Origin of the sequence: Azospirillum sp. A1-3 (genome assembly GCF_023806445.1) — a bacterium.
Classification (GTDB): domain Bacteria; phylum Pseudomonadota; class Alphaproteobacteria; order Azospirillales; family Azospirillaceae; genus Azospirillum.
This window is the reverse complement of the sequence record NZ_JAMSLU010000006.1, coordinates 114,532-228,547: the sequence shown is the minus strand read 5'-3', so window position 1 is coordinate 228,547 and position 114,016 is coordinate 114,532. Positions and strand designations below refer to the sequence as shown.

At 67.6% G+C, this 114,016-nt stretch carries 98 protein-coding genes (2 of these 98 running past the window's edge); 50 read left to right on the top strand and 48 right to left on the bottom strand.

Annotated features, from left to right (window positions below; all coding sequences use genetic code 11):
- Positions 1–873: the 5' portion of an ABC transporter substrate-binding protein gene (locus tag M5E06_RS28820; protein WP_252141188.1), read on the bottom strand. The gene continues 312 nt to the left of window position 1, outside the view; only the first 873 of its 1,185 coding nucleotides appear in the window; it begins with the start codon at positions 871–873; its stop codon lies beyond the left edge, outside the window.
- Positions 874–1,221: 348 nt separating this feature from the next.
- Here M5E06_RS28820 and M5E06_RS28815 point away from each other — a divergent pair, with 348 nt between their 5' ends.
- From M5E06_RS28815 to pcaG, 8 genes are all read left to right on the top strand, one after another.
- Positions 1,222–2,082 carry a CoA transferase subunit A gene (locus M5E06_RS28815; RefSeq protein WP_252141187.1) on the top strand — a complete coding sequence of 287 codons (861 nt, stop codon included), beginning with the start codon at positions 1,222–1,224 and terminating at the stop codon, positions 2,080–2,082.
- Positions 2,082–2,879, top strand: a complete 798-nt coding sequence (locus M5E06_RS28810; protein ID WP_252141186.1) for a CoA-transferase subunit beta — start codon at positions 2,082–2,084, stop codon at positions 2,877–2,879. Before M5E06_RS28815 ends, M5E06_RS28810 begins: the two co-directional genes overlap by 1 nt.
- A gap of 4 nt (positions 2,880–2,883) precedes the next feature.
- Complete coding sequence (gene pcaF, locus M5E06_RS28805) at positions 2,884–4,083, top strand: 3-oxoadipyl-CoA thiolase (protein WP_252141185.1); 1,200 nt, start codon at positions 2,884–2,886, stop codon at positions 4,081–4,083.
- A gap of 160 nt (positions 4,084–4,243) precedes the next feature.
- On the top strand, positions 4,244–5,041 hold the full coding sequence (pcaD, locus tag M5E06_RS28800; protein ID WP_252141184.1) for a 3-oxoadipate enol-lactonase: 798 nt from the start codon (positions 4,244–4,246) through the stop codon (positions 5,039–5,041).
- Positions 5,041–5,454: a 4-carboxymuconolactone decarboxylase gene (gene pcaC, locus M5E06_RS28795; protein ID WP_502802018.1), complete on the top strand. Its 414-nt coding sequence runs from the start codon at positions 5,041–5,043 to the stop codon at positions 5,452–5,454. The genes pcaD and pcaC overlap by 1 nt, the downstream gene beginning before the upstream one ends.
- Before the next feature lie 6 nt (positions 5,455–5,460).
- On the top strand, positions 5,461–6,834 hold the full coding sequence (locus tag M5E06_RS28790) for a 3-carboxy-cis,cis-muconate cycloisomerase (protein WP_252141183.1): 1,374 nt from the start codon (positions 5,461–5,463) through the stop codon (positions 6,832–6,834).
- A gap of 25 nt (positions 6,835–6,859) precedes the next feature.
- The gene (pcaH, locus tag M5E06_RS28785; protein WP_252141182.1) at positions 6,860–7,582 is read left to right on the top strand and encodes a protocatechuate 3,4-dioxygenase subunit beta; all 723 of its coding nucleotides are present in this window, start codon (positions 6,860–6,862) and stop codon (positions 7,580–7,582) included.
- Positions 7,583–7,597: 15 nt separating this feature from the next.
- The gene (gene pcaG / locus M5E06_RS28780; protein ID WP_252141181.1) at positions 7,598–8,146 is read left to right on the top strand and encodes a protocatechuate 3,4-dioxygenase subunit alpha; all 549 of its coding nucleotides are present in this window, start codon (positions 7,598–7,600) and stop codon (positions 8,144–8,146) included.
- 100 nt (positions 8,147–8,246) lie between these two features.
- On the opposite strand, the gene M5E06_RS28775 is transcribed toward pcaG, so the two are convergent.
- The 5 genes from M5E06_RS28775 to M5E06_RS28755 all read right to left on the bottom strand — a co-directional run bounded on the left by M5E06_RS28775 (position 8,247) and on the right by M5E06_RS28755 (position 14,185).
- The gene (locus M5E06_RS28775; RefSeq protein WP_252141180.1) at positions 8,247–10,310 is read right to left on the bottom strand and encodes a methyl-accepting chemotaxis protein; all 2,064 of its coding nucleotides are present in this window, start codon (positions 10,308–10,310) and stop codon (positions 8,247–8,249) included.
- A 314-nt stretch (positions 10,311–10,624) separates the two neighbouring features.
- Positions 10,625–11,632 carry a TRAP transporter substrate-binding protein gene (locus tag M5E06_RS28770; protein ID WP_252141179.1) on the bottom strand — a complete coding sequence of 336 codons (1,008 nt, stop codon included), beginning with the start codon at positions 11,630–11,632 and terminating at the stop codon, positions 10,625–10,627.
- Positions 11,633–11,687: 55 nt separating this feature from the next.
- Entirely contained in the window at positions 11,688–12,965 is a 1,278-nt protein-coding gene (locus M5E06_RS28765) for a TRAP transporter large permease (RefSeq protein WP_252141178.1), read from the bottom strand.
- A 39-nt stretch (positions 12,966–13,004) separates the two neighbouring features.
- A complete protein-coding gene (locus M5E06_RS28760; RefSeq protein ID WP_109150503.1) occupies positions 13,005–13,583 on the bottom strand; it encodes a TRAP transporter small permease in 579 nt (192 codons plus the stop codon).
- The gene (locus M5E06_RS28755) at positions 13,580–14,185 is read right to left on the bottom strand and encodes a gluconokinase (protein ID WP_252141177.1); all 606 of its coding nucleotides are present in this window, start codon (positions 14,183–14,185) and stop codon (positions 13,580–13,582) included. Before M5E06_RS28755 ends, M5E06_RS28760 begins: the two co-directional genes overlap by 4 nt.
- 370 nt (positions 14,186–14,555) lie before the next feature.
- Here M5E06_RS28755 and gntR point away from each other — a divergent pair, with 370 nt between their 5' ends.
- The 6 genes from gntR to M5E06_RS28725 all read left to right on the top strand — a co-directional run bounded on the left by gntR (position 14,556) and on the right by M5E06_RS28725 (position 24,080).
- Positions 14,556–15,620 (top strand): HTH-type transcriptional regulator GntR, encoded by a 1,065-nt coding sequence (gene gntR / locus M5E06_RS28750; protein ID WP_252141176.1) that lies wholly within the window; start codon positions 14,556–14,558, stop codon positions 15,618–15,620.
- Positions 15,621–15,756: 136 nt separating this feature from the next.
- Positions 15,757–17,259, top strand: coding sequence for a thymidine phosphorylase family protein (locus M5E06_RS28745; protein ID WP_252141175.1), 1,503 nt, complete (start codon positions 15,757–15,759; stop codon positions 17,257–17,259).
- Positions 17,260–17,281: 22 nt separating this feature from the next.
- Complete coding sequence (locus tag M5E06_RS28740; RefSeq protein WP_252141174.1) at positions 17,282–18,901, top strand: MBL fold metallo-hydrolase; 1,620 nt, start codon at positions 17,282–17,284, stop codon at positions 18,899–18,901.
- The gene (locus M5E06_RS28735; RefSeq protein ID WP_252141173.1) at positions 18,898–20,136 is read left to right on the top strand and encodes an HlyD family secretion protein; all 1,239 of its coding nucleotides are present in this window, start codon (positions 18,898–18,900) and stop codon (positions 20,134–20,136) included. The genes M5E06_RS28740 and M5E06_RS28735 overlap by 4 nt, the downstream gene beginning before the upstream one ends.
- A complete protein-coding gene (gene rbbA / locus M5E06_RS28730; protein WP_252141172.1) occupies positions 20,133–22,949 on the top strand; it encodes a ribosome-associated ATPase/putative transporter RbbA in 2,817 nt (938 codons plus the stop codon). The genes M5E06_RS28735 and rbbA overlap by 4 nt, the downstream gene beginning before the upstream one ends.
- Positions 22,950–22,952: 3 nt before the next feature.
- A complete protein-coding gene (locus M5E06_RS28725; RefSeq protein ID WP_252141171.1) occupies positions 22,953–24,080 on the top strand; it encodes an ABC transporter permease in 1,128 nt (375 codons plus the stop codon).
- A gap of 153 nt (positions 24,081–24,233) precedes the next feature.
- Here the strand turns inward: M5E06_RS28725 and pgmG are convergent, their stop codons facing one another.
- The 3 genes from pgmG to galU all read right to left on the bottom strand — a co-directional run bounded on the left by pgmG (position 24,234) and on the right by galU (position 28,088).
- Complete coding sequence (gene pgmG, locus M5E06_RS28720; protein ID WP_252141170.1) at positions 24,234–25,634, bottom strand: phosphoglucomutase/phosphomannomutase PgmG; 1,401 nt, start codon at positions 25,632–25,634, stop codon at positions 24,234–24,236.
- A 38-nt stretch (positions 25,635–25,672) separates the two neighbouring features.
- Complete coding sequence (locus M5E06_RS28715) at positions 25,673–27,004, bottom strand: UDP-glucose dehydrogenase family protein (RefSeq protein ID WP_109150510.1); 1,332 nt, start codon at positions 27,002–27,004, stop codon at positions 25,673–25,675.
- Between the two features lie 214 nt (positions 27,005–27,218).
- Positions 27,219–28,088, bottom strand: coding sequence for a UTP--glucose-1-phosphate uridylyltransferase GalU (galU, locus tag M5E06_RS28710; RefSeq protein ID WP_109150511.1), 870 nt, complete (start codon positions 28,086–28,088; stop codon positions 27,219–27,221).
- A 415-nt stretch (positions 28,089–28,503) separates the two neighbouring features.
- Between galU and M5E06_RS28705 the strand changes: the two genes are divergently transcribed.
- The 4 genes from M5E06_RS28705 (at position 28,504) to M5E06_RS28690 (ending at position 30,336) form a co-directional block, all read left to right on the top strand.
- A complete protein-coding gene (locus M5E06_RS28705; RefSeq protein WP_252141169.1) occupies positions 28,504–29,286 on the top strand; it encodes an RluA family pseudouridine synthase in 783 nt (260 codons plus the stop codon).
- 90 nt (positions 29,287–29,376) lie between these two features.
- Complete coding sequence (locus tag M5E06_RS28700; RefSeq protein ID WP_109150512.1) at positions 29,377–29,649, top strand: GNAT family N-acetyltransferase; 273 nt, start codon at positions 29,377–29,379, stop codon at positions 29,647–29,649.
- Positions 29,650–29,743: 94 nt separating this feature from the next.
- Positions 29,744–30,025, top strand: coding sequence for a type II toxin-antitoxin system RelE/ParE family toxin (locus M5E06_RS28695; protein WP_252141168.1), 282 nt, complete (start codon positions 29,744–29,746; stop codon positions 30,023–30,025).
- Positions 30,025–30,336, top strand: coding sequence for a HigA family addiction module antitoxin (locus tag M5E06_RS28690; protein WP_136700930.1), 312 nt, complete (start codon positions 30,025–30,027; stop codon positions 30,334–30,336). Before M5E06_RS28695 ends, M5E06_RS28690 begins: the two co-directional genes overlap by 1 nt.
- A 71-nt stretch (positions 30,337–30,407) precedes the next feature.
- Here the strand turns inward: M5E06_RS28690 and M5E06_RS28685 are convergent, their stop codons facing one another.
- Positions 30,408–31,916, bottom strand: a complete 1,509-nt coding sequence (locus M5E06_RS28685; RefSeq protein WP_252141167.1) for a tetratricopeptide repeat protein — start codon at positions 31,914–31,916, stop codon at positions 30,408–30,410.
- A 257-nt stretch (positions 31,917–32,173) separates the two neighbouring features.
- On the opposite strand from M5E06_RS28685, the gene M5E06_RS28680 reads away from it, so the two are divergent.
- The 3 genes from M5E06_RS28680 (at position 32,174) to M5E06_RS28670 (ending at position 34,714) form a co-directional block, all read left to right on the top strand.
- Positions 32,174–32,344 (top strand): hypothetical protein, encoded by a 171-nt coding sequence (locus tag M5E06_RS28680; RefSeq protein WP_252141166.1) that lies wholly within the window; start codon positions 32,174–32,176, stop codon positions 32,342–32,344.
- A 145-nt stretch (positions 32,345–32,489) separates the two neighbouring features.
- A complete protein-coding gene (locus M5E06_RS28675; protein ID WP_252141165.1) occupies positions 32,490–33,779 on the top strand; it encodes an O-antigen ligase family protein in 1,290 nt (429 codons plus the stop codon).
- Entirely contained in the window at positions 33,776–34,714 is a 939-nt protein-coding gene (locus tag M5E06_RS28670; RefSeq protein ID WP_252141164.1) for a glycosyltransferase family 9 protein, read from the top strand. Before M5E06_RS28675 ends, M5E06_RS28670 begins: the two co-directional genes overlap by 4 nt.
- Here the strand turns inward: M5E06_RS28670 and M5E06_RS28665 are convergent.
- Positions 34,711–36,336 (bottom strand): glycosyltransferase family 39 protein, encoded by a 1,626-nt coding sequence (locus tag M5E06_RS28665; protein ID WP_252141163.1) that lies wholly within the window; start codon positions 36,334–36,336, stop codon positions 34,711–34,713. The genes M5E06_RS28670 and M5E06_RS28665 overlap by 4 nt on opposite strands.
- 235 nt (positions 36,337–36,571) lie before the next feature.
- Between M5E06_RS28665 and M5E06_RS28660 the strand changes: the two genes are divergently transcribed.
- Complete coding sequence (locus tag M5E06_RS28660) at positions 36,572–37,009, top strand: DUF2934 domain-containing protein (protein ID WP_252141162.1); 438 nt, start codon at positions 36,572–36,574, stop codon at positions 37,007–37,009.
- Positions 37,010–37,090: 81 nt separating this feature from the next.
- Positions 37,091–37,435 (top strand): four-helix bundle copper-binding protein, encoded by a 345-nt coding sequence (locus tag M5E06_RS28655; RefSeq protein WP_252141161.1) that lies wholly within the window; start codon positions 37,091–37,093, stop codon positions 37,433–37,435.
- A 12-nt stretch (positions 37,436–37,447) separates the two neighbouring features.
- Here M5E06_RS28655 and M5E06_RS28650 read toward each other — a convergent pair whose 3' ends face one another.
- The 3 genes from M5E06_RS28650 to M5E06_RS28640 are packed head-to-tail and all read right to left on the bottom strand — an operon-like array spanning position 37,448 to position 40,714.
- Positions 37,448–38,992 (bottom strand): DHA2 family efflux MFS transporter permease subunit, encoded by a 1,545-nt coding sequence (locus tag M5E06_RS28650; protein WP_252141160.1) that lies wholly within the window; start codon positions 38,990–38,992, stop codon positions 37,448–37,450.
- Between the two features lie 42 nt (positions 38,993–39,034).
- Positions 39,035–40,171 (bottom strand): HlyD family secretion protein, encoded by a 1,137-nt coding sequence (locus tag M5E06_RS28645; protein WP_252141159.1) that lies wholly within the window; start codon positions 40,169–40,171, stop codon positions 39,035–39,037.
- A gap of 33 nt (positions 40,172–40,204) precedes the next feature.
- Positions 40,205–40,714 (bottom strand): MarR family winged helix-turn-helix transcriptional regulator, encoded by a 510-nt coding sequence (locus tag M5E06_RS28640; RefSeq protein WP_247871473.1) that lies wholly within the window; start codon positions 40,712–40,714, stop codon positions 40,205–40,207.
- Between the two features lie 224 nt (positions 40,715–40,938).
- Between M5E06_RS28640 and ilvD the strand changes: the two genes are divergently transcribed.
- The gene (gene ilvD, locus M5E06_RS28635) at positions 40,939–42,804 is read left to right on the top strand and encodes a dihydroxy-acid dehydratase (protein WP_252141158.1); all 1,866 of its coding nucleotides are present in this window, start codon (positions 40,939–40,941) and stop codon (positions 42,802–42,804) included.
- Between the two features lie 238 nt (positions 42,805–43,042).
- Positions 43,043–46,198 (top strand): ATP-binding protein, encoded by a 3,156-nt coding sequence (locus M5E06_RS28630; RefSeq protein WP_252141157.1) that lies wholly within the window; start codon positions 43,043–43,045, stop codon positions 46,196–46,198.
- On the opposite strand, the gene M5E06_RS28625 is transcribed toward M5E06_RS28630, so the two are convergent.
- Positions 46,195–46,503 (bottom strand): ribbon-helix-helix domain-containing protein, encoded by a 309-nt coding sequence (locus M5E06_RS28625; protein ID WP_252141156.1) that lies wholly within the window; start codon positions 46,501–46,503, stop codon positions 46,195–46,197. The genes M5E06_RS28630 and M5E06_RS28625 overlap by 4 nt on opposite strands.
- Before the next feature lie 133 nt (positions 46,504–46,636).
- Here M5E06_RS28625 and M5E06_RS28620 point away from each other — a divergent pair, with 133 nt between their 5' ends.
- The 5 genes from M5E06_RS28620 (at position 46,637) to M5E06_RS28600 (ending at position 50,267) form a co-directional block, all read left to right on the top strand.
- Positions 46,637–46,849, top strand: coding sequence for a hypothetical protein (locus tag M5E06_RS28620; protein WP_252141155.1), 213 nt, complete (start codon positions 46,637–46,639; stop codon positions 46,847–46,849).
- Positions 46,850–46,970: 121 nt separating this feature from the next.
- Positions 46,971–48,242 (top strand): YcaO-like family protein, encoded by a 1,272-nt coding sequence (locus M5E06_RS28615; RefSeq protein WP_252141154.1) that lies wholly within the window; start codon positions 46,971–46,973, stop codon positions 48,240–48,242.
- Positions 48,239–48,991: a TfuA-like protein gene (locus M5E06_RS28610; protein ID WP_252141153.1), complete on the top strand. Its 753-nt coding sequence runs from the start codon at positions 48,239–48,241 to the stop codon at positions 48,989–48,991. The genes M5E06_RS28615 and M5E06_RS28610 overlap by 4 nt, the downstream gene beginning before the upstream one ends.
- A 77-nt stretch (positions 48,992–49,068) precedes the next feature.
- Complete coding sequence (locus M5E06_RS28605; RefSeq protein ID WP_109150528.1) at positions 49,069–49,779, top strand: Crp/Fnr family transcriptional regulator; 711 nt, start codon at positions 49,069–49,071, stop codon at positions 49,777–49,779.
- A gap of 107 nt (positions 49,780–49,886) precedes the next feature.
- Positions 49,887–50,267: a ribbon-helix-helix domain-containing protein gene (locus M5E06_RS28600; protein ID WP_252141152.1), complete on the top strand. Its 381-nt coding sequence runs from the start codon at positions 49,887–49,889 to the stop codon at positions 50,265–50,267.
- A gap of 71 nt (positions 50,268–50,338) precedes the next feature.
- On the opposite strand, the gene M5E06_RS28595 is transcribed toward M5E06_RS28600, so the two are convergent.
- From M5E06_RS28595 to M5E06_RS28580, 4 genes are read right to left on the bottom strand one after another with little or no spacing between them, the layout of a single operon-like run.
- Positions 50,339–51,127 carry a 3-hydroxybutyrate dehydrogenase gene (locus tag M5E06_RS28595; RefSeq protein WP_252141151.1) on the bottom strand — a complete coding sequence of 263 codons (789 nt, stop codon included), beginning with the start codon at positions 51,125–51,127 and terminating at the stop codon, positions 50,339–50,341.
- 6 nt (positions 51,128–51,133) lie between these two features.
- Complete coding sequence (locus tag M5E06_RS28590) at positions 51,134–51,787, bottom strand: 3-oxoacid CoA-transferase subunit B (protein WP_109150531.1); 654 nt, start codon at positions 51,785–51,787, stop codon at positions 51,134–51,136.
- Positions 51,788–51,804: 17 nt separating this feature from the next.
- Positions 51,805–52,461 (bottom strand): CoA transferase subunit A, encoded by a 657-nt coding sequence (locus M5E06_RS28585; protein WP_109150532.1) that lies wholly within the window; start codon positions 52,459–52,461, stop codon positions 51,805–51,807.
- Between the two features lie 2 nt (positions 52,462–52,463).
- A complete protein-coding gene (locus M5E06_RS28580) occupies positions 52,464–53,855 on the bottom strand; it encodes a GntP family permease (protein WP_252141150.1) in 1,392 nt (463 codons plus the stop codon).
- 432 nt (positions 53,856–54,287) lie between these two features.
- Between M5E06_RS28580 and M5E06_RS28575 the strand changes: the two genes are divergently transcribed.
- Positions 54,288–54,488, top strand: coding sequence for a heavy-metal-associated domain-containing protein (locus M5E06_RS28575; RefSeq protein ID WP_109150534.1), 201 nt, complete (start codon positions 54,288–54,290; stop codon positions 54,486–54,488).
- Between the two features lie 91 nt (positions 54,489–54,579).
- Here the strand turns inward: M5E06_RS28575 and hemP are convergent, their stop codons facing one another.
- The 4 genes from hemP to ftsE form a co-directional block, all read right to left on the bottom strand.
- A complete protein-coding gene (hemP, locus tag M5E06_RS28570) occupies positions 54,580–54,747 on the bottom strand; it encodes a hemin uptake protein HemP (RefSeq protein WP_085091948.1) in 168 nt (55 codons plus the stop codon).
- Between the two features lie 138 nt (positions 54,748–54,885).
- Positions 54,886–55,527, bottom strand: coding sequence for a YdcF family protein (locus M5E06_RS28565; protein WP_252141149.1), 642 nt, complete (start codon positions 55,525–55,527; stop codon positions 54,886–54,888).
- Between the two features lie 10 nt (positions 55,528–55,537).
- Positions 55,538–56,431 (bottom strand): cell division protein FtsX, encoded by an 894-nt coding sequence (locus tag M5E06_RS28560; RefSeq protein WP_252141148.1) that lies wholly within the window; start codon positions 56,429–56,431, stop codon positions 55,538–55,540.
- Between the two features lie 4 nt (positions 56,432–56,435).
- The gene (ftsE, locus tag M5E06_RS28555) at positions 56,436–57,191 is read right to left on the bottom strand and encodes a cell division ATP-binding protein FtsE (RefSeq protein WP_252141147.1); all 756 of its coding nucleotides are present in this window, start codon (positions 57,189–57,191) and stop codon (positions 56,436–56,438) included.
- A gap of 159 nt (positions 57,192–57,350) precedes the next feature.
- Here ftsE and M5E06_RS28550 point away from each other — a divergent pair, with 159 nt between their 5' ends.
- The 4 genes from M5E06_RS28550 to M5E06_RS28535 all read left to right on the top strand — a co-directional run bounded on the left by M5E06_RS28550 (position 57,351) and on the right by M5E06_RS28535 (position 61,448).
- Complete coding sequence (locus tag M5E06_RS28550; RefSeq protein ID WP_252141146.1) at positions 57,351–58,133, top strand: lysophospholipid acyltransferase family protein; 783 nt, start codon at positions 57,351–57,353, stop codon at positions 58,131–58,133.
- Between the two features lie 123 nt (positions 58,134–58,256).
- Positions 58,257–60,086: a DUF2491 family protein gene (locus M5E06_RS28545; RefSeq protein WP_252141145.1), complete on the top strand. Its 1,830-nt coding sequence runs from the start codon at positions 58,257–58,259 to the stop codon at positions 60,084–60,086.
- 25 nt (positions 60,087–60,111) lie between these two features.
- Positions 60,112–60,537 carry a DUF350 domain-containing protein gene (locus tag M5E06_RS28540; protein WP_109150540.1) on the top strand — a complete coding sequence of 142 codons (426 nt, stop codon included), beginning with the start codon at positions 60,112–60,114 and terminating at the stop codon, positions 60,535–60,537.
- A gap of 140 nt (positions 60,538–60,677) precedes the next feature.
- A complete protein-coding gene (locus M5E06_RS28535) occupies positions 60,678–61,448 on the top strand; it encodes a hypothetical protein (protein WP_252141144.1) in 771 nt (256 codons plus the stop codon).
- A 106-nt stretch (positions 61,449–61,554) separates the two neighbouring features.
- On the opposite strand, the gene M5E06_RS28530 is transcribed toward M5E06_RS28535, so the two are convergent.
- A complete protein-coding gene (locus tag M5E06_RS28530) occupies positions 61,555–62,265 on the bottom strand; it encodes a YwdI family protein (protein ID WP_252141143.1) in 711 nt (236 codons plus the stop codon).
- Positions 62,266–62,457: 192 nt separating this feature from the next.
- Between M5E06_RS28530 and M5E06_RS28525 the strand changes: the two genes are divergently transcribed.
- From M5E06_RS28525 to M5E06_RS28515, 3 genes are all read left to right on the top strand, one after another.
- A complete protein-coding gene (locus M5E06_RS28525) occupies positions 62,458–63,582 on the top strand; it encodes an ISAs1 family transposase (protein WP_252138221.1) in 1,125 nt (374 codons plus the stop codon).
- Between the two features lie 117 nt (positions 63,583–63,699).
- The gene (locus M5E06_RS28520; protein WP_252141142.1) at positions 63,700–63,942 is read left to right on the top strand and encodes a DUF4160 domain-containing protein; all 243 of its coding nucleotides are present in this window, start codon (positions 63,700–63,702) and stop codon (positions 63,940–63,942) included.
- A 14-nt stretch (positions 63,943–63,956) separates the two neighbouring features.
- Positions 63,957–64,475 (top strand): DUF2442 domain-containing protein, encoded by a 519-nt coding sequence (locus M5E06_RS28515; protein WP_252141141.1) that lies wholly within the window; start codon positions 63,957–63,959, stop codon positions 64,473–64,475.
- Between the two features lie 67 nt (positions 64,476–64,542).
- On the opposite strand, the gene M5E06_RS28510 is transcribed toward M5E06_RS28515, so the two are convergent.
- Positions 64,543–65,931: a replication initiation protein gene (locus M5E06_RS28510; protein WP_252141140.1), complete on the bottom strand. Its 1,389-nt coding sequence runs from the start codon at positions 65,929–65,931 to the stop codon at positions 64,543–64,545.
- A gap of 710 nt (positions 65,932–66,641) precedes the next feature.
- The gene (locus M5E06_RS28505; RefSeq protein WP_252141139.1) at positions 66,642–67,394 is read right to left on the bottom strand and encodes a sulfite exporter TauE/SafE family protein; all 753 of its coding nucleotides are present in this window, start codon (positions 67,392–67,394) and stop codon (positions 66,642–66,644) included.
- 130 nt (positions 67,395–67,524) lie between these two features.
- Here M5E06_RS28505 and M5E06_RS28500 point away from each other — a divergent pair, with 130 nt between their 5' ends.
- From M5E06_RS28500 to M5E06_RS28490, 3 genes are all read left to right on the top strand, one after another.
- Positions 67,525–68,412 carry a LysR substrate-binding domain-containing protein gene (locus M5E06_RS28500; protein ID WP_252141138.1) on the top strand — a complete coding sequence of 296 codons (888 nt, stop codon included), beginning with the start codon at positions 67,525–67,527 and terminating at the stop codon, positions 68,410–68,412.
- A gap of 113 nt (positions 68,413–68,525) precedes the next feature.
- Positions 68,526–69,746, top strand: coding sequence for an MFS transporter (locus M5E06_RS28495; protein WP_252141137.1), 1,221 nt, complete (start codon positions 68,526–68,528; stop codon positions 69,744–69,746).
- Positions 69,747–69,771: 25 nt separating this feature from the next.
- Positions 69,772–70,740, top strand: coding sequence for an aldo/keto reductase (locus tag M5E06_RS28490; RefSeq protein ID WP_252141136.1), 969 nt, complete (start codon positions 69,772–69,774; stop codon positions 70,738–70,740).
- A 21-nt stretch (positions 70,741–70,761) separates the two neighbouring features.
- On the opposite strand, the gene M5E06_RS28485 is transcribed toward M5E06_RS28490, so the two are convergent.
- The 3 genes from M5E06_RS28485 to M5E06_RS28475 all read right to left on the bottom strand — a co-directional run bounded on the left by M5E06_RS28485 (position 70,762) and on the right by M5E06_RS28475 (position 75,242).
- The gene (locus M5E06_RS28485) at positions 70,762–72,132 is read right to left on the bottom strand and encodes a chloride channel protein (RefSeq protein ID WP_252141135.1); all 1,371 of its coding nucleotides are present in this window, start codon (positions 72,130–72,132) and stop codon (positions 70,762–70,764) included.
- 136 nt (positions 72,133–72,268) lie between these two features.
- Positions 72,269–72,466: a hypothetical protein gene (locus M5E06_RS28480; protein ID WP_252141134.1), complete on the bottom strand. Its 198-nt coding sequence runs from the start codon at positions 72,464–72,466 to the stop codon at positions 72,269–72,271.
- Positions 72,467–72,947: 481 nt separating this feature from the next.
- Positions 72,948–75,242, bottom strand: coding sequence for a carbohydrate-binding domain-containing protein (locus M5E06_RS28475; RefSeq protein WP_252141133.1), 2,295 nt, complete (start codon positions 75,240–75,242; stop codon positions 72,948–72,950).
- Between the two features lie 407 nt (positions 75,243–75,649).
- Here M5E06_RS28475 and M5E06_RS28470 point away from each other — a divergent pair, with 407 nt between their 5' ends.
- A complete protein-coding gene (locus M5E06_RS28470) occupies positions 75,650–76,135 on the top strand; it encodes an acyl-CoA thioesterase (protein ID WP_247870848.1) in 486 nt (161 codons plus the stop codon).
- Positions 76,136–76,165: 30 nt separating this feature from the next.
- Positions 76,166–76,624: an Lrp/AsnC family transcriptional regulator gene (locus M5E06_RS28465; RefSeq protein WP_353654374.1), complete on the top strand. Its 459-nt coding sequence runs from the start codon at positions 76,166–76,168 to the stop codon at positions 76,622–76,624.
- Positions 76,625–76,674: 50 nt separating this feature from the next.
- Here M5E06_RS28465 and pyk read toward each other — a convergent pair whose 3' ends face one another.
- Positions 76,675–78,099 carry a pyruvate kinase gene (gene pyk / locus M5E06_RS28460; RefSeq protein WP_109153306.1) on the bottom strand — a complete coding sequence of 475 codons (1,425 nt, stop codon included), beginning with the start codon at positions 78,097–78,099 and terminating at the stop codon, positions 76,675–76,677.
- A gap of 894 nt (positions 78,100–78,993) precedes the next feature.
- On the opposite strand from pyk, the gene M5E06_RS28455 reads away from it, so the two are divergent.
- From M5E06_RS28455 to M5E06_RS28440, 4 genes are all read left to right on the top strand, one after another.
- Entirely contained in the window at positions 78,994–81,375 is a 2,382-nt protein-coding gene (locus M5E06_RS28455; protein WP_252141132.1) for a cellulase family glycosylhydrolase, read from the top strand.
- 217 nt (positions 81,376–81,592) lie between these two features.
- Positions 81,593–82,540, top strand: coding sequence for a hypothetical protein (locus tag M5E06_RS28450; RefSeq protein WP_252141131.1), 948 nt, complete (start codon positions 81,593–81,595; stop codon positions 82,538–82,540).
- A 10-nt stretch (positions 82,541–82,550) separates the two neighbouring features.
- Positions 82,551–82,988 (top strand): hypothetical protein, encoded by a 438-nt coding sequence (locus tag M5E06_RS28445; protein WP_252141130.1) that lies wholly within the window; start codon positions 82,551–82,553, stop codon positions 82,986–82,988.
- Between the two features lie 257 nt (positions 82,989–83,245).
- Positions 83,246–83,449 (top strand): hypothetical protein, encoded by a 204-nt coding sequence (locus M5E06_RS28440; protein ID WP_252141129.1) that lies wholly within the window; start codon positions 83,246–83,248, stop codon positions 83,447–83,449.
- A gap of 121 nt (positions 83,450–83,570) precedes the next feature.
- Here the strand turns inward: M5E06_RS28440 and M5E06_RS28435 are convergent, their stop codons facing one another.
- The 14 genes from M5E06_RS28435 to M5E06_RS28370 form a co-directional block, all read right to left on the bottom strand.
- On the bottom strand, positions 83,571–84,320 hold the full coding sequence (locus tag M5E06_RS28435; protein WP_252141128.1) for a polysaccharide deacetylase family protein: 750 nt from the start codon (positions 84,318–84,320) through the stop codon (positions 83,571–83,573).
- On the bottom strand, positions 84,317–85,462 hold the full coding sequence (locus M5E06_RS28430; RefSeq protein WP_252141127.1) for a glycosyltransferase family protein: 1,146 nt from the start codon (positions 85,460–85,462) through the stop codon (positions 84,317–84,319). Before M5E06_RS28430 ends, M5E06_RS28435 begins: the two co-directional genes overlap by 4 nt.
- Positions 85,459–86,226 (bottom strand): histidine phosphatase family protein, encoded by a 768-nt coding sequence (locus tag M5E06_RS28425; RefSeq protein ID WP_252141126.1) that lies wholly within the window; start codon positions 86,224–86,226, stop codon positions 85,459–85,461. The genes M5E06_RS28430 and M5E06_RS28425 overlap by 4 nt, the downstream gene beginning before the upstream one ends.
- Positions 86,223–87,317 carry a glycosyltransferase family 4 protein gene (locus tag M5E06_RS28420; RefSeq protein ID WP_252141125.1) on the bottom strand — a complete coding sequence of 365 codons (1,095 nt, stop codon included), beginning with the start codon at positions 87,315–87,317 and terminating at the stop codon, positions 86,223–86,225. The genes M5E06_RS28425 and M5E06_RS28420 overlap by 4 nt, the downstream gene beginning before the upstream one ends.
- Positions 87,314–88,618: a glycosyltransferase family 4 protein gene (locus M5E06_RS28415; RefSeq protein ID WP_252141124.1), complete on the bottom strand. Its 1,305-nt coding sequence runs from the start codon at positions 88,616–88,618 to the stop codon at positions 87,314–87,316. The genes M5E06_RS28420 and M5E06_RS28415 overlap by 4 nt, the downstream gene beginning before the upstream one ends.
- Positions 88,615–89,928 (bottom strand): glycosyltransferase family protein, encoded by a 1,314-nt coding sequence (locus M5E06_RS28410; protein WP_252141123.1) that lies wholly within the window; start codon positions 89,926–89,928, stop codon positions 88,615–88,617. Before M5E06_RS28410 ends, M5E06_RS28415 begins: the two co-directional genes overlap by 4 nt.
- A gap of 268 nt (positions 89,929–90,196) precedes the next feature.
- Entirely contained in the window at positions 90,197–91,369 is a 1,173-nt protein-coding gene (locus M5E06_RS28405; RefSeq protein ID WP_252141122.1) for an ABC transporter permease, read from the bottom strand.
- A gap of 26 nt (positions 91,370–91,395) precedes the next feature.
- Positions 91,396–92,427 (bottom strand): ABC transporter permease, encoded by a 1,032-nt coding sequence (locus M5E06_RS28400; RefSeq protein ID WP_109153316.1) that lies wholly within the window; start codon positions 92,425–92,427, stop codon positions 91,396–91,398.
- A 6-nt stretch (positions 92,428–92,433) separates the two neighbouring features.
- Positions 92,434–94,380 (bottom strand): ABC transporter substrate-binding protein, encoded by a 1,947-nt coding sequence (locus M5E06_RS28395; RefSeq protein ID WP_252141121.1) that lies wholly within the window; start codon positions 94,378–94,380, stop codon positions 92,434–92,436.
- A 104-nt stretch (positions 94,381–94,484) separates the two neighbouring features.
- Positions 94,485–96,233: an ABC transporter ATP-binding protein gene (locus M5E06_RS28390; RefSeq protein WP_252141120.1), complete on the bottom strand. Its 1,749-nt coding sequence runs from the start codon at positions 96,231–96,233 to the stop codon at positions 94,485–94,487.
- 201 nt (positions 96,234–96,434) lie between these two features.
- Positions 96,435–99,572, bottom strand: a complete 3,138-nt coding sequence (locus tag M5E06_RS28385; protein ID WP_252141119.1) for an ABC transporter transmembrane domain-containing protein — start codon at positions 99,570–99,572, stop codon at positions 96,435–96,437.
- A gap of 135 nt (positions 99,573–99,707) precedes the next feature.
- Positions 99,708–100,229 (bottom strand): class I SAM-dependent methyltransferase, encoded by a 522-nt coding sequence (locus tag M5E06_RS28380; protein WP_199230961.1) that lies wholly within the window; start codon positions 100,227–100,229, stop codon positions 99,708–99,710.
- A 127-nt stretch (positions 100,230–100,356) separates the two neighbouring features.
- Positions 100,357–101,661 (bottom strand): homogentisate 1,2-dioxygenase, encoded by a 1,305-nt coding sequence (gene hmgA, locus M5E06_RS28375; RefSeq protein ID WP_252141118.1) that lies wholly within the window; start codon positions 101,659–101,661, stop codon positions 100,357–100,359.
- A gap of 271 nt (positions 101,662–101,932) precedes the next feature.
- Positions 101,933–107,287, bottom strand: a complete 5,355-nt coding sequence (locus M5E06_RS28370; RefSeq protein ID WP_252141473.1) for a two-partner secretion domain-containing protein — start codon at positions 107,285–107,287, stop codon at positions 101,933–101,935.
- A gap of 341 nt (positions 107,288–107,628) precedes the next feature.
- On the opposite strand from M5E06_RS28370, the gene M5E06_RS28365 reads away from it, so the two are divergent.
- Together M5E06_RS28365 and M5E06_RS28360 are read left to right on the top strand one after the other, a co-directional pair.
- A complete protein-coding gene (locus M5E06_RS28365; protein ID WP_252141117.1) occupies positions 107,629–108,381 on the top strand; it encodes a ParA family protein in 753 nt (250 codons plus the stop codon).
- A 2-nt stretch (positions 108,382–108,383) separates the two neighbouring features.
- Positions 108,384–109,121 (top strand): DUF3102 domain-containing protein, encoded by a 738-nt coding sequence (locus M5E06_RS28360; protein ID WP_252141116.1) that lies wholly within the window; start codon positions 108,384–108,386, stop codon positions 109,119–109,121.
- Between the two features lie 6 nt (positions 109,122–109,127).
- On the opposite strand, the gene M5E06_RS28355 is transcribed toward M5E06_RS28360, so the two are convergent.
- The gene (locus M5E06_RS28355) at positions 109,128–109,733 is read right to left on the bottom strand and encodes a hypothetical protein (protein WP_252141115.1); all 606 of its coding nucleotides are present in this window, start codon (positions 109,731–109,733) and stop codon (positions 109,128–109,130) included.
- A 265-nt stretch (positions 109,734–109,998) separates the two neighbouring features.
- Between M5E06_RS28355 and M5E06_RS28350 the strand changes: the two genes are divergently transcribed.
- On the top strand, positions 109,999–110,904 hold the full coding sequence (locus M5E06_RS28350; RefSeq protein WP_109074436.1) for a LysR family transcriptional regulator: 906 nt from the start codon (positions 109,999–110,001) through the stop codon (positions 110,902–110,904).
- A 1-nt stretch (position 110,905) separates the two neighbouring features.
- Here M5E06_RS28350 and mmsB read toward each other — a convergent pair whose 3' ends face one another.
- The 3 genes from mmsB to M5E06_RS28335 all read right to left on the bottom strand — a co-directional run.
- On the bottom strand, positions 110,906–111,796 hold the full coding sequence (gene mmsB, locus M5E06_RS28345; protein WP_252141114.1) for a 3-hydroxyisobutyrate dehydrogenase: 891 nt from the start codon (positions 111,794–111,796) through the stop codon (positions 110,906–110,908).
- Between the two features lie 172 nt (positions 111,797–111,968).
- On the bottom strand, positions 111,969–113,114 hold the full coding sequence (locus M5E06_RS28340) for an isobutyryl-CoA dehydrogenase (protein ID WP_252141113.1): 1,146 nt from the start codon (positions 113,112–113,114) through the stop codon (positions 111,969–111,971).
- Positions 113,115–113,260: 146 nt separating this feature from the next.
- A protein-coding gene (locus M5E06_RS28335; RefSeq protein WP_252141112.1) for a CoA-acylating methylmalonate-semialdehyde dehydrogenase crosses the window boundary here: on the bottom strand, positions 113,261–114,016 show its 3' portion. Its footprint extends 744 nt past the window's final position; 756 of the gene's 1,500 nt are visible here — the last part of the coding sequence; its start codon lies off the right edge, out of view — the gene reads right to left on this strand; the stop codon is at positions 113,261–113,263.

The window sequence follows — 114,016 nt, the reverse complement described above, 5'->3', positions numbered from 1 at the left end:
GGCGACGAAGGCCTTGTTCATCGCCGAATCATGGGCGCGGCTGTAGTTGAAGCTGGTGGTGATGCCCAACGCCGCGTCGCCCAGCGCCGGCAGGTCCGGTTCCTGGGTCAGGTCGCCGGGGCCGAAGAACTTGATGCCCGCAGCCCGCAGCCCGGTGTCGTTGAAGGCCTTGGCGAAGGCCAGCGTCGCCGGCCCGGCCGGCAGGAAGGCATAGACGGCCTCGGCGCCGGAATCCTTGATCCGCTGCATGAAGGGCGCGAAGTCGTTGGACTTCAGCGGCATGCGGATGGTGTCCACCACCGTGCCGCCATTCTTCTCGAAGGTGGTCTTGAAGGCGGCCTCGCCATCGATGCCGGGGCCATAGTCACTGACCGCCGACACCGCCTTCTTGATGCCCTGCTTGGCCATGTATTCGGCCAGCGGCACCGTGTTCTGCCACAGGGTGAAGGAGGTGCGGACATAGCGCGGCGACTTCTCCGTGATGGCGGAGGTGGCGGCGTTGAAGATCACGCAGGGGATGTTCGCCTCGTCGATCAGCGGGGCGACGGCCAGCGCGTCCGGCGTGAAGAAATAGCCGGCGAGGAAGGACACCTTGTCCTTGACGATCAGTTCCTGCGACAGCGCCTTGCTTTGCGACGGGTTCGGCTGGTCGAGGTCCTTGTAGATGAACTCCACCGTGTCGTTGCCGACGGTCTTGCCATGTTCGGCCTGATAGACCTCGATCGCTTCCTTGAAGCTCTTGCCGACCACGCCGAACGGCCCGGAGAAGGGCGCCACGACGCCGACCTTGATGGTGGCGGCGCCGGCCGGACCGGCCGCCAGCGCCAGACCGAACGCCGCACCCAGCAGCGCGTTGCGCAGAGTCCTCGTCATTGTCCCTCCCACATGTGACCATATGCTGGCGCCGGAACTCCCAATCGCTGGGTCCCGGTCATTGACTGTTGTGCCAACCGTACTGAGGGATGGACGAACCGTCAAGTGCGATATTTGATATAACGTTCTATAATCGCACAAAATCAGCTTTCCGTCTAATACGCTGATAAAAAACGGTTTTCAGTGAAAATGCCATGCAAATCACCGCACAAAGCTCATGTTGCGGCGCAATATGGGCGATAAACGCCCTCTATTTGCCGTTTTCGACCTTGACACCAAGCCGTCGCCGTCGCCACTCTGTGCGTAAAGATGATTGTTCGTGCGATTTTCGCACATTCGGGAGGTCATATGGCGAAGATCACGCCCCTGCGCGAGGCGGTGGCGAGCCTCGTGCAAGACGGCGACACCGTCGCCCTGGAAGGATTCACCCACCTGATTCCCCATGCCGCCGGGCACGAGATCATCCGGCAGGGCCGGCGCGACCTGACGCTGGTGCGCATGACACCGGACCTGATCTATGACCAGATGATCGGCATGGGCTGCGCCGCGAAGCTGATCTTCTCCTGGGGCGGCAATCCCGGCGTCGGCTCCCTCCATCGCTTCCGCGACGCGGTCGAACAGGGCTGGCCGCACCGGCTGGAGATCGAGGAGCACAGCCACGCCGGCATGGCGAACGCCTATGTCGCCGGCGCTTCCAACCTGCCCTTCGCCCTGCTGCGCGGCTACACCGGCTCCGACCTGCCGAAGGTCAACCCGAACATCCGCTTCATCGAATGCCCCTTCACCGGCGAGACGCTGGCCGCCATCCCCTCCGTCCGCCCGGATGTGACGGTGATCCACGCCCAGAAGGCCGACCGCCGCGGCAACGTCCTGCTCTGGGGCATTCTCGGCGTCCAGAAGGAGGCGGTCCTGGCCGCCAAGCGCTCCATCGTCACGGTGGAGGAGGTCGTCGACGATCTGGAGGCTCCGCCGAACGCCTGCGTGCTGCCGGCCTGGGCGCTCTCCGCCGTCTGCCCCGTCCCCGGCGGCGCCTATCCGTCCTACGCGCAGGGCTATTCGGAGCGCGACAACCGCTTCTACAAGGCGTGGGACCCCATCGCCCGCTCGCGCGACGACTTCCGCGCCTGGATGCAGCGCCATGTGCTGGACACCGACGATTTCGCCGGCTTCCGCCGCGTGCTGGCCGAAAGCATGAAGGAGGCCGCGTGATGAGTGCAGCCCCTCTCGACTTCACCGCGACCGAGATCATGACGGTGGCGGCCAGCCGCCTGCTGAAGGACGGCACCGTCTGCTTCGTCGGCATCGGCCTGCCCTCCACTGCCGCAAACCTCGCCCGGCTGACCCATGCGCCCGAGGTGGTGCTGATCTATGAATCCGGCCCGATCGGCGCCAAGCCGACGGTGCTGCCGCTGTCGATCGGCGACGGCGACCTCGCTCTGACCGCCGACACCGTGGTCGGCACCCCGGAGATCTTCCGCTATTGGCTGCAGGGCGGGCGGATCGACGTCGGCTTCCTCGGGGCCGCACAGGTCGACCGCTTCGCCAACATCAACACCACCGTCATTGGCCCCTACGACACGCCCAAGGTGCGGCTGCCCGGTGCCGGCGGTGCGCCGGAGATCGCCTCCCAGGCCAAGGAGGTCTTCATCGTCCTGAAGCAGAACCCGAAGGCCTTCGTCGCCAAGCTGCCCTTCGTCACCTCCGCCGGTTACCTCGACGGCTTTGAGGCGCGGGCCAAGGCCGGCATCCCCGGCGCCGGGCCGACGGCGGTCATCACCGACCTCGGCATCCTCACCCCCGATCCGGTGAGCAAGGAGCTGACCCTGACCGGCATCCATCCCGGCGTGACAGTGGAGCAGGTGAAGGCCGCCACCGGCTGGGACCTGAAGATCTCGCCCGACCTGAAGACCACCGAAATCCCGGACGCCGGAACCCTGACGGCGCTCCGCGACCTCCAGGCCCGCACCGCCGCCGCCCATGGGCAGTCCGGCGGCGGAGAAGGATAAGACCATGCGTGACGCTTACATCTGCGACGCCATCCGCACCCCCATCGGTCGCTATGCAGGATCCCTGTCGTCGGTACGCACCGACGATCTCGGCGCCGTGCCGATCCGCGCCCTGATGCAGCGGAATCCCTCGGTCGACTGGGCCGCGGTGGACGACGTCATCTATGGCTGTGCCAACCAGGCCGGCGAGGACAACCGCAACGTCGCCCGCATGGCAGCATTGCTGGCCGGCCTGCCTGACGCGGTGCCGGGAACGACGATGAACCGGCTCTGCGGCTCCGGCCTCGACGCACTCGCCACCGCCGCCCGCGCCATCAAGGCGGGCGAGGCCGATCTGATGATCGCCGGCGGGGTCGAGAGCATGAGCCGCGCCCCCTTCGTCATGGGCAAGGCCGACACCCCCTTCTCCCGGCAGGCGGAGATCTTCGACACCACCATCGGCTGGCGCTTCGTCAACCCGGCGATGAAGGCGGCCTATGGCACCGACTCGATGCCGGAGACGGCGGAAAACGTCGCCGACGACTGGAAGATCGCCCGCGCTGACCAGGACGCCTTCGCGCTGCGCAGCCAGGAGCGCGCCGCCCGCGCCATCGCCGACGGCAGCATGGCCCGCGAGATCGTCCCCGTCACCATCAAGACCCGTAAGGGCGAGACAATAGTGACCACCGACGAACACCCCCGCGCCACCACCATCGAGGCGTTGTCGGCCCTGAAGCCGATCGTCCGCCCCGGCGGCACGGTGACCGCCGGCAACGCGTCCGGCGTCAACGACGGTGCCGCCGCCCTGCTGATCGCCTCCGAAGCGGCGGTGAAGCGCCATGGCCTGACCCCGCGCGCCCGCATCCTCGGCGGCGCCACCGCCGGCGTCCCGCCGCGCATCATGGGCATCGGCCCGGTCCCCGCCACCCGCAAGCTGCTGGAGCGGCTCGGCCGCAGCATCGCCGACATCGACTTGATCGAACTGAACGAGGCCTTCGCCGCCCAGGGTCTTGCCGTGCTGCGGGAGCTTGGCCTGCCCGACGACGCCGCCCATGTGAACCCGCAAGGCGGCGCCATCGCGCTCGGCCATCCGCTCGGCATGAGCGGCGCCCGTCTGGCGACCACCGCGCTCCACCAGCTCGAACAGTCCGGCGGCCGGACGGCGCTCTGCACCATGTGCATCGGCGTCGGCCAGGGCATCGCGGTGATGATCGAGCGGGTGTAGCCTCAGGCTTCGAATGCCCCCTCCCCGACCCTCCCCCACCTTCGGTGGGAGAGGGAGTTAAGCGCAAGAGCGGCGGAGTTCCCTCTCCCGCGAAGCGGGGGAGGGTTAGGGAGGGGGCAAGAGCACGTCACCGATCCAGAACAGTGCAGCGGAAGCCCCCATGCCCTTCATCGAAGCCGCCGGCATCACCCAGCACTACGACCTGACCGGCCCGGCCGACGCGCCGGTGCTGCTGTTCGCCAACTCCATCGGCACCAGCTTCCACATCTGGGACGCCGTGGTGCCGCACCTGTCGCATCGCTACCGCATCCTGCGCTACGACATGCGCGGCCACGGCCTGACCCAGGTGACGCCGGTCACCGAGGATGCCGGCTACAGCATGGACATCCTCGCCGACGACGCCGCCGGCCTGCTCGACGCGCTGGGCATCGAGCGCGCCCATGTCTGCGGCCTGTCGATCGGCGGCATGATGGCGCAGCGCCTCGCCGTCAAGGCGCCCGGCCGAATCCACGGCCTGATCCTGTGCGACACCGCCGGCGTCATCGGCCCGCAATCGGTCTGGACCGACCGCATCGCCGCCATCCGCGCCCGTGGGATGACCGCGATTTCCGACGGGGTGATGGCCCGCTGGTTCACGCAAGGTTTCCGCGACAGCCGCCCCGACCAGATCCGCGGCTACACCGCCATGGTCGCCCGCACCACCGAGGACGGCTATGTCGGCTGTTCGATGGCGATCCGCGACGCCGACCTGCGTGCCGCCAACGCCGCCATCACCGCCCCCACCCTGGTGATCTGCGGCGAGCATGACGTCGCCACCCCGCCCGATTCCGCCCGCGAACTGGCTTCCGGCATCCCCGGCGCCCGCTTCGAGCTGCTGCCCGGCGCCGCCCACATCCCCGGCGTCGAAAAGCCGGCGGAGCTGGCCGCCCTGATCGACGGCTTCCTGAGGGACCTCTGATGGACGACCCGGATATGAAGGACAGGGATCTGTACGACCGCGGCATGGCGGTGCGCCGTTCGGTCCTGGGCGACGCCCATGTCGACCGCTCGCTGGAGCGCGCCACCGAGTTCGACGCCGATTTCCAGGAGTTCATCACCAAGACCGCCTGGGGCCAGATCTGGACCCGGCCGGGCCTGGACATCCGGACGCGCAGCATGCTGACCATCGGCATGCTGGCGGCGCTGGGCAAGGACGGCGAACTGAAGCTGCACATCCGCGCCACCCGCAACACCGGCGTCACCCGCGACGAGGTGAAGGAAATCCTGATGCAGGCCGCCGTCTATGCCGGTGTCCCCGCCGGAAACCACGCGATCGCGCTCGCCCGTGCCGTCTATGCCGAGATGGATGAAGAGGACGCCCGGAAAGGGTAAAAAGCCATGACCGCCATCCACCATGCCGACCCGCTGCTCGACCCGCTCTTCACCAGCGACGTGGCGGCCGACGCCTTCTCCCCGGCAGCCCGGCTGCAGGGCATGCTGGATTTCGAGGCGGCGCTGGCGCGGGCGGAGGCGGCGGTCGGCGTCATCCCCTCGCACGCCGTTCCGGCCATCGAGGCAGCCTGCCGGGCCGACCTCTACGACCTGACCGCGCTGGGGGCGGAGGCGGCACTGGCCGGCAACACCGCCATCCCGATGGTGAAGCACCTGACCCGCGCGGTGAAGGCCGCCGACGAGGAGGCGTCGCGCTACGTCCATTGGGGCGCCACCAGCCAGGACGCGATGGACAGCGGCCTGATGCTTCAACTGCGCCGCTTCCTCGACGGCCTCGACGCCAATCTGGCCGCCCTTGCCGACGGCTTGGCCGACCTCGCCGACCGCCACCGCGCCACCCCGATGGTCGCCCGCACATGGTTGCAGCACGCCCTGCCGACCACCTTCGGCCTGAAGGCCGCCGGCTGGCTCGACGCATTGGACCGCGACCGTCAGCGCATCGCCGCCGCCCGCAACCGCTTCGCCCTGCAATTCGGCGGCGCCGCCGGCACGCTTGCCGCATTGGGTGACGCCGGCCCTGCGGTGGCGGAGGCCCTGGCCCGCGACCTCGACCTGCCCCTGCCCGCCCTGCCTTGGCACGCCAGCCGCGACCGCATCACCGAACTGGCGTCATCCCTCGGCATCCTCGCCGGCACGCTGGGCACGCTCGGCCGCGACATCTCGCTGATGATGCAGATGGAGGTCGCCGAAGCCTTCGAGCCGAGCGCCCCCGGCCGCGGCGGCTCCTCCACCATGCCGCACAAGCGCAACCCGGTGTCCTGCGCCGTCCTGCTCTCCACCGCCATCCGCGCCCCGGCCCTGGTCGGCGGACTGCTGGCCGCCCAGGTGCAGGAGCACGAACGCGGCCTCGGCGGCTGGCATGCCGAGTGGCAGGCCCTGCCCGACCTCTGCCGCCTCGTCGCCGGCGCCGCCCGCCACGCCCGCGAGACCATCGCCGGCCTGACCATCGATGCCGAGCGCATGCGGACCAACCTGGACCTGACCCGCGGCCTGATCCTGGCGGAGGCGGTGACCATGGCTCTCGGCGACCGCATGGGTCGCATGGCCGCCCATTCCCGCGTGGCCGACGCCAGCCGCCGCGCATCCTCCTCCGCCCGCCCCCTGCGCGACGTGCTGGCCGAGGATGCCGAAGTGGTCCAGGCGCTGGGCGCCGACACCCTCGACCGCCTGTTCGACCCGCTGAACTACACCGGCTCCGCCTCCCATTTCATCGACCGCGTGCTGGACAACCATAAGCAAACACAAGGTCGGCAAAGCTGACCGCTCCCAAGGAGGGACCCCCAAGATGGACACCGCCGTTCAGGAGTCGGAGGGTGACTTCAGCCCCCGCGATTGGGCGCAACACCCGCCCTACCTGTCGCCGCTCTACAAATCGACGGTGCTGCGCTCGCCGTCCAAGCCGCTGATCCCGATGAAGCAGTGCCTGTCGGTGCGCAGCGGCCCGGTGTTCGGCCATGACAGCGTCGATCCGCTCGACAACGACCTGACGAAGAACGGCCGCGTCAACGGCGAGCCGATCGGCGAGCGCATGATCGTCACCGGCCGCGTGCTGGACGAGAGCGGCCGGCCGGTGCCGTACACGCTGCTGGAGATCTGGCAGGCCAACGCCTGCGGCCGCTACGTCCACCGTTGGGACCAGCACGACGCGCCGCTCGACCCCAACTTCTTCGGGGCCGGCCGCTGCATCACCGACGATCAGGGCCGCTACCGCTTCACCACCATCAAGCCCGGCGCCTATCCCTGGGGCAACCACCACAATGCGTGGCGCCCGGCCCACATCCATTTCTCGCTGTTCGGGCCGTCCTTCCTGACCCGACTGGTCACCCAGATGTATTTCCCCGGCGATCCCTTGCTGCCGCTCGACCCCATCTACAACGGGGTACCGGAAGGCGCGCGCGAGCTGCTGGTCTCCCGCTTCTCCATCGACGTGACCGAGCCGGTGTGGGCGCTCGGCTATGAATTCGACATTGTCCTGCGCGGACGCCAGGCCACGCCGATGGAGGGCTGACCCGAGATGACCACGATGCTGAAACAAACCCCGTCCCAGACCGTCGGCCCCTATTTCGCCTATGCCTGGACGCCGGAACTCTACGGCCGCCGTCCGCTGGCGACCAACCGGCTGGCCACCCGCGACATGCCCGGCGAGCACATCCGCATCGAAGGCGTGGTGTATGACGGCGAGGGCGCACCGATCCGCGACTGCGTGGTGGAGATCTGGCAGGCCGGCGCCGACGGCAAGCACGCCCCCAGTGCGGCAGGCTTCGGCCGCTGCGGCACCAACGACGCGGGCTATTACTTCTTCGACACGGTAAAGCCCGGCGTCTGCGAGACCGGCCACGCCCCGCACATCGCGGTGACGGTGTTCGCCCGCGGCATGTTGAGTCACGCCTTCACCCGCCTGCACTTCTCCGACGAGACGGCGGCGAACGCCGCGGACCCGGTGCTGACGACCGTCCCCGCCGACCGCCGCGACACCCTGATCGCCCAGCGCGCCGAAGTGCCGGGCGGAGTCGTCTACCGCTTCGACATCCGCGTGCAGGGCGAGGGGGAGACTGTGTTTTTCGACTGTTGAGGTGAACTCAGGCCGCCGGGTGCCCCCTCCCCATCCCTCCCACACCGAAGTGGGGGAGGGATGGGGAGGGGGCATCGTCAGCCGACACCCCCGACACCCCTCACCCCTCGCGGATCGTCGCCACGAAGCGCTGCACTTCGGTCCGCAGCTGCGCCGACTGGTGCGACAGCGTGTCTGCCGCCGCCCGCGCCTGGGAGGCCATGCTGCCGGTCTCGCTGGCGGCGCGGGTGACGCCCTCGATGTTGGTCGACACCTCGCGGGTGCCGGCGGCGGCCTGCTGGACGTTGCGGCTGATCTCGCGGGTCGCCGCCCCCTGCTCCTCCGCCGCGGCGGCGACGGCGGTGACCGTCTCGCTGATGCCGACGATGGTGCGGCCGATGGCCTGGATGGCGCCGACGGCACTGCCGCTGACCGACTGGATCTCGGCGATCTGGGCGGCGATCTCCTCCGTCGCCTTGGCGGTCTGGCTGGCGAGGTTCTTCACCTCCTGCGCGACGACGGCGAAGCCCTTGCCGGCCTCCCCCGCCCGCGCCGCCTCGATGGTGGCGTTCAGCGCCAGCAGGTTGGTCTGGCCGGCGATGGACTGGATCAGGTTCACCACGTCGCCGATCTTCTGCGCCGCTTCGGCCAAGCCGGCAACGGTGCCGTTGGTCTTCTCGACCTCGCCCACCGCGTCGTTCGCCATGCGCGACGAGGCGGCGATGCGCTGGTTGATCTCCTCGATGGAGTGGGCCAACTCCTCCGCCGCGGCGGCCACCGTCTGCACGTTGCTGCTGGCGACATCGGCGGCACTGGCGACGGCGGAGGCCTGCGCGTTGGTCTGCTCGGCGATGGCCGACAGCCCTTCCGAATCGGTGCGGATCAGCTCCGCCTGCTCGGTCACGCTGGCGACCACGCCGCCGACCGTGCCCTCGAACCGGTCGGCCATGCGGGCCAGATCCTGCCTGCGCCGTTCGGCGGCCTGCGCCTCGTCCCGGCGGCGCTGCTCCTCCATCTCGGCGACGCGGCCGGCATTCTCCTTGAACAGCTGCAGCGCCTTGTTGATCGACCCGATCTCGTCGGCGCGGTCGCGGTCGCGCACCTCCACGTCCTGCCGGCCGGCGGTCAACGCCTCCACCGTCGCGATGATCCGGCGCAGCGGCGTGCCGACGATGGTCCGGGTCGACAGCCACAGCGCCAGCAGCAGGCCGGCGGTCAGCAGCACGGCGCCGATGGCGATGAAGTTGCGCAGCTCGACCTTCGGCACCTCGACCTGATTCATGGGCAGATTGATCAGCACCGACCAGGGAGTGCCGGTATCGCCGATGTCGACCGGCCGGAACAGCTGCTTGACCTCGGTCTTCAGGCTGGCCGACACCGAGAAATGGGCGAAGGTCTTGCCGTCGCGGATGGCGGGCAACGCCTCCTTCAGCCGTTCGTTGGTCTGCAGGATCGACTTGCCCATATGGTCGGCGTTGCTGTAGCCGGCCCACAGGCCGCCGTTGGAGATCAGGAAGACCGACCCCGTCCCGAAAGGCTTCGCCGTCTTCAGCTCATTCCAGATCTCGTCGGTGGCGATGTCGACGCCGGCGACGCCGACGAACTTGCCGCCTTCCATGATCGGAACCACCAGCGACACCATCAGGATGGTCTTGCCGGCCACCACATAGCTGTAGGGTTCGACGATCACCTCCTTACCGGTGCGCTTGGCCTGCTGGTAATAGAGGCCGTCGGGGCCGGGATCGTCATAGGCGGTCAGCGCCTCCAACTGGACCTTGCCGCTGCCGCGGTTCCAATAGGAAATGAAGCGGCCGCTGGCGTCGCTGCCGGCGCTGTTGACGAAGTCGGAGTCCTTGCCGTCCAGCGCGTTCGGCTCCATGCCGACCCACACGCCGATCAGGGTGGGATTGCTCTCCAACAGGCTTTTCAGCCAGTCGTTCAGCTTGGCGCGGTCGGCGACGCCGCTGCGTTTCAGGCTCAGCAGAGTGGTCCGCATCAGGCGGCTGATGTTCATGGCGTCGTTCAGGCGCCGCTCGACGGTTTCGGCATGGTATTTGCCGAGTTCGTCCCCGACCTTGAAGGACAAGGCGTCGGTATCGGCCCCGCTCTTGGCGGAGATCACGACCGTGCCGATCCCCAGCCCGACCAGCAGAACCACGCCGATCGCCAAAACCAGTTTGGTCACCAAAGGCAACTTCTTGAACATCGATGATCCCCACGACATACCCGGACAAGGGTCCGACACCCCCGACCGACTGTCGCGCAGTTCTGTTAAATTCAAGTAAATTAATTGCTAATATATCTGCCGCCCCAACAGATGAAGAGGGAAACTTTCAAAGGATGGCAAGCGCTCATACCTTAGTCTGAAAATTCATACTTTAGGACCTGCGCCGAAATCTTTCGGGCACATACAACCTTCACTCCGCGGCATAAAGAAAAAGGGGCGGACCGGTCGTCCCGGTCCGCCCCCCTCACAACGTCGGCAGGCATCGCCCGTGATTACTTCCGGGCGGCGGTGATGGCGGCCTGCAGGTCCTTCAGCACGTCGGCACCGCCGTCGGCGGCGTACTTGTCGAAGGCGGGCTTGACCATCTCGCGCATGCGGTCCAGCTCGGCCGGGCTCAGCTCGTTGATCTGCATGCCCTTTTCCTTCAGGTAGGCCACGCTCTGGGCCGAGGCCTCGCGGCTGTCCTTGCGCTCGAAATCGCGCGAGGCGACGGCGGCCTCGTTCAGGATCTTCTTCTCGTCCGCCGACAGGCCGTCGTACCAGCGCTTGCTGGCCAGCATGATCCACGGGCTGTAGACGTGGCGGGAAATGGTCAGGTACTTCTGGACTTCATAGAACTTGGACGACTGGATGGTGGTGACCGGGTTCTCCTGGCCGTCGACCGTGCCGGTCTCCAGCGCGGTGAACAGCTCGGAGAAAGCCAGCGGCACCGCGTTGGCGCCGAAGCGGTTGAACATGTCGATGTAGACCGGGTTCTGCATCACGCGCAGCTTGATGCCGCCCATGTCCTCGACCTTGGTGATCGGGCGCTTGCTGTTGGTCAGGTTGCGGAAACCGTTCTCCCAATAGACCAGCCCGACCAGCCCCTTGTCGTTCAGCGACTTCAGCAGCTTCTCGCCGAACGTGCCGTCCAGGACGGCGTCGGCTTCCTTCTCGTTGTTGAACAGGAAGGGCAGGTCGTAGACGCCGAAATCCTTGACGATGCCGACCAGCGTGGCGGTGGAGCCGACCATCATCTCCTGCGCGCCGCCGATCAGGGCGTTCTGCATCTGGATGTCGCTGCCCAGGCTGGCGTCGCCGAAGCCCTTCAGCTTGAGCTTGCCGCCGCTGCGCTTGGACAGTTCCTCGGCGAAATACTTCACCGCCCGGCCCTGGTTGCTGCTCTCCGACAGGCCATAGCCGAAGCGGATGATGCGGGTCTTCACGTCCTGGGCGGAGGCCGTGATCGGGGCGAGCAGGGCGGCGGCGATGCCGGTGGCGAGCAGCAGTTTGCGGAACATGGGTGTCGAACTCCCTTGAGGTCTGGTGTTTCGTTCTGATTGGTCTTGATAGGCGTCAGTGGAACAGGTGCAGCGGCATGGTGACGATCTCCGGCACGGCGATCAGCAGGCCGAGCAGGACGATGTAGGTGAGCAGGAAGGGCCAGATGCCCTTGGTGGCGCTTTCCAGCGAGATGCGGGCGACGCCGCACACCACGTTCAGCACCGTGCAGACCGGCGGATGGATCAGGCCCAGCGTGCCGATCAGGACGAACATCACGCCGAAATAGGTCGGGTCGATGCCGGCCTTGATCGCCAGCGGGGTCAGCACCGGACCCAGAACCAGGATGGTCGGCGTCAGGTCCATCACCGTGCCGACGGCCAGCAGCAGGAAGGCGATGGCCAGCATCAGCAGCTTGGGATGGCTCATCAGCGGGGCCAGCAGCTCCGTCATCTGCTGCGGCAGGTCGGCCAGCGTCACCATGTAGGACGACACCAGCGCGGCGGCGCACAGGAACATGACGGTGCTGGTGGTGCGCGCCGCCTGGACCAGCAGCGGGACCAGCTGCGGCAGCGTGACCTGACGGTAGACGAACAGCGCGACGAACAGCGAATAGACGGCGGCGACCACCGCGGCCTCTGTCGGCGTGAAGATGCCGCCGCGCAGGCCACCGATGATGATGACCGGCAGGGCCAGCGCCCACACGCCGTCGCCCAGCGCCTTCAGCCGCTCCCGCCCGCTCGCCTTCGGCTGCAGCTTCACCGTCATGTCGCGGCAGACGAAGACCCACGCGCAGACCAGACCGATGCCCATCAGCAGGCCAGGGACGATGCCGCCCATGAACAGCGCGCTGATCGAGGTGTTGGTGGTCACGCCGAAGATGATGAAGGGCATGCTGGGCGGGATGATCGGGGCGATGATGCCGCCCGACGCGATCAGACCGGCCGAACGCGGCACCGGATAGCCGTGGTCGCGCATCATCGGGATCAGCAGGGTCGCCAGCGCGGCGGTGTCGGCGATGGCCGAGCCGGACAGGCTGGCCAGCATCACCGAGGCGCCGATGGTGACGTATCCCAGCCCGCCCTTGATGTGGCCGACCAGGCTGACCGCCAGGTTGATGATGCGCTGGGAGATGCCGCCGGCGTTCATCAGCTCGCCGGCCAGGATGAAGAAGGGCACCGCCATCAGCGGATAATTGTCGGCGCCGCTCAGCATGTTCTGGGCGACCAGCTGGGCGTCGAAGAAGTCGAGGTGGACCATCAGCGCGACGCCGGTCAGCATCAGCGCGAAGGCGATGGGCATGCCGAGCAGCATGAAGCCGAACAGCGAGCCCAGGAAAATGGTGAGCGTCATGGCGGCGTCTCCGTCCGCAGGAAGTCTTCTGGTCTGGGCTCAGTGCTTGGCGACGGCAGGGCTGCCGTGGCCGGGTGCCGGCGGCGCCACGGCGGGGCCGTGCGATTCCGGATGGTCCAGCATGGTGTCGGGGTCGCCGGGGACGCGGGCGCCCGGCTGGTTGGTGACGATCCGCCACAGGTTCGCCAGCACGGTCAGCGCCATGGCGATGGCCGGGAAGAAGCCCGCCGCCGCATAGAAGGCCATGGGGAAGCGCAGGACGGTGGAGAAGGTCTCCATCCCGATCAGCAACTGGATCCAGCTTCCCTGCACGAACAGCCACAGGGCGTACAGCATCATCAGATGCGCGATCACCGCGCAGGCCCGGCGGACCTTGGCCGGCAGGCGGCTCTGCAGGATCTCCAGCCCCAGATGCCGCTGGTGGCGCAGCGCCACGGTGGCGCCCAGGAACACCAGCCAGACGAACATCAGCCGCGCGATCTCTTCCGCCGCGACGATGCCGCTGTTGAAGACATAGCGCAGGACGACGTTGCCGAAGACGAGACCGACCATGACCGCCAGCATCAGCGCCATGATCCATTCGGTGACCCGCTCCAGCAGATCAGCAACGCGCTTCATGCGTTCCTCCCAAAACAATCACCGCCGGTCAGGCGGGCATGCGCATCGGCGACGATGGCCTCGGCCGGCAGCGTCACCTCGTAGGACAGCACCGGTTCGTCGGCCGCCGGCATCTCCAGGTCGGCGAACTGGCTGTCGACCAGGGCCATCGGCATGAAATGGGCGGTCCGCGCCCCCATGCGCGAGGCGATCAGCGCCTTGTCGCCGTGCAGATGCAGGAACACCACCCGTTTGCAGTCGCCGCGCAGCCGGTCGCGATAGCGCCGCTTCAGCGCCGAACAGGCGACGACCAGCCCCCTGCCCTCGCGGTCGGCATCGGCGATGAAACCGGCCAGCGTGCCCAGCCAGCCGTCGCGGTCGGCGTCGGTCAGCGGGATGCCGGCCGACATCTTCTCGATGTTGGCAGGCGGGTGGTGGGCGTCACCCTCGATGAATTCATGGCCCAGGGCCAGGGCCAGGGTCTGGCCGACGCTGGACTTGCCGCAGCCGGCCACGCCCATCACCACGACGATCAGCGGTTCGGCGCCGGCAGCATCCCCGGACGGAGGTTCGGTCTGAGGGGCGGTCATGCCGGGGGACGGCGCGATGGGGGGACCGTTCATGAGGCTCATGTTCCCGAATACCGGTGCGGGACGGCGTCCGCGACCAGGGTCGCGGCGGGCCACGCACTGACAAGGTTATGTTAGCGCTATCATTCGCGGGTCACTGAGAGGTCTACGACCATGGAGGCCGGACTGCACGGATGACGCCGAGACGAGTTGCTGATACTGTTAGCGCTAACCTTGACGCGCGTAAAGAGTTTTGTTTGAGTTGCGGACAAACTGATCGGGGATGGCCGCGGGTTGCAGGCTCAAGCTCTGCATGGCATGCGGCTGTTGCCGAGAATGATACACATCGGTGACCGGCGAGCCCGCGCGACCTTCCGTCGCGCCGGTCGGACTCGGATCGCCGGAATTGAAAGGACGAAGCCCTGTGACGACCCGTGGCGGTGATCGGCCAGCATCCTCGGCGGTCAAGACGCGCAAGCCGCGCTCCTCGCGCACCGGCCGCGCCACCATGGCGGACGTGGCGGAGCGGGTGGGCATCAGCGCCATCACCGTGTCGCGCGCCTTCAAGCGGCCGGAACTGGTGGCGCCGGAGCTTCGCCAGCGCATCCTCGACACCGCCCAGTCGATGGGCTACGTGCCGAATCAGGCCGCGAGCGCGCTGGCCTCGGCGCGGTCGATGACGGTGGCGGTGCTGATCCCGTCGATGACCAACATGGTCTTCGTCGAAACGCTGGCCGGCATCCACGACATGCTGCTGCCGCGCGGCTACCGCGCCCTGATCGGCGTCACCCACTATTCCCCGGTGGAGGAGGAGCGGCTGATCCGCACCTACCTGCAGTTCCAGCCCGACGGCATCCTGCTGACCGGCACCGACCATACCGAGGTCACCCGCACCTACCTGTCGGCCCTCTCCAGCCCGACCGTCCACATGATGGAGCTGCTGGACGATCCCGACAGCCTCAGCGTCGGCTGTTCGCAGGAGGAGGGCGGCCGGCTGATGACCACCCACCTGCTGGAGCGCGGCTACCGCCGCATCGGCTTCGTCGCCGTGCAGCTCGACCCCCGCACGCTGGCGCGGCTCGACGGCTACCGCCATGCGCTGGAGGAAGCCGGGCTGTATGACGAAAAGCGCGTCTGGCGCCTGCCCGACCCGTCCTCCATCCACCTCGGCGCGGCGATGATCGACCGGCTGATGGCGGAGAACAGCGACTGCGACGCCGTCTTCTTCTGCAACGACGACCTGGCCCAGGGCGCCCTGTTCCAGTGCCAGCGGCGCGGCATCCGCGTGCCCGACCAGCTCGCCGTCGCCGGCTTCAACGACCTGCCGGCGTCGGCCTGGACCACCCCGACCCTGACCACCGTCGCCACGCCGCGCTACGCCATCGGCCGCCACGCCGCCGCCATGCTGCTCGACCTGATGGACGGCAAGGACCCGCCGCAGCACCGCCTCGACCTCGGCCTGACCTTCATCGCGCGGGAGAGCACGTGAGGGGGGCGGTTGCCCCCCAAACCACACCCCCTCCGCCCCGCCAATGATCCGGATCAACCGCGGCGCGTAAGGCCCGGCATGGCAGCCGCGCAGGCTCGGCGTCGCTAAGCGGCGGGGCCGGGCGTAGACTGTGCGTATGCTGACGCTTCGACATCTGGCGATCGACACCGTCCGGGAGAATGTCGCCTTCCTCAACCGCCGCTGCACCCGGTACCATGTCGAGGATTTCCTCGGGCTTGGGCGGGTGGAGGTGCGGAACGACGGCCGCTCCCTGCTGGCGGTGCTGAACATCGTCGACGACCCCGCCATCGTCGCCCCCGACGAAATCGGCCTGTCCGACCCCGCCTTCGGCCAGCTCGGCCTTGCGGAGGGCTCCGCCGTCCATCTCGTCCCGCCGACCCCGCCGGAGAGTTTCGAGCTGGTGCGCGCCAAGGTCGGCGGCGCCGCCCTGACCGACGACCAGCTGGCCGCCATCATCCGCGACGTCACCGACCAGCGTTATTCCAAGATCGAGATCGCCGCCTTCCTGATCGCCTGCGCCAGCTTCATGACGACGGCGGAGGTGCTGGGCCTGACCCGCGCCATGGTCGCCGCCGGCACCCGGCTGCATTGGGATGGCCCCAACGGTATCGCGGGCGCCATCGCCGACAAGCACTGCATCGGCGGCATCCCCGGCAACCGCACCTCGATGATCGTGGTGCCGATCGTCGCCGCCCACGGCCTGCCGATTCCGAAGACCTCGTCGCGCGCCATCACCTCGCCCGCCGGCACCGCCGACACCATGGAGGTGCTGGCCAACGTCGACGTGCCGATGGAGCGCATGCAGGCCATGGTGCGCGAGGCCAAGGGCTGTCTGGTCTGGGGCGGCCATGTCCGGCTGTCGCCGGCCGACGACATCCTGATCTCGGTCGAACGGCCGCTCGCCATCGACACCCGCGAACAGCTGGTCGCCTCCATCCTGTCGAAGAAGGTGGCGGCCGGTTCCACCCATCTGCTGATCGACATCCCCGTCGGCCCCAGCGCCAAGATCCGCAGCGCCGGCGATGCGGTGCGCCTGCGCAAGCTGTTCGAGCATGTCGGCGACCGGCTCGGCCTGACGCTGGAGGTGGCGATCACCGACGGCTCGCAGCCGGTCGGGCGCGGCATCGGCCCGGTGCTGGAGGCGCGCGACGTGATGGCCGTGCTGCACAATGACCCCGCCGGCCCAGCCGACCTGAAGGAGCGCGCCCTGCTGCTGGCCGGCCGCATCCTGGAATTCGACCCCGCCGTCCGCGGCGGCAGCGGCAACCGCCGGGCGCGCGACCTGCTGGAATCCGGCGCCGCCTTGGCCTCGATGGAACGGATCATCGCCATGCAGGGTCCGCCGCCCGCCGTGGCGACGCTGGGCTCGCTGGTCGCCGAGGTCGCCTCCCCCGCCGACGGGGTGGTATCGTCGCTCGACTGCTACCGCCTCGCCCGCATCGCCCGGCTGGCCGGTGCGCCGACCGACAAGGGCGCCGGCATCGACCTGCTGCGCAAAGTGGGCGACCCGGTGCGCCGGGGCGAGCCGCTGTACCGCATCCACGCCAGCACAAACGCCGACTTCACCTTCGCCCAGGCCTATGCCGCCGACGACAACGGGGTGCGGGTGGTGGGGTGACGACCAGCCAAGGAGCCAACCAATGTCCCTGTCGCTGACCTTCCATGGTGCCGCCGGCACGGTGACCGGCTCCTGCTTCCGCCTGTCCACGCCGAACGGCGACGTGCTGATCGATTGCGGCATGTTCCAGGGCACCAAGACGATCCGGGAGCTGAACTACCGCCCCTTCCCCTTCGATCCGTCCTCGATCGCCGCCGTGCTGCTGACCCACGCCCACATCGACCATTCCGGCCTGCTGCCGAAGCTGACCCGCCTCGGCTTCCGTGGCCGCGTCTACGCCACCGGCGGCACGGTGGACCTGCTGGAATACATGCTGCCCGACAGCGGCTATATCCAGGAGGGCGAGGTGGAGCGGCTGAACCGCCGCAACCGCCAGCGCGGCCGGGCCGCCGTCCAGCCGATCTACACCCAGGACGACGCCATCCGCAGCCTGCGCCGGCTCCGCCGTGTCGAATACGACCGCTGGACCGAGATCCTCCCCGGCCTGCGCGCCCGCTTCTGGCAGGCCGGCCACATCCTTGGTTCCTCCTCCGTCGAGATCGAAGCCATAAGCGGCTTTGACACTGGTGCTGGCGAACCCACCCGCATCCTGTTCTCCGGCGACATCGGCCCCGGCGGCAAGAGCTTCCACGCCGACGCCGAGGGACCGGAGCGGCCGGACTGGATGGTGCTGGAGACCACCTATGGCGACCGCGACCGCGCCGACCTGGACGAGGCCGGACGGCAGGCGGTGTTGCGCGCCGAAGTCTCGACGGCTCTGGCGGCCGGCGGCGTCCTGCTGATCCCGGTCTTCGCGGTGGAGCGCACGCAAGAACTGCTCTACGACCTCGACTGCCTGTTCGACGGCGGACAGCTGCCGGCGGTGGACGTCTTCCTCGACTCGCCGCTGGCCGACGCGGTCACCGGCGTCTTCCGCCGCCATCTCGACGATCTGGAGACCGACGGCGACCCCTTCACCCGCGCCAATTTCCACCATGTCCGCAGCGTGCCGGAAAGCCAGCGCCTCAACACCCTCTCCGGCGGCGCCATCATCATGGCGGCCAGCGGCATGTGCGATGCCGGCCGCATCCGCCACCACCTGAAGAACCGCCTGTGGCGTCCGCAGGATACCGTTCTTCTGGTCGGCTATCAGGCCCCCGGCACGCTGGGCCGCCTGCTGCAGGAGGGCACCCCCCGCGTCCGCATCCATGGCGAGGAAATCGCGGTGAAGGCGAAGGTCCACTCGATCGACGTTTATTCCGGCCATGCCGACCGCACCACCCTGCTGGATTGGGTGGAGGCCCGCCACGGCGTCGGCCACGGCCTGTTCCTGGTCCATGGCGAGGAGCCCGCCCGCGCCTCCATCCGGCAGGCACTGATCGACAAGGGCTGGTCGGCGGAGCGCATCGCCCAGCCCGCGCTGGACGACCGCGTCGACCTCGCCGCGCCGCGCCCGCTGGTGCCGGCCGACCGTCACCCCCGCCTCGCCCCCGCCGACCTCGCCGCCGGCCTCGACTGGCACAACCACTATGCCGAAGCGCTGCTGGCGCTGCGCCGCACGCTGGACGCCGCCCCCGACGACGCAACGCGCGAACGCATCCTGGCCGGCGTTATGGGCGCGCTGGACAAGGATGACAAAGCCGGCAAGGGAGCGCAGCCATGACCGTCAAGCGCATCCTCATCGCCGTGGTCGTGCTGGCGCTGCTCGGCGCCGGTGCCGCCTATGGCTGGCGGGCGATGCAGGGCAACCGGCTACCCGCCGGCTTCGCCTCCGGCAATGGCCGGATCGAGGCGAACGAAATCGACGTCGCCACCAAATATGCCGCCCGCGTCCTGACCATCCCGGTGCAGGAGGGCGATCTGGTGGAGGCCGGCGCCATCATCGCCACGCTCGACACCCGCGACCTGGAAGCGCAGCTCCGCTCCGCCGAGGCCCAGCTGCGCCAGGCCCGCCGCGCCCGCGACGAAGCCGCCGCCCTCGTCGCCCAGCGCGCCAGCGAAGCCGATTTCGCCGCCAAGGAGATGGAGCGGGCGCTGGTCCTGTTCGGCAAGGGCCATGTCTCCGAACAGCGCGTCGATCAGGCCCGCAACAGCCGCCGCACCGCCGACGCCGCGCTCGACGCCGCCAAGAGCCACCTCGCCAGCGCCGACGAGGCGATCACCGCCGCGGCCGGCGATGTCGACCGCCTGACCACCCTGGTCGCCGACGGCGTGCTGAAGGCGCCGCGCAAATCCCGCGTCCTCTACCGTCTGGCCGAACCCGGCGAGGTGCTGGCCGCCGGCGGCAAGGCGGCGACGCTGCTCGACCTGTCGAATGTCTACATGACCTTCTTCCTGCCGACCGACACGGCGGGCAACTTGGCGCTCGGCGCCGAGGCCCGCATCCTGCTGGACGCCGTTCCCGACATCGCGATCCCCGCCATGGTCACCTTCGTCGCCCCGCGTGCCCAGTTCACGCCCAAGCAGGTGGAGACCAAGTCCGAACGCGACCGCATGATGTTCCGCGTCAAGGCCCGCGTCCCGGAAGCGCTGGTGACCCGCTACATCGAGCGGGTGAAGACCGGCCTGACCGGCATGGCCTATGTGAAGCTGGACGACACGGCGGTCTGGCCCGACTGGCTGGAATCGAAGCTGACGCGGGAAGCGGCCTCCCCCCCACCGATCTCTCCCTCTCCCCCCCGGGGAGAGGGTCGGGGTGAGGGGGACGCACAGCATGATTTCGCCAGAATGACTCCCTCTCCCGTCCCGGGAGAGGGAAGGGGCCCGCCGCGAAGCGGTGGGAAGGGTGAGGGGTCGGGCACGAAGCCATGCGGTTCGGGATGCTTGGATCACCCCTCACCCTCCCCGCCTTCGGCGGGTCCCCTCCCTCTCCCGGGGCGGGAGAGGGCATTATCATGACTCCCACCCCAGCCGTCTCGCTGTCCGGCGTGCGGCACCGCTATGGCGGGACGGTGGCGCTGGAGGACGCCTCTCTCGACATCCCTGCCGGAGCCAGCGTCGCGGTGATCGGCCCGGACGGCGTCGGCAAATCGACCCTGCTCGGCCTGATCTCCACCGCCAAGAAAATCCAGCAGGGCAACGTCCACGTCCTCGGCACCGACGTTTCCGACCGCCGTGGCCGCGCCGCCCTCCAGCCGCGCATCGCCTATATGCCGCAAGGGCTCGGCCGCAACCTCTACGCAGACCTCAGCGTCGCAGAAAACCTTCAGTTCTTCGGCCGCCTCTTCGGCCTGAACGCCACCGAGCGCCAGCGCCGCATCGCCGACCTGCTGGAGTCCACCGGCCTCGCCCCTTTTCCCGACCGCCCGGCCGGCAAGCTGTCGGGCGGCATGAAGCAGAAGCTCGGCCTGTGCTGCGCCCTGCTGCACGACCCCGACCTGCTGATCCTCGACGAGCCGACGACCGGCGTCGATCCGCTCTCCCGCCGGCAGTTCTGGGATCTGATCGCCCGCATCCGCGCCGGCCGCGCCGGCATGACCGTGCTGGTCGCCACCTCCTACATGGACGAGGCCGAGCGCTTCGACCAAGTCGTCATGATGAATGCCGGCCGACTGCTCGCCCACGACACCCCCGCCGCACTGAAGGAGCGGACCGGTGCCGCCGATCTGGAGGAGGCCTTCGTCGCCCTGCTGCCGGACGAGGCCAAACGCGGCCACGAGCGCCTGACCGTCCCGCCCCGCCCGCCCGAGCCCGTCGGCGCCGAACCGGCCATCGAGGCGATCGGCCTGACCCGCCGCTTCGGCGATTTCACCGCGGTGTCGGACATCAGCTTCCGCATCGGCCGCGGCGAGATCTTCGGCTTTCTCGGCTCCAACGGCTGCGGCAAGACCACCACCATGAAGATGCTGACCGGCCTGCTGCCCGCCACGGCGGGAGAGGCGCGGCTGTTCGGCAAACCGGTGGACGCCACCGATCTGGAGAGCCGCCGCCGCGTCGGCTACATGGCGCAGGCCTTCTCGCTCTATGGCGAGCTGACGGTGCGCCAGAACCTCGACCTGCACGCCCGGCTGTTCGACCTGACCGACGCCGAACCCCGGCTGGCGGCGCTGGTCGAGCGTTTCGGCCTGTCCCCCTACATCGACGCGGTGGCCGACCGCCTGCCGCTCGGCGTACGGCAGCGGCTGTCGCTGGCCGTCGCCATCCTGCACGGTCCGGAGTTGCTGATCCTCGACGAGCCGACCTCCGGCGTCGATCCGGTGGCGCGCGACCAGTTCTGGCGCGACCTGATCGCTCTGTCGCGCGACCAGGGGGTGACGATCTTCGTCTCCACCCATTTCATGAACGAGGCGGCGCGTTGCGACCGGGTGGCCTTCATGAACGCCGGCCGCGTCATCGCCGCCGGCCCCCCCGACGAGCTGCGCCGCCAACAGCAGGCCGACAGCCTGGACGATGCCTTCATCGGATTTATGGAACAGGCGGAGGGGGATGCTCAACTCGACACCCCGCCCAATCCCCCTCTCCCCCCCGGGGAGAGGGTCGGGGTGAGGGGGACGCGCAGCGAGGATTCCCGAGAAAATCCCGCCACGCCACCCCCTCACCCTAACCCTCTCCCCGGGGGGGAGAGGGGATACAGCACCGCAAACTCCCCCCTCTCCCGCCGCCGCCTGCTCGCCTACGCGTGGCGCGAAACCCTCGAACTCCGTCGCGACCCCGTCCGCCTGACCGTCGCCCTGCTCGGTACCGTCCTGCTGATGCTGGTCTTCGGCTTCGGCATCACCATGGATGTCGAGAACCTGACCTTTGCCGTCCTCGACCACGACCGTTCCCCTGAGAGCCGCGCCTATATCGAACAGTTCGACGGCTCCCGCAGCTTCCGCGCCACCCCGCCCGCCATCGACGCCCACGACCTCGCGCTCCGCCTGCAGCGGGGCGAGGCGTCGCTGACCATCGAGATCCCCGAGGGCTTCGGCCGCGATCTCCGCCGTGGCCGCATCCCGGAGGTGGCGGTGCGCATCGACGGCGCCATGCCCTTCCGGGCGGAGACGATCCAGGGCTATGTCGCCGGCCTGCACCAGCGCTTCATCGAAGATGCCGCCACCGCCTCCGGCGTCACCCTGCCCGCCCCCGCCGCCACTCTGGAGATGCGTTACCGGTACAACCAAGCCTTCCGCAGCCTGGACGCCATGGTGCCCAGCACCATCGGCCTGATGCTGGTCTTCATCCCCGCCATCCTGGCCGCCCTCGGCGTGGTGCGCGAAAAGGAACTGGGCTCCATCACCAACCTCTACGTCACCCCGGTGACCCGGCTGGAGTTCCTGCTGGGCAAGCAGCTGCCCTATATCGGGCTGGCCACCTTCAACCTGCTGCTGATGGTCGCCATGGCCGTGACCCTGTTCGGCGTGCCGGTGAAGGGCAGCCTGATCGGCCTCCTGCTCGGCGGGCTGGTCTATGTGGTGGCGACCACGGCGCTGGGGCTGCTGATCTCCGTCTTCACCGCGACGCAGACGGCGGCGGTGTTCGGCACCGCCATCGTCACCATGCTGCCGGCCACCCAATTCTCCGGCATGCTGCAACCGGTCTCCACGCTGGAAGGCGGGGCGTGGCTGTTCGGCACGCTGTTCCCCACCACCCACTTCCTGAAGATCTCCGTCGGCGCCTTCACCAAGGGCCTCGCCCTGCCGGAGCTTCTCCCCTTCATCCTGGCGACCGCCGCCTTCGTGCCCGTCTTCCTGGCGCTGGGCGTCGCCTTCCTGCCGAAACAGGAGCGCTGAACCATGATGCGCTTCCTCCGCAACAGCCTGACGCTCGCCCGCAAGGAATGGATCAGCCTTCTGCGCGACGTCTTCATGCTGGGCTTCGTCGTCTATTCCTTCACCTTCTCCGTCTACAGCGAGGCGACCGGCATCTCGCACGACCTGCGCAACGCCGCCATCGCCATCGTGGATGAGGACCGCTCCACCCTGTCGCAGCGGCTGGTCTCCAGCTTTCACCAACCAGAGTTCCAGACCCCGGTGATGATCGGCCATGCCGAGGTCGATCCGGCGATGGATTCCGCCCGCTACACCTTCGTGCTCGACATTCCGCCCGATTTTCAGGCCGACGTGCTGGCCGGCCGCAGCCCGACGATCCAGCTGCTGATCGACGCCACCGCCATGATGCAGGCCGGCATCGGCTCCGGCACCATCCAGGGCATCGTCGATGACGAGGTCGGCCGCTTCGTCCGCCGCGAGGCCGAGGGCACCGCCGCCCCGGTCAGCCTTCAGATCCGCGTCGCCTACAACGAGGCGCTCGATACGAAGTGGTTCACCGGCACCATGGCGGTGGTCAGCAACGTCACCATGCTGGCGGTGCTGCTGGCCGGCGCCGCCCTGATCCGCGAGCGCGAACACGGCACCCTGGAACATCTGCTGGTGATGCCGGTCCGCCCGGCAGAGATCATGGCCGCCAAGGTGCTGGCGAATGGAGCGGTGATCCTGGGCCTGACGCTGGTGGCGCTCTGTGTGGTGCTGCGCGGCCTGCTGTCGGTGCCGCTGGCCGGCTCGGTCCCGCTGTTCCTGGCCGGGACGGCGCTCTACCTGTTCTTCGCGACGGCGCTCGGCATCTTTCTCGGCACGGTGGCGCGCTCGATGCCGCAGCTGGGCTTGCTGTTCATCCTGATCGTGCTGCCGATGGACATGCTGTCCGGCGGCTTCACCCCGCTGGAAAGCGAACCGGAATGGCTGCAGACGGCGATGCAGTTGTCACCCTCGACCCATTTCGTCGCCTTCGCCCAAGCGATCCTGTTCCGCGGGGCGGGCTTCGACGTGGTGTGGCCGAGATTCGCGGCGACGGCGGGGATCGGCGCGCTGTTCTTCGCGTGGAGCTTGGCGCGGTTCCGGAGGCATTTGGCGAGTTTCAGGTGAGGGGGACGTGTTGCCCCCTCCCCGACCCTCCTCCGCTTGCGCGGGAGAGGGTGCCTTATGCGAAGCGGCGGCAGTTCCCTCTCCCGCGAAGCAGGGGAGGGTTAGGGAGGGGGCATTCGCCAGCCGAAGCCCGAACTCCCCCACCCCCAAACCTCAGTGCGATCCGCCGCCTTCAAACGACGGCGCGCTCAGCCCCGACGCCACCAGCTGCTCGATCAGTGCGCCCTTCAGCCGCTCCAGCCCTTCCTGGCTGTAGGACTCGGCGCGGGCCACCAGCACGTCCTGGGTGTTGGACGCGCGCAGCAGCCACCAGCCGTCGTCGGTCGTCACGCGGACGCCGTCGATGTCGTTGACCTTGGCGCCCGACGCCTTGACCCGGCCCTTGACCTCCTCGACCACGGCGAACTTGCGTTCCTCGTCGATCTGGAAGCGGGTCTCCGGCGTGTTGACCATGTCCGGCAGGCCGTCGCGCAGGTCCGCCAGCGTGGTGTTCAGCTTGCTGACCAGCCCGACCAGACGCACGCCGCAATACAGCGCGTCGTCGAAGCCGTACCACTTGTCGGCGAAGAAGATGTGGCCCGACATCTCGCCGGCCAGCGGCGAGCCGGTCTCCGCCATCTTGGCCTTCAGCAGAGAGTGGCCGGTCTTCCACATCAGCGGGTTGCCGCCATGCTTGGCGATCTCGTCGAACAGGACCTGGCTGGCCTTGACGTCGGCGATGATGGTGGCGCCCGGATGGCTCTTCAGCACGTCGGCGGCATAGAGCGCGACCAGCTGGTCGCCCCACACCACGCGGCCCTTGTGGTCGATGGCGCCGATGCGGTCGCCGTCGCCGTCGAAGCCGATGCCGATGTCGCAGCCATGCTCCGCCACCGCCTTCTTCAGGTCGACCAGATTGGCCTCGACCGTCGGGTCCGGGTGGTGGTTGGGGAAGTTGCCGTCGATCTTGTCGAACAGCAGGACATGCTTGCCCGGCAGCTTGGCGGTCAGCCGGCGCAGGATCTCGCCCGACGCGCCGTTGCCGGCGTCCCAGGCAATCTTCAGGTCGCGGGTGCCGTCATAGTCCTTCAGCAGGCGGGCGACATACTCGTCCTGGACGTCGATCTTCTCCGACGAGCCCTGGCCCTGCTCCCAGTCGGCCTTGGCCGCCATGGTGCCGAGTTCCAGGATCTGCTGGCCATAGACCGGACCCTTGCCCAGCATCATCTTGATGCCGTTGTAGTCCGGCGGGTTGTGCGAGCCGGTGATCATGATGCCGGCCGCCGCGTCGCGGTCGCGGGTGGCGAAATACAGCATCGGCGTGGGGCCGAGCCCGATGCGCAGGACGTGCAGGCCGGTGGAAACCAGCCCGTCGACCAGCGCCTCCTCCAGGTCCGGCGAGGACAGACGGCCGTCATAGCCGACGCAGACCGTCTTGCCGCCCTTGCGCACCACCACGGTGCCGAAGGAGCGGCCGACCGCGCGGGCGTCGGCGGGAGTCAGCGTCTTGCCGACGATGCCGCGGATGTCGTACTCGCGCAGCACCGTGGGGTGGAAGGTATGGGCTTCGCTCATCGTCTCGTTAGTCCTCTGTTGGACGCCGTCTTTGGACCTTAACCGCGGTCCATTCCACCGGCCGGCGACGGCCGTCCGATGGAGCTGTAGGTGAAGCCGGCCTTCGCCATGTCCTCGGGGTTGTAGATGTTGCGCAGGTCGATCATCACCGGCCGCTTCAGCATCGACTTGACCCGACGCAGGTCGAGCGCGCGGAATTCGTTCCACTCCGTGAGAATAGCGACGCAATCGGCCCCTTCCAAGGTGCCGTAGGCGTTCTTGGCCCATTCCACGCCGGGAAGCAGCTTTTCCGCCTCGTGCATCGCCGCCGGATCGAAGGCGCGCACATGGGCGCCCGCCGCCTGCAGCGCCGGGATGATGTCCAGCGACGGGCTGTCGCGCATGTCGTCGGTGTTCGGCTTGAAGGCGACGCCCAGCACGGCGACGGTCTTGCCGTCCACCGAACCGCCGCAGGCGGCGATGATGCGCTCCGCCATCTGCTTCTTGCGCTTGTCGTTGATGTCCACCACCGTCTCGATGATGCGCAGCGGGCTGCCGACCTGCTGGGCGGTGCGGACCAGCGCCAGCGTGTCCTTCGGGAAGCAGGACCCGCCGTAACCCGGACCGGGGTGCAGGAACTTCTTGCCGATGCGGCCGTCCAGCCCGATGCCGCGCGCCACGTCATGGACGTTGGCGCCGACCTTCTCGCACAGATCGGCGATCTCGTTGATGAAGGTGATCTTGGCGGCCAGGAAGGTGTTGGCGGCGTATTTCGTCAGCTCCGCCGTCTCCAGCGAGGTCACGACGATCGGCGTCTCGATCAGGTAGAGCGGCCGGTAGAGCCGGCGCATCACGTCGCCCGCGCGGTCCGACGTGGCGCCGATGACGACGCGGTCGGGCCGCATGAAGTCGCCGATGGCCGAGCCTTCGCGCAGGAATTCCGGGTTGGAGGCAATGTCGAACTCGGCGTCGGGGCGCACCCGGCGGATGATCGCCTCGACCTCGCGGCCCGTCCCGACCGGAACGGTCGACTTGGTCACCACCACCGTGTAGTGGTCGAGATGCTGGGCGATCTCCTCGGCGGCGCCGAAGACATAGGACAGGTCGGCATGGCCGTCGCCGCGGCGCGACGGGGTGCCCACCGCGATGAACACGGCGTCGACGCCCTGCATCGCCTCCTTCAAATCCATGGTGAAGGACAGGCGGCCGGCGGCGACGTTGCGGGCGACCAGATCGTCCAGGCCGGGCTCGTAGATCGGAATTTCGCCGCGCTTCAGCCGCTCGATCTTGCCGGCGTCCTTGTCGACGCAAGTGACGTGCACGCCGAATTCCGAAAAGCAGGCGCCGGAGACCAGGCCGACATAGCCCGTGCCGATCATCGCTATGCGCATCGCGTCCCCCTCATATCCTTAAAAAGGAATCCTGTATGTCTCTGGGATGCCCAGGTGAATTTTCACCGCGGGGCGTTCCTCATGGCCGGCCATTTCGCCCGGCCGGCTCCTTATTCATGACGCAGCATTCCGGGCACAGCCCAAACGCACGCGCCCGCCGCCGTCCGGATCAGGGGACGGGGGCGGGCACCGCGTCATGCGTGCTGCCCGTCGGTCAGCAATATTTGCGCAGCATGGCACGCACCTTGTCGGCCATGTCCGGCCGGTTCAGCGCGTGGGCGAGAGTCGCCTCGATGAAGCCGACCTTGTCGCCGCAGTCGTAGCGGGTGCCTTCGAAGCGCAGGCCGTGGAACGGCTGGTTGCCGATCAGCTTGGCCATCGCGTCGGTCAGCTGGATCTCGTTGCCGGCGCCGCGCTGCTGCTTTTCCAGATGGTCGAAGATTTCCGGCTGCAGGATGTAGCGGCCGATGATCGACAGGGTCGACGGCGCGTCTTCCGGCTTCGGCTTCTCGACGAGACCGCGGACCGTGGCCAGACGGCCGTCGTCCTTCTCGACGTCGAGGATGCCGTAGCTGCTGGTCTTTTCGCGCGGCACGTCGACGACGGCGACGATGTTGCCGCCGACCTCCTCGTACGCCTCGACCATCTGCTTCAGGCAGGGGGTCTTGCCCTGGACGAAGTCGTCGGGCAGCACGATGGCGAACGGGTCGTTGCCGATCAGGGCGCGGGCGCACCACACAGCGTGGCCGAGGCCGAGCGGAACCTGCTGGCGGGTGTAGAAGCAGCGGCCGGGAGCGATCTCGCTGTGGCGGACCTCTTCCAGCGCGTCCAGCTTGCCGCGCTCTTCAAGCGTGCGGTTCAGTTCGGTGTCGGCGTCGAAATGGTCTTCGATGGCGCGCTTGGAACGGCCGGTGACGAAAACGAAATCCTCGATGCCGGCGGCGCGCGCCTCTTCGACGGCATGCTGCAGCAGGGGGCGGTCGACCAGGGGCAGCATCTCTTTCGGGATGGCCTTGGTGGCCGGCAGGAAGCGCGTGCCGAGACCGGCGACCGGGAACACCACCTTGCGCACGGGTTTCCGCATTGGACGTCTCTTGTGGTTGAGGCGAAATCAAATCCATCGTGCCACGGGACCGCCCAACCGCAAGCGAAGCCTGCGGAAGCACGGGCCGTGGTCCCGGGCTTTCTGCCACGCCTTCCGCGACTGCGCAACAAACCTTCCGAGACCGGGCAAAAGGCTAGTCCCGGCGGCCGAAATCAAAAGAAAACCGGCCGAATGTCCTCGTTCAAGCCGATCTTTATCCGCAAGGTCCGAAGCCGGCCCGGACCTTTTTCATAGGCAGTAACGCTTGGAAAAGCGCCGCAAACCACGGGCGCGACACCGTGCCGCTGGCAATCCGCCGCCATGCTTTGGCTATCGAACTTTCCGTATGACGCTTGATTGCGGATCTTGCGCGAATACTTGCGCAAGCGGCCCGCAGGCGGCCATGGTGCCGGCCATGACCTCCGACTCGCGTACCTCCATCTTGCCGCCCCCGCCCTCGCTGACCGGGCCCTCGCTGACCGCGGACCAGTTGCATGCCCGCGTCCTGCATCGGGACACGGAGTGCTTCGTCATCGACAAGCCGGCCGGTCTGGCCGTCCACAAGGCGGGCCGCATCACCGACCATCTGGAGCTGTACCTGCCCCATCTCGCCGAGGCTGACGGCGATGACCGGATCGGCGAACCGCCGAAACTCGCCCACCGGCTGGACCGCGACACCGCCGGCTGCCTGATCCTGGGCCGCACCCCCTGGGCGCTGAAGCGTTTCGGCCAGATGTTCGCCGCCGGCCATGTCGAGAAGACCTATTGGGCGGTGGCCGAGGGCATCCCGGACGCGGACTCCGGCGTCATCGACCTGCCCCTGCTCAAGAAGATCGAACCCAAATCCTCGTTGGGGGCGTCGCGCTCGTCCTGGACCATCCTGCCCGATCCGGCCGGCCAGCCGGCGGTCACCGAATACCGGGTTCTCGGCACCAGTGCCGACGGCCGCTCCTGGCTGGAACTGCGCCCGCGCACCGGCCGCACCCACCAGATCCGCGTCCATTGCGCCGCCATCGGCTGCCCGCTGGTGGGAGAACCCTTCTACGGCCCCGAGCGCCGGCCGCCCGGCAACCTTCACCTGCTGGCCCGCTCCGTCGCCTTCCGCATGGCCTTCGAATATGCCCCCGTCAGCGCCGTCGCCCCGGCGCCGGAGCATATGCGGGACGCCCTGTCCGCCTGCGGCTGGCGAGGAGAGTGAAAGGGCCTCCGCGCAAAGGGGGGACTGACGTCCTCTTCCCCGCATCCCATTGTTAAGGGGGAAGCCCCCACAACCGACGGAGCGCACAGGATGGGACAGGCGGTCACCGACAACCGCGCCATGAACCGGTTCGAACTGGCGGTCGGCAACCAGACGGTTTTCGCCGACTACCGCCGCAACGGCCGGACCCTGGTGATTTCCTATGTCGAGGCCCCGCCCTCATTGCGCGGCACCGGCGCCGCCGGCCGCCTGATGGAAGGCGTGGTCGAGACCGCCCGCGCCGAGGGGCTGAAGATCGTCCCCCTGTGCGGCTACGCCGCGATGTGGATCAGGCGCAACCAGCACTCCGACCTGCTGGCGTGAAAGGGATCCGAAATGGCCGGTCCTTGTTCCGACACGTAAACCAACGATTTACAGGCTGCTTGACCGCACCGCTGTAAATCGTTAGTTTACAGCCATGATCCGCAGCATCCGGAACAAGGCGCTCAAACGCTATTTCGAGACCGGCAAGTCCGATAAGATTCCCGTTCAGGGTGCTGCAAACATCGCCCGGCTTGGCCGCATCCTTCTGGCGCTTGATGCCGCGAGCAAGCCGGACGACCTCAACCTTCCAGGCTTTCACTTCCATGGCCTGGAAGGCGAGGAACGCTGGACGGTGCGGGTGACGGCGAATTACCGCATCACTTTCGCCTGGGAAGCACCGGACGCCATTGCGGTTGATCTGGAGGATTATCACTGATGACCGATACCCCTCTCAAGCGCGGCCTCCCCCCGCTTCATCCCGGCGCCCTGCTGCGCGAGGATATTCTGCCGTCGCTGGGTATCTCGGTGAGCAGTTTCGCCGCCCATCTCCGCGTGTCACGTCAGATGCTCCACCGCATCCTCTCGGAAGAGGCTCCGGTGACCCCAGCCATGGCACTGCGTCTCGGCAAGCTCTGCGGAAACGGTCCGGAACTGTGGCTGAACTTGCAAGCCCGTTACGACCTCGATCGCTATGGCCGGGAACTTGCCAAGGAACTGGACGAAATCCCGACGCTGAACGCAGCCTAGGGACAACACCATCGCGTCAAGGGACACCGGCCCCCTGCCCCCCGCTGCGCTCCATAACCTTCGACACCCCCTTACATGTCTTCGAGTCCGAAGAAGGACTTGTATCGGGACTTCGCCTCTTCCGGGGAGATCGTGCCGGATGCCCAGCGTGATCCGATCTCGTCGAGGAACTGCGAAAGTTTCTGGTCGAAGCCGCTTTCCTTCTTCTCCTCGAAGACCTGGAAGAATTTGGCGGCACCCAAGGCGATCCTGCCACGGTCCATGACCAGGCGGGTCACCGGCAGGTTCCACCCCCGCCGTTTCGCGTCCTCGACCGCATGGACCCAGGTCAGCTGGTCGAAGAACCACACCATCTGTCTGCGTTCATACCAGTAGAGCATGTATCGCTTGACGAGGTCGAGGAGCGCCGCCGTCCGCTGCGTCGGGTAAAGACCGACCAGCCCGCCTCCCACGGCATTGTACAGGGCGTCAAGCCGCTCCGGGCTGTAGAGCAGGGCGAGCGGCGCCTCCTCGGAAAGCTGGTCGGTGAAAAGAACGGGATCGTCGACGAAAACACCGTCGACGTCGGCGATCAGAAGCGGAAGCCGGTAGCGCTGCATCACACGGTCGGCAACCATGAAACGCGAACATGTGAAATAGGTGATCCGGTCCTCCCGCGGGAGATCCTGGAAATCCGGCTGGCGGCTGTAACCGATGTGGGTCTTGCGCATCAGCGCCCGCAGCCTGGATACCAGCGCGTCGCACGCCTCGTCGGCATCGACGACATGGAAATGGACGATGCGCTTCTCCTGGGAGAAGAGATCGACCGAAAGCGCCATGAGCAACCCGAAGCGCTTGAAATACACCGCGTCGCAAGCGCTGAGCACGACACACCGGCTGCCCGCGACGTCCGGCGTCTCGCGATCCGGGAAATCGATGCTCTCATCAAAGCGGCGCAGCATCTCGTCCGGAACCGACGCGACACGGTCGCCGAATTCGTCACCGAAGCATGCATGAACAAGGAAACGAAGCTCCTTGGAGGCGAACTTCATGCAGTTCACGCCGTTCTTCACATCCCCGATGCGCAGGAAATAGCCGCCGAAAAGAAAGATGAACCAGCACATATGCAGGCGGGCATATTGCTGCGACCGCGCGATCGTGGCGTTGAAGAAGGCGAAGGCGGCCTCCCGGTCTTCCCGCGCCATATGATGGTCGCAGGCATGCTGGAGCATGTAGTAAGGCCATTTCCAGAACAGGCCCTGCTCCTCGCAAGCCTTGATGAAGGAAACGAGCGCGTCGGCGAAGGCGTCGGCTTGGCGGGCTTTCGCAAGGGCCATCAGCCCCCGTTGCCAGGACGGCAGATGCGCAGGATGCTGTTTGGCGACCTCAAGAAAATGACTTGCCGCCTTTTCGGGATCATTGATGTCTTCGAACAAAGCCGCCAGGTTGAAAATCGCCTCCGCGCATCCCGGATGCTGGGCGATATGCTGAAAGAACGCTGAAATCGCCTGGTCGTAATTTTTGTTGTCGAAGTGGTTGTTTCCGGCAGCCAGATGACCGTCGGGGCATTGACAGCGAATATTCGGCTCTGTGGAAGACATCGGCTGACCCCTGACTGCAGGATGGTGACGGGTACCGTCTTTTCTGACCCACGAAAATTGCACAGAGAACAGGATTCGGCAAAGCCGGCGAACCTCCACCCGGGCTCCACCATCTAAACAGCGCAATTCCTAACGACTTTCCAGCAGGACGCAGTTTCGGGAAACCCACTGCACCGCCCGATTTTCACCCACCCTTTTCCCATCCCCCCGCATCCGTGATAGGAATGTCATCCTGCCACCACCAGGAAGGGACCGCCATGCCCCGCCGGATGCCGCCCGCCCGATCTGCGTTCGACACCAACGGCTTCACGCCGGTCACCAACGGCTTCACTCCCGATGTAACAGTGGAACAGCACCCGGAATCCTGTTTCACGGTGTTTCAAAAGTCCCATCCGGCGCGGCCCGCCGGCCACCCCGCCGTCGGATGAAACAATGGAACAGCACCCGCAACCCTGTTTCACGCTGTTCCAAACCTCCAGCCCGGCGCCCCGCCGCCAAGGACCGCGCGCCGTTGCTTTCGCGGCGGGAGTGCGGTTAAGTCCCCGCCGGTTTCCGCTGATCCGCGTCGAGTTCATGCCCGTCGAGTCCCTGGACGCCACCGCGTCGCCCCCCGCCCCACCGTCACCCGCCCCGCCCCCAGCCGGCAGCGGGGTCGACGCCGCGTTGCGGGGTCTGGCCGGGGCTGCCGCCCTGGTGCTGGGGCCGCTGGCCGCGCTCGCGCCGCGCGGGCTGCCGGTCTGGGCCATCCTGGTCCTCGTGCTGTCGCTGACCGGACTGGCCCGGCGTGGAAGTTTCGGACGCATCCTGCGGCTGACCCCGCCGGTCGCCGCGGTGGCGGCCTTCCTCCTGCTGGCGCTGGTCTCCAGCCTGTGGAGCCCGTCGGACCGCGCGCTGGAGACGGTGCTGGAGATCGGCTACATCGCGCTCGGCGCCCTGGCCGGCGGCGCCTGGATCGCCGGGCTGCCGGCGGCCGACGCGCGGCGGCTGGGCGGGCTGTTCCTGGCCGGTGGGCTGGCCGGCGGGCTGCTGTTCGCGGTGGAGGCGGCGCTGGACTTCCCGCTGAACCGCTGGTGGAACAGCGTGCCCGACGACCAGCTGCCCAACCTGCTGAACGGCAATGTGCCGAAGCGGACGGCGGCGCTGCTCTGCCTGCTGGTCTGGCCGGCCGCCCTGGCGGTCGACCGCTTCGGGCGGCGGACGCTGGCCCTGCTGGTGCCGGTCGGCTATGCGCTGGCCTGCCTGCCGCTGACCAGCCGTTCGGCCATGCTGGGCATCGCCGCCGGGCTGGTCACGCTGGCCGCCGCCCGTGCGTCCGCCCTCTGGACCCGCCGGTTGTTCGCCGCCGCGGTGACCGCCGCCTTCCTGCTGGTGCTGCCGGCCGCCCTGCTGTTCTCCGGCCCGCTCGACCTCGACCATTCCGGCCTGCTCTTCCGCTCGGCCCAGCACCGGGTGGAGATCTGGGGCCATGCGGCGGACCGCGCGCTGCGCACGCCGGTGTTCGGCCAGGGCATCGACGCCTCGCGCTCCCTGCCGCCGGAAGGGGCGGTGTCGGACTTCTCGCCGATCGGCGACAGCCTGCTGCCGCTGCATCCCCACAACGCCTTCCTGCAGGTCTGGCTGGAAACCGGGGCGGTCGGGGCGGCGCTGGCCCTGGCCGTGCTGCTGATGCTGCTGGCCGCCACCGCCCGGCTGGAGCGGCGCGACCAGCCCTTCGCGCTCGCCCTGTTCGCCACGGCGATGGCGATGGGCAGCACCGCCTACGGCATCTGGCAGCCCTGGTGGATGGCAGGCTTCCTTTCCGCCGCGCTGATGCTGCGGCTGGCAACCCGTATCGGGGCCCGTATCGGGGACAAGACACGATGAGCAAGCGCCCGCTCCGCATCCTGGTCATCAAGCTGGGCGCCTTCGGCGACTTCTTCCTGGCCCAGACCACCTTCGCCGCCATCCGCCGCCACCATGCAGGCGACCGGATAACGCTGCTGACCCTGCCGTCCCTCGCCCCGCTCGCCCGCATGAGCGGCCTGTTCGACGAGGTGCTGGAGGACCCGCGCGAGCGGTCGCTGTCGGCCTATCTGACGATCCGCCGGACCCTGCGCGCCCATCGCTTCGACCGCGTCTACGACCTCCAGGCGCAGACGCGCACCGATCTGTACCACCGGCTGCTGTTCCCCGGCCCCTGGCCGGAATGGTCGGGCACCGCCCGTGGCGCCTCCCATCCCGACCGCTATGAAGGTCGGCGCAAGGTGCCGGTGCGCGAGCGCTATGTCCGCCAGCTCGCCCCCTTCGGCATCGTGCCGGACGAGACGCCCGACCTGTCCTGGCTCGACGCCGACATTTCCAAGTTCGGTCTGCCGGAGCGGTTCGCGTTGCTGGTCCCCGGCTCCTCCCCCGGACGGCCGGACAAGCGTTGGCCGGTCCGCCGCTATGCCGAGGTGGCGGCGGCACTGGCCGAACGCGGCATCGTGCCGGTGGTGATCGGCACCGGCATCGAGAGCGACCTCGCCCGCTCCATCGCGGAGTATTGCCCGCAGGCTGTCGACCTGACCGACCGCACCAGCGTGCCAGAACTGGGCGGGCTGGCGCGCCGGGCCTGGGGAGCGGTCGGCAACGACACCGGCCCGACCCATCTGATCGCCGCGGTCGGCTGCCCCACCGTGGTGGTGTTCTCCGACGCCTCCGACCCGATCCACAGCACCGGCCCGCGCGTGCTGATCCACCACCGCCCCGACTTCGCCGACATCGACAGCGCCGGCGTGGTCGAGGCGCTGGACCGCGCGCGGAACTTGGGAGGGTCTTAACGGCAGAAGGGAAACGGTGCCACCTTGGGCATGTAGATCGGGATCCACTCGCAATGGGTGACCGGGTTGGGCAGCTTCCGGGTCTCGATGATCGGCCAGGCATGGGCTGCGATCACCACCAGCGCCACCCCGCCCAGGATCCAGCGCCGCGGCTTCTTGCCATCCAGCAGCCCCGGCATCCGCGCCAGCACCCAGGCGGCCGACAGGATCGCCAGCGGATCGGTGTAGGCGGCATAGGCGCGCTGGAAACCGCGCAGCGAGAACAGCGCCTCCAGCCCCCAGGCCACCAGCAGCAGGAACAGCGCCTGCACCGCGGCCAGCTTTTCCCCCCGCCGCCACAGCACCACTGCCCCGGCCAGGGCGAACCACTCCACGATGATGGTCTGCGGGATGTTGTCGGGGTGCAGGACGATGGTGCGGATCGCCAGCGTGCGGCCGATGCCGGCCAGCAGAAGCGCCAGCGTCCCCTGCCCCACCACGTTGCCCTGCCCCTGCAGCTCCGCCCCGTGCCGCCAGGAGGAGAAGACGAACATGTGCTCGACGAAGTTCGCCACGGCGATGGCGTTCTGCTCGTTCCAGCGGATGTCGAGCGCCAGCAGCCCGGTCGCCAGCCCCAGCAGCACCGCCGCCGCCCCGGCCACCGCGCGTGCCGCCGGCACCCGGTGGACCACCGCGTGGACCAGGATGCCGACCAGCACCCAGCCGGCGACGATGCTCTGATACCCGCCGCCCGACAGCCCTCCGCCAACGGGGGTGTAGGGATAGACCGCCCGCCCCCAGCCGGCCAGCCCGGCCTGGATCAGCCCGAAGGCCGGCACCGCCGCCGCGACCGCCAGCAACCCGACCACAGCCGCCCCGCCCCAGGCCGCTCCCGGAGCGGTCTCCGGCTCCGCCCTGCGCCCGAACAGGATCGCCGCCACCGGCAGCCCCATCGCCAGGAACACCGCCTGCACCTTGGTCACCATGGCCAGCCCGACCAGCAGCCCGCCGAGCGCCAGCTGCAGCAGCGACGCGCCGCCGCAGCCACGCCCGTCCGCCGGCCGCACCGCCCGCAGGACCAGCAACAGCCCCAGCACGACGAAGCCGGCCGACAGCAGGTCGGTGCGCATCTGCCGCCCCTGCGCCGTCAGCCCGACGCCGAAGGCCAGCAACACCCCGGCCAGCAGCGCCACCCGCCGGTCGCCCAGCAGCCCGTGCAGCAGCGTGGCATAGCTGACGGCAAAGGCGGCGGTCAGCAGGATCGACAGCGCCCGCCCGGCCTGGATCAGCGACTGCCATACCGCCTCCGTCGCCATCACGTCGCTGCCCGGCGGCAAGGCCGACAGGCTGGCGACCGGCAGCAGCCCGACCGCATGCAGCAGCCGGTACCAGACGTCGATCACCAGGAAATAGCCGTAGCCGGGATGGTCGAAATACTCCTGCGGCAACCCGTCGCCGAACAGCAGCCCATGATAAGCCAGCACCAGATCCTGATCCGAATGCACCCAGTAAGGCAGCCGGAACCCGACCAGCAACACCGACAGCGCCATCGCTGCGGCCAACCCCAGGCACAGCAGCCACCAGGGCGCCGCCGCGACACGGTCGAGCAGGGAGAGGCGGGCGACGGAGGGTGCAGGCGTCATGATGGGCTGCGCTCACGGTTCAGGTCGGCGGGCGCCTTGTGGCACGGAAATGAACGATTGGGAACCAGTCCGATCCTGCGGTGTTGCCCTCATGAAACGGCGGAGTCGGGAGTCTCCGCCTCTTTCGTGGTGCCTCGCACGAGTGGCTTTGCAACGTTGGCGGGTCGCTGCCACAAAATACGGTATGGCAGACCCGCCGGGCAGACAAATGCCGGACAAACACATGGGGGACTCGATGGCCGATACCGACGACATCCTGGAGCGTATCCGACGCCGCGCCCACGAGTTGTGGGAGAGCGAAGGCCGCCCGCACGGCCGCGATTCCGACCATTGGACCCAGGCGGAAGCGGAAATCCGAGGCGCCGGCGCCCTGGAGCCGACCGAAAAGGCCGCCGGATCGCGCAAGAAGCCCCCCATCTCCAAGGCCACCTCCAAGGCCGCCGGCAAGAGCACCCGCGCCGCCGCCGAATCGCTGTCGGAGGTCGCGGGTACCCCGGCGGAGAGCGTCAAATCCGAACCCGCCAAGCCGACGAAGGCAAAGCAGGCCTCCGCCAATGCGAAAGCCGAGGATGCCCCCAAGGCAGCAGGCGGAAAGACCGCCGCCAAGGCGACGCCCGCCAAGGCCCCGCGCGGTCCGAAGAAGGACGGCGGCAAGAGCGCCTCGGCCGGCTGACCCCGCCCCTCACCGTCGGAACCCTTCGGCTCCGGAGCCGGTTGTCAGGGACATCCTGTAAACTTCTCCGGAGGACTTCCCATGGCCGGCTCGCCGTCGATGGACGACTGCATCCGCAACTGCACCGACTGCCACACGAACTGCCTGGAAACCGTCGCGCACTGCCTGACCAAAGGCGGCGCGCATGCGGAGGCCGGGCATATCCGCCTGCTGCTGGACTGCGTAGACATCTGCCGCACCAGCGCGGATTTCATGATCCGCGGCTCCCGCTTCCATCATCTCACCTGCGGCGCCTGTGCCGAGATCTGTGCGGCCTGCGCCGACGACTGCGACCGCATGGCCGACGATTCCATGATGAAGCGGTGCGCCGAGATGTGCCGCCGCTGCGCCGAAAGCTGCCGCTCGATGTCGCGCATGGCCGCTTGATCCGGCTCCCCCCTACTCCATCACCGCCGCCTCCTCCGGCGCCGGAGCCCCGGCCTTCGGCCGCCGGAGCAGCAGCAGCATCGGGATCACCAGCAGCGCGACGTACATCATCAGCTTGAAATCGTCGATGTAGGCGATCATCGCCGCCTGCTGCGTGACCTGGGCGTTCAGCATCGCCAGCGCCTCGGGGGAGGCGGTGACCTGCTCCGTCATCGCCTGGGAAAACGGCGTCAGGTGTGCGGACAGGCTGGCATGGTTGACCTGGGTGTTCTGCGACAGCAGGGTCATCACCACCGAGATGCCGACGCTGCTGCCCAGGTTGCGGACCAGACTGAACAGGCTGGCGGCGTCGGTGCGCAGCCGCGGCTCCAGCGTGGCGAAGGCGATGGTGCTGAGCGGCACGAAGACCAGCCCCAAACCCAGCCCCTGCACCACGCCGCTGATGATGATCGGCTCGCGGTCCATCACGATGGTGAAGCCGGTCATGTACCACAGCGACCAGCTGGTCAGCAGCACGCCCGCCAGGATCAGCAGCCGCGCGTCCACCTTGCGCACCAGCCGTCCCACCATCAGCATCGAGATCATCGTGCCGACGCCGCGCGGCGCCAGCACCAGCCCGGTGGTGACCGTCGGGTAGCCCAGCAGGTTCTGCAGCATCGGCGGCAGCAGCGCCATGGTCGCCAGCAGAATCACGCCGATCACGAAGATCAGGATCAGGCCGGTGACGAAGTTGCGGTCGCGCAGCAGCGCCGGGTCGATAAAGGGTTCGGTCTTCGTGTTGCCGTGGGCGGTGGCGATGTGGACGGCGAAGATCCAGAAGGCGCAGGCGGCCAGCGCCGTCTCGATCCAGATCTCGGTCGCGCCGAACCAGTCCAGCTGCTCGCCGCGGTCCAGCAGCATCTGGAAGGCGCCGACCGCCAGCCCCAGCATGGCGAAGCCGAAGAAATCGAAGCCGCGCTGCCGGCCCTTGGTCTCATGCAGGAAGACCAGCATGCCGAAGAAGGCCAGCAGCCCGACCGGCAGGTTGATGTAGAAGACCCAGCGCCAGCTGAAGCTGTCGGTCAGCCAGCCGCCCAGCGTCGGCCCGGCGATCGGGCCGACCATGATGCCGGCGCCCCACAGCGCCATCGCCTGCCCGTGCCGCTCCTTCGGGTTGATGTCCAGCAGCACCGATTGGGACAGCGGCACCAGCGCCGCGCCGAAGATGCCCTGCACCAGCCGGAAGGCCACCATCTGCGTCAGGCTGCCGGCCAGCCCGCACAGCACCGAGGCCGCTGTGAAGCCTGCCACCGCGATCAGGAACAACCGCTTGCGCCCGAACCGGTCGGCCATCCAGCCGGTGGCCGGCGTGGCGATGGCCGCGGCCACGATGTAGGAGGTCAGCACCCAGGTGATGGTGTCCTGCGCCGCCCCCAGGCTGCCCTGCATGCTGGGCAGGGCGACGTTGGCGATGGTGGTGTCCAGCACCTGCATGATGGTGGCGAGCATGATCGACACGGTGATCATGCCGCGATGCTTCACCTCATGCGGGGCGGCAGGGGATTGGCTGGCGGCCATGGAGTGCCTGCGGATGATTGTCGGTTGGTGGGGGCGAAGGCCTTACCGGATCGCCGCGACCGCGCTGCCGATCACGCCCGGCAGCGGCCGGCTGTAATGGGTGTCGACCTCCACCTCAGCGCTCAGGCCGGTGCGCAACGGCACGTTGGCAGCCCCCGACTGATCGCCATCCGTCCCGTCGATGCGCAGACGGACCGGCACGCGCTGCACCACCTTCACCCAGTTGCCGGTGGCGTTCTGGGCGGGCAGGACCGAGAACTCCGATCCGGTGCCGGCGCCGATGCTCTCGACATGGGCGGTCAGGGTGCGGCCGGAATAGGCGTCCAGCACCACGGTCGCGGTCTGGCCGACGGCCATGTGGGTCAGGTCGGTTTCCTTGAAATTGGCCTCGACCCAACTCGACCCACTCATCACCAGACTGACCGCCGAGAGCCCGACAGAGGCGTATTGCCCAACGAGCAGACGGTCGGTCTGGCTGACCACGCCATCGGCCGGCGCCGTCACCACCGTGTGGTCCAGGTCGCGCTGTGCGGACGCCTTCTTCGCCAGCGCCTCCAGCACCATCGGATGGCGGTCGGTGGGGATGTCGGGATCGCCGCCCAGCGCGGCGCGGGCGCTGACCACCGCCTGCTTTTCCGTGTTCAGGTCCTGCTGCGCCGCCATCAGGTCATGGCGCACGGAATCATAGGTCGCGCGCGCGGCAACGCCGGTCTTCAGCAGATCCTGCTGGCGCTGGAACTCGCGCTGCTCGAAGGCGACCTTCTCCTCCGCCGCGGCCTGCTTGGCCTGCGCCTCGCCCAGGTCGGCGCGCAACTGCTCCACCTTCAGCCGGGCCGACGCCAGCGCCGCGTCCGCCTGCTGAAGGGCCAGCCGATAAGGCTCGTCATCGATGCGGAACAGCAGGTCGCCGCGATGAACCGGCTGGCTCTCACGCACCGCCACCTCGACGATGCGGCCGGAGATGTCCGGGCTGATCGTCACCTTGTCCTGCTGGACATAGGCATTGTCTGTCGAGACATAGCGCCCGCCGACGACATACTCATAGCCGCCGCCCACCGCCACCAGCAGCGGCAGAGCGGCCATCAGAACCCAGCGGCGCCAGCGCGTCCGGCGGACGGGTTTGGCGGCTGGTTGAGCGGCAGGACGGGTTTCGGTATCGCGGTCGGTCACGGCGGTCATTGCGGTCGGGTCCCGAAGGAAAAAAGGAATGCGTCAGGCTTTGGCGGCGATCTTCTCGGCACTCATCTTCTCGGGCGGCTCGGCCGCCCGGCGGTCGGACAGGTTGGCGCGCATGTGGGCCAGCATCTCGACCAGCTTGGCCTCGGCGTCGGACGGAAGACCGGCCAGCGCCTCCGCATAGATGCCGGTGGCGAGCGCCCGGCCCTGCTCCAGCACCGCATGCGCTTTCGGCGTCAGATGCGGCAGGCGGGCGCGCCGGTCGGTCGGATCGGCGCGGCGTTCGATCCAGCCGCCCTCCTCCATGCGGTCGATCTGCCGGCAGAGCGTGATCGGCTCAATCTCCATCAGATCGGCCAGCGCCGCCTGCTTGATCCCCTCGTTCCGCGCCAGCGTGGCGATCACCGACCATTGCGCGCGGGTCAGCCCGAGATGGCGGGCGCGCTGGTCGAAACGGACGCGCATCATGCGCGCCGTATCGGTCAGGACGGCACCCAGGCTCATCGAATGGGAGTTTGCAGAGCGGGTATCGGCAGCGGAGGACATCGGCACATCATAAGCTTGCTTATCGATTTGGGTGAATTAATAAGCCTGCTTATCATCGGCAATCCTCGCGGCACGCATGGCAGGGCCACGCCGACGTCGCGCCTCCGGCGCCCGAGACAGGATCGCGCCTCTGGCGCGCGCGACAGGAGATTGCTAAGGTGCCCACCCGTTTCGTTCCATTCCTTTCGCCAACTCGCCCGAATCGACCAGCTGAGGACCGATCCATGCCGCACTACCGTTCCCGCACCTCCACCCACGGCCGCAACATGGCGGGCGCGCGCGGCCTGTGGCGGGCGACCGGCATGAAGGATGGCGATTTCGGCAAGCCGATCATCGCCATCGCCAACTCCTTCACCCAGTTCGTACCCGGACACGTCCACCTGAAGGATCTGGGTCAGCTGGTCGCCCGCGAGATCGAGAAGGCCGGCGGCGTGGCGAAGGAGTTCAACACCATCGCGGTGGACGACGGCATTGCCATGGGCCATGGCGGCATGCTGTACAGCCTGCCCTCACGCGAGTTGATCGCCGACGCGGTGGAGTACATGGCGAACGCGCACTGCGCCGATGCGCTGGTCTGCATCTCGAACTGCGACAAGATCACGCCCGGCATGCTGATGGCCGCGATGCGCCTGAACATCCCGGCGGTCTTCGTCTCCGGCGGCCCGATGGAGGCCGGCAAGGTCAAGTGGCGCGGCAAGGTCAAGTCGGTCGACCTGATCGACGCCATGGTCGCCGCCGCCGACCCGACCGTCTCCGATGAAGAGGCGGCGGAGATGGAGCGCGGCTCCTGCCCGACCTGCGGCTCCTGCTCCGGCATGTTCACCGCCAATTCGATGAACTGCCTGACCGAGGCGCTGGGCCTGTCCCTGCCCGGCAACGGCACCATCCTGGCGACCCACGCCGACCGCAAGGAGCTGTTCCTCGCCGCCGGCCGCATGGCGGTCGACCTCTGCCGCCGCTGGTATCAGGAGGAGGATGCGACCGCCCTGCCGCGCGGCATCGCCACTAAGGCGGCGTTCGAGAACGCGATGACGCTCGACATCGCCATGGGCGGTTCGACCAACACCGTCCTGCACATCCTGGCCGCGGCGCAGGAAGGCGGCATCGACTTCACGATGGCCGACATCGACCGGCTGTCGCGCCACGTCCCCAACGTCTGCAAGGTCGCCCCGGCGGTGGCCGACGTCCATATCGAGGACGTGCACCGCGCCGGCGGCATCTTCGGCATCCTGGGCGAACTGGACCGCGCCGGCCTGCTGAACCGCGAGGCGCCGACCGTCCATGCCCCGACGCTGGGCGACGCGCTGGACCGCTGGGACGTGATGCGCACCCAGGACCAGTCCGTCCACACCCTGTACCGCGCCGCCCCCGGCGGCATCCCGACCGTCGTGCCCTTCAGCCAGGAGCGCCGCTGGCCGGAGCTGGACCTCGACCGCGAGAAGGGCGTGATCCGCAAGGCCGAGAACGCCTTCAGCCAGGACGGCGGCCTCGCCGTGCTGTACGGCAACATCGCGGAGAACGGCTGCATCGTGAAGACGGCGGGCGTCGACGCCTCCAACCTCGTCTTCGCCGGGCCGGCCCGCGTGTTCGAGAGCCAGGACGACGCCGTCGCCGGCATCCTGGGCGACGTGGTCAAGGCGGGCGAGGTGGTGGTCATCCGCTACGAGGGTCCGCGCGGCGGACCCGGCATGCAGGAAATGCTGTACCCGACCAGCTACCTGAAGTCGAAGGGGTTGGGCAAGGCCTGCGCACTGGTCACCGATGGTCGTTTCTCCGGCGGCACGTCGGGGCTGTCGATCGGCCATGTCTCGCCGGAAGCGGCGCAGGGTGGCGCCATCGGACTGGTGCAGGACGGCGACCGCATCGAGATCGACATCCCCAACCGCATCATCCGCCTCGCCGTCGATGACCAGGAAATGCAGCGTCGCCGCGATGCGATGAACGCCAAGGGTGTGGATGCCTGGAAGCCGGCCAGCCGCGACCGCGTGGTTTCCCCGGCGCTCCGCGCCTATGCCGCCCTGACGACCAGCGCCGACCGCGGCGCCGTGCGCGACGTGTCCCAGGTGGAGAATATCGCCGTCCGCCGCTGAGCCAGTTTGACCCGGCCAGCGTCAACAGCGACCGAGTCAGGCACAGCGGATATTCATCACAAGTAACAATCAAGGCGCCGCGCAAGTCGCGGCGCTTTCTTTTTGCCCCGAATTACATACACCGATATGTTGGCTTCCGCCCGCGCGAAAATCTTAGGGCGATACATCGCTCGGATGTTCGCAAAATTCGAATTGCATGCTCTAATATGCCAACGCGAATTCCGCAAAGGGGGCGGACATGGCGGACACCATGTTGGGCACAGCGACGGACGAAGGTCGTCCTTGGCAGGAGGCATCACGCCTGCCGGGCGACAAGCCGCGCGAGCGCAAGGTGGTAACGGCGATGTTCGTCGACATCGTCCGCTCCTCCGCCATCGTGGCCGGCCGTGATCCGGAGGATGCGGACGACCTGCTCCTCTCCATTCTGGATCGCGTGACGGAGGCGGTGCCGCGTTTCGCAGGCACGGTGACGCAGATGCTGGGCGATGGTTTCCTGGCGACCTTCGGCGCCCCCGGCGCCAAGGAGGACCACGCCCTGCGCGCCTGCCTGGCTGCCCAGGACATCCTCAGCGCCACCCGCGACGAGCATGGAAAGCCGCTTTTCCAGATCCGCATCGGCATCAGTTCCGGCGACGCCGTGACCCATGTGGTGACCAACGGCCTGTGGTCCGACTACCGTGCCATCGGTGAATGCGTGCATATGGCTGCCAAACTGCAGCAGCGCGCCGCCGCCGACACTGCACAGCTCAGCCGCGACACGCTGGATCTGATCCCGGTCGGCGTGACGGCGCGCCCGATGGGAAGCCTGCGTTTGTCCGACGAGGTGGAGCCGATGCCGGCCTTCCTGCTCGACGGAGCCCGCGCCGTCCGCCGCACCGCCACCGACCTGCTGTCCGCCACCGACGCCCCCTATGTCGGCCGCGAGCAGGAGGTGGCGACGCTGTTCTCCATCACCGATTCGGTGGAGGCCGGGGCGCCGGCCCAGCTCCTGCTGCAGGGAGAGGCGGGAATCGGCAAGTCGCGGCTGGTGGGAGAGTTTCTGCGCGATCCGCGCAGCCGGCGCTGGACCCTGCTGCAATGGCCGCAGATGCCGATCCGTCGGCTGGCCGACCCCGACGACCTCGAGGCGGTGGCGCTGAGCCTGGCGGAGCAGGTGGCCGGCCGCGCCAGCGAGGAGGGCGTCGGCTGGGTGTGCGAGGCTGCGGGCCGCCGGTCCGGTTCGCTGGCCGGCGATGCCGTGCGGGCGCTGTTCGGCCTGCCGGGGCTCAACCCGCTGTGGAGCGGCCTCGATGCGGCGCAGCGCCTGTCGCTGGGCATCGAGGGGCTTGTGGGGGCGACGCTTGAGCTGGCGGCGACGGTCCCATCGCATGATGGCGCCGAGACCGATGGCGAGGGGATCGTGGGACGGCCGTTGCTGGTCCTGGTCGAGGATGCCCATTGGGCGCGGCCGGTGATGGTGCGGCTGCTGGATCGGCTGGCGGAAGCACTACCGGGGTCCGGGTCACGCCTGCTGCTGCTCGCAACCCGGCGACCGCCGCCGCTGGGACCGGAATCACGCGAACAGGGCTGGAACGGCCGGCCGGGTGGGCGGCGCATGGAATTGGGCATGCTGTCGCCGGATCAGGTGCAGAGTTTCCTGGCCCATTGGCTGGGGCCGGACTGGTCGCTGGTGGAGTTGAAGGCCCAGGTCGCCACCCGCTGCCAGGGCGTTCCGCTTTATCTGGAAGAGGTTCTGCGCACGCTGGAGACGTCCAACGCCATCGAAGGCACGCCGGGCTCCTACCGGCTGATCGACCCGCTGGTGGTCGACAGGCTGCCGCGTACGCTGCACGCGCTGCTGGCAGAGCGCATGGACCTGATGACGCTGGAACGGCGCCGGCTGCTGATGAACGCCGCCGTGATCGGCAATACCTTCGACGTCGGGCTTCTGCAGGCTCTGACCGGCCTGTCGATGTCGATCCTGTCCGACTATCTGGCCTATCTGGAGCGCGCCGGCTTCGTGCTGCGCACCCGCCTGCTGCCCAACCTGGAATATTCCTTCAAGCATGCGCTGATCCAGGAGGTTGCCTACGCCACCCTGACGAAGTCCGACCGCCGGGCGCTGCATGCCCGCGTGCTGGAGGCGCTGCGCCACCGCCGCGACGCCGACCTTCCCAACCGCCTGGACCTGCTGGCTCACCACGCCTTCAAGGCGGAAAACTGGCCGGCCGCGCACCTGTTCGGCCGGCGTGCCGGCGTGCGGGCGGAACTGCGTTCCCGGTTGGAGGATGCGAGCCGGCATTACCGGAACGCATTGACTGCGCTTGACCGCTGCCAGGACACGCCGCGCAATCGGCTACGGCGGATTGATACTTCTATTTCATTATCACGCGCACGGATGCCGCGTGGCTTTACGGATACGGGTCAACTTCTTAACGAATCTCGCAACTTGTCTCTTGATCTCGCAGATTCGCGACGCTATGCGCGGGCGTCGTCCATGCTTGCCGCAGTAGAGTGGTCGAACGGCAATATAGATAAAGCTGTTCAATATAGTCGTGAAGGATTGGCAGCTAATGACGGGAGCTTTGATCGCAAGACGCAGATACAGCTTCTTGGGCGTCTAGGCGGCGTATTGGCAGAAAAAGGACATTATTTGGAAGGTCGGAATCTACTTCGATCTGCCTACAAAATGCTGCCTAACAACTGCCTCCATGAAAGGTTTGGACTTGCTGTTGTTGCAAAGGTTGGAGTTTGCGCCAACCTTGCGAGAAACTGTGCTGAAATTGATTTCGAGAGCGAAGCGATCAGCATGGCCATTGAAGCCGTCAATGCTGCAGATGCAAGCAATCACAATTTTTCTCGGCTCTATGCCTATGAGCACCTAGGTTGGACTTACCTATTGTTGGGTCACCCAAAAAAATCAATTCCATACCTTGAATCAGCACTTGAACTGTGCGAGTCGATACATTCGAAGCTGCATAAGCCATTTCTGATGGGAGCTGTGGCCTACGCAAACGCGCTAACCGGTAGGGTTAATGAAGGCCTTGCACTCTTTCAGCGGGGGTTGGCGATTGCCGAACAGGGGCGGGTCAATGCCTATATTAGTCAGGTACATCTTTGGCTCGCTGAAACACATCTTCTAGCAGGCGCGCCGGAACAGGCAAGAATACGGGCCGCACTCGTCCGGCAGTCGGCATCCGAATCGGCTAGGCTCGGCTACTTGGCTAAGGCGGAAGCACTTGAAGCAGAAATAAACTTTATTATGCGCAATAGCTTAGAAGAGACCAGAAAATCATTGGAAGCTGCAGAAAAAAATGCAAGAGCACTGTCCTTGATTCGCGTCGCGGACAGATGCTCTAGAATATTAAATAGAATAGATTTCGAGGTCAAAAACCGTGAAAAAGTTATCAACTAAATTCTATTGGACAATTGACGGACTTCGGCCTGCCGAAAATAATCCAGCACATAACTGCGGATCGCGTTCGTCAACGGCATCGTGGCCGGCCGGGAAGTATCCACCTCTTGACAGAGATCGCGGACAGGTCGCTCTTCTTTTTTCGCAATTTCGTCCAATCCACTCCAGATCGCCATTTCCAAGCGCAATTTTGCGCGCCGATCCATGAGAGGAATGGTCCGCGAGACCACCGACGGCCATACCATCAGGCTGCTCAGATCAGTGCCATACGATGCATCAGATAAAGATTTTCTGTGAAGTCGCATAGACCGCTCCTAATGCTGGACGGAATGACATTGTCTCCAGCGACCTCTACACCGATCTCGTTTCGAGCACTGTGAAATTTTTCACAGCAGAATATTCCTTTGCATGTGAAGAGTTTGTCCGTCAGCCACACACATGAAGGACATTCTCATGAATATGTCGATTTCGCAGGCGTCGATGATCCGTGGCGCCGATGGCCGTCTGTATGCCGTGACCGCACACGGCGTTTCGGAAATTGCCGATACTGCCATCGCCACCGCCCGTACCCATATTCGCTCGGGTGATCGCGCCGGTTTCGAAACTGCAGATCACGAGGCCGCCCGCACCATGATTGCCCCGGGCGCCTGATCGGGTTCCCGGTTCCAGTTCTTCGGACCGTGGCCACCAGCGCCGCTTCAGGTGCTGACCGGCCACGGACCCGGGAACGGGACGCGCCCTCTCGATTTTCCTCCGCCCCGGACAAGCCGCGATGCCCTTCGATCTGCTCGATGTCAAAGCCTCCGTTTCGGATGCGGTGAAGGCCCACACGGTCGGCACCCACCGGGTCATGGCGCCCGAACAGACCCTGGCACGGGTCGCCCCGTTCCTGCCGATCATGGGGATCACCCGGGTCGCCAACGTCACCGGACTGGATGCCGTCGGCATTCCGGTGGTTATGGTGACACGGCCGAACTCGCGCTCCATCTCGGTGTCGCAGGGCAAGGGGGTGACGCTCGCCGCCGCCAAGGCCTCGGGGGTCATGGAGTCGATCGAGAGCTATCACGCCGAACGGATCACCCTGCCGCTGAAGTTCGCCAGCTTCGAGGAGTTGCGCTGGACCCACCCGGTGGTGGACGTCGACCGCCTGCCCCGGCTGTCGACCGGCAGCTTCAATCCCAACAGCCCCATCCTGTGGATCGAGGGGCAAGACCTGCTGAACGGCGGCCCGAAATGGGTTCCGTTCGAGATGGTCCACCTGAATTTCACCGTGCCGATGGCCCCCGGCCACGGCGCCTTCCTGGCCGGCTCCAACGGGCTGGCGTCGGGCAACCACAAGGTGGAGGCGATCAGCCACGCCGTCACCGAACTGGTGGAGCGCGACGCGACCACCCTGTGGCGCCTGCAGGACCCGGCTTCCCAGGCGGCGACCCGCATCGACCTGGACAGCATCGACGATCCGGTCTGCCGTTCGCTGATCGACCGGTTCGAAGCCGCCGGCGTCGCCGTCGGCGTGTGGGAGACCACCAGCGACGTCGGCCTGCCCGCCTTCCTCTGCCGCATCGTCGAGCGTGAGGAAATGCCCCAGCATTCCATCCGCCCGGCCACCGGCATGGGCTGCCATGCGGCGCGCGAGATCGCCCTGTCCCGCGCCCTGACCGAGGCGGCGCAGAGCCGTCTGACCTTCATCGCCGGCGCCCGCGACGACATGCCCCGTGCCGAATACGAACGCCACCTCGACCCCGCCCACCACGCCCGCTGGAAGGCCATGATCGTGGACGGCGCCGGCCGGCGCTCCTTCCACCATTGTCCGACCAGCACCGCCCCCACCATCGAGGCCGACCTCGCCCACCAGCTCAACCGGCTACGCGCCGTCGGCATCGAGGAGGCGGTGGCGGTCGATCTGACCAAGCTCGAATTTGGTATCCCCGTCGTGCGCGTCGTCGTGCCTGGGCTGGAGGGTGCCGATGAATCCCCCGATTACGTGCTGGGTGAACGCGGCCTGCGCGTACTCGGCACCCACGCCATGGAGAAGGCGGCATGAGCGGCGTCTATGTCTTTCTCGGCCCCACCCTGCCGCGCGAGGACGCGGCGCTGGAATTGGACGCCACCTATCTGCCGCCGGTCGCCCAGGGCGACGTTCTGCGGTTGTGCGCGGAAAAGCCGGCGGCCATCGGCATCATCGACGGTTTCTTCGAAAGCGTGCCGTCGGTCTGGCACAAGGAAATCCTCTACGCCATCCATGCCGGCATCCCGGTGTTCGGCGCTTCCAGCATGGGGGCACTGCGCGCGGCGGAGCTGTATCCCTTCGGCATGGTCGGCGTCGGCGCCATCTTCGAGGCGTTCCGCGACGGCCGGTTGGAGGATGACGACGAGGTGGCGGTGATCCACGGCCCGGCCGAGCTGGGCTACACCTCCCTGTCGGAGGCGATGGTCAACATCCGCCGCACCCTGTCCGACGCGGTCGCCGACCGGGTGCTGACCGCCGAGACGGCCCTGCGCCTGGAATCCATCGCCAAGGAACTGCCCTACCGCGAGCGCGGTTATGGACGAATGCTGCGTCTGGGTGGCGATATCGGCCTGCTGGCGTCCGAATTGGCGGCTTTCCGCAGTTGGCTGCCGCAGGGCCGGTTCGACCAGAAGCGTGAGGATGCCAAGGCGATGCTGCGCACCATGGCCCGGCGGCTGGGCCGTCCGACGGGTGACGATGCGGCACCGGAGGCCCGTTTCCACTTCGAGCGCACCGTCCTTTGGGAACGTGCCCTGCGCGACGCGGCTCCGCTCGCGATGTAAGGGCGTATCCGCTAGAGTGATCGCGTCGGGGTGGCGATCACCGCCAGCCCGGTGCGAAACTGTGCCTGGACGGACGGATGAACGCGCCGATGGATGTTGCGGCGGTGCTGAGGCGCAACCGGCTGCTCGGGGAACTCGATGCCGAGCAGATGGCGGAAATGCTGACGCTGGGCCGTATCGCCCGCTTCGATGCCGACCAGATCATCTTCGACAAGGGGGACCCCGGCGACAGCCTGTTCGCCGTGTTGAAGGGGCAGATCGCCATCCGCACCTCCTCGGCGGACGGCAAGACGATGCTGCTGAACATCCTGGAAGCCGGCGATGTCTTGGGCGAGATCGGCCTGATCGACGGACGGGAACGCACGGCCGCCGCGATCGCCCTGCGGCCGGTCGAGCTTTACCGGATCGACCGCTCCGACTTCATCCCCTTCCTGGAGCGCCACCCGCGCCTGTGCACCCGCATGATGATCGTGCTGTGCGACCGGCTGCGCTGGGTATCGGAGAACATCGAGGACGCGGTCTTCCACGACGTGCCGCGCCGGCTTGCCCGCCGGCTGCTGCTGCTGTCGGACAGCTACGGCCAACAGACTCCGACCGGCCTGCGGCTGACCCTGCCGCTGTCGCAGGAAGCGCTGGCCAACATGTTGGGCGTCACCCGTGAAATGGTGAACAAGTGCCTCGGCGCCCTACGAAAGGCCGGAGTGGTGACATATGCCAAAGGGTTTATCGTCATCAACGATCTGGCATTGCTTAAGGACATGGCCGGTGACCCCGAACGGGTTCCCTAGGGGGAATCCTTACCTGCCTAAAGTTTTGTTCCCAAAACCGGTTGTGGTCGCGTTATAGTGTGCATGCGTTGGGGGCAATCGCACGGGTAGCACGAGGGCTTAAGAGCATGTCGAGCGAAGGGAACAGGAAATCTCGCGTCGATCAATCTACGGGCGTCGCTTCACTGACTTCCCGCACGCTCAAATTGTCCGGGCGCGATGTTGCAATCAGATTGGAGCCGTCCTATTGGGAAGGGCTCGAAGAAATTTGCCGTCGGGAGGATCTGACGGTGGACGAACTCTGCTACGACGTCCGTGATCGCATGGAGCAGCAGGGTCGTCGCTCTTCCCAGGCCGGCGTGTCGCTTGCCAACGCCTTGCGCGTGTTCGTGGTCGGCTATTTCAGGCAGGCGGCGACCGAACGCGGCCATGCGCGTGCCGGTCATGGCCAGGGCCGCCCCTTCATCGCAACCCCCTTCGACATCGTCCCGGTCACCAGCGACAGCTGACACCTGAAAAAAAGCCGGTCCTCTTGGGGACAGGCCTTTCGACCCGCCCCCAATGTGTTGCGCCGACCGTCTTATTGGGCGGTCCAGCCGCCATCCATCGTCAGGGCCGCACCGCGCATGTTGCCGGCAGCCTCCGAGCACAGGAACACTGCCAATTCGCCCAGCTGTTCCGGCGTGACGAAGGATTTGGACGGCTGCTTCTCGCTCAGCAGCTCGCGCCCGGCCTCCTCCACCGACAGGTTGCGCGAGGCAGCCAGCGCGTCGATCTGTTTCTGCACCAGCGGCGTCAGCACCCAGCCCGGGCAGATGGCGTTGCAGGTGATGTTGGTCTCCGCCAGTTCCAGCGCCGTTACCTTGGTCAGGCCGATCACGCCATGTTTGGCGGCGACATAGGCCGACTTGTTGACCGACGCCACCAGCCCGTGCACCGACGCGATGTTGATGACCCGGCCCCAGCCGCGCGCCTTCATGCCCGGCAACGCGGCTCGGGTGCCGTGGAAAACGGCCGACAGGTTGATGGCGATCACCGCGTCCCAGCGTTCCACCGGGAAGGCGTCGACCGGCGCCACATGCTGGATGCCGGCATTGTTGACCAGCACGTCCAGCCGGCCATAGGCCGCCTCGGTGGCGGCGACCATCGCCTCGATCTCCGCGGGCCTGGACATGTCGGCGCCGTTGTGGGCGACGCGCACACCGAATTCCGTCGACAGCGACCGGCACAGCTCGGCGATGTAGCCGGCATCGCCGAAGCCGTTCAGCATCAGGTCGGCACCCTGCCCCGCAAGCTGCCGTGCGATCCCAAGGCCGATCCCGCTGGTGGACCCAGTAACGAGCGCGGCCTTCCCCTTCAGATTGGTCATTCTTCTTTATCCTTCGATCGGCATGGAACGGAGGTCCGGGGCGACGATCAACTCGCACCCGGTGTTGGCGATCACCTGCTCCACCGTGACACCGGGGGCGGTTTCCTTCAAGACGAGCCCGACGTCGGTCGGCTCGATGACGGCGAGGTCGGTCACCACGAGGTCGACCCGACGGACCGAGGTCAGCGGCAGGGCGCAGCGTTCGACGATTTTCGCCTCACCCTTGGCGCTGTGCTGCATCGCGACGATCACCCGGCGGGCGCCGGTGACCAGATCCATCGCCCCGCCCATGCCCGGCACCATCTTGCCAGGCACCATCCAGTTGGCGAGCCGCCCCTCGCGGTCCACCTGCAGGCCGCCCAGCACGGTGACGTCCAGATGGCCGCCGCGGATCAGCCCGAAGGAGAGGGCGCTGTCGAAGGACGCCGCCCCCGGCAGGGCCGAGATGGGCGAGCCGCCGGCGTCGGTCAGGTCGTGGTTCTCCGCGCCGGTGATCGGGCCGGACATGCCGACGATCCCGTTCTCCGACTGGAAGAACACGTGGCGTCCGACGGGGACATAGCGGGCGACCAGGGTCGGTAGGCCGATACCCAGGTTGACGAGGTCGCCGTCCTTCAGTTCCAGCGCGACGCGCTTGGCGATCAGGGTCTTTTCATCCATGGCTCGATACTCCCCGATCAGCGCGGCTTGGAGGTGACGATGTGGTCGACCAGGACCGACGGCGTCATCACCGCGTCGGGCGGGATGCAACCGACGGGCAGGATGTCCTCGGCCTCGGCGATGACGGTGGCGCCGGCCATCGCCATCAGCGGGTTGAAGTTGCGCGCGGTCAGCGCGTAGGTCAGGTTGCCGTAGTGGTCGGCCTGCTTGGCGGCGACCAGCGCGAAGTCGGCCTTGATCGGCATTTCCAGCAGATAGGTGACGCCGTCGATCTCGACCTTGCGCTTGCCCTCCTCCACCGTGGTGCCGACGCCGGTGGGGGTCAGGACGCCGCCCAGCCCGACGCCGCCGGCGCGGATACGCTCGGCCAGCGTGCCCTGCGGCACCAGTTCCACCTCGATGTCGCCGGCGATCATCTGCTTCTGCGTCTCAGGGTTCAGGCCGATGTGGCTGGTGACGACACGGCGCACGAGCTTCTCCACCACCAGCTTGCCCAGGCCGTTGTTGGGTCGGGCGGTGTCGTTGGCGATGATGGTCAGGTCGCGCTTGCCCTGGCGGATCAGTTCGTCCACCAGCCGGTTAGGGCCACCGACGGCCATGAAGCCGCCGATCAGCAGGGAAGCGCCGTCGGGAATGCGCGCGACGGCCTCTTCCAGGGAAATGAGCTTGTTCATCGTCAGACGATCCCGGTCAGGTAGTAGACGGCGATCACGAAGAAGACCGCCAGCGTCTTGATGCAGGTGACGGCGAAGATGTCGCCATAGGACTGCCGGTGCGTCAGCCCGGTGACGCCCAGCAAGGTGATGACGGCACCATTGTGCGGCAAGGTGTCCATGCCGCCGCTGGCCATCGAGGCGACGCGGTGCAGCACCTCCATCGGGATGCCGGCGGCATTGGCGGCGGTGATGAACTGGTCGGCCATGGCCGCCAGCGCGATGCTCATGCCGCCGGACGCCGACCCTGTGATGCCCGCCAGCGCGGTGACCGTCACCGCCTCGTTCACCAGCGGGTTGGGGATGGCGGACAGCGCGTCGCGGATCACCAGGAAGCCTGGCAGCGCTGCGATCACCGCGCCGAAGCCGTATTCCGACGCCGTGTTCATCGAGGCCAGCAGCGACCCGCCGATCGCGGCCTTCGTGCCCTCGGCGAAGCGCTGGGACACCGGCTTCCAGGCGAAGGCCAGCACCAGCAGGATGCCGCAGAGCAGCGCCCCTTCCACCGCCCAGATGCCGGCGACGGCGGAAACCTGCGTCACCAGCGGCTTGGCGCCGGGGGTCAGCGCCACCTCGCTGGTGGCACCGTACACGCTGGGGATCGCCATGGTGAACAGCTTGTTCAGCACGCCGACGGCGACCAGCGGCGACAGCGCCAGGATCGGATTCGGCAGCAGTTCGGAGGCCACCGGCTCCGGCTCGTTGGTGTGGCCGCTGCCATAACCCTCGCCGCGCGCGATGGCAGAGCGCACCCGCCATTCCAGATAGAGCAGGCCCAGCGTCAGGATGAAGACCGAGCCGATCAGGCCCAGCCAGGGGGCGGCATAGGCGTCGGTCTTGAAGAAGGTGGTGGGAATGATGTTCTGGATTTGCGGCGTGCCCGGCAGCGCGTCCATCGTGACGGTGAAGGCGCCCAGCGCGATCACGCCGGGGATCAGGCGCTTGGGGATGTCGCCCTGCCGGAACATCTCCGCCGCGAACGGATAGACGGCGAAGACCACGACGAACAGCGACACGCCGCCATAGGTCAGCAGCAGGCAGACCAGGACGATGGAGGTCACCGCCCGCTCGCGCCCGACCAGCTTGATGACGGCCGAGACGATCGACTTGGAGAAGCCGGACAGCTCGATCACCTTGCCGAACACCGCGCCCAACAGGAAGACCGGGAAGTACAGCTTCACGAAGCCGACCATCTTGTCCATGAACAGGCCGGTGAAGACCGGCGGCACGGCGGACGGGTCGGTCAGCAGCACCGCCGCCAGCGCCGCCACCGGCGCGAAGAGGATGACGCTGAAGCCCCGGTAGGCGACCAGCATGAGGAACGCGAGCGCTCCCAAGCAGATCAGGAAACTCATTTGGACGATGCTCCCTCGGTGGTTCTTTTCGGATGGCCGACGTCTTGGATGTCGGTTCCGGGCATTGCGGCTGAGACAGCCGGCGCAGCCTCTCGTGGTGGACCCGGCTACGGGTGCATGCATCGATATGAGCAAAGGTCATGCCACTGGCAGGGAGCATGGTCGTCGCAAGCGAAACCTTTGACACCGCTGACTTTTTGCACTGCACACTAAACCGCCGGCCGGGCTTAATGTCTCAGACTAGAGACTGCACGCGGCAAAAAAGTCTCATTTTCGAGATATGGTCTCTATTTATAGACAGGAGCGGCGACACGAGACGATCCCAATGGGCGGCGGTTGAGCGGGCCAATGGAATGCCGCTTGACCTTCCAATCGCTGGAAGGGGCAGCCTGTTCCTATCGAGCATCGTCACACCGTCGAGGGAGAAGACCCATGCTGACATTGAAGGTTTCCGGAATGACCTGCGGCCACTGCGCCCAGACCGTGACCAAGGCCGTGGAAGCCGTTCCCGCCGTGGACCGCGCGCTGGTCGACTTGAAGGCCGGCCAGGTTGCCGTCGAAGGCAACGCCGAAGAAACCGCCATCCGCCAAGCCATTGAGGATGCCGGCTATGAGGTACAAGGCCGGGCGTGAGACGTCATCAGAAAAAAGAAAATGGGCGCCGGACCAATTGGCCGGCGCCCATTCTCGGTGACGTCTTCCCGGAAGGTTCGTTGAAGGTCTTTTATTTGGTCAGGATCAGCTTGTTGGCGCGGGTCACGCGCAGGCGGTAGCTCTGCCCGGCGTGCTGGATCACGATCTCGCGGCTGCCCGACATCAGGCGGGCGGATTCGACCACCGGCAGGGATGCGGCGATGAAGGAAGCCGGAGCGGAGACGGCGCTGTCGTGCATGGCGTGTCTTTCTTGCTGGACGGACGTTGCGGTCGGCGATGTCCGGGCGTGAACCCTGAACCGGACCCTACCTCTGCTGGCTCCTAATTGCAAGTCATTCTCATTCGCTTTTGCGGCGCGCCGCTCCGAATTCCTTGGTCAAACCCGGACCACACTGCGGACCATCCAGCGCAGGCTCACCACCAGCAGTTTGTTGTATTCGTTGACCAGCAGGTTCGCGGTGCCGGGCCACATCCACCAATCGTCCAGATGGACGGTGGGAGCGACGACGGGATGGGGGACCAGTTCCACGTCGGGCATCGCCATCGCCAGTTCCAGCATGCTGCGGCGCATGTGATAGTTGGCCGTCACCAGCCGTAGCGACCGGAATCCCTGGTCGCGCATCCAGTCCGCCGTCTCATAGGCGTTGCCGATGGTGCTGTCGGCGGAATAGCCCAATGTGATGCAGCATTCCATCTCGGTCGGGGAATGACGGGAGAGCTTCAGCAGTTCCTGCACCTCCACCCCGTCATAGACGCCGGACACGAACAGCTTCTTCGCCCGCCCGGCAGCCAGCAGCTCCAGCCCGGTGACCAGCCGGTTGCTGCCGCCGGTCAACACGACGATGGCGTCGGTCCGCCGTTGGGCATCGGCGCCGGCGGGGGGCGAGCGCGGCACGTCGGCGGCATACCAGAACAGCCCGGCCAGCCAGGCGACCGCCAGCACCAACGCGCCGGTCAACAGATGACCGACCGCCCGCGCCATCACTCCGCTGCCGCGCTGCCGGTGGGTGAGGCTCATCGCGACCCCATCACGGCATCGACTCCAGCGTGCGCAGCACGGTCCAGCGCGCGGTCGCCAGCGCCAGCAGGGCCAGCGCCGCCGGGACCAGCAGCAGAACCACCCATTGCCAGGGCTCCAGCACCAAATCCGGCAGCAGGCTGGCCCGCAATCCTTGAGAGGCGCGGTGCAGCCCATACATGGTACCGCCGGCCAGCAGCAGACCGATCCCGCCGCCACGCAGGCTCAAGGACACCACGTGACGCTCGAACTGGCGGGAGACATAGCGGTCGGTGGCGCCCATCAGATGCAGCAGCTCCACCACCGGCCGATGGATGGCAAGACCGGTGCGCACCGCGAAGACCACGGTCATCACCGCCGCGGCGCCGATCATCAGCACCACGCCCAGCGCCGCCAGCCGGATCGCCCCGGCGAAGGAGCGCAGGTCGGCCAGCCATACCGCATGGTCGTCCAGCGTCGCCCCCGGCGCGGCGGAGGTCAGGCGCAGGCGCAGGCCCGCGATGTCGACCGGTCCGTCGGCGACGACGTCGATCATCCGCGGCATCGGCAGCAGCGGGTCCGAAGCCCCCGACCCCAACCAGGGCTCCAGCAGCCGGGCGATCTCGCCGCCGCTCAGAAGGGTCGCCGATCCGATCCCGGGGGTGGAGCGCAGCACGGTCAGCGCCGCCTCGGCCCGCTCGTCCAGCGGCGCCACGGGAGCGCCCGGCATCGGCGCCACCTGCACGGTCAGCCCGCCGGCCAGCCCGCTGTCCCAGCGTTGCGCCATGTCCGAAACCAGCATGGCGCCGGCCAGCGCCAGAGCGGCAAGGAACGCCATCAGCGCGGTGATCCAGCCGAGAAAGCGCGAGGAGGGATCGACCGCCAGCGGCAGATCGGACCGGGGTCGCACAGGACGAAGCGCCATTCCCCTACTCCCACCGCGCATCATTGGGCCGCACGTCATTGGCGCGCGCATCCTGCGCCCGGCCCTCATGCGCCCGGCCCTCTTGGACCCGACTGCCGCGCGAGGGCACGACCATCAGCCGGCCGCTGTCGAGATGCAGGTGCGGATGGTCGAAACGGCGGATCAGCGCCTCGTTGTGGGTGGCGATCACCACGGTGGTCCCCAGCTTGTACAGTTCCTCGAACAGGTAGAGCAGCCGCATGCCGATGCCGTCGTCGACGTTGCCCGTGGGTTCGTCGGCCAGCAGCAGCCGCGGCCGGTTGATGACCGACCGGGCGATGGCGACCCGCTGCTTTTGCCCGCCCGACAGGGTCGACGGCTTGGCGTGCAGGTGGTTGCCCAGCCCGACCCAGCGCAGGATCTCGCTGCAATGGGCGACCACGTCGGCCTCCGGCGTACCGGCCATGCGCAAGGGCAGCGCCACATTGTCCAGTGCCGACAGATGGTCGAGCAGCGCGAAATCCTGGAACACCACGCCGATCTGGCGACGCAGTTCCGGCAGGTCGCGGCGGGTCACCATCGCCATGTCGCGGCCGAACAGGGTGACCAGCCCGCGCGACGGCCGGTGAGCGAGATACATCAGCTTCAGCAGCGACGATTTGCCCGCCCCGCTGGCGCCGGTCAGGAAATGGAAGGATCCAGGCTGAAGGGTAAAGCTGATGTCGCGCAGCACCTCCGCCTCGGTGCCGTACCGCAAGCCGACATTCTCGAAACGAATCACGGTCCCACCACAGCTCGTCAACCCCTCCACGCCGGGGACAATGCACCCGGCCGGGGGCGGAGTCCACCCCGCCCCGCAACCTGCCGCGATGCCCCCTGTCCCCTCTCTGGCCACGCGGAATACTTGAGAAGTCGGCGAAGACCTGACAAGTTGCCGGCCATGATCTGGATCCGGTCCCTCGCCTTCAACATCGCGTTCCATCTCTGGACCGCGCTGATGTGCTTCGCCCTGCTGTGGATGCTGCTGTTGCCGCGTCCGCAGATGGTCGCGGTGGTGAAATGGTATCTGCGCACGGTCGGCTGGCTGGAGCGCACGCTCGTCGGCATCCGCTACGAGGTGCGCGGGCGCGAGAACCTGCCCGACGGCCCCTTCCTGCTGGCGGCCAAGCACCAGTCGGCGTGGGAGACGATGAAGCTCCACCTGCTGGTGAAGGACCCGGCGATCATCCTGAAGCGCGAGCTGATGTGGATCCCGATCTGGGGCTGGTACGCCGCCAAGGCGAAGATGATCCCGGTCGACCGTGGCGCCGGCGGGGCGGCGATCAAGTCGCTGATCCGCAACTCCCGCCCGGTGCGGGACGAGGGTCGCCCGATCGTGATCTTCCCGCAGGGCACCCGCGTCGCCCCCGGCACCTACCGGCCCTACCGCATCGGCGTCGGCGTGCTTTACGATAGCCTGGGCATTCCCATCGTGCCGATGGCGCTGAACGCCGGACTCTATTGGCCGCGCCACAGCTTCCTGAAGTATCCCGGCACGGTGGTGGTGGAATTCCTGCCGCCGATCATGCCCGGAACACCGCGCGCCGAGGCGATGCGCGACCTGGAAGAGCGGCTGGAGGCCGCGAGCGACCGTCTCGTCACCGCCGCTGGCGGCCCGCCGACCCTGCGCCCGTCGCAGCCGGAACCGGAACGGGGCAAGCGGACGGTGACCGCCGTCTCCTGACAGGCGACATAAGAGCCGGCCGCGACGGTTATCCTTGAGCGCGGCGGCGTATCTGCCTACGCTCGCGCAACGAATCGCCGGAAGGGCCGGTTGAACCGGCTCCAGATGACGCGCGAGAGGAAGATGACGCAAACCGAGAAGCCCCAAAGGCCCACCCGGCGTCAGGACCGCTGGACGGAGCGGTGGCGCGCCGCCGCCGTCGCCCTTCTGATGACGGTGCAGCCGCTGTCGGTCCCCGTCGGCGCAATCCTCACTGCTCCCGCGGCCCCCACTCCGCTCGCCATAGCCACCACCGCAGCAGCCATCACCCTGGCGCCGGCGGAGGCCGAAGCCCGTGCCGGCTCCAGCAGCCGGTCGTCGGGCGGCTATTCGCGGCCGTCGCGCACCCCGTCCATCGGCGGCGGCTACACCCGCCCCTCCGCCCCGCGCACGCCCTCCACCGGAAGCGGCGGCGGCTGGTTTTCCGGCGGTTCCTCCAGTTCCAGCGGCGGCTATGCCCGGCCGGGCAACAGCGCCCCGTCGGTCGCCGCCCCGCCGACGTCGGCAGGTGACAAGGCCTTCAGCCAGCAGGGCTCGGCCGACGCGCTGAACCGCTACCGGACCAAGCAGGACGCCGACCGCACGCCGCCGGCCCAGCCAAGCGCTCCGCCGCCCGCCGCCTCCACCCAGGGCCGCAGCAACGGCTCGAGCGGGTCGGGATGGGGATGGGGATGGGGATCGGGCGGATCCTCCTACCGCACCCCGTCCACCCGGCCGGCGCCGGCCAATCCCTATGGCGGTTACGGCTGGAGTCCGCCGCCCTACACCTACAGCGCGCCGCGCCGTTTCGGCATCTGGGACGGGCTGTTCCTGTGGTTCATGCTCGACACGCTGACCCGGCCGGGCCATGCCGCCTTCTTCCACAACAATGCCGACGACCCCGGCTATCGCGAGTGGCGGCAGGAGGCCGACCGGCTGGCCCGCGACAATGCGGAGCTGCGCGGCAAGCTGGACCAGCTCGACCAGTCGATGGCCGCCCAGGCCGGAACCCCGCGCGAGGCGGGACAGCTGCCGCCCGACGTGCCGGCGGATCTGGCCCGCGCCGACTCCGCCAGTTCGGTCGACAGCGCCAGCGCGGCGCAGGCCCCAGGCGACGTCGGTGGCGGATCCGGCGGGCACGGCTTCTGGTGGTGGGGTCTGCTGCTGCTCGGCGTCGCGGTGCTGTTCCTGCTGTGGCGGGCGCGGCGCCGGATGGAGTCGCCACCAAAATCGGGGCCAGTTTCCAACGGTCCCGTTTCCAAGGGAGGATCGGACGTGCCCCTGTTCGGAACGCTCGGCAACTATGTGAACCAGAAGCTCAGCGGCAAGGCCTACAGCCCGTCGCTGTTCCGGCTGGGCATGACCGTCACCATCGACCCCACCCCCTTCCTGCTGGCGGAGAGCGCCACCAAGGTCAAGGCGCCGGACACCGGCACCGACCGGCTGGTGTCGATCGAGGCGGTCGGCACCGTCACCTCCGGCCCGGCGACCGTCTATCGCCTGCATCTGCCGGGCGGCGGCTTCTTCCAGATCCACCTCGGCCCCGACGGACAGCCGGACGAGTGCCGCTATTTCACCCCCATCGACAGCGTCACCCCGTCCGACGAGGGCGAGTGGGGATTCTGGCTGGACGATGCGGAGGGGATGATCGGCTGGCCGGAGTTCCAGACCAAGGACGGCAAGCTCTATCCCCGCGTCTGGCAGCCGGGCGCCAGCCGCATCCAGCCCTTCACCCTCAGCGAGGCGCGCCAGACCCTGCGCGGGGCGGAGACAGTGGTCAGCCAGTCGATGCTGTACGGTGCCGCCACCGGCGCCGCGTCCCCGGCGCCCGCCACCGAATATATCCTGGTGGAAGCGGTGGAGCGGTCCGGCCGCGCCTCGGTCGAGATCTCCGCCGGCATCGACGTGAATCCCGCCTCCCTCTCCCTGTCCTAACCCACACGACAAGAGTGCCGGCCCCATGGAAAGCACCTTCGGTTCCATCCTGACCGCGCTCGGCACCGGCCTTCCGGTGCTGCTGGTCCAGCTCGCCGTCACGCTGGCGCTGCTGGTGGCGGGCGTCGCCGTCTACACCCGCATCACCCCCTTCGACGAGCGCAGGCTGGTTGCGGAAGGCAATGCCGCCGGCGGCCTGACGCTGGCGGGGTCCATCGTGGCGCTGGCCATTCCGCTGGCGGCGACGCTGGCGACCAGCACCTTCGTGCTGGACATCCTGTTGTGGGGTGTGGTGGCGCTGATCCTCCAGCTGGTCGCCTTCGCCGTGGCGACCCTGCTGATCCGCGACCTGCGCGGCCAGATCGAATCGGGCAACGTCGCATCGGCCGCGGCGCTGGTCGGCGTCCAGCTGGGGGTGGCGTTGATCAACGCCGCCGCCATGGCCGGGTAATAGGGGCGGGATAAAAACTGCCCCCGAGAGGTAAGGATGGGGGTCTGGTTCCGGGATCGTCCCCTCCCCATCTGTGCAGGCGAAGCGTCAGCGCTTTCTTGCGGGCGCCTCCAACAACCCTCCTTCGACAGGAATCAGCCATGCTTGCCTTCATCCGCAACCTTATGGGTGTCAAGACCGACCAGGCCGTCCAGGGCGCCATGGAGGCGCTGGTGCGCTGGGATCCGAAGTCCGCGACCGAGGCGGAGCTGCGGACCATGGAGCAGCATCTCGACGGGCTGGGCCGGCAGGTGGCGGAAGCCCGCGCCATCCATGACCGCGAGCAGCGCGAGGCCGACGAGATCAAGGCCTTGTCGGCCCAGCGCATGGCCGCCGCCGAGCATCTGCAGCGCCAGATCGACGCCGAGACCGACCCGTCGCGCAAGGCCGGCCTGGAAAAGAGCCTGGAGACCATCGTCGCCATGCTGGAGGAGATGGCTCCCGACATCGACCGCGAGGTCCGCGACGCGGTCGAGGCGCGCGAGTTCCTGGAGATGCTGGAAAAGAACTATGCCGAGGCCGGCGCCAAGCTGAAGGCCGCCCGTGCCGACCTGACCCGCGCCCAGCGCGACATGGGCCGCGCCGACCAGCAGCGCGCCATGGCCGAGCGCCAGGCCGAAGCAGCCCGTCAGGCCGCCGGCCTCGCCGGCGCCACCAGTGGCCTGACCGTCGCGCTGAAGGCGATGCAGGACACCGCCGCCAAGGATCTGGCCGCCGCCGAGGCCGCCAACGCCAAGGCCAAGCTGCTGCGCCCTTCGGCCCCGGAGAAGGAAGACCCCAACATCGCCGCCGCCCTGGCCGCCGCGTCGGGCAAGACCGCGCCGACCAGCCTGTCCGACCGTCTGGCGGCGCTGAAGGCCAAGCAGGGCTGAGAGTGATGGGATCGGCGGGGGCTCTCCGCCGATCCTTACCGCTTGGGGGGTGGAACAGCGTGGAACGTTTTCCGGCGACTGTTTCATCCCGGCGGGGCCGCCCGTCCTACAGACGGCCGAAGGCGGCCTTTCCGCCCCGACGTTCCTGCACCGAGCCGAGATTGGGATAGGGATCGTCGGGATTGAGGGTCCAGGGATAGACGCCCTTCGGCCCGGTCGATTCCGGGCGGGCGAGGATGGCGGCGACGGCGCGCGGATCGGGCGGGGTGCGCTCACGGATGGCGCCGGGGATGCTGTCGTCATCGTCCAGTTCGGGGACGGTCTCGGCGGACGGATCTTCGGGTAGGGACGGCTGCGGAGGAACGACGTCTACCGGCTGCCGGGTTTGCGGCTGTTGCGCCGGTCGTTGAGCCGGTTGGGCCCCGAGCCCGTCGAGGATGCCGAGCCGGTCGGCCAGCCAGCGGACAGTGGACGGATCGCCGGAAGAGACCAGCCGTTCGATCTGCTCGACAACCAGACTGCGCAGCGACGACAGGCGCAGGTCGGCCTCGCGGTTCAGCGCCTGCCGTTCCCACCAGACCCTATGACGGAAATCCTTGGATCCGTAATAGGCCCGCCACAGGGTGGTGCGGCTGCACCCCATGGCGCGGGCGACATAGAGGAAGCTGCTGCCGCGCGCCAGCATGCCGGCGGCCATGATCCACTGCTCCTCATGGAATTGCGAGCCGGGGACCAGCGAGCCTTCGGACGGGACCGGCGGTTCTTCGGCCCAGAGGGGGAAGTGGTCGTCGGTCAGGGTACGGGTGTCGAGGGCCATGGCGTCGCTCCGCAGGATGAAGGGATGGGGTTGCGGAGAGGGTATAGGAAAATTGTCTCTTATGGCGCGTTTTTGCAAAATCTGCATGCACCGCGCGACCAATCAGGGCAATCGCTTGAAGAAATCGCTTGTAGGATTCCCGTGGTGACGCGGTTGTGATTCATAGGAACCTCCGCATGGAGGGAGGTTTGGATGGAGGGAGAAGAAGCGGTTCGTGGAGTTCTGTGGCATCTGAGCGGTCTGGAGGACCCTCGCCAAGCGTGCAAAGTGGTGTATCCGTTGCGCGAGGTATTGCTGGTGGTGCTGTGCGGCACGTTGAGCGGCTGTGACGATTTCGTCGAGATGGCTGCCTGGGGACGTCAGCATCTCGGCTTTCTGCGCGGCTTCGCACCGTTCACCCGCGGGGTTCCCAGCCATGACACGCTCAACGACGTGATCAACGCGCTCGACGCCGATCTGTTCGAAGAGTGTTTCGCCGCTTGGGTGGATGAGGTGTGTGGCGGCGCCCCGGAGATCGTCGCGCTGGATGGCAAGACCATGCGGCGCTCGGGCAGCCGGCGCACCGGAGCGCGCCCGCTGCATGTGGTCTCGGCTTGGGCCAGTCGGCAGCGTCTGGTTCTGGCGCAGGAAGCGGTGGCCGACAAATCGAACGAGATCACCGCGTTGCCGCGCCTGCTCGAACGGGTGGCTCTGCCTGGCTGTCTGGTGACCATCGACGCCATCGGCTGTCAGCGCGAGTTGGCCGAGCAGATCGTCGGACAAGGTGCAGACTATGTGCTGGCGCTCAAGGCCAACCAGCGTGGCCTGCACGCCAGCGTGCGGCGTGCTTTCGAGGAGCGCCGGCTACACGGCGACTTCGGACTGGTGGTGGCGCAGACCACCGACGGCGACCACGGGCGCATCGAAGTGCGCCGTCATTACGTGCTGCACGATGTGGCATGGCTGAAGGGCCGGCATGATTGGCCGCAGTTGGCGGCGGTGGCGCTGATTGAAGCCAGCGTCGAGTGCAACGGCGCCCTCAGCCAGTCGCGGCGCTATTACCTCAGTTCGCGCCCGCTCGACGCCGCCGCATTCGGTGCCGTGGTGCGCGGGCACTGGGGCATCGAGAACGCTCTGCACTGGGTGCTCGACGTGGTGTTCGGCGACGATCACGCCCGCGTCCGCAGCCGCTTTGGCCCTAGGAATATGGCCCTGGTCAAACGGATGGCCATCAACCTCCTCAAAGCCCCCCAGGATCGAAATTCCCTCAAGGTGCGTCGGAAAATGGCTGCTTGGTCAACCGATTACCTCGGCGCTCTCATTCATGGAAAGACATGAATGTCTTCAAGCGATTCCCGTGCGCGACCAATTACCGCTCTTTGCAGTCTCACACAAATATTGTGTTTTACACACCCAATATTTGGGGTAGGTTTACTCATCAGCGACGAGGGCACGATGGGTAAGCTGGCGACAATCGGAAAGGCGACCATCCGGATCTTCGGCAACGACCACCTTCCCCCGCATTTCCACGTCAAGGATACCGATTTCGAGGCGCTGGTCTCGATCGAGACCTTCGAGGTCATCGCCGGCGACCTGCCCACCGCCATCCGCAAGGAGGTCCAGACCTGGGCCGCCGCCAACAAGGACCGGCTGGTGAGCGAATGGAACGCCTGGAACCCCAACATCCCCTTCGCCTGAAAGGAGGCGCGCCCATGATCCCGCCCGTCCTGCCGCAAGGCCCCCGCAAGGTCCCGCGGCTCGCCGCGGTCGCGCCGGCCGCCGGTGCCGTCCTGGCGCTGACCTGGGATGACGGCCGCGCCGACCGCGTCGACCTGACCGGCTGGCTGGAGTCCGGACATCCCTATTTCCACCAGCTGCGCGATCCCGCCGTCTTCGCCTCCGCCCGCCTGATCGACGCCACCACGGTGGAGTGGAACGGCGACGAGGATCTGGCCATCGACAGCATGCACCTCGCCCTGCTGGCCGAACAGCAACGCCCCTTCGGCCAGCCCGAACTGATCGCCTGGCAGGATCGCCATGACTTGTCGAACCAGGAGGCGGCCGATCTGGTGGGGGTGCATGTCAACACCTGGTCGAACTGGCGCACCGGCGCAACCGCCGTGCCGGCGATGCTCGGCATCGTCTGCCGTGCCTTCAGCCGCGACCCGCTGCTGTTCGCCGCCCGCTACCGCCCCCGCCGGTCCGGCCGTCCGCCGGCGGCGGCCGAATAGGGGCAGCGATCGGCGAGCCGGCGTCACAGATGACCGGCAATCCGCGTCTCCTGCGGCCCCCCAATCCTTACGCCTCGGGGGAGGCTGCCTTCACCGCCTTCGGCTTGCGGGCCGCGACCTCGAAGGCCACGTCCTCGATCATCCCGGCGGTGAGCGAGGACAGGGCCGATTTCAGGCTCGGCCAGTGGTTCATGCGGGCGGTGTCGGCGACGGCGGCGTTCTTGGCCTTCAGGACGAGGCGGCGGCCACCCTGGGGGGCTTCCTCCACCCGTTCCGGCTCCAGTTCGGCCAGCAGCGGGGCGGGGACCTTGCCCTTCAGGGCGTGCAGGACGGCGGCCCACAGGGCGGTCACGTCGTCGGCGTCGGGCAGCGGGCCGAGATCGGCGAGGCCGGATTCCACCGGATCGGCGGGGGCGACGGTGTCGACCTTGCCGATTCGGCGGGCACGGCGGCCGGCGCTGTGGCGTTCGCGCTCCAGATAGGTCTCGGCCGCCTCCTCCTCGTCCTTGGCGTCGAAATCGAGGGTCACCGCCTCGATCTTGCGGCCTTTCCGCTTCATCTTGTCTTCCGGCATGCTGACGCGGAAGGGGGCGAGCTGGTTCACCTCGGAGATGGCGCGGTCGATGGTGCGGGTGCGCAGGATGCCGAAATCCTTGTAGGCGCCCTCCGGCACGTTCATCAGCTTGCGCAGCGTGTCGATGTCCAGTTCCAGCGACGGATAGTCCATCTGGTAGCGCTGCATGCCGATCTCGTAGAGCTTCAGCGCGTAGGTGCTGGTGACCTTGACCATCGCCGGACCGGACAGCTTGGCCCAAAGCTGCGACGAGCGCTGGATTTCCAGGAAGGCGTCGGTGAACTGGAAATGGATGTCGGCGGCGTCGCTGTCCTCTTCCTCCTCCGGCCGGACATAGCTGGAGAGGATGCGCAGTTCGGCACGCGACCGGCGGCCGCGGAAGGGGCCGATGACCACAAGGCTGGAGTCGAAAATCTCCTTCAGGGCGTCGAAGATGCGCTCATTGCCCTTGTGGTTGCCGCGCACCACGCGCTTGGGCAGGCGGTAGAGCTTGTTGGCGAAGTTCTGGCTGCCGGCCAGATGGATCATGAAGTTCAGCATCTTCTGCGCCGGCAGCGACAGGCGCGTGCCGTTGGCGGGATAGCTGTAGACCGCTTCCGCCGCCTTGATCAGATGCTTGTAGCCGTCGCGCTCGAAGGTGGCGCTGGCGACGCGGGCGGTCAGGCCGGCGACCGGGGCAGCGGATTCGGTGCCGACCGCCGGCAGGGTGGCCGCAGCACCGTCGCCGTCGATCACCGCGCCGCCGGCCAGATCCTCCGGACCCAGCACGACGAGATTCGGGGCGGCCTTTGCCGAACCGGACGCCATGGGCGCAGCCGCGTCCGACGGGACGGACTCCTCCGTCACCGCACCGCGCGCCTTCCTGCGCCCCGTACCCGCCATCGCCGTCCTCCCGCGAAATCGAGCGAGGCTAAATCAATCCTTACCCCAAAAACAAGTAAGGAAAGGGTCGCGCCGCAGAATCCCGATCATCCTTACACCCTGGGGGCGGAACCCTTACGCCCCGGGGGGTGTGCGACTCGCCCCCACCCGGTAAGGCTGTTTCCCCCACCCTGTAAGGAAGATTCGATGCGACTCGCGGACTCCCCTAGGGATTCGCGCCGACGAATCCTCTTAAAAGGGAAAGGGAGAGGCTAGCGCCCGCTAAGTGCCGGATCTGCCAAGGCTTCCCATCTGCGAATCTCAGCCGGACAAGCCGGTCGGGAGGCTTCCATGTTGCGAATCGGACCGACTCGAGTCTGCGGAGCGGTGTTATCGGAGCTGCTCTATCCTTACTGCCTGGGGGCGTTCAGGCATTTTTGCTGTTCGGGGGTCGGTGGACAAGCGCGATCCTTACGGCTTGGGGGCACCCAATACCGGATCCAGGCCCCCGAGAGGTAAGGATGACGGGATTCTGCGGAGCTGCCAGTCAGATTCTGGGGCGGGTAAGGAGTCTCAAGGGCTTACCCGCCCCCAGGATGTAAGGAAGCCCGCCCCCAAGCCGTAAGGATGGATGGGCGGGCTCATCGGCAGCAATGGAGCGGGATCTGGCCCCCAGGGAGTAAGGATGGGAAAGAAGGAATAGGGTAATAGGTTGATTTAAAATGTGTTTTTCAATGGGCTGCCAACAGGAACAGACCCTGGCCGAGATAGACGCTGGCGGTTCCCATCACCAGATATCGGCTCCACAGGCGGAATTGGGCGTCGCTCATGCGGTCCAAGACGCGGCGGGAGAGATTCGTGCCGAGCAGGGCCATGGCGATCGACATCAGAATCACCGTCGCTTCCACCGTCTCGCCGGCATGGCCGGCCACCAGCGGGGCGAAGTAAGCGATCTTGACCAGATGGCCGACCGACTGGATGGCGGCCTTGGTGGCGACCACGCTCTGGCGGGTCATGGCGCTGCGGATGAAGAAGGCGTCGAGCAAGGGGCCGGAGATTCCGGCAAGCAGCTGGATGCCCATGCAGAGGAAACCGCCCAGCACGCCATGCAGCGGCTTCTGCGCGTTCAGCGCCCAGCGGGCGGGGATGGCGAGTGCCAGGAAGGGGGTCAGTCCCAGAATCAGCAGCGACACCGCACGGTCCGGCACGGCGCCGACCAAGGCGAACAGCAGGCCGGCCACGGATCCGCCCAACGCGAAGCGCAGGATGATCGGCCAGACCACATGGCGCCGCCACAGCCACGCCCGCCAGCCGTTGGAGGCGAACTGGGTCACGCCATGCAGCAGCATCGCCGACGGCACCGGCAGCAGAATCAGCAGCAGGCCCATCAGCACCATGCCGCCGGCCATGCCGAACAGGCCCGACAGAAACGAGGTCACGAGAACGGTGAGGCCAAGCCCCACCATCAGCGGAAGCGTCAGCATGAATCAGCCCAAATGTCGGAGATCAGGCTGAAAAACTCGCACGCGCGCGGTTGCGCCGCAAACGGCATTGTTCGATGCTGAGGCCCAGGAAAACTCGGGGTACAAATCGGGGTCAAGTAAGGATGGACGCATGCGCCGACTGCCCTCGCTGAACGGCCTGCGCGCGTTCGAGGCTGCCGCCCGCCATGGCAGCTTCACCGCGGCGGCGGCGGAGCTGCATGTCTCGCAGGCCGCGATCAGCCGGATGGTGAAGCTGTTGGAGGAACGGCTGGGCTTCGGCCTGTTCGACCGGCGGGCCAACGCGCTGGTGCTGACCGAACGCGGCCGGGCGCTGCAGCCGACCTTGACCGAGGCGTTCGACGGCATCGCCCGGCGGGTGGAGCAGGTGTCGGCGATGCGGGCCGGGCCGGTGCTGACGGTGGGGATGGGGGCGACGGTGGCGGTGCGCTGGCTGATCCCGCGCCTGTCGAGCTTTCATCTCGCCCATCCGGAGATCGAGGTGCGCATCGCCACCGGCGGGGCGGGAGCGCCGATGAACGACGACTGGACCTGCGCCGTCCTGCTGGGCGACGGCCAGTGGCCGGGCTATGAGGCGGAGCGGTTGTTCTCGTCCAGCCTGCAGCCGGTCTGCGCGCCGCGGCTGGCGGCGAAGTTGCGCAGGCCGGCGGATCTGGCCGGCGCCACCCTGCTGCATGTGTCGCATTGGGGGGAGGACTGGCCGCGCTGGCTGGCCGCCGCCGGGGTGGCCGAGCCGTCGGCGTCTTCGGGAATAAGGGGGCTGTCCTTCGGCAGCTATGCCATGACCTTGCAGGCGGCCATCGACGGCGTCGGGGTGGCGCTGGCGCCGCGGCTCTACATCCTGGACGACATCGCCGCCGGGCGGCTCGCCACGCCGTTCGGGCTGGCGGTGCCGATGGTCCTGTCCTGGTATCTGGTTTATCGCGCCTCCCGCCGCGAGGATGCCGGCTTCGGGCCGTTCCGCGACTGGCTCTATGCGGTGTGCGCGGAGGTGGGGTGAGCGGCGCATGGCCGGGCGGCGCAATTGACCGATGCGCGGGCCGCAGGTGCCGACTTAGGCTGCGCGCTGTTTTGTGCCAGTTCCAAGCAGTCACGACCCTACAGGACCGCGCGATGCCGCCCACCGCTGTTCCGCACACCACGGATGCCCACGAAGACGCCGCCCACCCTGCCTTGTCCCGCTCGCTGGTGCTGCTGATGGCGCTGGCCTGCGGCGTGGTGGTCGCCAACATCTATTATGCCCAGCCGCTGGTCGGGCTGATCGGACCGGCGGTCGGGCTGTCGCCCGAGACCGCCAGCCTCGTCGTCACCCTGACCCAGGTCGGCTATGGCGCCGGGCTGGTGCTGCTGGTGCCGCTGGGCGATTTGCTGGAGAACCGTCGGCTGGTGGTGGTCACCCTGTGCAGCACGGTGGTGGCGCTGCTGGTGGCGGCGGTCGCCCCCAGCGCGTCGCTGTTCCTGACGGCGGCCTTCCTGATCGGCGTCACCTCCGTCGCCGTGCAGATGCTGGTGCCGCTGGCCGCCCACATGGCGCCGGAGGCCTCGCGCGGGCAGGTGGTGGGCAATGTGATGAGCGGGCTGCTGCTCGGCATCCTGCTGGCCCGGCCGGTGTCGAGCCTGATCGCCGACAGCCTGGGCTGGCGGGCGGTGTTCGGCCTGTCGGCGGTGGTGATGGTCGGCTTCGCCGTGCTGCTGTGGCGGGTGCTGCCGCAGCGGCGGCCGAGGGGGCAGTCCAGCTATGGCGCGCTGCTCGGCTCGCTGGGGCGGCTCCTGGTGCGGACACCGGTGCTGCAGCGGCGGACGGTGTACCAGACCATGATGTTCGCGTCCTTCAGCCTTTACTGGACCTCCGTCCCGCTGCTGCTGATGGGGGCGCCCTTCCATCTCAGCCAGCGGGGCATCGCGCTGTTCGCCCTGTCGGGGGCGGCGGGCGCGCTGGTGGCGCCGATCGCCGGGCGGATCGCCGACCGTGGCTGGACCCGGCCGGCCACCGGCTTCGCGCTGGCGATGGCGGCCTTGTCCTTCTTCGTGGCGCGGGCCGGCGAAGGGTCGATCGCGCTGTTGGTGCTGGCCGGGCTTCTGCTCGACATGGGCGTGCAGATGAACATGGTGCTGGGGCAGCGCGCCATCTATTCGCTGGGGGCGGAGACTCGCAGCCGGATGAACGCCATCTATATGGCGATCTTCTTCCTGGGCGGGGCGGCGGGATCGGCGCTGGCCGGCTATGCCTTCGCCGTCGGCGGCTGGGCGCCGGTGACCTGGATCGGCTTCGCCTTTCCGGCCATCGGCCTGCTGTTCTACCTGACCGAATTCCGTGGGCGGCACGCCGCCTGACTTGAGCTTCAAAGGAGACGGTGCAATGGATCAACGCCCGCCCAATCAACGTCCTCTGGGCCGCAGTGGCCTGACGGTGTCCCCGCTCTGCTTCGGCGGCAACGTGTTCGGCTGGACCGCCGACGAGGCCACCTCCTTCCGGCTGCTCGACGCCTTCGTCGATGCCGGCTTCAACTTCGTCGACACCGCCGACGTCTATTCGGCCTGGGCGCCCGGCAACTCCGGCGGCGAGTCCGAGACCATCATCGGCAAATGGATGAAGAGCCGGGGCAACCGCGACCGCATCGTCCTGGCGACCAAGGTCGGGTCGGAGATGGGGCCGGGCAAGAAGGGCCTGTCGCCGGCCTGGATCCGGACGGCGGTGGAGGATTCGCTGCGCCGGCTCCAGACCGACCGCATCGACCTCTACCAGTCCCATTGGGACGATCCCGACACCCCGTTCGAGGACACGCTGGGCGCCTACAAGGAGCTGATCGACCAGGGCAAGGTCCGGGCGATCGGCGCCTCCAACCTGACGGCGCCGCGCCTGCGCGAGGCTTTGGAAGTCAGCGTCCGCACCGGCCTGCCCCGCTACGAGACCCTGCAGCCGGAATACAACCTCTACAGCCGCGAAGGCTATGAGGCGGAACTGGAAGGGATTTGCCGGGAGAATGGGCTGGGCGTCATCACCTACTATTCGCTGGCCGCCGGCTTCCTGACCGGCAAATACCGCTCGGCCGAGGATGCCGGCAAGAGCGCGCGCGGCGGCGGGGTGGTGTCGAAGTATCTGAATGACCGCGGCCGGGCCATCCTGGCGGCGCTGGACGAGGTCGCCGGGCGGCATGGGGCGACGCCGTCACAGGTGGCGCTCGCCTGGCTGATCGCCCGGCCCGGCCTGACGGCTCCGATCGCCAGCGCGTCGAAGCCGGAGCAGATGGGCGACCTGATCGCCGCCGCCAATCTGCGGTTGGATGCCGAGGACATCGGGCGGTTGGATAGGGCGAGTGCCTATTGAGGGGCGCCTACTGAGGTCTGCTCAGGGAGTGGGGATCGCCGCCGCTTTGGACGGGGCCGGCTTGCCGGCCGCGTCCGCCCTCAGCACCGCCAGGAAGGCGTCGGCCATGGCGTGATAGACCGAATGCGGGCAGACCAGCCGCGACAGGGTGGTGGCGAGCGCGGCGCTCAGCATCAGCGGCAGCAGCATCTCGGGCGAGGCGCTCATCTCCGTCACGATGACGACGGCGGTCAGGGGGGCCTGCACCACGCCGGCGAAATAGGACACCATCGACAGCAGGACAATGGCGCCCAGCGAGCTGTCCGGCAGCAGCCCGCCGATGATCGAGCCGATGCCGGCCCCGACCGACAGCGAGGGGGAGAAGATGCCGCCGGGAATGCCGCAGATGCCGGACAGGACGGTCGCCAGCAGCTTTGCCGGGGCATAGTACCAGGGCAGCGTCTCCACCCCGTCGAGGACGGCACGCGCCTGCTCATAGCCGGTGCCGAAGGTCAGGCCGCCGGTGGCGGCGCCGATCGCCGCCAGGGCAAGGCCGCAGCCCAACGCGATGAGCAGCGGGTGGCGGGCCAGCCGCCCGCCCAGGCCGCAGCGGATCCAGCGCGTCAGAAACAGCAGCAGCGAGCTGAATCCGCCGCCGGCCAGACCGCCGACGACGCCGGTCGCCAGAACCGCTTCCCAGTCGTGCCAGCTGGCCGAGGCGGCGGTGTGGCCGAAATAGGCGTAGTTGCCGAGCAGGCCGACGGCGACCAGACCCGCCGCCACCACCGCGATCAGCACGAGGCTGCTGGTCCGCCTTTCAAAGCTGCGGGCCATCTCCTCGATGGCGAAGACGATGCCGGCCAGCGGCGTGTTGAAGGCCGCGGCGACACCGGCCGCCCCGCCGGCCAGGATCAGTCCCGGCTCCCGCCCCAGCCCGGCGATGGAACCGGCCATCAGCATGATCGAGGCGCCGACCTGCACCGTCGGTCCCTCGCGCCCGATCGAGGCGCCGCAGGCCAGCCCGACCAGGGTCAGCAGGATCTTCCCCACCGCGATGCGCGGCGACAGCAGCCGGCGCTTGGCCGCCGGATCCTGGACATGGCGAGCGGCGATGGCCTGGGGAATGCCGCTGCCCTGCGATCCCGGCACCACGCGAAGGGCGACCCAGGCGGAAAAGGCCAGCCCCAGCGGAGTCAGCAGGAAGGGCAGCCAGGGAACCGCCCCGACGGCCAGCCGGAACAGTTGCTGGGCATAATCCGCGGCAACGGCGAACAGGACGGCGACCAGCCCGACCGCACCGGCACCGGACCAGAACAGCAGGCGCCGCCGCCAGTTTCTGGGGGACATCCAGACATGGTGGGGCCGGCGCAGCCGGTTGGGCAGCGGGTGGTGCGGGCGATTGGCAGATGGCATCGACTGGGGCCGGAAGCGGGGGAAAAGGACGGATGAAACGGCAGGGGGCCGAGTTTAGGTCCGTTTTTTTCCGCAGGTCCAGCCACGCTCGTGCAGATCTGGCCCGAAGAGGCCATTCGTGCACGAAAATATGGCGTCAGCGGCGGGCGGTGCTGCCCGAATGGGACTGGTGGGGACGGGAGGAGCGGCCGCGCGAGGCGATGGCGGCGCCTTGCAGGGTGCGCTGGCCGCGGCGCGCCTGCGCCTGCTCCACCTCGCGGCGGAAATTGGGGCCGAGAGCCTCGTAGGCGGCCTTCAGCTCCGGGTCCTTCATCCAGAATTCCTGGCGATCCATGGTTTCCTCTTATATTGGCTGGCCGCCGGCCGAATGCCGGGCAGACCTGCGGCATGCCGCCCCTGCAGAAGTTGCCTCGGACTCTGCGTCAGAAGCTGCTTCGCGGGCGGGTCATCCGATGTTTTTCTCGGGATGACGCCCACCTTCTTTTTTCGAAGGCGGGGTCGGCATGACGACTGACAGGTTGGGGTGACTGGTCTTCACTTCAAGATACGCCCGGTGTCGGATAGGGCGACTTTTCGAAAGCGATAACGTCCGGTTCACCCCAAGGTTCCAGCCAGGCCTCCCTCGGTCGCAGGTTCTAGGACCGGCGACCTCCCTCTCCCCCCCGGGGAGAGGGTCGGGGTGAGGGGGATGCATGGTGTGGATTTTATGGAGAATGGGGACTGCGCGGTTCTTGATGATCCTCGCCGCGCGACCCCCTCACCCTAACCCTCTCCCCGGGGGGGAGAGGGGATCGCTCGTCGTTGGTGAGTGTGGATCAGGCCAGCAGGCCGATGTCGCCGTAGGCGATGTGGTCGAAGCCATGGGCGTAGACCGGCGAGGTCGACGACAGGCTGAAGTCGTCCGCACCCGGATTGACGAAACCCGGGTTCAGCGTTACCGAGCCCTTGTCGTACCCGGCGGCCTGCCAGTTCGCCAGAGTGCCCCAGGCACCGCTCGACATCACCTGCGGCCAGGCGTCGAACTCCTTCTCGGCGGTGTTCAGGCTGCTGTAGAAGTTGTCGTGGAGGTTGCCGACATTGGCCGGGCCGTAGATATGGACGGCGGTGCCCTCGCGCACGTCGATGACGTTGCCGGAAATGTCGTTGCCGGTCATCGCGTGACCCTTCCAGCCGCTCCAGGCGACCGGCTGCTGCAGGCCGATCTGGGCGCCGCTGTTGCCGGCGATCACGTTCTCCGTGACCGTGTTGTTCCAGCCGCCATGCAGGAAGACGCCGCCGATGTTGTCGTGGACGACGTTGCCCTTCACCGTGGTGCCGCTGGTCCAGTCGTCCAGATAGATGCCCCAGCTCGCCACCTGCCCCGTCGGGTTGGTCGCGGTGGTGCCGGACACGTCGTTGTTGACGACGGTGTGATTGGCCAGATCCTGCTGGCGGTTGATCAGGTAGATGCCGCCGCCGTCGTTGGACTCGAGGTTGGCGTTGATCACCTTGTTGTAGGAGATGGTCACGCGATAGGCCGCGTCGCTGCCGTCGGTCTGGACCGAACCGACGGCGATGGCCTTCTCCGGCGAGTTTTCGATCTGGTTGTGGGTGACCTTGACGTCGGAGCTGCCGTTGATCCAGATGCCGGCGTCGCCGCGGTCGGCGGCGTTCGGGTGCCGGATCAGGTTGTCGGAGACCAGCGTGGCGTTGGAGCCGGCCTTGACGAAGATCGACTCGGCGCCGGTGTTGTCGAACTGGTTGCCGACGACCTTGCTGTTGGCGCTGTTCTGCACGGTGATGCCATAGCCGCCGCCCTTCACCACATTGTTGGCGAAGGTCAGGCCGGAGGCGTTGTCGGCGAAGACGTAATGGCCGGTGGTGACGCCGTCGGCGAAGCTCAGGCCCTCGATGGTGACGTTCTTGGCGCCGCCCAGGCCGAAGGACACGGAGGCGGTCGAACTGCCGTGGATCACCGCCTTCTCGTTGCCGTAGCCGGCGAAGGTAACGCCGGAATCCTGGCTGTTCAGCCACACCCCGTTCTGATGGTAGTCGCCGCCGCGGATATAGGTGGTGTCGATGTTCGGATCGGCGCGCATCGCCGCCTGCGCCTTGGCGAGGCTGGCGAAGGGACCGTCGGTGCCGGCGGCGTTGGGAGCGGCCAGCTTGCCCGACCAGCTGTCCTTGCCGTTGGTGGCGACGTAGAAGGCCGGGCCGGTGGGGGCCGGCGTGGTCGGGGTCGGGGCGGTGGGCGTGGTGGGGGTGGTCGGCGCCGGGGTTGTCGGGGTGGGGGCGGTGGTCGTGCTGCCGGCCGGGAAGTCGGAGGCCGGGGCGTTCAGCACCAGCGTGCCGTTCCACCACATCCCCTTCTGGCCGGCGATCACGTCCTTGCCGTCGAGCGCGCCCTTGTCATAGGTGACGGCGCTGCTGGTGGAGGCGTAGCTGTGGCCGTTGATGGAGATGCTGTTGACGGTCAGGCTGCGGTCCTGGCCGTTGACCATGGCATCGTTGTCGTACTGGACCTGCACCTTGTGCGCGACATGGTCGGCGGCATCGGTGGTGAAGGTGAAATTCTTGGCGGTGGTGCCGGCGGTGGCCTCGCCGATCTGCTTGCCGTCGACCAGCACCTTGAAGTGGGCGTTGACGCCGCCTGCCGCGGTGCCCGACGCGTTCACCACGATGGTGTCCTTGCCCGCCGTCGCGGCCGGCGCCGGCGCCGGGGTGGGGGTGGCGGCGGGGGCGGGGAAATAGCTCTTGTCGGCGTTCACCACCAGCGTGCCGTTCCACCACATGTTCGACTGGCCGGCGGCGACGTCACGGCCGTCGAGCGCGCCCTTGTCGTAGCTGACGATGCCGGCGGTCGGCGCGACCGTCTTGCCGCCGATGCTGATGCTGTTGACGGTCAGGCTGCGGTCCTGGCCGTTGATGACGGCATCGTTGTCGTACTGGATCTGCACCTTGTGCGCGGTGTCGGTGGTCAGTACGGGCGTGAAGACGAAATCCTTCGCCGTCGTGCCGGCGGTGCCCTCACCCACCTTCTGGCCATCGACCAGCAGGGTGAAATGGGCGTTCACGCCGGCGGCGGCCTTGCCCAGGGCGTTGACGACGATCTTGGTGGATGAGGTGGCCATCGGTTCGGTGTCCTCGCCTGATGTGCCCCGGGGTATTGATGTCCCCCTGGGGTCTGATGTCCGTTTTGGGCCTGAACCCGGATGCCGGCGGAGGATGGCGAGGACCGGCGGGATCTTTGTGTGATGTTTTCGCTTAAAAGCGCCGAATCTGCGACAAATTGTGGCTACTCCTGCCGTGGGCCGATTTGCACGATGGTCGTGATTGCAGTGCAGCATTTCCGCAACAGCGAGCCGTGCGAAAATTGCGGCTTTCCCGTATTCCTGCAGGAAGCCGTTGAACGAAAGGTGCTTTTCCCGGATTGTTTGGAATAGCCACAACTGTCTACCGCCGGCATGAGACGCGGTGACCGCGAGGCTCCGGACCCCCATATGTCCGGACGCCGAGCGGAACGAGGATTGACTGAGAGATGCACGAGTACAGCGAGCGGCCGCGCCGCGCCGACGATCACCCCAGCCACCGGCCGTTGCCGCCGGGCTGTTTCCGGGTGCAGCGGCCCATTCGCTTTTCCCACTGCGACCCGGCCGGCATCGTCTATTTCCCGGTCTATTTCGACATGTTCAACGGCGCGGTGGAGGACTGGTTCACCCAGGGGCTGGACATCGACTATGCGACGATGATCCTGCAGCGGCGGCTGGGCCTGCCGATCGTGCATGCCGAATGCGATTTCGTGATCCCCAGCCGCATGGGCGACACGCTGACGCTGGGCGTCCTGCTGGAACGGCTGGGCCGCAGCTCCCTCAAGCTGCGGATCAACGGCGAGCATGAGGGGCAGGTGCGGTTGTCGGGCAGCCTGACGGTGGTCACCACCTCGCTCGACGATTTCGCCGCAGTGCCGATCCCTGACGACATCCGCGCCGCCATGCAGCGCTATCAGGCGGGTTGCGACGCGTAAGGGGGGCGGCTATCACAGCGGGGACTTGGCTTGAACCGCCCTGCCCTGCTGCGACGGACCTCCATGGACGACATCGACCGCCGGCTGATCGATCTGTTGACGGTGAACGCCCGCACCAGCACGGCGGCGCTCGGCCGCGCGCTGGGGCTGTCGCGCTCGACCGTGCAGGATCGCATCGCCCGGCTGGAGCGGCAGGGGGTGATCGCCGGCTATACCGTGAAGCTGGGCGACCCCGCGCCGCGCCGTGGGGTGTCGGCGCTGGTGATGATCAGCGTGAACGCCCGGCTGGCCGACCGCGCCGTCCATGCCCTGCGCAAGATGCCGGAGGTGATCCGGCTGCACAGCATCAGCGGGCAGTATGATCTCTGCGCCACCGTCGGCACCGAGACGCATGACGCGATGGACGCCGCGCTGGACAGCATCGGCCGCCTGCCCGGTGTGGAGCGGACGATGTCGTCGATCGTGCTGTCGACGAAGATGGAACGGTAGGAGAGGCCCCCGTCCGGTAAGGAACGGGGGGCGGAGAGTCTCCTTGGTCCTTACGACTTCCCGTCCATCTGGATGACGCGCAGGTTGTTGGTGGTGCCGGCCTGGGCGAAGGGGATGCCGGCGACGACGACCATGGTGCCGATCCGGCCGGCGAACTCCTCCGCCCGCGCGGTGGAGATGGCGCGGTCGACCATTTCCTCGTAGGTGCGGATGTCGTCGGACAGCACGCTGTGGGCGCCCCACAGCAGGCAGAGCCGGCGCGACACCGCCTTGTCCGGGGTGATCGCCAGGATCGGCACCTCCGGCCGCTTGCGGGCGATGCGCGCCGCGGTGGTGCCGCTGGAGGTGAAGGCGACGATGGCCGAGGAATGCAGGCTGTTGGCCAGATCGGCGGCGGCGGCGGCCACTGCGTGGGGCGGGCTGTGCTCCTCCCCCGGATGGGTCGCCTGGATCAGCGAGTGATAGAGCTTGTGCTGCTCGGTGGAGCGGATGATGCGGTCCATCATGGTGACCGCTTCGACCGGATACTGGCCGGACGCCGATTCGGCCGACAGCATCACCGCGTCGGCGCCGTCATAGATGGCGGTCGCCACGTCCGACGCCTCGGCCCGTGTCGGGGTCGGGGCGGAGACCATCGAATCGAGCATCTGGGTGGCGACGATCACCGGCTTCACGGCGAGGCGGCAGGCGCGCACCAGCTCCTTCTGGCGGCCGGGCACGTCCTCGTGCGGGATTTCGACGCCGAGGTCGCCGCGCGCCACCATCACCGCGTCCGACAGGCGGATGATGTCGTCGATCCGCTCCAGCGCCTGCGGCTTCTCGATCTTCGCCATGATGCCGGCGCGGTCGCCGATCAGGCCGCGGCCCTCGATGATGTCGCCTGGCTTCTGCACGAAGGACATGGCGACCCAATCGACGCCCAGCTCCAGCCCAAAGGCGAGGTCGGCGCGGTCCTTGGAGGTCAGCGGCGACAGGTCGAGCACGGTGCCCGGCAGGTTGACGCCCTTGCGGTTGGAGATGGTGCCGCCGACGACGACGCGGGCCTCGATCCAGTCGTCGCCCAGCTCGGTCACCTCGACGCGGACGCGGCCGTCGTCGATCAGCAGATGGTGGCCGGGCATGATGGCGGCGAAGATTTCCGGGTGCGGCAGCGGGATGGAGCGCTTGTCGCCGTCGCTGCCCTGCAGGACGAAGCGGATCGATTCGCCGGTGGCGACGGCGATCTTGCCGTCGCGGATGGTGCCGACGCGGATCTTCGGGCCCTGGAGATCCTGAAGGATGCCGATGGGGCGGCCGACCTCCGCCTCCAGCTCGCGGATGGCGCGGTGGACCTTGGCGTGGTCGTCGTGGGTGCCGTGGCTGAAGTTCAGCCGGAAGGTGTCGACGCCGGCCAGGAACAGGGTTTTCAGCATCTCGGGCGAGTTGCTGGCCGGTCCGACGGTGGCGACGATCTTGGCGCGGCGATGACGGCGCATGTGGTTCCGGCCGCGGGGGCCGTCCTCTTTGGCTGGGCCGTCCGGTGTGCCGACGGGACGGCGGCCACCTTGGAGGGACGGCGGGGTGACTGGTCAGCAATGGAACGGCCGGAGCGGGCAACCGGTTGGGGGTGCCCGTCGACTGTTCGCGTGCCTGAACAAGGTGTCGCCATCGCCGTCGGAAAGCAAGGCGACTGGCGGAATTGGAATTCTTCCAACCGCCCGTGCGGGTCCTCAATGGCGCGGATGGGGGCGCGGATGCGGGCGCGGCGAGGCTGCGCGTCTCGCAGCGGAAGGTCAGCGGCGGCGGGATTGGGGATGGGCCGGTGGAGGGGGACGTGACCGTCGCCACTCGAACGATTTGGGTATAAAAGGAATATAATCTCTAACGCAATCCCTTAACGAAGCGGTCAAGCGACGTTGCGCGCTCACGGATGTTAACTTTTTTGCCGACGCGAAAGGCCGTTTTCGAATTGGAATTACCCCTGTCGCTGTAGCCCGGCGCGCCGGATGTCCGTCAATCCAGTGTCCGAATGGATAAATATAATCGGCAATCATCTGGTGCCGTTTCGGGCGTATTTTGGAAGAATGATGCGCAGAAGCGAGTTTGGTGGGGTTGGCGTTGGTCTATGTCTTTCGAGATCATCTTGAGAAAGTGAGTAGAAGCAAAGTGTATACTGATGTGATGAAAAGAAGACTGTGGGATGGATCGCAGAACCTGTGACCAAGATGGGATATAGTCTGCCGACCTGACTCCAGCCCCTTGAACGACCCTGTGATCGGCTGAGCCAAATTTGCCACAAGCTTCGAGAAAAGTTAACCGGACTTGGAAAGGTTTCGTTAACCATTCAAGCCCCAGCATGGCTTCAACACAACGGACATAGGATTGAAGTCATGAGCACGACCACCGCGCCGAGCAAGATCGTCGTCAACGCCTACGGCCAGTCCCAGGATGGCGTCGCGCCGCATTTCAAGCTGCTGGTGGATGGTCAGGAGGTCGGTTCGGCCAATGCGGCCGCCACCTCGTCGAAGGCATACAGCTTCACCGCCGACCTTGCGGCGAACACCGCGCATACGGTCCAGGTCGTCTACGACAACGACACCGTGAACGCCGCCAATCGCGACCTCTATGTTCAGTCGATCGAGGTGAACGGCCACACGCTGAAGCCGACCGACGCCATCTATGAGCGCCATGACGATGCCGCCCCGGCGCCGACCCAGGCCGGCCAGGAAGCCATGTGGTGGGACGGCGCGCTGACCTTCAAGACCCCCGCCGCCCCGGTGGCTGCCGTTCCGGCCGCCCCCACCACGGCTCCGGCCGCAGGATCCGCGCAGAACGTCATCACCGTGAACGCCGCCGGCGATGCGGCGGGCGGCGAAGGCGCGCACTTCACCGTGCTGGTCGACGGCAAGGCGATCGGCGAGGGCACGGCCAGCAGCCCGGACGCCAAGGACTACACGTTCACCGCCGATCTGGCGCAGGGCACCGCCCATGCGGTCGAGGTGAAGTACGACAACGACGCCGTCATCGGCGGCAGCGACCGCAACCTGTATGTCCACAGCGTCGGCGTCGACGGCAAGACCGTGGCGGCCACCGATGCCGCCATGTCGGTCCACCGCACGGCGGACGGCGCCGAACTGGGCGCCACCAGCGACCTCTATTGGGACGCCACCTTGACCGCCAAGCTGGACGCCAGCCATTTCGCGGCCACCGGCAGCAGCACGGGCGGCTCGACCGGCGGCTCCGCCGATGCGGGCAAGGGCGGCAGCACGGGTGGCTCCACGGGTGGGTCCACTGGCGGCTCGACCGGCTCCACGGGCGGTTCGACGGGCGACGCCTCGCTGTCGCTGAAGGTCGGCAACGTCACGACGTCCGATCCGGGCATGGTGCAGAGCAGCGGCTCGATCAACGGCTTCCTGCACACCAACGGCAACCAGATCGTCGATGAAAGCGGCAACAACGTCCGCCTGACCGGCGTGAACTGGTTCGGCGGCGAGGGCTACAACTATGTGCCCGCCGGCCTGTGGGCCGACAGCTACCAGGGCCACATCGACAGCATGAAGGGCCTGGGCTTCAACGTCATCCGCCTGACCTGGGCCGACGACATGTTCGACAGCGAGGCCGTCACCAACGGCATCGATTACTCGAAGAACCCGGACCTGAAGGGTCTGACCCGCCTGCAGGTCTATGACAAGGTCATCGATTACGCCGGCAAGGTCGGCATGAAGGTGATCCTTGACCACCACCGCAACGACGGCGGCGCCGGCACCAACGAGCACGGGCTGTGGTACACCGCCAACAACCCGGAATCGAAGGTGATCGCCGACTGGAAGATGCTGGCCCAGCATTATGCCGGCAACGACGCGGTGATCGGCGCCGACCTGCACAACGAGCCGAGCGTGACCGCCACCTGGGGTGACGGCAACCAGGCCACCGACTGGGCCGCGGCGGCCGAGCGCATCGGCAACTCCATCCAGACCGTCAACAAGGATTGGCTGCTGCTGGTCGAAGGCACGGAGTGGAGCAGCACGCTGGCCGGCGTGAAGAACCATCCCATCGAGTTCGACGTGCCGAACAAGCTGGTCTATTCGCCGCACGCCTATGGCCAGAGCGTCGGCAACTTCAGCTGGCTGACCGACAGCAACTTCCCCAACAACCTGCCGGCCCAGTATGACGGCATGTGGGGCTTCATCTATAAGAACAACATCGCCCCGGTCCTGATCGGCGAGTTCGGCGGCCAGATGAACAGCGCGGCCGAGCAGACCTGGGCCAACGCCTTCGTCAAGTACATGAACGGCGACTGGAACCTGGACGGCAAGAGCGACCTGCCGGCCGGCCAGCAGGGCATGAACTGGACCTATTGGGCCTGGACCCCGGAATCGGGCGACGTCGGCGGCCTGCTGGAGAAGGACTACAAGACCATCGATCCGACCAAGATGAACATCATCAAGGCGGGTCTGGCGTCCAGCTCCGGCCACTCCGGTTCGGTGCCGGGCAGCGACGAGGCGGTCTTCACCGTTCAGCTGGCCAAGGCGGTCACCACCGCCACCACCATTGACTACTCGACCGAGGACGGCACCGCCAAGGCCGGCAGCGACTACACCGCCGCCCACGGCAGCCTGACCTTCCAGCCGGGTGAAACCAGCAAGACGGTCTCCGTCCACATCAACGGCGACAACGTCACCGAGGGCACGGAGAACTTCCTGCTGCACCTGACCCACGGCACCGCCAACCTCGGCACCGCCACGGGCTACATCACCGACCACGCGGCGTAAAGCCGGGCGGTTGACGCTGAAAAAAGGCCGGTCCGCGTCGAAAGGCGCGGGCCGTCTTTTTTGCGTTTTTTGGGAGGATGCACCAAGAAATTTTTGTGAATTTAAACCGCTCGTTGGAATCTCATGGCATTAGCGCGCCACAGTTGGCTATGCGCGAGGCATATGCGCTCGTTAAATAACTTCAAGGCACCAGATATACAGGTTAGGATGGATCTTATTGCGCTATGTTCCCCATTATTGTATAGAAGAGTCCGATTGGCTTGGCATTTGGGAGCTTACAAAATTGGACAATCGTCATTGGCGTAAATTTCTCTCTGAAGTAGGAGGAAAGGAATTCTTTGTAGTGCATGATCCAGATCATCCATTTGTTTTTAGAGGACCAAACACTCTCCTCAGTATGCCTGATAATCTTTGCGCAATCTTTGTTCCGAGCTCCTCTGAGCGCGACAATCCTATTCATTTGGCTGCGCGATTGATTGCAACCCGTTTGGCTTACCCGTCGAACACGCGCTGCATTCTCTTAACGAAGCCTAACGATGAGCGAGATTGGTCGAGCTTTTATTATGACTTCAGTGGATTTTTCGATGTTGGTGAGCGAAAACTCCGAGATTTCATCCATGAAAAAGGAGAAATGGGCCGTTCGCAGAAAGTTCCTGAAAATATTCATTTTGAAGCGGTAAAAAAATTTGACGATGCAATAAGAATAACGCGCTTAGCTCGCAAACTATCACGGATAGAAAAGATGGATAGTAGAGTTGATTCAAAAGTTATTCCGTATGGTTCTGAATTAATTTATTTAAAAGGCATGAAGTACTACGCAAGGAACAGAATGAGCTGGAACGGGTCTTCAATTTCTATAAGCAACGCCCGGAAAAATAACTTAAAGAAGAGCTTCTCTCATTTTGGAGAGCTTCATCTAATTAGTAGCTACAATCTTGACAGAGGAGTTCCGTATCCAAAGGGGGAGAGCGATGTTGGATTTATTGTGCCAACAAAAGCAGATATACATGATATCGACAATGAAAAGCTCGTTCATGCGACAGCTTTTTGTGGGCTTGCAATAATAGAAAGCAATGACGCGGAAAAATTCGATATGATAATTGAAAAATCGAAAAGTATTTCTGCCAGGTATAAATCAGCTATTAGTAAAAATTTATTATCCTAGGGTGTTAATCATGAGCAAAAACGCAAACAAAAGAGCAAATACATTGCTCGCAATTGTCAGAAATTCTCAAAAACTAGGAGGGAAAAAAACAGTTATTGAAGATGAATTCAATGAGTTCTTGAGGTGTTCTTCTATTTCACCCTTGAGACGTCGTCGTCTTCTGAAGATGCTTCATGCATTCCGCGGAATGGAAACAGCCGTTTCGGAGGTCGTCAATTTTCATAATGTCCAACTGCCTCCTGGTCGCCCCCCTGGTCTTGGAACATATCTCGTGAGCTTAGCTCATCATAACTATCTGCCGAATCAAATACAGTCATCATGTCAAAAAAATGTTGTATCACTCAGAAATAAAATCGCTCATGGCGCTGGGCATTATCCGCAAAATGACGCTCACCTTGATACCTCACTAAGACATGTCGAGATGTGTTTAGCATTTCTCTTGAAATAAGGAGTGTGATCAAGAGTTTTTTGCTAAAGCGCCGAAATGTAATAACAAATCCGTAGAGCCGGCCTGAATTCAGGCCGGCTCTGATCTAATCTTTATTTGAAACGCACAGAAAATTAGGTACCGGAAAACAGAAATTTAAAAGAAAAAATGAATCCTAGAAAATAACTCCGGCCGGACGCTAGGAGCAGAGACGGTACCGGAGCGCACGAGTGTTAGTTTAGGGCGTGCGGAGGGAAATGCAAGGGGAGGCGGGGAAAGTGAATTCCTATGAGGAGTTGGACAAGGCTCTCTCCCTGGAGCGGTTTGCCTGTTATCTCGATATGGCCGACGGTGACCGCGAACGGGTGATCGAGCTTTACAGCCTCAACACCGCTTTGTCGGAAGCTCTCTGGGACCTGAGGAAACGGTACGTCAACGTTCTGAAACTGACTGGTTGGTTGTCGTTGGCTGCCCTTGCATAGTGCCAAGCGCACAGTCGCTTCGAAAAGGTCCATCCGATCGAGCCGATTGTCCTGGAAGCAGGGATTGATGCAAAGGCAAAATGACGCTTTGTCTTTAACGCCATTGCCTGCCGCCTTGCCGTCACCCCAGGCTCCAGACAGTCGGCCACTCCACCGCCGGATGCCCTGCCAGCCGGTCGAGCAGGCGGTCCAGCAGGTCCCAGATCGCGGCGTCGTGGGCGAGGTGGTGGGTCAGCAGACCGATGGGCTCGGTGGGATCACGCCGGCCCTCGCGGCGGTCGCGCAGTTCGCGGCAGAGGAGGTCCAGCAACCCATCGAGCGGGACGGCGGAGCGGGTGCCGTGCCAGTCGATCAGGTCGAGGTGGGTGTTGACCCAGGTAATGCCGTCCCGGCTGGCGGGCGCCGGGCCGAAGGCGGAGACGGCGCGGTAGCCGGCGGCGGACAGGCGGGACGGCATGTCGGCGGCCATGCGGTTCCAGGGCGGGACGAACAGCGGTAGCAGGCGGTCGCCGAACAGGGCGCGCAAGACCGACAGGCCGCGTTCGGCCTCGGCTTGGCGGATTTCGGCGGGGCGCTCCGGGCCGAACTCGCACTTCTTGGCGCCGGGGGTGGCGTGGTCGGTGTGGGACCAGCCATGGACCAGCGGGGTCGCGTGGGGCTGGCCGGCGAGCGTTTCGGCGAGCGAGGGTTCGGCGTCGGCGGGGATGACGGCGAGGCCGAGCGGGATGCCGGCCTGGGCGCAGCGATGCAGCAGCCGGTCGAGTTGCGGGCTGGCGGCGATTGCGTCGTCGTCGCGCAGCCAGAGGGAACAGCGGTGGCCGAGATCGGTCCAGCGCGCCAGTTCGTCTTCCACCGCGGTCCAGTTGGTCATGACGTCTTCTCCGCCAGCAGGGTTTCGACGATCTCCACGCTACGCGCCGCACCGGCCAGCGAGGCGGGGCTGAGCGGTGGGATGCGGGCGCCCAGCACGGAGGTCAACGCGCGGGCGAGGCTGTCGGGCGTGAGGTCGGCCTCGCGCAGGGTGGCAATGCCGGGCTGGCGGGCCAGGATGGCGGCGCGGATGGTCTGTTCGACCTCCTTGCCGTCCTCGAAGGGGCAGAAGACGCTGGGGACGCCGGCGGTCAGGCAATCCAGCGCGGTGTTGTAGCCGCAGCGGCCGACGGTGGCGGATGCCCGGCCCAGCAGGGCGCGGAAGTCGGGGCGCACCGGCTCCACCAGCAGGCGGTCGGCCGGGGCCATGGCGCGCAAACGGTCGGCCAGCGCCGCGTCGCCCTTCGCCACCAGCAGGCGCCAGCGCTGCGGCAGAGCGCCGGAGGCGGCGCAAAGGGCGGCGGCCTCGAAGACCGGGCGGCCGACCGGGCCGCCGCCGGCGGTGACCAGGATCTCAGCATTGCCGTCGGTGCCGTCGTCGGGGACGGGCGGCGGCGGGACGACGAAGCCGGTGTAGCGCAGCAGCGGACGCATCGCCGGGGTCAGCGGCCAGCTGTCCTCCAGCGGGATCAGGGCGGGGTCGGAATGGACCAGAACGCCGTCGTAGAAGCGCAGCAGGCGGTCTTCGGTCTCGGCGACGCGCTTCGGTTTGGAGGGCGGGGCCAGGATGTCGCGAACCGACGCCAGGGTCAGCGGTGGGCGCGGCAGGGCGCGGGCACGCTCCAGCAGGGCGTCGAACTCGGCGGCCAGCGCGCGGCGGCCGAAGGGGAAGAGTTCGGTGATGAGGACGTCGGGGCGGAGGCTGTCGAGCAGACCGGTCAGCATCGTCTGCCGCGAGGCGAACAGGGCGGCATCGGCAGGGCGGCCTTCGGCGGCCAGCAGGGTGGCGAAGTCGGCGCCGTCGCTCGCCAGCGGCGGCAGCTGGTGCAGGGTGGCGCCGCTGCTGCCGAGATGGGGGGCGGGACGGCCGCCGCTGGCCACGTCGACGCTCCAGCCACGGGCGGCGAAGGCCTCGGCCAGGGCGAGGGCGCGGCTGAGATGGCCGGTGCCGAGCAGATGGGTGACGGCGATCAGGAGCTTCATGACAGGCGTTGCCCCTCCCGTGGGCCGGCGGGATGGAGCGTGCCGTCGGCGGCGAGCGTCATGGCGTAGAGGCGGTCGCGCTTGACCGGAACCGGCAGCGGGCCGCGGAAGTCCCAGCCCAAGGCGAGCGCCAGGGCGACGCGGATGACGCCGATGTGGGTGACGACGAGGTGACTCTCCTTCTCCCCCCCAACACAAGCTTTGCTTGTGTTGCCGACAGGCGAAGCGAAGCTTTGCCGAAAGGCGGGGAGAAGGTTGGGATGAGGGGGTTCGGCGCAGCCGAAGAGATCCTCGCCGTGCGTCCCCCTCACCCTAACCCTCTCCCCGGGGGGGAGAGGGGATTGGTCCTGGGTTGGGAGAGGGAGCAACTCCTTCAGCCAAGCCGTCAACCGCTCGCGGACGTCGGCGGGGCTTTCGCCGCCCGGGGGGCGGAAATCCCAGCCCCACTGCTCCAGGTCGCGGTAGCCGCTGGCGGGGTCGGCGCGGAGGTCGTGGCCGCGCCGGCCCTCCCAGGCGCCCCAGTCCATCTCGATCAGGCGGCGGTCGGTGTGGACGGTGCGGTCGTTGCCGAGGAGGCGGGCCGTCTCGACGGCGCGCGACAGCGGGCTGGCGTGCAGGGTGGCGTCGCGCCAGTCCGTGGGCAGGGTCAGGCGGGCGAGGCGGTCGCGGCCCTCCGGGTCGAGGGGGATGTCGGTGCGGCCCTGGATGCGGCCCTCGCGGTTCCAGGCGGTGATGCCGTGGCGCAGGAATGCGAGGCGGATCATGACATCAGTCCGGTCAGCAGGCCGCGCAGACGCTCCGCCGCCGCCGGCAGGGCGTGGTGGGCCTCGACATGAGCGCGGGCGCGCTGGCCGAGTGTGCGCAGGGCCGGCGGATTGGCCAGCAGGGCGGACAGGGCGGCGGCATAGTCCTGCGCGGTCGGGCCGGTCAGGCGACCGCCGATGCCGTCGCGGATAACGGTTCCGGTGCCGGCATTGTCGACGGCGAGCACAGGGATGCCGTGGGCCTGGGCCTCCAGATAGACCATGCCGAAGGCCTCGTTCAGGCCGGGCCAGACCAGCAGGTCGGCGGCGCGGTAATGGGCGGCGAGATCGGCGGGCGGGCGGGCGCCGAGGAGACGCACGCGCTGGCCGAAGGGGGCGAACAGGGCCGAGACCTCCACCGCCGCCGAGCCGTCGCCGACGATGTCGAGCGTCCAGGGCGGGGCGGTGAGACGGGACAGGGAGTCGGCGAGCAGACGGTAGGAGGCCAGCTTGTCGCCCGGCCGCATCATGGCGACGGTCAAAAGGCGGGGCGGAAAGGCGAGTTCGGCGCGCTCGACGGCGGTGGGGAGGTCGAGGAAGGGGGGCAGCATCGCCACCTGCTGGCTGGGCGGGCCATAGGCCTCCACCGCGTGACGGTCGCGGGCGCTGACGCAGAGGACGAGGGCGGCCTGCTCGATGGCGGACTCGGCGGCAGCGGCAAAGGCGGACCAGGGGCCGGTCAGGCGCTTGCGGGCGCGGGTCGCCTCCACCACGACATAGGGAATGCCGAGGGCGCGGGCGACGGCCGGGCCGATCAGGTCGGGCGCCTTGTAATAGACATGGTAGCTGAGCCACAGCGCCGGGCGCCGGGCCGGTTCGGCGGCGTAGAGCGACAGCAGGCGGTCGCACTCGGCGGCGGCGGCGGCGGACAGGCGGGCTTGCGCGGCGGGGTCGCCGGTGCCGTCATAGACGCGCAGGCCGCTCGCCACCTCCACCGGGCCGGTCGCCTCCAGAGCGCGCAGGATCAGCCGCGCCATTTGGCGGTCGCCGGAGGGGATCGGGTGGTCGACCGGTTTCAGCGGAGCGTAAAAGGCGATCCGGCGAGGGGTCACGCCGCGGCCTCCTCCAGGCGGCGGACGAGGCGGTCGATGCCGGCGGTCATGCCGAATTCGGCGCGCAGGCGGTCATGCGCGGCCCAGCCCAGCCGCAGGCGGAGCGCCGGGTCGGTGGCGAGCCGTTCCAGCGCGGAGGCGATGGCGGGCGGGGTGCCGTCGGTCAGCAGGCCGTGGGTGCCGTCGGTGATGAATTCGGGGATGGCGGAAACGGCGGTGGAGAGGATGGCGAGGCGCTGGCTCGCCGCCTCCATCAGCACGTTGGGCAGGCCGTCGCGGTCGCCGTCGCCGGCCACGACGCTGGTCAGAACGAACAGGTCGGCCTGGCGCAGCGCCTGGATCACCGTCGCCTGATCCTGGGCGCCGCGCCAGTCGATGCGGTCGGACAGGCCGAGCCGCTCGGCCTGGGCGCGCAGGGACTGTTTCAGGTCGCCGGAGCCGATATGGACCAGCCGCCAGTGCAGCCCGTCCGGCAGCGTCGCCAGCGCGTCGAGCAGCCGGTCATAGCCCTTCTTCTCCACCAGCCGGCCGACCGACAGGATCTCCACCGCAAGGGTAGGGGTGGAGCCGTCGCGGGCCGGGGCGTCCGTGCGGTCCGGTGGGGCGGGGAAGCGGGAGAGGTCGAGACCGTGATAGACGAGGTCGATGCGGTTGGGGTCGGCGGCAAGGCCGCGCAGATGGGCGGCGCCGACGGCGGTGCAGGTGGCGCCGAAGCGGGCGTCTGCCAGCTTCTCGCGCTTCTCCCACTCCGGCGTGGTCCAGATGTCCTTGGCATGGGCGGAAAAGCCCCAGCCGATGCCACGGATCGAGGCGGCATAACGCCCGACTGAGGCCGGGGTGTGCAGGAAATGGGTGTAGAGGAAGGGCACGTCGGCCGGCAGCTCCGCCGCGAGAACGAGGGCTTGTCCGAAGCGGCGGCCCCGGTTGGCGGTGCGGTCGCGGTTGAGGTCGCGCAGCCAACCCGCCGCCGTGCGGAGCAGCCCGGCCGGGTGGCGGAGGATCAGGTGGCCGAGAGCACGCAGGACGCGGCCCGGCTCGTCGCGCAGATATTCCGGCAGGTAATGGACGGGTGCGGTGATGCGGTCGTGCAGGGCGTGGCGGCGGCTGTCGGTCGGGTGGCGCAGCGACCAGATCGCCAGTTCGATGCCGCGCTGCTGCAGGGCCAGAAGCTCCTGCGCGATGAAGGTCTCCGACAGGCGGGGGTAGCCCTTGACCACCACGGCAATTTTTAACGGCGAAAACGGCGAACGGGTCGGCACGCCGGACGGCGGGTGGCCGTCCTTCCCCAATCTGGAATTCATGCGCGCTTGCCCGCCATCGCGCGGGACATCCGTTCCGCCGCCCGGCGGATCGGGGTGACGGGGGTGGCGCGGGCGATCACCGAGTCCGCTTCCAGCACCTCGCGGGTCAGCCCGACGATGCGGTCCAGCCCGCCGAGCAGGCCGGGCAGCGGGCTGGCCGAGGGCGGCGGCTGGCTCGACAGGGCGCGGATGGCGGCGGCCATCGCCAGCGGGTCGGTGCCGTCGCGGTCGCTGTCCAGCGTGCGCAGCAGGCCCAGCGCCTCCGCCGCTTCGGCACGGATGCGCTGTTCCAGCCGGGGGCGGGTGCGCGGGGCCAGGACCGACGGCTTGTCGAAGGACAGGATCTCGCAGAAGGTGTTGTAGCCGCCCATCGCCACCACGCCGATGGCCCCGGCATAGAGATCCTCCATGCGCGAATGGAAGTTGATCGTCTCCACCCTGCCCTTCAGCCGGCGGATGCGGGTGGCGAACTCCTGGCGGCGGGCGTCCTCCAGGAAGGGGCCGTAGACGATCAGGGCGCGGGGGCTGAGATCCGGATCGGCCTCGTAGGCGGCGATGGTCCAGTCGACCAGGGCCGCGCCGTCGCCGCCGCCGCCGGGCGTCACCAGCACATAAGGCGCCGCCATGGGCAAGTCCGCGGCCTGGACGGCACCGCCGCCCTCGGTCGGCTCGCGCTTCAGATAGCCGGTATAGCGCACCCGCGCGGCGATTTCCGCCGGCAGGTCGAGACCGTCGAGCGGGCGGTAGACCTCCGGCAGGCCGTAAATCCAGAGCTGGTCGTAATAGCGTTCGATGGCGGCGACCGCCTCCTTGCGCTCCCATTCCGGCTGCAGGGCTTCCGGCGCGTCCAGCACGTCGCGCAGGCCCAGCACCACGCGGGTGTTGCCGGTCGCCCGCATCTCCTCCAGCGCCGGCAGGAATTCGCCGTGCAGGCCGGTCGGCTCCTTGTCGACGATGGCCAGCGTCGGGCGGAAGGCGCGGGCGGTGGCGCGGATGATCTCCGCCCGGATGGCGGCGGTCTCCTCGATCGGCAGGCCGAGGTTTCGGGCGGTGTAGCCGCCGTCCGGCAGCTTCACCACGCCGGGCAGGCGCACATGGTCGACCCGCTCCGGAAAATCGAAGCGGCCGGCGACCGGCGAGCCGGTGAGGATCAGCGCCGAGGCATCGGGAAAGGCCGACACGAGGGCTTGGGCAATCGTCCGCGACCGCCGCAAATGGCCCAGCCCGAAGGTGTCGTGGCTGTAGAGCAGGATGCGCGGCGGGGTGCGGTCGGGATGGATGGAGCGAAGGGGGACCAGGGGCTGGTGCATGCTCGGACACTCCGCTTCAGCACTGCGTCGGAACCGAAAAGCCGTTGCAGAACAATTCACTGTGCTCGTCTGAGGACCGGCTCGGTCCCGGTGGTTGCGCGACTGGTCCAGGGACCGGCAGCAGCGCTCCAGCCTGGATAGAACCCCTCACATGGATCGCGCCGCGCATCAACCCGCCTTCCGGCCAGGAGGCGGCAACCCAGCTATGCGCTGTGATATATGAGTTATGGCCAAGCTCACGCTTCGTGATGCCCGCCGATTTGAGAGGTCAGTCGCCATGATAGGGATCCAGGGCGTCGCGCAGGCCGTCGCCGAAGAAGTTGAAGGACAAGACTACCAGGATCACCGGCAGCATCGGCAATGACACCCAAGGATAGGTTTCCACCGCCATAAGATTCTGGGCGTCGTTCAGCATCACCCCCCAACTGGTCGCCGGTGGGCGCAGGCCGAGCCCCAGGAAGGAGAGCGCCGTTTCGCCCAGGATCATCGCCGGGATCGACAGGGTGGCGCTGGCCAGCAGGTGGCTGGCGAAGTTGGGCAGCAGGTGGCGGCGGATGATGCGGGCCGGGCTGGCGCCCATCAGCTCCGCCGCCATGACGAAATCCTCCTCGCGCAAGGCCAGGAAGCGGGAGCGCACGGCGCGGGCCAGCGACGGCCAGTCGAGCAGGCCGAGGATGACGGAGATGCAGAGGAACACCGTCACCGGGCTCCATTGCGCCGGCACCGCGGCGGACAACGCCAGCCACAGCGGCAGCTCCGGCAGGGATTTCAGGATCTCCGACAGGCGCTGCACCCCGGCGTCGATCCAGCCGCCGAAATAGCCGGCCATGCCGCCCAGCGTGATGCCGATGGCGAAGGACACGGCGATGCCGAGCAGCCCGACGGTCAGCGACAACTGCGCCCCGATGGCCAGCCGCGACAGCATGTCGCGACCCAGCCGGTCGGTGCCGAGCAGATGCAGCGAGGCGTCCGGCGGCGGGCAGACCAGCCGTGTCCGCAGTTCCACCAGCCCGAGGAAGCGGTAGGGCACGCCGGAGCAGAAGAACTGGAGCGGCATCGGCCGGCTGGTGTCGGTCTCGTAGCGCCAGCGATAGTCCTTCAGGTCGGGATGGCCGACGGTCGGGTAGACGAAGGGGCCAATGAAGCTGCCCTCGTGGAACAGGTGGATGCCCTGCGGCGGGGCGTAGAGATGTTCCACGTCGCGCTCGTTGGCGCCGTAGGGCACCAGGAAATCGACGAAAGGCAGGCTGAGATAGGACAGGCCCAGGAACAGCGCTCCCAGCACCGCCAGCCGGTGGCGCAGGAAGCGGCGCAGCATCAGCCGCCCGGTGGAGGCACCCGGATCGAAACGGGTGGTCGGGGCGTCCGGCGACTCCGGATCGGGATAGGGCCGGCTGTCGACGTAATGCTCCCAGCCGCCTTTCGTGGCCCCGTCCTTCATGGTCCCATCTTTCATGGCCCCGCCTTTCACGATTGCGCCTTCCTCGCCTTGCCCAGGCGGATGCGGGGATCGAGCAGGGCGAGCGCAATGTCGGAGACCAGCATGCCGACCAGCACCAGCAGCGAGATGAACATCAGGATGAAGCCGGACAGGAAGATGTCCTGCGCCCGCAGCGCCTCCAGCAGGGCCGGGCCGATGGTCGGCAGGCTGAGCACGACGGAGATCAGCACCGATCCCGACACCAGCGACGGCAGCAGCGAGCCGATGTCGGAGACGAAGGGATTCAGCGCCATGCGCAGCGGATAGCGGGTCAGCCGGCGCAGCGGCGGCACGCCCTTGGCCTTGGCGGTGACGACATAGGGTTTGCCCAGCTCGTCCAGCAAATTGGCGCGCAGGCGCCGCACCATGGCGGCGGTGCCGGACAGGCCGATGACGATGGTCGGCACGATCAGGTGTTCCAGCACCGAACCGATCTTGGCCCAGCTGAGCGCCTGATCCTCATAGCGGGCGTCGACCAGCCCGCCGATGGGAAGCCCCAGCCATTTCTGGCCGTAATAGAGCAGGATCAGCGCCAGCAGGAAGTTGGGCGTCGCCAGCCCGATATAGCCGACGGCGGCAGCGAGGTAATCGACCCAGCTGTTGGCGCGGATCGCCGCCAGCGCCCCCAGCGGGAAGGACACCAGATAGACGAACAGCACGGCGGCGAGGTTGAGGATGACGGTGAACCACAGCGTCTCCCCCACCACCTCGACGACCGGCTTGTTGAACTCGAAGGACCAGCCGAGATCGCCCTGCAGCAGGCCGTGGAAGCCGTTCGGCCCCGGCCAGACGCCGATCCAGACCAGATACTGCTCCGCCAGCGGGCGGTCGAGGGCGTATTCGTGGCGCAGGAACTCCGCCTTCGCCAGACCGGCCTCCTGGCCGGTGGCGCGCAGCTCGGCGATCTGGTTGGACAGATAGTCGCCGGGGGGGAGGTTGATGACGATGAAGATCAGCATCGACACCACGAGCAGCGTCGGCACCATCACCAGAAGCCGATGCAGGATGAAGCGCAGCATGGGCGGTCACTCCCCCCCGCGGTGGCTGCCGGCCGGCTCCGGATCGGCCGGGCGGGCGTCGGCGAAATAGAACTCGTCGGGGCGGTAGACGCCAAGATAGGCGCCGGGATCCCACAGCCACAGCCCCTTGTCCGGGACGTTGCGCAGGCGGTTGCTGACCGCGATGGGCTGCGGCGTCTTCGACACCACGCCGATGGCGTAGAGCTGGTCGGCATGGATGTCGAGCAGCGCCGACCACAGGGCGCGCCGTTCGGTCTCGTCGGTGGTGTGGCGCCAGCGCCGGGCGAGTTCCATCAGCTCCTGCGGGATCGGCATGTCGATGGGTTCGCCGGCGCTGCCGGAGGTCTGGTAATACTGCCCCCATTTCGGCCAGCTGAAATTCTCCTGGGTCATCGGCGCCAGCTCCTCCGGACTGCTGTCGGGGTCGGGGATGCCGTTGTCCCAGCCGCCCCACACCGCCATCATCGTCTGGCCGGCATAGACCCGGTTGCGCAGAACGTCGCGGTCCACCGTGCGCACCAGCAGCCGGACGCCGATGTCGCGCCAGGTCTCGGCGATGATCTGCAGCGCGTCGGCCACCTCCGGCTTCTCGCCGGCGGTCTCGACGATCACCTCCAGCGGCCGGCCATCGGGAAGCTGGCGGTAGGCGGCGCCGCGCGGGCGCTTCAGCCCCATCTCGTCCAGCAGGGCCGCTGCCTGCTTGGGGTCGTAGCCGGTCCACAGCCCGTTGCGCTCCGGCTTGTAGAGCGGGCTGCGCGGCAGCACGTCGACGCCGCTTTCCTCCGCCAGCCCGAAGAAGAGCGAGCGGTTGATGATGCGGCGGTCGATGCCCATCGACAGGGCGCGGCGGAAACGGACGTCGCGCAGCACGGCGCGCCAGACCGGATCGTTGTAGTTCAGGTTGGGATAGAGCGCGATCTCCGCCGCCTTGCCTTCCGGCCACAGCAGGGTGCGGTAGTCGCCGGCCTGCTCCCCCGCCACCAGGACCGGGACCTGGGAGAAGGTCAGCCCTTCGGCCTGGAGGTCGGCCTTGCCGGTGGCGACCTGGGCGGGGATCAAGCCGCCGGCCATCACCGTCACGTCCAGCCCGTCGGTGTAGGGCAGCTGCATGCCGCGCGCGTCGAAGCGGTGGTAATAGGGGTTGCGCTGGAACAGCAGATGGGTGCCGGTGCCCTTCGAGATCGCCATCCAGGGCTGCAGCGTCGGCTCGTCCGGGTTCTCCATCCGGAACATGTCGTCGCGGGCGTTGTGCAGGGCCGCCCAGTTGCGGACCTTGTATTTGGCGATCAGCGGGGCGAGGTCGGCATCGCTGGTATAGCGGGCGTGGAAGCGCTTCAGGTAATGGGCCGGGCGGTAGATGAAGGGCGGCCGGGCGGCGGCCAGCGCCGGAAGGAAATAGGGGTTCGGCTCCTCCCAGCGGAAGCGGGCGGTGACCGCGTCGGGGAAGCTGACCTCCGGCGGCTTGCCGTCCACCAGCATGAAGCGCGGCGGGCCGGAGGGCGACAGCATCGGGTTGTTGGCGATGTCCTCCCACCAATAGCGGATGTCGTCGCTGGTGAAGGGGGCGCCGTCGGACCAGCGGTGGCCGGCCCGCAGGGTCAGGGTGAAGTCGCGACCGTCATGGACCGTCACGTCCTTCAGGATGTCGGGCACGATCTCCCGCTTGGCGGTGTAGCCGACCAGCCGGGCATATCCGTAGAGCACGGCGATGCGGCTGTTGCGCCGCTGGGTGATGAAGGTGCGGATCCAGCCGCCGGAGCGGCCGAGGTCGCGGCCCTTCGCCTCCAGATCGACGATCAGCGGCTCCTCCGGCATGCGCTGGCGCACGGGGGGGATCAGGCCGTAGACGACCTCGTCGCGGAGAAGGGCCGGCTCCTGCGGGGTGAAGGCGGCGGCGGGGGTGGCGAGGAGGAGGGTGAGGAGGGGGATGCGTTGCAGGATTTTCGCAAGCATTCCGCCGCGCGTCCCCCTCACCCACCCCGCCGCTTTGCGGCGGGGCCCCTCCCTCTCCCCGGGGGGGAGAGGATGAGAGTCTCCAGCGTTGGGAAAGTGCTTGCTCATGCCGCCCGCCTCACGAAATGCCCCGGCGCCGCTTCCACCAGGGGAGGTGGCGCGCCGTCGGGGGTGGGGCGGAAGGGTTCGGGCCACAGGTCGGGGCGGCCGGCGCCCAAGGCCACGGTGGCGATGTCGATCGGACGGTCGACGTCCGGTTCCGGCGAGGCGGCGATCAGCGCGCGGGTGTAGGGGTGCAGCGGGGCGGAGAACAGCAGGGCCGGCGGCGCCTCCTCCATCACCCGGCCGGCGCGCATCACCGCGACACGGTCGGCCAGCCGCGCCACCACCGCCAGATCGTGCGAGATGAACATCAGGCTGAGGCCCAACCGCTGCTTGATCGATTCCAACAGGTCGAGCACCTGCGCCTGCACCGACACGTCGAGCGCCGAGGTCGGCTCGTCGCAGATCAGCAATTGGGGGTCGAGGGCGAGCGCGCGGGCGATGCCGATGCGCTGGCGCTGGCCGCCGGAGAAGGCGTGGGGGTAACGGTTGGCCCAGGCGGGGTCGAGGCCGACCTGCGCCATCAGCGCCCGCACCCGCTCGCGCCCCTCGCCGCGGCCGCAGACGCCGTGGATGGCCAGCGGCTCCGCGATGATCTCGCCGACGCTCATGCGGGGACTGAGGGAGGCATAGGGATCCTGGAAAACCATCTGGGCACGGCGGCGGTAGGCGGTCAGCTCCGCCCCGGTGGCGGAAAGGAGGTCGAGCGGCGGCTGCCCGGCGGCGGCGCGGAACAGCAGGCGGCCACCCGGATCCGGCCGCTCCGCCAGCATGGCCAGCCGCGCCAGCGTCGTCTTGCCTGATCCTGACTCGCCGACGATGGCCAGCGTCTCGCCGCGGCCGACCGACAGGTCGACGCCGTCGAGCGCGCGGATGCGGATGTTGCCGCGCTCGTAGGTCTTGGCGACGCCGTGGAATTCCAGGATGGCGTCGCGCACGTCCTCGCCCGGCGGCGCGCAGGTCATCGCGGGGATGCAGGGGGCGGCGGCCATCAGCTTGCGGGTGTAGCCGTGCAGCGGCCGGCCGAGAACGTCGGCGCAAGCCCCCGATTCCATCACCCGGCCGGCGCGCATCACCACCACGGCGTCGGCCATGTTGGCGACCACCCCCAGATCGTGGGTGACCAGCAGAACCGCCATGCCGGTCTCGCCCTGCAGCTCCTTGATGAGGGCCAGCACCTGGGCCTGCAGGGTGACGTCGAGCGCGGTGGTCGGCTCGTCGGCGATCAGCAGTTGCGGGCGGGCGACCATCGCCATGGCGATCATCGCGCGCTGGCGCAGGCCCCCCGACAGCTGGAACGGATAGGAGCGGAAGGCGCGGACCGGATCGGGGAAGCCCACCCGCTCGAACATGGCGAGGCAGCGCTCGCGCGCGCCGGTCCGGTTGCAGTTGCCGTGCAGCCGAAGCACCTCGATCGTCTGGTCGCCGATGGTGTGGAGCGGCGACAGCGCGCTCATCGGTTCCTGGAAGATCATCGAGATGCGGCTGCCGCGGATGTCGCGCAGGCGGGACGCCGGCAGGCGCAGCAGATCGACCGCCTCGGCACCCTGGCCGAACAGGATCGAGCCGCCGGTGACCGTTGCCCCGCGCGGCAGGATGCCGAGGATGCTGCGGCAGGTCAGCGTCTTGCCCGATCCGGACTCGCCGACCAGCGCGACGCTCTGGCCGGCGCCGATGGAGAAGCCGACGCCGTCGACCACCGGACGGGGGGCGTTGCGGAAGCGGATCGTCAGGCCCTCGACAGTCAGCATCGTGCCGTTCTCCTGCCTATTTTCCGAGGCCAGTCGTAATTCGCCGTTATCCCCCTCTCCCCCCCGGGGAGAGGGTCGGGGTGAGGGGGGCGCACAGCGAGGATTCTCGGGATGGCCACGCCATGCATCCCCCTCACCCTAACCCTCTCCCCGGGGGGGAGAGGGGATGTCTGGCGCTCCTGCCCCATTGCGGTCATTCCATTATGCTTCCGTTTCGGATCGGCTGTTTTCGGCTGTCTCGGCCCGCGGAGCGGGAGGTGGCGTGGCCGGAGGCGGGACGGCCGGGGCTTCGCTGGTCAGGCGCTTGCCGACCTGCTGGATCACCCGCAGAGGCAGGTCCGGCACCGACGACAGCAGCCGCAGCATGTTCGCCCCGTCCAGCCGCAGCAGACGCAGGTCGGTGCGGGCGCGGATGGTGGAGAAACGCCGCACGCCGGCCAGCAGCTCCAGATCGCCGATCACCTCGGGCGGCTTGATGTAGGCGATGTGCAGCGGTGGCTGGTTGTCGGGCATCAGCCGCACCAGCTCCGCCTCCCCTTCCGCCAGGACGAAGGTGAATTCCGACGGTTCGCCGCTGCGGTAGATGAAATCGCCGGCCGCCACCGTGCGCCATTCCGACGCCGTCAGCAGGCGGCGCAGCACCGTTTCCGGCAGGTCGGAGAAGACGGGGGAGCGCGACAGCAGGCGCAGGGCCGGCTCGTCGGTCTCCTCCGTCTCGCCCGGCATGGTGTCCTCGTCATGGTCGGCGCCATTCTGGCCGCGCCGGACCAGCCGGCCGTCCTCCAGGTCGTAGAGCGCGTCGAAGGCCGGGTTGTCGGAAATCCGCTCCTCCAGCACGATCAGCGTCATGGTCGGCAGCAACTCCTTCATGGCGAGGAAGATGCGCAGCCGTTCCTCCGGATCGTAGCTGTTGAGCGCCTGATAGATGACGAAGATGTCGGGCTTCTTCATCAGGCCGCGGATCAGCTGCACCCGCTGGCGCACGCTGATCGGCAGCAGCGAGCCGCCGATGCCGACCTCGCCCAGCGCCACCAGGATCAGCACGAAGGCGCGCGCGTCGGTCCGCTCCAGCGCCTCGTCCACCAGGACCCGCAGCTGGGTGATGGCGCGCGGATCCTCCGTCGTGATGCGGCCGAACAGAAGGTTGTCCATCACGTTCAGGCGCGGGTGGTAGAGGTCGGGATCGAAGACGGCGACCTTGTCGCGCAGCTCGTACGGCATCTCGTTCAGCAGGCTGCGGCGGATCGCCATGATCGCCTCGCGCTCCGCCGGGGGCACGAAGTCCATGCCGTCGCGCTTGGGCACGATCATCAGGAACATCGTGGCGAACAGCAGGGTGTCCGCCTCTTGATGGCGGCGCTGCGGCCGTTCGGAGCGGCGCTTCAGCCGGGTGACCGCCTCCACCAGCTCTTCGAACAGGGCGTCGTCAATGTGCGGGTAGCGCATGATCATGACGTCGCCGTCGGCGCTGTCGCGGTAGACGCCGACCACCCGCATGGCGAAGCGGCGGCCGATGCGGACGGCGGAGTCCCACAGCCCGTATGTTTCCATCAGCTCGCGGACGGTCGGGTTGCAGACCATGCGGGCGACCGTCAGCCGCTTGCCGTCCGGCAGGCCGAACAGCATGTTCTCGGCAAGGCTGGCGTAGGGGTTGAAGCAGTCGCGTTCGAACCGGGCCAGCAGCTTGTCCATCCCGCGTTCGGTGATGGCGTCGCGCAGCCAGTGGCGGGCGCGCAGCAGCGGCTGGGCGACGAAGGGGTAGTCGTCGGGGTCGAACACCTCGCGCAGGCCGCGCTGGTAGACGGCGGTCTCGCCGCCGGTCGCCGCCAGGCATTGCATGAACCAGGGGCGCAGGCTGGTCCAGTCGGTGGCGCCGATCATGGCGAAGTCGGTCCAGATCCCCTCCATGCTGTCGGTGGAGTTGCCCGACGCCTCGGCCTCCACGATCTCGCGCCGGCGGGCGGGCGACATGCTGTCCGGATCGTCGGCCGGCGGGCGGTGGCGCAGACCGTAGGTGATGTTCTGCATCATGCTGCCGGTGAACATGCGCGGTTCCGGGCTGGCATAGGCCATGCGGCGGCCCAGCAGCTCCAGCGGAATGGCGTCCAGCGACTGGTCGCCGATGGTGATCCGGCCGGAGGTCGGCGGCGACAGCCGCACCAGCACCTCGGCCAGACGGCGCAGTGCCAGCGCGTTGGTGCCGGCGATGCCGATCAGGGAGCCCGGCGGCACCTCCAGCGACAGGCGCTGCAGCATGCGGTCGCCATATTCGTTGGCCCAGGTCACCGCCTCCAGCCGCAAGGGAGCCTTGAGGTCGGGGGGCGTGGCGGGCGTCGGCGTCGTCCACTCGAACAGGAAGGGGGGCGAGAACTGGTCGGCGATCTGCTCGTACTTGATCTGGGCGTCGATCATGTTCTGGTAATAGTCGAGCAGCTCCTTCCAGGGGGCGGTCAGGTCCTTGAAGGCCGAGAGCGCCGCCACCAGCGCGCCGATGGACATGTTCCCGTGCAGAACCAGATAACCGCCGATGGAGAACAGGAAGAAGGGGGTAATCTGGTTGATGAAATTGTTCAGGAACTTGACGAAATACTTGCGCTTGTAGATCTCCAGCCTGATCCAGTAGATGCTGCCGAGATACTGGGAGAACTCGGCCATCACGTAGCGGACGGTGCCGTTGACGCGGACCTCGCGGACGTTCTCCACGCTTTCGCCGATGCGTTCGGACAGCTGGCGGACCTTGCGCACCCGCTCCTTGCCCAGCAGCTTCACCTTCATCTGAAGCTTGGGGATGATGTAGGCCTGCACCGGGATCAGCGCGACCGAGACGAGGCCGATGGTCGGTTGCTGGATGAACAGGAACAGCAGGATGGTGAGCATCGTGCCGCCCTGGTAGAGCGGTTGAGCGAAGGAATCGCCGATGAAGCCGGCCAGCGGTTCGGTTTCCGCCGAGATGGTGGAGATCAGCTCTCCCTGGCTGACCTTGGAGAAATGAGGCAGCGGGAAGCGCAGCATGCGGTCCAGCAGCAGGAAGCGCAGGCGCCGAACCTGCCGTTCGCCGACCACGCCCTTGAAGGTGTTGATCCGCATCTTGAAGGCGCCGTTGGCCAGCACCAGTGCCAGGAAGGTGAAGCACAGCACCAGCAGATAGGTCACCGGCCCCATGGACACGCCGAGGATCTCGCGCACCGGCTGGGGATCGGACAAGGCCCGGTTGATGATGATCTTCGGCAGTTCAAGCGAGGCGTAGAGCACCGGGAAGGATGCGACCGTCAACAGGGCGAGCAGGATCTGCTGGCGTCCGCTGTGCTTCCAAATGAACTGAAATATGTTGCGGTCCATCAATGGCCTTCAGCGTCGCGGCCGGTCAGGGCCGCAGGGGTCGCGCGCGGGGGGATGAAGGACGGAAGATTGGCGTGGGCCGGTCCATTTTCCATCGGTGCTTTTGCCGCTGCCGCTTTCTCCGTTGCCGGCCGCTCAGCCTTCGACCTTCCAGGCGTAGTAGCTCCAGCGATCGTCGGGCGGCAGGGGCAGCGGGGTCCAGTTGGGGCGCTGCAGCGGACGGTCGGACAGCACGACGCCGCCGGGCAGCATCAGCGCGTCGATCAGCGGCGCCAGCCACGCCGCCTGTTTGGCGTCATGGTTGCGGTCGGTGCTGCCGAAATCGGCATGGGCCAGCCGGGCGCAGCGGCCGAAACGCTCGGCGGCGGCCGGCATGGTTTCCTGGAAATCGCCGACGAACAGGCGGTCCTCGTCCGGCGTCAGCTCCGGCGGCACGCGCACCCACATGTCGAACACCAGGATGTCGCGCGGCGGGAACAGGTGGCGCAGATGGTCGAAGGTGCGGCCCTTGCCCAGGCCAACCTCCAGCACCATGCCGTCACGCCCGGCGACCGCGCGCTGCGCCCAGGCCAGCGCGTCGCGCTGCACCGTCATGCGGTCGATCATCCGGTCGAGCAGCGACCGGCTTTCCGCACCAATACCAACGTCGGCCGCCATCGGCCCCCTCCCCTTGCCAAGCGCCCGAACGGCACGGCAGCAGTTTGAAAGGCTGCGCGCGCGCCGTCGAGACAAAACGTCGCATGATGGGGGCTGGCGGGTGCGGCTTCCCTGACTTCTGGCCGGCTTATGGCCGGTTCGGGTCGAAGCGCTTCGCCAGCCCCTGCCAGCAGCGGTAATAATCGTGCTGAAGCTCGGCAGTTTCCAGTGCGTGCCGCGTCGGGCGGATGACGGCGCGCGTTTCGAACATGAAGGCCATGGTGTCGCCGACCCGCTGCGGCCGGGCGGTGTCGGCGGCGGTGGCCTTGGCGAAGGTCTCCGCATCGGGGCCGTGGCCGCTCATGCAGTTGTGCAGGGAGGCGCCGCCGGGCAGGAAGCCCTCCTCCTTCGCGTCGTAGACCCCAACGATCAGGCCCATGAACTCGCTGGCGATGTTGCGGTGGAACCAGGGCGGACGGAAGGTGTCCTCCTGCACCAGCCAGCGCGGCGGGAAAATGACGAAGTCGATGCTGTCGACGCCGGGGGTGTCGCTGGGCGATTGCAGCACCAGGAAGATCGACGGGTCGGGATGGTCGAAGCTGATCGAGCCGATGGTGTTGAAGCGGCGCAGGTCGTATTTGCAAGGGGCGTGGTTGCCGTGCCAGGCCACAACGTCCAGCGGTGAATGGTCGATGCGGGCGGTCCACAGGGCGCCGTCGAACTTCGCCACCAGTTCGAAGTCACCGTCGACATCCTCGTACCACGCGTCGGGCGTCAGGAAGTCGCGCGGGTTGGCCAGCCCGTTGGAGCCGATGGGGCCGAGGTCCGGCAGGCGGAAGGGCGCGCCGAAATTCTCGCAGACATAGCCGCGGGCGGTGCCGTCAAGCAGTTCCACCCGGAAGCGCAGGCCGCGGGGGATCAGGGCGATCTCCTGCGGTTCGACCTCCAGCACGCCAAGCTCGGTGTAGAGGCGCAGGCGGCCCTGCTGCGGCACGATCAGCAGCTCGCCGTCAGCATCGTAGAAGAAGCGGCCCTGCATCGACCGGTTGGCGGTGTAGAGGTGGATGCCGCAGCCGGTCTGCGCCTGCGGCCCGCCGTTGCCGCCCATGGTGGTGAGGCCGGCGACGAAGTCTGTCGGCGTGTCCGGCATCGCCGGCGGGTTCCAGCGCAGTTGGGTCGGCGGGGCCGGCACCTCGTCGAAGCGGCTGGTCAGGGAGCCGGACTCCAGCGGGCGGAAGGGTTCGTGCACGACCGCCGGGCGGATGCGGTAGAGCCAGGAGCGGCGGTTGTGGGCACGTGGTGCTGTAAAGGCGGTGCCGCTGATCTGTTCGGCATAGAGGCCGTAGGGCGGGCGCTGCGGCGAGTTGCGGCCGACGGGCAAGGCGCCGGGCAGCGCCTCCGTCGCGAATTCGTTGCCGAAGCCGGACTGGTAGGTGAAGGCGGGGGACGTCATGCGGGCTGCTCCCTGTTCCGGGGGATGCGGCCGGCCTGGGCACCGGGCGCGACCATTTGTCGCTCATATAGTTTCTTCTGAAACTACACGCCAGAGGAAAATGGAGGAGTTGTTGCGGCGGTTTGCCCCCTCCCTAACCCTCCCCCTCTTCGAGGGAGAGGGGACTGCCGCTGCTTCGACATTTACGTCACGTCGACAAGCGTCCTGCCCCCTCTCCCGCGAAGCGGGGGAGGGATGGGGAGGGGGCATTCGCAGCATCCCCATCCCCGCCTCAATTCATGCGGCGATCCGACAGGTCCAGGATGAAGTCGCCGCCTTCGTCGTAGCCGGCGGTGCGGATCACGCCATATTGCGGGGTCTGCGGCGCCTCGCTGGTCACGTCCTGGCGGACTTCCTGATAAAGCGCGTAGCCGTTGCTGTCCTTCGGCAGGGCCATCACCCGCTTCTTCAGCGCCACCGCGAAGGGGGAATTCACCTCGCCGTCGGCGACCGGCTCGTCGCCGCCCGACGACAGGGCCATGACGGAGCGGCGCTGCCGGATCTCCTGCTCGCTGGCGAGGCGGCTGGCGTCGATCTTCTGCTCCTTGGTGAAGGCGCCGGAATAGCAGCTGTCCGACACCACCATCACATGCTTGGCCGGCATGCGGCTGAGGAAGCGGCCGATGTCGTTGTTGGACACCCAGTTGCGGGCGCTGGTCGTCTCCGCATCGGCCGGCAGCCAATAGCCGGTGCCGGTCTCCGCCAGTTCGTAACCGTGGCCGGCGTAATAGACCATCACCTGATCCTGTTCGCCAACCTCGCGGCCGAGCTTGCGCAGAGCCTCGCCGATCTGCGCCTTGGTCGGGTTGCGCAAGGTCCGCGTCTCGTAGCCGAGATGGTCGTTCAGCGCCTGCGCCACCGCCTTGATGTCGGCGCCGGGCGTGGACAGGGCCGGGATGGCATTGTCGCGGTAGCTGTCGACCGCGATCATCAGGGCGATCTTACGCGGCTTCGGCGGGGCGGCGGGATCGGGGGCGGCGGCCGTGCTGTCGATGGCGATGCGCTGCTCGGTCGTCTTGCCGGCCTCGTCGGTCATGGTTAGGGTGGCTTCGGTCGCCCCCGGCTCCACCGGGATGCTGGTGCGGAACTGGCCCTTCTCGTCGATGAAGACCCAGCGGCCGTTCACCCGCGCCTCCGCAAGATTGGCGCTGTCGGCGACGATGCCGCGCAGGGTCATGCTGCCGCCGCGGGTGCGGCCGCCGCGCGCCTGCTGCAGGCTGGGCGGGGCCGAGGAGGCGGTCGGCCGGCCGAACATGTCCGCCGCCCGCGGGTTCGCCACCAGCTGCCGCAGCGCGCCCGAGAAAGCCTGGGTGCGCTGTTCACGCTCCACCCGCTGCACCATGGCGAGGTAGGTGCGGGCGACCTGGGGCGGCAGGTTGGCCTGGGTCACCGCGGCGCGCACCTGGGCGTAGCCGCCGGGCTGGCCGGACGCGCTGTTCTGCAGGATGCCGCCGACACGCACCGCCACCGGATCGCCGCTGGCGGTCAGGCCGCCGATCAGGGCGGGGACGGGTACGCTGGCCAGCACCGCGCGCTGTTCCGGCAGTGAGAGGCTGCCGGTCGACAGGCTCGTCACCGCCTGGACCATGCCGCCGCTGCCGGCCGCCTGGATGAGGCTACCGGCCGCCGCCTGCACCTGCGGCGCGGCGAGAAGCTGCGGCCCCGGCTGCGACAGGGTTGCGCCGGAGGCGTAGGCCTGCGTCGCCTCCGCCGAGAAGGTGACGGAGCGTCCGGACGGCAGCACCACCGTCGCCGGCGCGGGTGGCGGAGGCGGCGGAGAGGTCGGGCCGTTGCCGGCCGGCCGGGTACCGTCGGAGGTCTGGCCGCCCTGCCCTGTCCCTTGACCCGTCCCCTGCCCTGTCCCTTGACCCGTCCCCTGCTCCAGCGCCGCCAGGAAGGTCTGGGGGGCGGTCGCGGTGGTCGAGGAGCCGGGGGATGAGCCGGGTGTGGCGGCGGCCGTGGTGCCGGTGGCCGTCGAGCTTGAGCCGGTGGCCGGCGTCCCCGTCGGGTTGGCTGCAATCTGCGCCACCGTCTGCAGCACCGTCTGCACGGAAGTGCTGCCGGTCGTGGCGGTCTGGCCGGTCGACGGCGAGGTCGTGTCCGTCGTGCCGGTTCCGCCGGTGGTCGGTGTGCCGGTTCCGTCTCCGCTGTCGGTGCCGGGGGTGGTCGGCGTGGTGGGCGTCGGGGGCGTGGTTGGAGTGGTCGGGGTCGTTGGCGTGGTCGGGTCATCCGTGTTCGGTGGCGTCACCGGTGGTGTAACCGGCGGCGTCACCGGCGGCGGAGGGGGAGGAGGTGGCGGCGGCGGAGGCGGAGGAGGAGGAGGAGGGGGCGGCGGGGAGCTGGTGACCACCACGTCCCCGTTGCTGTACAGCGCCGTCGCCTTTTCGCCGGTTCCGGCGGTGCCCTGAAGGCTCGCCTCTCCGCCACCCGCGGCGATGCGGATGCTGCCGTCGGTTTCGGCATCGAGGCCGATGCCGGCGACCTCGTAATTGACGGCCGACGTGCCGCCCTTGCCGATGATGGCGAGGCCGCCGGACGAGGTGATCGTCGCCGTGCCTTGGACTTTCACGCCCCAGGCCTCATCGGCATCCACCTGGGTGGCGTCGCCGTCGATCAGGATGGCGTCGGAGGCGGTGGAGCCGGAGCGGATGATCGGGCTGCCTTCGTCGCCGGTGGCGATCAGCACGCCGGCATTCCAGCCATAGAATGACACCGCCTTGCCGCGGATGGCGATCTTGCCGGTGCCGGAGAGAAGCTCACTGGTCCCGGTGATGGCGACGCCATGGCCCTCGCTGTCGTAATCGGCCCCTTCGCCGCGGATGGAGATGGCGCCGCCGCCGGACTCCAGCGTGGCGTTCTCGATCGTCACGCCGGCCGGGCTGTCCGAATTGCCCTTGGCTGCCTCCTGCGTCGGATCGTTGCCGCCGCCCAGGGTGATGGCGCCGCCACTGGTGGTAATCGAACCGCCGGTAATCAAGATCGGACCGCCGGAGGACGCACCGCTGTTTACGGTCACCGGAGTTCCGGAGGAAATGATGGTGGAGGACATCAGCGAGACGCTGTTCCCTGCCTTGAGCATCGTCGTGCCTCCGCTGGTCAGGGCCAGGGTCGACGCTTTCAGGTCACGCGCTGCGTCGACATGGATGGCTCCCGATTGGGTGGACACCGTCGATGAGTCCAGCACGATGTCGTCGTTCCACCCGCCGCCGCTCGTCAGGGTGATCGACGTGTTGCCGAGCCCGATCAATTGAGAGGACGCCTCGACCAGGATTGCTTCGTTACCGGAGCCAAACTCGTTTCGGTCGGTTCCTCCCGCACCGGCGACGATGATGGCGCCATTGTCGCTCTCGAGCGTCGACGCTTTCAGTCGAACGCCGAAGGAATTCCCCGATGAGCAGCCATAGTAGCATTCCTGATCGTTGTGTCCGGCGGCGCCCGTGACCGTGACGATGCCGCTCAAGCTCTGTACCGTTGCCGTGTCGAGCAGAACACCGAGGTTATCGCCGGTGTACAGGTCGGGATCGCAACCCACTTCCGAGCAGGTGCTGGTTCCACCGGCGCCGGTGAGCGTGATGGCCCCGCTGCTGGTCAGCAACTGGCTGTTGCGGAGCGCGATGCCGTGGTTTCCGCCATCATCATAGCGTCCACCTTGCCCATTGACGGTGATGGAGCCGGCACCGGTATCCACCGTGGCATTGACGAAATTGACGCCTGACGCGTAGCCGGCGATCGACAGTCCGGTTGCCGGGTGGGTCGACGGATCCATCCCGCCTCCCACCAGAAACGAGCCGCCGCGGGTGGAAATCGAAATGGCTTCGCCTTCTTTGCCGATCTGAACTGCACCCTCATACGTGTCCGGGTTTCCGGTGCGTCCAGCGTTCAGGATGAGGCTCAGCGCACCGGCGTCCGACCGGATACTGCTGTTGACGATGATGTTCCGGTAGGCATTCAACGTCAGCGAAGCATCGCCGCCGAACGACTTCACGATGGGTTGGTTGACAATGATGTCGCCGGCTTCCGACCCATTCACGTCGGTCTGCAGCGTGACGCTGGTTCCGCTGTTCAGCGAGGTCTGGATCTCGGTGGCGGTGATGGTGCCGCCGGTGTCCGCCACGATGATGTTGGTCGGGTCGAGCAGCCAGGAGCCACCCTTCCCCTGCCCTGCCCCCGCATCCACCCTGCCCCGCACATGCAGCGACAGTTTGCCGGAGGTTTCGACGAAGCCGCCGTCGCCGCCGGCCGCGCCGCCACGGGCGGAGACGGCGCCGTCGAAGCGGGTGGCGTTGTCGGCCCACACCACCACCTTGCCGCCCTTGCCCGCCTGCGTGGCGTCGGCGGTGATGGTGGCGCCCGGGGCCACCACGGTGTCGGTGGAGGGCGGCACCGGCTTGCGCGCCGGGCGGATGTTGTAGCCGGCCAGCGTGGCGGCGGACGCCTTGCCGCCCTGCACGTCGCCGCCGATCAGCACCTCCCCGCCCCCGGCGGGACCAGAGGCGTTGACGCGCGCCGTTGCCGCCAGCGTGGTGCGGTTGCCGGACACGGTGACGGAACCGCCAGTTTGAGGGGCGCCGGTTTGGCCCGGACCACTTTGAGAGTTGCCGTTGCCGCTGGCGTCGAGCGTGCCGGAGACCTCGACCTCGCCACCGTCGCCGAGCAGGACGATGTCGCCGCCCTGCTGCTCCACCCGGCGGGCCTGCACGGTGCCGGACATGTTGACGACGCGGTCGACCAGCCCCTTGGCGGCGCTGGCCGTCATCTGCACCCGGCCGCCGTCGGCGAAGATCTTGCCGCTGTTGCTGACCAGAGCGTCGACCGGCTTGCCGTTGGCGCCGATGGGGCGCGCGTCGGTCTTGGCGTCCACCGCGATGTTGATCTTCTGGTCGCCGAACAGGTCGACGACGAAGCGCTTGCCGGACGCCAGCGTCACCTCGCCCAGCCGGGCCTGGATGGTGCCGCGGTTGGCGACGCCGGGGGCGACCAGCGCCGCCAGCCCGGCCTCGGCCACCGTGATGGTGCCCTCGTTCTCCACCGTGGCGGTGGAGCCGGCGCGGCCCTCGAACTTATAGCGGCCGGCCATGAAGTCGTCGTTGCGGATGTCGTGGGTGGTGGCGAGCAGCCCACCGACATCGACCTGGGCGTTCGGTCCGAACAGGATGCCGTTGGGATTGACCAGCCAGACCTGCCCGTTGGCGGTCAGCCGCCCCAGGATCGCCGACGGGTCGGGGCCGGTGACGCGGTTGAGGGTGATGGAGCCGGCGTCGGGCTGCTGGAAATTGGTGTGCTCGCCCTCACGGATGCCGAAGCGCTGCCAGTCGATCACCGCCTTGGAGGTCGACTGGATGATGTCGAGGCGGCTGGGAGAGGTCGCCTGGATGGTGGCGGCGCCGTCGGTGACCACGCCGCCTTCGGGATTGGCCAAGGCCGGGTGGGCCAGGGCCAGAGGGAAGGCCAGAGAGAGGGTGGTGATCGCGGCGACGATCGCGAAACGGGCCGCACCCGCCAGCGCCGTGCTGTGGCGCAACGTTGTCCGGTGCCGCGCCATGTCGCGTCGAACCGCCGTCCCGCCGAACGCCCCTGATACTCGCATCACCGATCCAATCCTCTCGCCGCCCCCGAAACCCGATGGGAAGGCAATACGCTGTCATAAACCAATGGATACGAAACATTTTAGCGACCCGACGGCCGCACGGAAATCCCGAAAGTGGTGACAGAATGTTTCGTGCCGGCAACAGAGGTTGCGCGTGTGCGGGCACCGGAAGCGTTACCGGTAACGGAAACGGAGTTACAGGCGTTACCGGTAACGGTTTTTACGGTACAGGGATGGCCTATTTCCATGGCGCAGGTATCGCCTTTGCCCTTTCGAGCCGACCGCCGATCCGCTAATAAGAAGGCCATCAAGTAGACTGGCACGCGATGCAGGGGAAACAGATGGCCGATCCGACCGCCGTCGCCACGAGGAAGTCTGCGGGCAAATCGTCAGGTAAATCAAGCGGCAGGCAAGCGACCCAGGGCGCCGCAGGGTCGGTAAAGGCAGTCGCGCCGAAGCCGGCGCGCTGGGTGGTGTACAGCGCGCCGAAGGGCGGCACCGGCAAGACCACCAGCTGCAAGAACACCGCCGTCGCCGCGGCCAAGGACGGCATGCGGGTGGCGACGCTGGATTTCGATCCGCAGCGCACGCTGGGGCAATGGCACGAGCTGCGCCGGCCGCATGACGTGGCGACCATCGACCATTACGAGGGCACGCTGGACGAGATCGACGCCGCGCTCGCCCAGATCGACCCTGCCCGCTACGACGTGGTGTTCATCGACACGCCGCCGTCGGTGGAGCTGTATCCGGAGGCGACCAAGATCCTGCTGCGGCGCGCCGATCTGGTGCTGGTGCCGACCGGGGTCGGGCGCTTCGACAAGATGAGCGTCATCCCCTGGATGGAGTTCCTGCGCGATTACGGCCGCCCGGCCGCCTTCCTGCTGAACCGGGTCAAGCGCCGGTCGGTCAGCTTGCGTGAAGCGAAGCTGGAACTGGGCCGGGTCGGCCGGCTGGTGCCGCACGAGGTGCCGGACATCGAGGACATGCACCGGGTCGACGACATCGGCTGTTCGATCGTCGATGTCGGCGCGGTGAACGGTGCAGACGAATGCCTGGGCGCCTGGTACTTCATCCGGCACGAGCTGGGGATCTGAAGATGGCCAACGTGAAGTCCTTCATGAAGAAGGTGGCGGAGCAGGGCAAGGCCGCTCCCCCGCCGGCGGCCAAGCCGGAGGTAGCGTCTACTCCTGTTCGCTCAGCGACGGCGGTGGCGCCGTCCAAGGCGGACCGCCGGGCGTCCGACATCAGCGACGCCATCGTGCCCTGCCACACCCGGCAGGAGTTCGCGCAGGAGATCCGCTATCATTGGAACCGCAGCCGCAAGGAATTCCTGTCGATCGGCCGGTATCTGAACCGCGCCAAGGAAATCCTGCCGCATGGCGACTTCGAGGCGATGATCGAGAGCGATATGCCGTTTTCGGTCGAGACCGCCTTCCGGTTCCGCGCGGTGGCGGAGGCGGTGGACACCGGCCGACTGTCACTGGAGGTGCTGCCGGGGGCGGAAAGCGTCGCCTACCAGATCGTCACCATGACGCCGGACGAGCTGGAGCGGGCGAAGGCGCAGGGGCTGATCCGTCCCGACGTGACCCGGCGCCAGCTGATCGACTTCAAGCGGTCCTTGCGCCCGCCGAAGGATGTGACGCCGAACGACCGGCGCCGGCAGCTGCTGGCCGAATATGCCCGGCTGCGCGCCCGCATGGCGGAGGTCCGCGACGAGCTGCGCCGCGACCATGGCATCGACCCGGAACATGACCATGGCCGATCCGGCCGCACCGGCGTCACCATCGACGTCGAGGCGGAGGACATCGGCCCCGGTACGGACGGCGAGGCCTGATCCGTTTTAATGGTCGTGGGACGAGTGGGAGGCGATGCCGTCCCGGCTGCCGCTGCGGCCGGGGGAGGAGCCGCCGCTCAGCAGGTCGGTCAGCGCGCTGAAGTCGCGCTGGAAATTGCCGAAGAAATCGACGCCGCCGCCATTGCGGGACGCCCGCGCGGCGGAGGCCGTCATCTCGTGGGCCTCGCTGTGGCTGGAACGGCGGCTGGAGCCGCGCGCATGACGCTTGGGGGCCTTCGGCTTGCGCAGCGGCGTGACCGCCGGCGGGGGAGGGGCGTCCGGTAAAGAGGCGGTTTCCGGCGCGCTGGCGAAGGCGTCGTTGCACAGGCCGCGGTCGGCCGCCCGCTCCAGCCGGTTCGGGTCGAGAATCCAGCAGTCGAAGGCGTCGGTCTGCGGCCGCTTCGGCGCCTGCACCGCAACAGCGACCGGGGCGGCCGGCGGTGCGGCCACCGGCTCCGGAGGAGCGGGGGAGGGCAGGGGGCTGGCGGTCTCCGGCGCGTACAGCAGCGGTTCCGCAGCGGCCGGTTCTGCAACGGACAGGGCAAGCAGGGCGGCGAGTGCCGCCGCCATCACCGTCCCGCTTCCGGTCGTCGTCCGGCCCTCGCCCGGCATCCTCCGTCCTTTCGATCGTCGCGCTCGCGTCTCTCAACAGATAAACGCATCAGCGCGCCTGTTCGTCCGCGCGAAATGGGGGCGGTGCCCGGGAGACGCGGTACTCCTTCCGGGCGGGCTCTTTCGGCGGTGGGGCAGGGCGCGAGTTGCGCCCCGGTGTGGGGCGTTGTCGCAGGGGCGGGTTGGCGCTCTTGTCAGGCGGGCGGGTTGGTGGGACAGTTCGGCCCCTGTTTCCCTTACGAGAATGGACGGCGGCGCCGGCGACATGGCCGATTTCAACTGGAACGACCTGCGCTTTTTCCTGGCGGTGGCCCGGGCCGGCACGCTGACCACGGCGGCCCAGCGCCTGCGGGCCGATCACACCACGGTCAGCCGCCGCATCACCGCGCTGGAGGACGCGCTGCGCGTCACCCTGTTCGAACGCCGTCCCAGCGGATTCACCCTGACGCCGCAGGGCGAGCGGCTGAAACAGACCGCCGAGGTGATGGAGAGCGCGGCGCTTCTGGCGCAGGGGATGGTCGCCGACGGCGACCTGTCGCTGGCCGGGGCGGTGCGGATCGGCGCGCCGGACGGCTTCGGCAGCTGTTTTCTGGCGCCGCGCATCGGGGCGCTCTGTGAGCGGCATCCGGAGCTGGAGGTGCAGCTGGTCGCCATGCCGCGCGTCTTCAGCCTGTCCAAGCGCGAGGCCGACATCGCCATCAGCCTGTCGCGCCCGCAGGAAGGGCGGCTCTATGCGCGGAAACTGACCGATTACCGGCTGGGGCTGTATGGCACCGCCGCCTATCTGGATGCCCGGCCACCGATCCGCAGCCGCGCCGACCTGCGCGGCCATTCCTTCATCGGCTATATCGACGACCTGATCTTCGCGCCCGAGCTGGACTATGTCGAGACCATCGGGGAGGTGGCGCCGCGCATCAAGAGCAGTAGCCTCGTCGCCCAGTTGAAGGCGACGCTGGCCGGAGCCGGCCTGTGCATGCTGCCTGCCTTCATCGCGGCCGGCGAGCCGGATCTGGTGCAGGTGTTGCCGGAAGAGGTGACGATCACCCGGTCCTTCTGGCTGATCGTGCACGAGGATCTGCGCTCGCTGGCGCGGATTTCGATGACCGCCGACTACATCGCCGATCTGGTGCGGCGGGAGCAGGCGCTGTTCCTGCCCCCAACCGCTACCTGATTTACCCTTCGCCGCGCAGCATGCGGATGATGCCGGAGAAGTCGGTGCCGCCTTCGCCTTGCGCGTTCATCATGGCGTAGAGCTGCGCCGCCGCGGCACCCAACGGGGTGGGGGCCCCGGCGCTCTGCGCCGCTTCCTGGGCCAGCTTCAGGTCCTTCAGCATCAGCGCCGCCGCGAAACCGGGCTGGTAATCGCGGTTGGCCGGGCTGGCCGGCACAGGGCCGGGGACCGGGCAATAGCTGGTCAGCGACCAGCACTGGCCCGACGAGGTCGAGGACACGTCGAACAGCGCCTGATGCGATAGGCCGAGCTTTTCCGCCAGGACGAAGGCCTCGCAGACGCCGATCATCGAGATGCCGAGGATCATGTTGTTGCAGATCTTCGCCGCCTGACCGGCACCGGCGCTGCCGCAATGGACGATCTTCTTGCCCATGGCTTCCAGGATCGGGCGGGCGCGTTCGAAGGCGTCCGGTTCGCCGCCGGCCATGAAGGTCAGCGTGCCGGCCGAAGCGCCGCCGACGCCGCCCGACACCGGCGCGTCGAGCGAGGCGGCACCCTTGGCGGCGGCCAGCGCATGCGCCTTGCGGGCGGAGTCGACGTCGATGGTGGAGCAGTCGATCAGCAGCGTGCCCGGCTTCACCGCGGCGACGATGCCGGTGTCGCCGTCATAGACGCCCAGCACGTGGCGGCCGCCCGGCAGCATGGTGATGACCACCTCCGCCGCGGCGGCGATGGCCGCAGGGCTGTCGCCGATGGTGACGCCGGCCGCCTTGGCCGCGTCGATCGCCGCCGGCGACAGGTCGAAGCCCGACACCTGATGCCCCGCCTTCACGAGGTTCGCGGCCATCGGGCCGCCCATGTTGCCCAATCCGATGAAACCGATCATCGCCATCGTCGCGTCTCCCGTTGGTTTGGTTTTTTGGGTGCTTCCCCCTCTCCCCCCTGGGGAGAGGGTCGGGGTGAGGGGGATGCACAGGGGTGGATTTTTGTCGGAGGGCCGCCGCGCGACCCCCTCACCCTAACCCTCTCCCCGGGGGGGAGAGGGGATGAGGTTCCGTGTTTGGTTACGCCATCCGCCCGATCTCGCTGCGCGAGACGATCAGGCGCATGATCTCGTTGGTGCCTTCCAGGATCTGGTGGACACGCAGGTCGCGGACGATCTTTTCCACGCCGTAATCAGCCAGATAGCCGTAGCCGCCGAACAGCTGCAGGGCGTTGTTCGCCACCTCGAAGCCGGTGTCGGTGGCGAAGCGCTTCGCCATCGCGCAGAGGCGGGTGGCGTCCTTGCTCTTCGCATCCAGCGCCGAAGCGGCGCGGTGGACGAAGGTGCGGGCGGCCTCAAGCTCCGTCGCCATGTCGGCGATGCGGAACTGGAGCGCCTGGAAGCGGTCGAGCGACTGGCCGAAGGCCTTGCGCTCGCTCATGTAGGTCAGCGCCTTGTCGAGTGCGGCCTGGGCGCCGCCGATGGAGCAGGCGGCGATGTTGATGCGGCCGCCGTCCAGACCCTTCATGGCGAACTTGAAGCCCATCCCTTCCTGCCCCAGCAGGGCCGAGGCGGGGACGCGGGCGTCCTCCATGATGACGGCGCGGGTCGGCTGGGCGTTCCAGCCCATCTTGTGCTCGTTGGCGCCGAAGGAGAGGCCGGGGGTGTCCTTGGGGACCAGGAAGGCGCTGATGCCGCCGGGACCGTCCTCGCCGGTGCGGGCCATGACGAGGTAGAGGTCGGAGCTGCCGGCACCGGAGATGAACTGCTTGGCGCCGTTCAGGATGTAGCTGTCACCGTCACGCACCGCCCTGGTGCGCAAGGCCGCGGCGTCGGAGCCGGCGTTGGCCTCCGTCAGGCAGTAGCTCGCCAGCCATTCCATGGTGCAGAGCTTCGGCAGCCAATGGGCCTTCTGCTCGTCGCTGCCGAAATTGTCCACCATCCCCGCCACCATGTTGTGGATGGAGATGTAGGAGGCGATGGTCGGGCAGCCCTGGCTCAGCGCCTCGAAGATCACCACGGCGTCGAAGCGGCTGAGCGCGGAACCGCCATGGTCTTCCGACACATAGATGCCGCCCATGCCGAGTTCACCGGCGGCGCGGAGCGTGTCGACGGGGAAATGTTTCTTCTGGTCCCACTCGACGGCGTTGGGCGCCAGCTCGTCGCGGGCGAAGGACAACGCCATGTCGCGGATGGCGACCTGGTCTTCGGTCAGTTCAAAGGACATGCGTCACCTCGTGCGATTCCCCCTCTCCCCCCCGGGGAGAGGGTCGGGGTGAGGGGGATGCGTTGCGTGCCATCGCGAGAATCCTCGCTGTGCGTCCCCCTCACCCTAACCCTCTCCCCGGGGGGGAGAGGGGATATTCTAGCCCATCAATCCATGGTCGGAATGACGAAGCTGGCGCCTTCCTTGACGCCCGAGGGCCAGCGAGAGGTGACGGTCTTGGTCTTGGTGTAGAAGCGCACCGCGTCGGGGCCGTGCTGGTTCAGGTCGCCAAAGCCCGAACGCTTCCAGCCGCCAAAGGTGTAGTAGGCGAGCGGAACCGGGATCGGAACGTTGATGCCGACCATGCCGACATCGACGCGGCTGGCGAAGTCGCGGGCGGCGTCGCCGTCGCGGGTGAAGATCGCCACGCCGTTGCCGTACTCGTGGTCGTTCGGCAGGGCCAGCGCCTCTTCATAGGAGTCGGCGCGGACGACGGAGAGGACCGGGCCGAAGATCTCCTCCTTGTAGATGCGCATGTCCGGCTTCACCTCGTCGAACAGGCAGCCGCCCATGTAATAGCCGTTCTCGTAGCCCTGCAGCGTGAACTCGCGGCCGTCGACCGCCAGCTTGGCGCCTTCCTTGACGCCGAGATCGACGTAGGACTTCACGCGCTCCAGATGCTCGCGCGTCACCAGCGGGCCGAAATCGGCGCTGCTGTCGGTCGAGGGGCCGACCTTCAGGCCTTCCACCCGCGGGATCAGCCGCTCCATCAGGGCATCGGCGGTCTTCTTGCCGACCGGCACGACGACGGAGATCGCCATGCAGCGCTCGCCGGCCGCACCGTAACCGGCGCCGATCAGCGCGTCGGTCGCCTGGTCGAGGTCGGCGTCCGGCATCACCAGCGCATGGTTCTTGGCGCCGCC

Coding starts and splice junctions, on each gene's coding strand:
- M5E06_RS28815 (WP_252141187.1), top strand. CDS start 1,222: ATGGCGAAGATCACGCCCCTGCGCGAGGCGGTGGCGAGCCTCGTGCAA.
- M5E06_RS28810 (WP_252141186.1), top strand. CDS start 2,082: ATGAGTGCAGCCCCTCTCGACTTCACCGCGACCGAGATCATGACGGTG.
- pcaF (WP_252141185.1), top strand. CDS start 2,884: ATGCGTGACGCTTACATCTGCGACGCCATCCGCACCCCCATCGGTCGC.
- pcaD (WP_252141184.1), top strand. CDS start 4,244: ATGCCCTTCATCGAAGCCGCCGGCATCACCCAGCACTACGACCTGACC.
- pcaC (WP_502802018.1), top strand. CDS start 5,041: ATGGACGACCCGGATATGAAGGACAGGGATCTGTACGACCGCGGCATG.
- M5E06_RS28790 (WP_252141183.1), top strand. CDS start 5,461: ATGACCGCCATCCACCATGCCGACCCGCTGCTCGACCCGCTCTTCACC.
- pcaH (WP_252141182.1), top strand. CDS start 6,860: ATGGACACCGCCGTTCAGGAGTCGGAGGGTGACTTCAGCCCCCGCGAT.
- pcaG (WP_252141181.1), top strand. CDS start 7,598: ATGCTGAAACAAACCCCGTCCCAGACCGTCGGCCCCTATTTCGCCTAT.
- M5E06_RS28770 (WP_252141179.1), bottom strand. CDS start 11,632: ATGTTCCGCAAACTGCTGCTCGCCACCGGCATCGCCGCCGCCCTGCTC.
- M5E06_RS28765 (WP_252141178.1), bottom strand. CDS start 12,965: ATGACGCTCACCATTTTCCTGGGCTCGCTGTTCGGCTTCATGCTGCTC.
- M5E06_RS28760 (WP_109150503.1), bottom strand. CDS start 13,583: ATGAAGCGCGTTGCTGATCTGCTGGAGCGGGTCACCGAATGGATCATG.
- M5E06_RS28755 (WP_252141177.1), bottom strand. CDS start 14,185: ATGAACGGTCCCCCCATCGCGCCGTCCCCCGGCATGACCGCCCCTCAG.
- M5E06_RS28745 (WP_252141175.1), top strand. CDS start 15,757: ATGCTGACGCTTCGACATCTGGCGATCGACACCGTCCGGGAGAATGTC.
- M5E06_RS28740 (WP_252141174.1), top strand. CDS start 17,282: ATGTCCCTGTCGCTGACCTTCCATGGTGCCGCCGGCACGGTGACCGGC.
- M5E06_RS28735 (WP_252141173.1), top strand. CDS start 18,898: ATGACCGTCAAGCGCATCCTCATCGCCGTGGTCGTGCTGGCGCTGCTC.
- rbbA (WP_252141172.1), top strand. CDS start 20,133: ATGACTCCCACCCCAGCCGTCTCGCTGTCCGGCGTGCGGCACCGCTAT.
- M5E06_RS28725 (WP_252141171.1), top strand. CDS start 22,953: ATGATGCGCTTCCTCCGCAACAGCCTGACGCTCGCCCGCAAGGAATGG.
- pgmG (WP_252141170.1), bottom strand. CDS start 25,634: ATGAGCGAAGCCCATACCTTCCACCCCACGGTGCTGCGCGAGTACGAC.
- M5E06_RS28715 (WP_109150510.1), bottom strand. CDS start 27,004: ATGCGCATAGCGATGATCGGCACGGGCTATGTCGGCCTGGTCTCCGGC.
- galU (WP_109150511.1), bottom strand. CDS start 28,088: ATGCGGAAACCCGTGCGCAAGGTGGTGTTCCCGGTCGCCGGTCTCGGC.
- M5E06_RS28705 (WP_252141169.1), top strand. CDS start 28,504: ATGACCTCCGACTCGCGTACCTCCATCTTGCCGCCCCCGCCCTCGCTG.
- M5E06_RS28700 (WP_109150512.1), top strand. CDS start 29,377: ATGGGACAGGCGGTCACCGACAACCGCGCCATGAACCGGTTCGAACTG.
- M5E06_RS28695 (WP_252141168.1), top strand. CDS start 29,744: ATGATCCGCAGCATCCGGAACAAGGCGCTCAAACGCTATTTCGAGACC.
- M5E06_RS28690 (WP_136700930.1), top strand. CDS start 30,025: ATGACCGATACCCCTCTCAAGCGCGGCCTCCCCCCGCTTCATCCCGGC.
- M5E06_RS28685 (WP_252141167.1), bottom strand. CDS start 31,916: ATGTCTTCCACAGAGCCGAATATTCGCTGTCAATGCCCCGACGGTCAT.
- M5E06_RS28680 (WP_252141166.1), top strand. CDS start 32,174: ATGCCCCGCCGGATGCCGCCCGCCCGATCTGCGTTCGACACCAACGGC.
- M5E06_RS28675 (WP_252141165.1), top strand. CDS start 32,490: ATGCCCGTCGAGTCCCTGGACGCCACCGCGTCGCCCCCCGCCCCACCG.
- M5E06_RS28670 (WP_252141164.1), top strand. CDS start 33,776: ATGAGCAAGCGCCCGCTCCGCATCCTGGTCATCAAGCTGGGCGCCTTC.
- M5E06_RS28665 (WP_252141163.1), bottom strand. CDS start 36,336: ATGACGCCTGCACCCTCCGTCGCCCGCCTCTCCCTGCTCGACCGTGTC.
- M5E06_RS28660 (WP_252141162.1), top strand. CDS start 36,572: ATGGCCGATACCGACGACATCCTGGAGCGTATCCGACGCCGCGCCCAC.
- M5E06_RS28655 (WP_252141161.1), top strand. CDS start 37,091: ATGGCCGGCTCGCCGTCGATGGACGACTGCATCCGCAACTGCACCGAC.
- M5E06_RS28650 (WP_252141160.1), bottom strand. CDS start 38,992: ATGGCCGCCAGCCAATCCCCTGCCGCCCCGCATGAGGTGAAGCATCGC.
- M5E06_RS28645 (WP_252141159.1), bottom strand. CDS start 40,171: ATGACCGCCGTGACCGACCGCGATACCGAAACCCGTCCTGCCGCTCAA.
- M5E06_RS28640 (WP_247871473.1), bottom strand. CDS start 40,714: ATGTCCTCCGCTGCCGATACCCGCTCTGCAAACTCCCATTCGATGAGC.
- ilvD (WP_252141158.1), top strand. CDS start 40,939: ATGCCGCACTACCGTTCCCGCACCTCCACCCACGGCCGCAACATGGCG.
- M5E06_RS28630 (WP_252141157.1), top strand. CDS start 43,043: ATGGCGGACACCATGTTGGGCACAGCGACGGACGAAGGTCGTCCTTGG.
- M5E06_RS28625 (WP_252141156.1), bottom strand. CDS start 46,503: ATGCGACTTCACAGAAAATCTTTATCTGATGCATCGTATGGCACTGAT.
- M5E06_RS28620 (WP_252141155.1), top strand. CDS start 46,637: ATGAAGGACATTCTCATGAATATGTCGATTTCGCAGGCGTCGATGATC.
- M5E06_RS28615 (WP_252141154.1), top strand. CDS start 46,971: ATGCCCTTCGATCTGCTCGATGTCAAAGCCTCCGTTTCGGATGCGGTG.
- M5E06_RS28610 (WP_252141153.1), top strand. CDS start 48,239: ATGAGCGGCGTCTATGTCTTTCTCGGCCCCACCCTGCCGCGCGAGGAC.
- M5E06_RS28605 (WP_109150528.1), top strand. CDS start 49,069: ATGAACGCGCCGATGGATGTTGCGGCGGTGCTGAGGCGCAACCGGCTG.
- M5E06_RS28600 (WP_252141152.1), top strand. CDS start 49,887: ATGTCGAGCGAAGGGAACAGGAAATCTCGCGTCGATCAATCTACGGGC.
- M5E06_RS28595 (WP_252141151.1), bottom strand. CDS start 51,127: ATGACCAATCTGAAGGGGAAGGCCGCGCTCGTTACTGGGTCCACCAGC.
- M5E06_RS28590 (WP_109150531.1), bottom strand. CDS start 51,787: ATGGATGAAAAGACCCTGATCGCCAAGCGCGTCGCGCTGGAACTGAAG.
- M5E06_RS28585 (WP_109150532.1), bottom strand. CDS start 52,461: ATGAACAAGCTCATTTCCCTGGAAGAGGCCGTCGCGCGCATTCCCGAC.
- M5E06_RS28580 (WP_252141150.1), bottom strand. CDS start 53,855: ATGAGTTTCCTGATCTGCTTGGGAGCGCTCGCGTTCCTCATGCTGGTC.
- M5E06_RS28575 (WP_109150534.1), top strand. CDS start 54,288: ATGCTGACATTGAAGGTTTCCGGAATGACCTGCGGCCACTGCGCCCAG.
- hemP (WP_085091948.1), bottom strand. CDS start 54,747: ATGCACGACAGCGCCGTCTCCGCTCCGGCTTCCTTCATCGCCGCATCC.
- M5E06_RS28565 (WP_252141149.1), bottom strand. CDS start 55,527: ATGAGCCTCACCCACCGGCAGCGCGGCAGCGGAGTGATGGCGCGGGCG.
- M5E06_RS28560 (WP_252141148.1), bottom strand. CDS start 56,431: ATGGCGCTTCGTCCTGTGCGACCCCGGTCCGATCTGCCGCTGGCGGTC.
- M5E06_RS28550 (WP_252141146.1), top strand. CDS start 57,351: ATGATCTGGATCCGGTCCCTCGCCTTCAACATCGCGTTCCATCTCTGG.
- M5E06_RS28545 (WP_252141145.1), top strand. CDS start 58,257: ATGACGCAAACCGAGAAGCCCCAAAGGCCCACCCGGCGTCAGGACCGC.
- M5E06_RS28540 (WP_109150540.1), top strand. CDS start 60,112: ATGGAAAGCACCTTCGGTTCCATCCTGACCGCGCTCGGCACCGGCCTT.
- M5E06_RS28535 (WP_252141144.1), top strand. CDS start 60,678: ATGCTTGCCTTCATCCGCAACCTTATGGGTGTCAAGACCGACCAGGCC.
- M5E06_RS28530 (WP_252141143.1), bottom strand. CDS start 62,265: ATGGCCCTCGACACCCGTACCCTGACCGACGACCACTTCCCCCTCTGG.
- M5E06_RS28525 (WP_252138221.1), top strand. CDS start 62,458: ATGGAGGGAGAAGAAGCGGTTCGTGGAGTTCTGTGGCATCTGAGCGGT.
- M5E06_RS28520 (WP_252141142.1), top strand. CDS start 63,700: ATGGGTAAGCTGGCGACAATCGGAAAGGCGACCATCCGGATCTTCGGC.
- M5E06_RS28515 (WP_252141141.1), top strand. CDS start 63,957: ATGATCCCGCCCGTCCTGCCGCAAGGCCCCCGCAAGGTCCCGCGGCTC.
- M5E06_RS28510 (WP_252141140.1), bottom strand. CDS start 65,931: ATGGCGGGTACGGGGCGCAGGAAGGCGCGCGGTGCGGTGACGGAGGAG.
- M5E06_RS28505 (WP_252141139.1), bottom strand. CDS start 67,394: ATGCTGACGCTTCCGCTGATGGTGGGGCTTGGCCTCACCGTTCTCGTG.
- M5E06_RS28500 (WP_252141138.1), top strand. CDS start 67,525: ATGCGCCGACTGCCCTCGCTGAACGGCCTGCGCGCGTTCGAGGCTGCC.
- M5E06_RS28495 (WP_252141137.1), top strand. CDS start 68,526: ATGCCGCCCACCGCTGTTCCGCACACCACGGATGCCCACGAAGACGCC.
- M5E06_RS28490 (WP_252141136.1), top strand. CDS start 69,772: ATGGATCAACGCCCGCCCAATCAACGTCCTCTGGGCCGCAGTGGCCTG.
- M5E06_RS28485 (WP_252141135.1), bottom strand. CDS start 72,132: ATGCCATCTGCCAATCGCCCGCACCACCCGCTGCCCAACCGGCTGCGC.
- M5E06_RS28480 (WP_252141134.1), bottom strand. CDS start 72,466: ATGGATCGCCAGGAATTCTGGATGAAGGACCCGGAGCTGAAGGCCGCC.
- M5E06_RS28475 (WP_252141133.1), bottom strand. CDS start 75,242: ATGGCCACCTCATCCACCAAGATCGTCGTCAACGCCCTGGGCAAGGCC.
- M5E06_RS28470 (WP_247870848.1), top strand. CDS start 75,650: ATGCACGAGTACAGCGAGCGGCCGCGCCGCGCCGACGATCACCCCAGC.
- pyk (WP_109153306.1), bottom strand. CDS start 78,099: ATGCGCCGTCATCGCCGCGCCAAGATCGTCGCCACCGTCGGACCGGCC.
- M5E06_RS28455 (WP_252141132.1), top strand. CDS start 78,994: ATGAGCACGACCACCGCGCCGAGCAAGATCGTCGTCAACGCCTACGGC.
- M5E06_RS28445 (WP_252141130.1), top strand. CDS start 82,551: ATGAGCAAAAACGCAAACAAAAGAGCAAATACATTGCTCGCAATTGTC.
- M5E06_RS28435 (WP_252141128.1), bottom strand. CDS start 84,320: ATGACCAACTGGACCGCGGTGGAAGACGAACTGGCGCGCTGGACCGAT.
- M5E06_RS28430 (WP_252141127.1), bottom strand. CDS start 85,462: ATGAAGCTCCTGATCGCCGTCACCCATCTGCTCGGCACCGGCCATCTC.
- M5E06_RS28425 (WP_252141126.1), bottom strand. CDS start 86,226: ATGATCCGCCTCGCATTCCTGCGCCACGGCATCACCGCCTGGAACCGC.
- M5E06_RS28415 (WP_252141124.1), bottom strand. CDS start 88,618: ATGAATTCCAGATTGGGGAAGGACGGCCACCCGCCGTCCGGCGTGCCG.
- M5E06_RS28410 (WP_252141123.1), bottom strand. CDS start 89,928: ATGCACCAGCCCCTGGTCCCCCTTCGCTCCATCCATCCCGACCGCACC.
- M5E06_RS28405 (WP_252141122.1), bottom strand. CDS start 91,369: ATGAAGGACGGGGCCACGAAAGGCGGCTGGGAGCATTACGTCGACAGC.
- M5E06_RS28400 (WP_109153316.1), bottom strand. CDS start 92,427: ATGCTGCGCTTCATCCTGCATCGGCTTCTGGTGATGGTGCCGACGCTG.
- M5E06_RS28395 (WP_252141121.1), bottom strand. CDS start 94,380: ATGCTTGCGAAAATCCTGCAACGCATCCCCCTCCTCACCCTCCTCCTC.
- M5E06_RS28390 (WP_252141120.1), bottom strand. CDS start 96,233: ATGCTGACTGTCGAGGGCCTGACGATCCGCTTCCGCAACGCCCCCCGT.
- M5E06_RS28385 (WP_252141119.1), bottom strand. CDS start 99,572: ATGGACCGCAACATATTTCAGTTCATTTGGAAGCACAGCGGACGCCAG.
- M5E06_RS28380 (WP_199230961.1), bottom strand. CDS start 100,229: ATGGCGGCCGACGTTGGTATTGGTGCGGAAAGCCGGTCGCTGCTCGAC.
- hmgA (WP_252141118.1), bottom strand. CDS start 101,661: ATGACGTCCCCCGCCTTCACCTACCAGTCCGGCTTCGGCAACGAATTC.
- M5E06_RS28370 (WP_252141473.1), bottom strand. CDS start 107,287: ATGCGAGTATCAGGGGCGTTCGGCGGGACGGCGGTTCGACGCGACATG.
- M5E06_RS28365 (WP_252141117.1), top strand. CDS start 107,629: ATGGCCGATCCGACCGCCGTCGCCACGAGGAAGTCTGCGGGCAAATCG.
- M5E06_RS28360 (WP_252141116.1), top strand. CDS start 108,384: ATGGCCAACGTGAAGTCCTTCATGAAGAAGGTGGCGGAGCAGGGCAAG.
- M5E06_RS28355 (WP_252141115.1), bottom strand. CDS start 109,733: ATGCCGGGCGAGGGCCGGACGACGACCGGAAGCGGGACGGTGATGGCG.
- M5E06_RS28350 (WP_109074436.1), top strand. CDS start 109,999: ATGGCCGATTTCAACTGGAACGACCTGCGCTTTTTCCTGGCGGTGGCC.
- mmsB (WP_252141114.1), bottom strand. CDS start 111,796: ATGGCGATGATCGGTTTCATCGGATTGGGCAACATGGGCGGCCCGATG.
- M5E06_RS28340 (WP_252141113.1), bottom strand. CDS start 113,114: ATGTCCTTTGAACTGACCGAAGACCAGGTCGCCATCCGCGACATGGCG.